General features: G+C 49.5%; 104 protein-coding genes, 11 tRNA genes and 3 pseudogenes (2 of these 118 cut by a window edge). 82 read left to right on the top strand and 36 right to left on the bottom strand.

The features are described from left to right. The 9 genes from fabG to ptsG form a co-directional block, all read left to right on the top strand. Positions 1-646, top strand: the 3' portion of a protein-coding gene (gene fabG, locus BZG74_RS08110) for a 3-oxoacyl-ACP reductase FabG (protein ID WP_077772124.1). Its footprint begins 89 nt before the window's first position; 646 of the gene's 735 nt are visible here — the last part of the coding sequence; its start codon lies beyond the left edge, outside the window; the stop codon is at positions 644-646. Between the two features lie 157 nt (positions 647-803). Further along, complete coding sequence (acpP, locus tag BZG74_RS08105) at positions 804-1,040, top strand: acyl carrier protein (protein WP_046075439.1); 237 nt, start codon at positions 804-806, stop codon at positions 1,038-1,040. Between the two features lie 92 nt (positions 1,041-1,132). Then, positions 1,133-2,371 carry a beta-ketoacyl-ACP synthase II gene (gene fabF / locus BZG74_RS08100; RefSeq protein ID WP_077772123.1) on the top strand — a complete coding sequence of 413 codons (1,239 nt, stop codon included), beginning with the start codon at positions 1,133-1,135 and terminating at the stop codon, positions 2,369-2,371. Between the two features lie 125 nt (positions 2,372-2,496). Continuing rightward, positions 2,497-3,306 (top strand): aminodeoxychorismate lyase, encoded by an 810-nt coding sequence (gene pabC / locus BZG74_RS08095; protein ID WP_077772122.1) that lies wholly within the window; start codon positions 2,497-2,499, stop codon positions 3,304-3,306. Then, positions 3,300-4,316 (top strand): endolytic transglycosylase MltG, encoded by a 1,017-nt coding sequence (mltG, locus tag BZG74_RS08090; RefSeq protein ID WP_077772121.1) that lies wholly within the window; start codon positions 3,300-3,302, stop codon positions 4,314-4,316. Before pabC ends, mltG begins: the two co-directional genes overlap by 7 nt. After that, complete coding sequence (tmk, locus tag BZG74_RS08085; RefSeq protein WP_077772119.1) at positions 4,313-4,951, top strand: dTMP kinase; 639 nt, start codon at positions 4,313-4,315, stop codon at positions 4,949-4,951. The genes mltG and tmk overlap by 4 nt, the downstream gene beginning before the upstream one ends. Beyond that, positions 4,948-5,940 carry a DNA polymerase III subunit delta' gene (gene holB / locus BZG74_RS08080; protein WP_077772118.1) on the top strand — a complete coding sequence of 331 codons (993 nt, stop codon included), beginning with the start codon at positions 4,948-4,950 and terminating at the stop codon, positions 5,938-5,940. Before tmk ends, holB begins: the two co-directional genes overlap by 4 nt. A gap of 1 nt (position 5,941) precedes the next feature. Next, positions 5,942-6,721, top strand: a complete 780-nt coding sequence (locus BZG74_RS08075) for a TatD family hydrolase (RefSeq protein ID WP_077772117.1) — start codon at positions 5,942-5,944, stop codon at positions 6,719-6,721. Between the two features lie 614 nt (positions 6,722-7,335). After that, the gene (gene ptsG, locus BZG74_RS08070) at positions 7,336-8,766 is read left to right on the top strand and encodes a PTS glucose transporter subunit IIBC (RefSeq protein WP_077772116.1); all 1,431 of its coding nucleotides are present in this window, start codon (positions 7,336-7,338) and stop codon (positions 8,764-8,766) included. Positions 8,767-8,824: 58 nt separating this feature from the next. Here ptsG and BZG74_RS08065 read toward each other — a convergent pair whose 3' ends face one another. The 3 genes from BZG74_RS08065 to BZG74_RS08055 all read right to left on the bottom strand — a co-directional run bounded on the left by BZG74_RS08065 (position 8,825) and on the right by BZG74_RS08055 (position 11,484). Next, the gene (locus BZG74_RS08065) at positions 8,825-9,733 is read right to left on the bottom strand and encodes a lysine exporter LysO family protein (protein WP_077772115.1); all 909 of its coding nucleotides are present in this window, start codon (positions 9,731-9,733) and stop codon (positions 8,825-8,827) included. A 110-nt stretch (positions 9,734-9,843) separates the two neighbouring features. Continuing rightward, positions 9,844-10,767: an HDOD domain-containing protein gene (locus BZG74_RS08060; RefSeq protein WP_077772113.1), complete on the bottom strand. Its 924-nt coding sequence runs from the start codon at positions 10,765-10,767 to the stop codon at positions 9,844-9,846. A gap of 129 nt (positions 10,768-10,896) precedes the next feature. Further along, positions 10,897-11,484, bottom strand: a complete 588-nt coding sequence (locus BZG74_RS08055) for an LON peptidase substrate-binding domain-containing protein (protein WP_077772112.1) — start codon at positions 11,482-11,484, stop codon at positions 10,897-10,899. A gap of 299 nt (positions 11,485-11,783) precedes the next feature. Here BZG74_RS08055 and BZG74_RS08050 point away from each other — a divergent pair, with 299 nt between their 5' ends. From BZG74_RS08050 to BZG74_RS08030, 5 genes are all read left to right on the top strand, one after another. Next, positions 11,784-12,371, top strand: a complete 588-nt coding sequence (locus BZG74_RS08050) for a TfoX/Sxy family DNA transformation protein (protein ID WP_077772110.1) — start codon at positions 11,784-11,786, stop codon at positions 12,369-12,371. A gap of 240 nt (positions 12,372-12,611) precedes the next feature. Next, positions 12,612-12,685 (top strand) — tRNA-Cys (locus BZG74_RS08045). 25 nt (positions 12,686-12,710) lie between these two features. After that, a tRNA-Met gene (locus BZG74_RS08040) sits at positions 12,711-12,787 on the top strand. Between the two features lie 150 nt (positions 12,788-12,937). Beyond that, positions 12,938-13,013 (top strand) — tRNA-Gly (locus tag BZG74_RS08035). A 40-nt stretch (positions 13,014-13,053) separates the two neighbouring features. Further along, positions 13,054-13,140 (top strand) — tRNA-Leu (locus tag BZG74_RS08030). 313 nt (positions 13,141-13,453) lie between these two features. Here the strand turns inward: BZG74_RS08030 and BZG74_RS08025 are convergent. The 7 genes from BZG74_RS08025 to BZG74_RS07995 form a co-directional block, all read right to left on the bottom strand. Then, positions 13,454-14,098: a Fic/DOC family protein gene (locus BZG74_RS08025; protein ID WP_077772109.1), complete on the bottom strand. Its 645-nt coding sequence runs from the start codon at positions 14,096-14,098 to the stop codon at positions 13,454-13,456. A 155-nt stretch (positions 14,099-14,253) separates the two neighbouring features. Further along, a complete protein-coding gene (locus tag BZG74_RS08020; RefSeq protein ID WP_158020638.1) occupies positions 14,254-14,475 on the bottom strand; it encodes a FeoC-like transcriptional regulator in 222 nt (73 codons plus the stop codon). Continuing rightward, positions 14,426-16,753: a ferrous iron transport protein B gene (gene feoB, locus BZG74_RS08015; protein ID WP_077772108.1), complete on the bottom strand. Its 2,328-nt coding sequence runs from the start codon at positions 16,751-16,753 to the stop codon at positions 14,426-14,428. The genes BZG74_RS08020 and feoB overlap by 50 nt, the downstream gene beginning before the upstream one ends. Beyond that, on the bottom strand, positions 16,753-16,980 hold the full coding sequence (locus tag BZG74_RS08010; protein WP_077772107.1) for a FeoA family protein: 228 nt from the start codon (positions 16,978-16,980) through the stop codon (positions 16,753-16,755). Before BZG74_RS08010 ends, feoB begins: the two co-directional genes overlap by 1 nt. A 223-nt stretch (positions 16,981-17,203) precedes the next feature. Continuing rightward, the gene (locus BZG74_RS08005; protein WP_077772106.1) at positions 17,204-19,576 is read right to left on the bottom strand and encodes a Lon protease family protein; all 2,373 of its coding nucleotides are present in this window, start codon (positions 19,574-19,576) and stop codon (positions 17,204-17,206) included. A gap of 186 nt (positions 19,577-19,762) precedes the next feature. After that, positions 19,763-20,773 (bottom strand): low-specificity L-threonine aldolase, encoded by a 1,011-nt coding sequence (ltaE, locus tag BZG74_RS08000; protein ID WP_077772105.1) that lies wholly within the window; start codon positions 20,771-20,773, stop codon positions 19,763-19,765. 167 nt (positions 20,774-20,940) lie between these two features. Then, on the bottom strand, positions 20,941-21,984 hold the full coding sequence (locus tag BZG74_RS07995; RefSeq protein ID WP_077772104.1) for an ABC transporter substrate-binding protein: 1,044 nt from the start codon (positions 21,982-21,984) through the stop codon (positions 20,941-20,943). Positions 21,985-22,279: 295 nt separating this feature from the next. Between BZG74_RS07995 and BZG74_RS07990 the strand changes: the two genes are divergently transcribed. The 3 genes from BZG74_RS07990 (at position 22,280) to BZG74_RS07980 (ending at position 24,988) form a co-directional block, all read left to right on the top strand. Continuing rightward, complete coding sequence (locus BZG74_RS07990) at positions 22,280-23,575, top strand: NAD(P)/FAD-dependent oxidoreductase (protein ID WP_077772103.1); 1,296 nt, start codon at positions 22,280-22,282, stop codon at positions 23,573-23,575. Between the two features lie 121 nt (positions 23,576-23,696). Beyond that, a complete protein-coding gene (locus tag BZG74_RS07985; protein ID WP_077772102.1) occupies positions 23,697-24,305 on the top strand; it encodes a 2OG-Fe(II) oxygenase in 609 nt (202 codons plus the stop codon). A 47-nt stretch (positions 24,306-24,352) separates the two neighbouring features. Beyond that, the gene (locus BZG74_RS07980; protein WP_392397587.1) at positions 24,353-24,988 is read left to right on the top strand and encodes an alpha-ketoglutarate-dependent dioxygenase AlkB family protein; all 636 of its coding nucleotides are present in this window, start codon (positions 24,353-24,355) and stop codon (positions 24,986-24,988) included. Positions 24,989-25,111: 123 nt separating this feature from the next. Here BZG74_RS07980 and BZG74_RS07975 read toward each other — a convergent pair whose 3' ends face one another. Next, entirely contained in the window at positions 25,112-26,620 is a 1,509-nt protein-coding gene (locus tag BZG74_RS07975) for a M20/M25/M40 family metallo-hydrolase (protein WP_077772101.1), read from the bottom strand. A gap of 325 nt (positions 26,621-26,945) precedes the next feature. On the opposite strand from BZG74_RS07975, the gene BZG74_RS07970 reads away from it, so the two are divergent. The 5 genes from BZG74_RS07970 to BZG74_RS07950 all read left to right on the top strand — a co-directional run bounded on the left by BZG74_RS07970 (position 26,946) and on the right by BZG74_RS07950 (position 27,691). Continuing rightward, positions 26,946-27,019, top strand: a tRNA-Cys gene (locus BZG74_RS07970). A gap of 28 nt (positions 27,020-27,047) precedes the next feature. After that, a tRNA-Met gene (locus BZG74_RS07965) sits at positions 27,048-27,124 on the top strand. Positions 27,125-27,275: 151 nt separating this feature from the next. After that, positions 27,276-27,351, top strand: a tRNA-Gly gene (locus tag BZG74_RS07960). Positions 27,352-27,387: 36 nt separating this feature from the next. Then, positions 27,388-27,464: transfer RNA gene (locus BZG74_RS07955), tRNA-Met, on the top strand. A 151-nt stretch (positions 27,465-27,615) separates the two neighbouring features. Then, positions 27,616-27,691: transfer RNA gene (locus BZG74_RS07950), tRNA-Gly, on the top strand. Positions 27,692-27,717: 26 nt separating this feature from the next. On the opposite strand, the gene BZG74_RS07945 is transcribed toward BZG74_RS07950, so the two are convergent. Beyond that, a complete protein-coding gene (locus BZG74_RS07945) occupies positions 27,718-28,689 on the bottom strand; it encodes a sensor domain-containing diguanylate cyclase (RefSeq protein ID WP_077772100.1) in 972 nt (323 codons plus the stop codon). 331 nt (positions 28,690-29,020) lie between these two features. Here BZG74_RS07945 and BZG74_RS07940 point away from each other — a divergent pair, with 331 nt between their 5' ends. Beyond that, positions 29,021-30,007 carry an arginine deiminase-related protein gene (locus BZG74_RS07940; protein ID WP_077772099.1) on the top strand — a complete coding sequence of 329 codons (987 nt, stop codon included), beginning with the start codon at positions 29,021-29,023 and terminating at the stop codon, positions 30,005-30,007. Between the two features lie 73 nt (positions 30,008-30,080). On the opposite strand, the gene BZG74_RS07935 is transcribed toward BZG74_RS07940, so the two are convergent. Next, a complete protein-coding gene (locus BZG74_RS07935; protein WP_046075234.1) occupies positions 30,081-30,440 on the bottom strand; it encodes a HopJ type III effector protein in 360 nt (119 codons plus the stop codon). Between the two features lie 182 nt (positions 30,441-30,622). Here BZG74_RS07935 and BZG74_RS07930 point away from each other — a divergent pair. Both BZG74_RS07930 and BZG74_RS07925 read left to right on the top strand, forming a co-directional pair. Beyond that, positions 30,623-30,713: transfer RNA gene (locus BZG74_RS07930), tRNA-Ser, on the top strand. Positions 30,714-30,873: 160 nt separating this feature from the next. Continuing rightward, positions 30,874-31,758, top strand: a complete 885-nt coding sequence (locus BZG74_RS07925; RefSeq protein WP_235605725.1) for a sterol desaturase family protein — start codon at positions 30,874-30,876, stop codon at positions 31,756-31,758. Between the two features lie 148 nt (positions 31,759-31,906). On the opposite strand, the pseudogene BZG74_RS15970 reads toward BZG74_RS07925, so the two are convergent. Together BZG74_RS15970 and BZG74_RS07915 are read right to left on the bottom strand one after the other, a co-directional pair. Then, positions 31,907-33,046, bottom strand: a pseudogene (locus BZG74_RS15970) (MFS transporter). A 467-nt stretch (positions 33,047-33,513) separates the two neighbouring features. Further along, positions 33,514-34,101: an outer membrane beta-barrel protein gene (locus BZG74_RS07915; RefSeq protein WP_077772098.1), complete on the bottom strand. Its 588-nt coding sequence runs from the start codon at positions 34,099-34,101 to the stop codon at positions 33,514-33,516. Positions 34,102-34,350: 249 nt separating this feature from the next. On the opposite strand from BZG74_RS07915, the gene BZG74_RS07910 reads away from it, so the two are divergent. From BZG74_RS07910 to glpC, 7 genes are all read left to right on the top strand, one after another. Continuing rightward, a complete protein-coding gene (locus tag BZG74_RS07910; protein WP_077772097.1) occupies positions 34,351-35,058 on the top strand; it encodes a response regulator in 708 nt (235 codons plus the stop codon). A gap of 33 nt (positions 35,059-35,091) precedes the next feature. Beyond that, positions 35,092-36,384: an ATP-binding protein gene (locus BZG74_RS07905; protein ID WP_077772096.1), complete on the top strand. Its 1,293-nt coding sequence runs from the start codon at positions 35,092-35,094 to the stop codon at positions 36,382-36,384. A gap of 95 nt (positions 36,385-36,479) precedes the next feature. Further along, positions 36,480-37,247 (top strand): glucosaminidase domain-containing protein, encoded by a 768-nt coding sequence (locus tag BZG74_RS07900; protein ID WP_077772095.1) that lies wholly within the window; start codon positions 36,480-36,482, stop codon positions 37,245-37,247. A gap of 8 nt (positions 37,248-37,255) precedes the next feature. Next, positions 37,256-37,939, top strand: a complete 684-nt coding sequence (locus BZG74_RS07895) for a YoaK family protein (RefSeq protein ID WP_077772094.1) — start codon at positions 37,256-37,258, stop codon at positions 37,937-37,939. 290 nt (positions 37,940-38,229) lie between these two features. After that, positions 38,230-39,924, top strand: coding sequence for an anaerobic glycerol-3-phosphate dehydrogenase subunit A (gene glpA, locus BZG74_RS07890; RefSeq protein ID WP_077772093.1), 1,695 nt, complete (start codon positions 38,230-38,232; stop codon positions 39,922-39,924). Beyond that, a complete protein-coding gene (glpB, locus tag BZG74_RS07885) occupies positions 39,921-41,234 on the top strand; it encodes a glycerol-3-phosphate dehydrogenase subunit GlpB (protein ID WP_077772092.1) in 1,314 nt (437 codons plus the stop codon). Before glpA ends, glpB begins: the two co-directional genes overlap by 4 nt. Next, positions 41,224-42,480, top strand: coding sequence for an anaerobic glycerol-3-phosphate dehydrogenase subunit GlpC (glpC, locus tag BZG74_RS07880; RefSeq protein ID WP_101494679.1), 1,257 nt, complete (start codon positions 41,224-41,226; stop codon positions 42,478-42,480). The genes glpB and glpC overlap by 11 nt, the downstream gene beginning before the upstream one ends. Before the next feature lie 62 nt (positions 42,481-42,542). On the opposite strand, the gene BZG74_RS07875 is transcribed toward glpC, so the two are convergent. Further along, positions 42,543-44,216, bottom strand: coding sequence for a BCCT family transporter (locus BZG74_RS07875; protein ID WP_077772176.1), 1,674 nt, complete (start codon positions 44,214-44,216; stop codon positions 42,543-42,545). Between the two features lie 204 nt (positions 44,217-44,420). Between BZG74_RS07875 and BZG74_RS07870 the strand changes: the two genes are divergently transcribed. Both BZG74_RS07870 and BZG74_RS07865 read left to right on the top strand, forming a co-directional pair. Next, complete coding sequence (locus tag BZG74_RS07870; protein ID WP_235605724.1) at positions 44,421-44,879, top strand: DUF3429 domain-containing protein; 459 nt, start codon at positions 44,421-44,423, stop codon at positions 44,877-44,879. 128 nt (positions 44,880-45,007) lie between these two features. Beyond that, positions 45,008-46,624: a methyl-accepting chemotaxis protein gene (locus tag BZG74_RS07865; protein WP_077772090.1), complete on the top strand. Its 1,617-nt coding sequence runs from the start codon at positions 45,008-45,010 to the stop codon at positions 46,622-46,624. Between the two features lie 91 nt (positions 46,625-46,715). On the opposite strand, the gene BZG74_RS07860 is transcribed toward BZG74_RS07865, so the two are convergent. After that, the gene (locus BZG74_RS07860; RefSeq protein ID WP_077772089.1) at positions 46,716-47,186 is read right to left on the bottom strand and encodes a low molecular weight phosphatase family protein; all 471 of its coding nucleotides are present in this window, start codon (positions 47,184-47,186) and stop codon (positions 46,716-46,718) included. Positions 47,187-47,479: 293 nt separating this feature from the next. On the opposite strand from BZG74_RS07860, the gene BZG74_RS07855 reads away from it, so the two are divergent. The 16 genes and pseudogenes from BZG74_RS07855 to BZG74_RS07775 form a co-directional block, all read left to right on the top strand. Beyond that, complete coding sequence (locus tag BZG74_RS07855) at positions 47,480-48,520, top strand: substrate-binding domain-containing protein (protein WP_077772088.1); 1,041 nt, start codon at positions 47,480-47,482, stop codon at positions 48,518-48,520. A gap of 66 nt (positions 48,521-48,586) precedes the next feature. Beyond that, positions 48,587-49,969, top strand: coding sequence for a phosphate ABC transporter permease subunit PstC (pstC, locus tag BZG74_RS07850; RefSeq protein ID WP_077772087.1), 1,383 nt, complete (start codon positions 48,587-48,589; stop codon positions 49,967-49,969). Beyond that, a complete protein-coding gene (gene pstA, locus BZG74_RS07845) occupies positions 49,962-51,266 on the top strand; it encodes a phosphate ABC transporter permease PstA (protein ID WP_077486915.1) in 1,305 nt (434 codons plus the stop codon). Before pstC ends, pstA begins: the two co-directional genes overlap by 8 nt. 133 nt (positions 51,267-51,399) lie before the next feature. Further along, on the top strand, positions 51,400-52,152 hold the full coding sequence (pstB, locus tag BZG74_RS07840) for a phosphate ABC transporter ATP-binding protein PstB (protein ID WP_235605731.1): 753 nt from the start codon (positions 51,400-51,402) through the stop codon (positions 52,150-52,152). 133 nt (positions 52,153-52,285) lie between these two features. Next, positions 52,286-52,376: transfer RNA gene (locus BZG74_RS07835), tRNA-Ser, on the top strand. Between the two features lie 570 nt (positions 52,377-52,946). Continuing rightward, a complete protein-coding gene (locus BZG74_RS07830) occupies positions 52,947-53,375 on the top strand; it encodes a hypothetical protein (protein ID WP_077772085.1) in 429 nt (142 codons plus the stop codon). Between the two features lie 118 nt (positions 53,376-53,493). Further along, complete coding sequence (locus BZG74_RS07825; RefSeq protein ID WP_077772084.1) at positions 53,494-54,201, top strand: outer membrane protein; 708 nt, start codon at positions 53,494-53,496, stop codon at positions 54,199-54,201. 321 nt (positions 54,202-54,522) lie between these two features. Next, positions 54,523-54,708: a helix-turn-helix domain-containing protein gene (locus BZG74_RS07820; protein ID WP_077772083.1), complete on the top strand. Its 186-nt coding sequence runs from the start codon at positions 54,523-54,525 to the stop codon at positions 54,706-54,708. A 161-nt stretch (positions 54,709-54,869) separates the two neighbouring features. Further along, the gene (locus BZG74_RS07815) at positions 54,870-55,844 is read left to right on the top strand and encodes an IS30 family transposase (protein ID WP_077772082.1); all 975 of its coding nucleotides are present in this window, start codon (positions 54,870-54,872) and stop codon (positions 55,842-55,844) included. 832 nt (positions 55,845-56,676) lie between these two features. Then, a complete protein-coding gene (locus tag BZG74_RS07805) occupies positions 56,677-57,078 on the top strand; it encodes a hypothetical protein (protein WP_235605723.1) in 402 nt (133 codons plus the stop codon). Positions 57,079-57,241: 163 nt separating this feature from the next. Beyond that, the gene (locus BZG74_RS07800; protein WP_077772080.1) at positions 57,242-57,775 is read left to right on the top strand and encodes a GNAT family N-acetyltransferase; all 534 of its coding nucleotides are present in this window, start codon (positions 57,242-57,244) and stop codon (positions 57,773-57,775) included. 126 nt (positions 57,776-57,901) lie between these two features. Beyond that, a complete protein-coding gene (locus BZG74_RS07795; protein ID WP_077772079.1) occupies positions 57,902-58,501 on the top strand; it encodes a class I SAM-dependent methyltransferase in 600 nt (199 codons plus the stop codon). Positions 58,502-58,598: 97 nt separating this feature from the next. Beyond that, positions 58,599-59,111 carry a methylated-DNA--[protein]-cysteine S-methyltransferase gene (locus tag BZG74_RS07790; RefSeq protein ID WP_077772078.1) on the top strand — a complete coding sequence of 171 codons (513 nt, stop codon included), beginning with the start codon at positions 58,599-58,601 and terminating at the stop codon, positions 59,109-59,111. Between the two features lie 17 nt (positions 59,112-59,128). Further along, on the top strand, positions 59,129-59,347 hold the full coding sequence (locus tag BZG74_RS07785; protein WP_077772077.1) for a DUF6500 family protein: 219 nt from the start codon (positions 59,129-59,131) through the stop codon (positions 59,345-59,347). A gap of 174 nt (positions 59,348-59,521) precedes the next feature. Next, positions 59,522-60,874 (top strand): molecular chaperone, encoded by a 1,353-nt coding sequence (yegD, locus tag BZG74_RS07780; RefSeq protein ID WP_077772076.1) that lies wholly within the window; start codon positions 59,522-59,524, stop codon positions 60,872-60,874. Between the two features lie 21 nt (positions 60,875-60,895). Continuing rightward, positions 60,896-61,105: pseudogene (locus BZG74_RS07775) on the top strand (hypothetical protein); the annotation flags it as partial. Between the two features lie 46 nt (positions 61,106-61,151). On the opposite strand, the gene BZG74_RS07770 reads toward BZG74_RS07775, so the two are convergent. From BZG74_RS07770 to BZG74_RS07760, 3 genes are read right to left on the bottom strand one after another with little or no spacing between them, the layout of a single operon-like run. Then, positions 61,152-62,933 (bottom strand): putative bifunctional diguanylate cyclase/phosphodiesterase, encoded by a 1,782-nt coding sequence (locus BZG74_RS07770; RefSeq protein ID WP_077772075.1) that lies wholly within the window; start codon positions 62,931-62,933, stop codon positions 61,152-61,154. 2 nt (positions 62,934-62,935) lie between these two features. Continuing rightward, complete coding sequence (locus BZG74_RS07765) at positions 62,936-63,313, bottom strand: PleD family two-component system response regulator (RefSeq protein WP_077772074.1); 378 nt, start codon at positions 63,311-63,313, stop codon at positions 62,936-62,938. 16 nt (positions 63,314-63,329) lie between these two features. After that, positions 63,330-64,709, bottom strand: coding sequence for an ATPase domain-containing protein (locus tag BZG74_RS07760; protein ID WP_077772073.1), 1,380 nt, complete (start codon positions 64,707-64,709; stop codon positions 63,330-63,332). 280 nt (positions 64,710-64,989) lie between these two features. Between BZG74_RS07760 and BZG74_RS07755 the strand changes: the two genes are divergently transcribed. After that, positions 64,990-65,361 (top strand): MmcQ/YjbR family DNA-binding protein, encoded by a 372-nt coding sequence (locus BZG74_RS07755; RefSeq protein ID WP_077772072.1) that lies wholly within the window; start codon positions 64,990-64,992, stop codon positions 65,359-65,361. A gap of 83 nt (positions 65,362-65,444) precedes the next feature. On the opposite strand, the gene BZG74_RS07750 is transcribed toward BZG74_RS07755, so the two are convergent. Further along, positions 65,445-65,828 (bottom strand): hypothetical protein, encoded by a 384-nt coding sequence (locus BZG74_RS07750; RefSeq protein WP_077772071.1) that lies wholly within the window; start codon positions 65,826-65,828, stop codon positions 65,445-65,447. A gap of 114 nt (positions 65,829-65,942) precedes the next feature. Between BZG74_RS07750 and BZG74_RS15965 the strand changes: the two are divergent. The 16 genes and pseudogenes from BZG74_RS15965 to betA all read left to right on the top strand — a co-directional run. Next, positions 65,943-66,041, top strand: a pseudogene (locus BZG74_RS15965) (cytidine deaminase); the annotation flags it as partial. 88 nt (positions 66,042-66,129) lie between these two features. Beyond that, complete coding sequence (locus BZG74_RS07740) at positions 66,130-67,335, top strand: MFS transporter (RefSeq protein WP_077772070.1); 1,206 nt, start codon at positions 66,130-66,132, stop codon at positions 67,333-67,335. Positions 67,336-67,428: 93 nt separating this feature from the next. Beyond that, complete coding sequence (locus BZG74_RS07735) at positions 67,429-68,193, top strand: N-acetyltransferase (protein ID WP_077772069.1); 765 nt, start codon at positions 67,429-67,431, stop codon at positions 68,191-68,193. 31 nt (positions 68,194-68,224) lie between these two features. Beyond that, positions 68,225-68,803: a DJ-1/PfpI family protein gene (locus BZG74_RS07730; RefSeq protein ID WP_077772068.1), complete on the top strand. Its 579-nt coding sequence runs from the start codon at positions 68,225-68,227 to the stop codon at positions 68,801-68,803. A 69-nt stretch (positions 68,804-68,872) separates the two neighbouring features. Next, positions 68,873-69,415 (top strand): GNAT family N-acetyltransferase, encoded by a 543-nt coding sequence (locus BZG74_RS07725; protein ID WP_077772067.1) that lies wholly within the window; start codon positions 68,873-68,875, stop codon positions 69,413-69,415. Positions 69,416-69,489: 74 nt separating this feature from the next. Next, on the top strand, positions 69,490-71,574 hold the full coding sequence (locus BZG74_RS07720) for a M13 family metallopeptidase (RefSeq protein ID WP_201247363.1): 2,085 nt from the start codon (positions 69,490-69,492) through the stop codon (positions 71,572-71,574). 84 nt (positions 71,575-71,658) lie between these two features. Next, positions 71,659-72,201 (top strand): ribosomal protein S5-alanine N-acetyltransferase, encoded by a 543-nt coding sequence (gene rimJ, locus BZG74_RS07715; RefSeq protein WP_235605722.1) that lies wholly within the window; start codon positions 71,659-71,661, stop codon positions 72,199-72,201. A gap of 164 nt (positions 72,202-72,365) precedes the next feature. Then, entirely contained in the window at positions 72,366-72,581 is a 216-nt protein-coding gene (locus tag BZG74_RS07710; protein ID WP_021022754.1) for a DUF4177 domain-containing protein, read from the top strand. Then, positions 72,581-72,805, top strand: coding sequence for a membrane protein insertion efficiency factor YidD (gene yidD, locus BZG74_RS07705; protein ID WP_077772065.1), 225 nt, complete (start codon positions 72,581-72,583; stop codon positions 72,803-72,805). The genes BZG74_RS07710 and yidD overlap by 1 nt, the downstream gene beginning before the upstream one ends. Further along, positions 72,805-73,197 carry a hypothetical protein gene (locus tag BZG74_RS07700; RefSeq protein WP_077607163.1) on the top strand — a complete coding sequence of 131 codons (393 nt, stop codon included), beginning with the start codon at positions 72,805-72,807 and terminating at the stop codon, positions 73,195-73,197. Before yidD ends, BZG74_RS07700 begins: the two co-directional genes overlap by 1 nt. Before the next feature lie 108 nt (positions 73,198-73,305). Beyond that, complete coding sequence (locus BZG74_RS07695; protein ID WP_235605730.1) at positions 73,306-73,833, top strand: nucleotidyltransferase family protein; 528 nt, start codon at positions 73,306-73,308, stop codon at positions 73,831-73,833. An 88-nt stretch (positions 73,834-73,921) separates the two neighbouring features. After that, entirely contained in the window at positions 73,922-74,338 is a 417-nt protein-coding gene (locus BZG74_RS07690) for a GNAT family N-acetyltransferase (protein WP_077772063.1), read from the top strand. 245 nt (positions 74,339-74,583) lie between these two features. Continuing rightward, entirely contained in the window at positions 74,584-75,426 is an 843-nt protein-coding gene (locus BZG74_RS07685) for a delta-class carbonic anhydrase (RefSeq protein WP_077772062.1), read from the top strand. A 12-nt stretch (positions 75,427-75,438) separates the two neighbouring features. After that, positions 75,439-75,891, top strand: a complete 453-nt coding sequence (locus tag BZG74_RS07680) for a GNAT family N-acetyltransferase (RefSeq protein WP_077772061.1) — start codon at positions 75,439-75,441, stop codon at positions 75,889-75,891. A gap of 197 nt (positions 75,892-76,088) precedes the next feature. After that, complete coding sequence (locus BZG74_RS07675) at positions 76,089-76,823, top strand: FadR/GntR family transcriptional regulator (RefSeq protein WP_077772060.1); 735 nt, start codon at positions 76,089-76,091, stop codon at positions 76,821-76,823. A 110-nt stretch (positions 76,824-76,933) separates the two neighbouring features. Continuing rightward, entirely contained in the window at positions 76,934-78,625 is a 1,692-nt protein-coding gene (gene betA, locus BZG74_RS07670; protein WP_077772059.1) for a choline dehydrogenase, read from the top strand. 47 nt (positions 78,626-78,672) lie between these two features. Here the strand turns inward: betA and nrtS are convergent, their stop codons facing one another. The 4 genes from nrtS to BZG74_RS07650 are packed head-to-tail and all read right to left on the bottom strand — an operon-like array spanning position 78,673 to position 83,783. After that, a complete protein-coding gene (gene nrtS / locus BZG74_RS07665) occupies positions 78,673-78,894 on the bottom strand; it encodes a nitrate/nitrite transporter NrtS (RefSeq protein WP_077772058.1) in 222 nt (73 codons plus the stop codon). Beyond that, positions 78,895-79,809 (bottom strand): HD-GYP domain-containing protein, encoded by a 915-nt coding sequence (locus BZG74_RS07660; RefSeq protein ID WP_077772057.1) that lies wholly within the window; start codon positions 79,807-79,809, stop codon positions 78,895-78,897. A 41-nt stretch (positions 79,810-79,850) separates the two neighbouring features. Further along, the gene (locus BZG74_RS07655; protein ID WP_077772056.1) at positions 79,851-81,809 is read right to left on the bottom strand and encodes a PAS domain-containing sensor histidine kinase; all 1,959 of its coding nucleotides are present in this window, start codon (positions 81,807-81,809) and stop codon (positions 79,851-79,853) included. Between the two features lie 15 nt (positions 81,810-81,824). Next, positions 81,825-83,783, bottom strand: coding sequence for a sensor histidine kinase (locus tag BZG74_RS07650; protein ID WP_077772055.1), 1,959 nt, complete (start codon positions 83,781-83,783; stop codon positions 81,825-81,827). Between the two features lie 136 nt (positions 83,784-83,919). On the opposite strand from BZG74_RS07650, the gene BZG74_RS07645 reads away from it, so the two are divergent. Further along, entirely contained in the window at positions 83,920-84,888 is a 969-nt protein-coding gene (locus BZG74_RS07645; RefSeq protein ID WP_077772054.1) for an ABC transporter substrate-binding protein, read from the top strand. Positions 84,889-84,943: 55 nt separating this feature from the next. Here BZG74_RS07645 and BZG74_RS07640 read toward each other — a convergent pair whose 3' ends face one another. Further along, positions 84,944-86,488 (bottom strand): response regulator, encoded by a 1,545-nt coding sequence (locus tag BZG74_RS07640; RefSeq protein WP_077772053.1) that lies wholly within the window; start codon positions 86,486-86,488, stop codon positions 84,944-84,946. A gap of 383 nt (positions 86,489-86,871) precedes the next feature. Here BZG74_RS07640 and BZG74_RS07635 point away from each other — a divergent pair, with 383 nt between their 5' ends. From BZG74_RS07635 to BZG74_RS07620, 4 genes are all read left to right on the top strand, one after another. After that, the gene (locus tag BZG74_RS07635; RefSeq protein ID WP_077772052.1) at positions 86,872-88,755 is read left to right on the top strand and encodes a methyl-accepting chemotaxis protein; all 1,884 of its coding nucleotides are present in this window, start codon (positions 86,872-86,874) and stop codon (positions 88,753-88,755) included. 87 nt (positions 88,756-88,842) lie between these two features. Next, the gene (locus tag BZG74_RS07630) at positions 88,843-89,136 is read left to right on the top strand and encodes a DUF3955 domain-containing protein (RefSeq protein ID WP_077772051.1); all 294 of its coding nucleotides are present in this window, start codon (positions 88,843-88,845) and stop codon (positions 89,134-89,136) included. 23 nt (positions 89,137-89,159) lie between these two features. Beyond that, positions 89,160-89,426 (top strand): YrhK family protein, encoded by a 267-nt coding sequence (locus BZG74_RS07625; protein WP_077772050.1) that lies wholly within the window; start codon positions 89,160-89,162, stop codon positions 89,424-89,426. A 324-nt stretch (positions 89,427-89,750) separates the two neighbouring features. Further along, complete coding sequence (locus BZG74_RS07620; protein WP_077772049.1) at positions 89,751-90,944, top strand: methyl-accepting chemotaxis protein; 1,194 nt, start codon at positions 89,751-89,753, stop codon at positions 90,942-90,944. Positions 90,945-91,160: 216 nt separating this feature from the next. Here BZG74_RS07620 and BZG74_RS07615 read toward each other — a convergent pair whose 3' ends face one another. Together BZG74_RS07615 and BZG74_RS07610 are read right to left on the bottom strand one after the other, a co-directional pair. Further along, complete coding sequence (locus tag BZG74_RS07615; protein ID WP_235605721.1) at positions 91,161-91,370, bottom strand: AzlD domain-containing protein; 210 nt, start codon at positions 91,368-91,370, stop codon at positions 91,161-91,163. Next, positions 91,367-92,089, bottom strand: coding sequence for an AzlC family ABC transporter permease (locus BZG74_RS07610; RefSeq protein ID WP_077772048.1), 723 nt, complete (start codon positions 92,087-92,089; stop codon positions 91,367-91,369). Before BZG74_RS07610 ends, BZG74_RS07615 begins: the two co-directional genes overlap by 4 nt. A gap of 182 nt (positions 92,090-92,271) precedes the next feature. Here BZG74_RS07610 and BZG74_RS07605 point away from each other — a divergent pair, with 182 nt between their 5' ends. Beyond that, entirely contained in the window at positions 92,272-92,649 is a 378-nt protein-coding gene (locus BZG74_RS07605; protein ID WP_077772047.1) for a hypothetical protein, read from the top strand. On the opposite strand, the gene BZG74_RS07600 is transcribed toward BZG74_RS07605, so the two are convergent. Then, positions 92,646-93,656, bottom strand: a complete 1,011-nt coding sequence (locus BZG74_RS07600) for a Preprotein translocase subunit SecY (protein ID WP_077772046.1) — start codon at positions 93,654-93,656, stop codon at positions 92,646-92,648. The genes BZG74_RS07605 and BZG74_RS07600 overlap by 4 nt on opposite strands. A 301-nt stretch (positions 93,657-93,957) precedes the next feature. Here BZG74_RS07600 and BZG74_RS07595 point away from each other — a divergent pair, with 301 nt between their 5' ends. The 3 genes from BZG74_RS07595 to BZG74_RS07585 all read left to right on the top strand — a co-directional run bounded on the left by BZG74_RS07595 (position 93,958) and on the right by BZG74_RS07585 (position 97,814). After that, positions 93,958-95,163 (top strand): MFS transporter, encoded by a 1,206-nt coding sequence (locus BZG74_RS07595; RefSeq protein ID WP_077772045.1) that lies wholly within the window; start codon positions 93,958-93,960, stop codon positions 95,161-95,163. Between the two features lie 276 nt (positions 95,164-95,439). Next, positions 95,440-96,954: a SulP family inorganic anion transporter gene (locus BZG74_RS07590; RefSeq protein WP_077772044.1), complete on the top strand. Its 1,515-nt coding sequence runs from the start codon at positions 95,440-95,442 to the stop codon at positions 96,952-96,954. An 11-nt stretch (positions 96,955-96,965) separates the two neighbouring features. Beyond that, on the top strand, positions 96,966-97,814 hold the full coding sequence (locus BZG74_RS07585; protein WP_077772043.1) for a universal stress protein: 849 nt from the start codon (positions 96,966-96,968) through the stop codon (positions 97,812-97,814). Positions 97,815-97,934: 120 nt separating this feature from the next. Here BZG74_RS07585 and BZG74_RS07580 read toward each other — a convergent pair whose 3' ends face one another. From BZG74_RS07580 to BZG74_RS07570, 3 genes are all read right to left on the bottom strand, one after another. Then, on the bottom strand, positions 97,935-98,483 hold the full coding sequence (locus BZG74_RS07580) for a hypothetical protein (protein WP_077772042.1): 549 nt from the start codon (positions 98,481-98,483) through the stop codon (positions 97,935-97,937). 133 nt (positions 98,484-98,616) lie between these two features. Beyond that, entirely contained in the window at positions 98,617-99,117 is a 501-nt protein-coding gene (locus tag BZG74_RS07575; protein WP_077772041.1) for a response regulator, read from the bottom strand. Further along, a complete protein-coding gene (locus BZG74_RS07570; RefSeq protein WP_162274008.1) occupies positions 99,114-101,069 on the bottom strand; it encodes an ATP-binding protein in 1,956 nt (651 codons plus the stop codon). Before BZG74_RS07570 ends, BZG74_RS07575 begins: the two co-directional genes overlap by 4 nt. Positions 101,070-101,351: 282 nt before the next feature. Between BZG74_RS07570 and BZG74_RS07565 the strand changes: the two genes are divergently transcribed. Beyond that, a complete protein-coding gene (locus BZG74_RS07565; RefSeq protein ID WP_077772039.1) occupies positions 101,352-102,647 on the top strand; it encodes a DUF945 family protein in 1,296 nt (431 codons plus the stop codon). 166 nt (positions 102,648-102,813) lie between these two features. Then, on the top strand, positions 102,814-103,467 hold the full coding sequence (locus tag BZG74_RS07560; protein WP_235605728.1) for a PilZ domain-containing protein: 654 nt from the start codon (positions 102,814-102,816) through the stop codon (positions 103,465-103,467). Between the two features lie 84 nt (positions 103,468-103,551). On the opposite strand, the gene BZG74_RS07555 is transcribed toward BZG74_RS07560, so the two are convergent. Next, entirely contained in the window at positions 103,552-105,174 is a 1,623-nt protein-coding gene (locus BZG74_RS07555; protein WP_077772037.1) for a VRR-NUC domain-containing protein, read from the bottom strand. 47 nt (positions 105,175-105,221) lie between these two features. Between BZG74_RS07555 and BZG74_RS07550 the strand changes: the two genes are divergently transcribed. The 3 genes from BZG74_RS07550 to BZG74_RS15600 all read left to right on the top strand — a co-directional run bounded on the left by BZG74_RS07550 (position 105,222) and on the right by BZG74_RS15600 (position 110,126). Further along, positions 105,222-106,703 (top strand): phosphatase PAP2 family protein, encoded by a 1,482-nt coding sequence (locus BZG74_RS07550; RefSeq protein ID WP_077772036.1) that lies wholly within the window; start codon positions 105,222-105,224, stop codon positions 106,701-106,703. A gap of 105 nt (positions 106,704-106,808) precedes the next feature. After that, positions 106,809-109,901 carry a D-2-hydroxyglutarate dehydrogenase YdiJ gene (gene ydiJ, locus BZG74_RS07545; RefSeq protein WP_077772035.1) on the top strand — a complete coding sequence of 1,031 codons (3,093 nt, stop codon included), beginning with the start codon at positions 106,809-106,811 and terminating at the stop codon, positions 109,899-109,901. Positions 109,902-109,970: 69 nt separating this feature from the next. Next, complete coding sequence (locus BZG74_RS15600; RefSeq protein ID WP_158020637.1) at positions 109,971-110,126, top strand: hypothetical protein; 156 nt, start codon at positions 109,971-109,973, stop codon at positions 110,124-110,126. A 180-nt stretch (positions 110,127-110,306) separates the two neighbouring features. On the opposite strand, the gene BZG74_RS07540 is transcribed toward BZG74_RS15600, so the two are convergent. Further along, positions 110,307-112,463: a YgiQ family radical SAM protein gene (locus tag BZG74_RS07540; protein WP_077772034.1), complete on the bottom strand. Its 2,157-nt coding sequence runs from the start codon at positions 112,461-112,463 to the stop codon at positions 110,307-110,309. Between the two features lie 144 nt (positions 112,464-112,607). Further along, the gene (locus tag BZG74_RS07535; RefSeq protein WP_077772033.1) at positions 112,608-113,504 is read right to left on the bottom strand and encodes a LysR family transcriptional regulator; all 897 of its coding nucleotides are present in this window, start codon (positions 113,502-113,504) and stop codon (positions 112,608-112,610) included. A gap of 100 nt (positions 113,505-113,604) precedes the next feature. Between BZG74_RS07535 and BZG74_RS07530 the strand changes: the two genes are divergently transcribed. Continuing rightward, a complete protein-coding gene (locus tag BZG74_RS07530; RefSeq protein ID WP_077772032.1) occupies positions 113,605-114,822 on the top strand; it encodes an MFS transporter in 1,218 nt (405 codons plus the stop codon). 117 nt (positions 114,823-114,939) lie between these two features. Here BZG74_RS07530 and BZG74_RS07525 read toward each other — a convergent pair whose 3' ends face one another. Continuing rightward, positions 114,940-115,343, bottom strand: partial view of a GGDEF domain-containing protein gene (locus BZG74_RS07525; RefSeq protein WP_158020636.1) — the 3' end only. It continues 805 nt past the right edge of the window; only the last 404 of its 1,209 coding nucleotides appear in the window; the start codon falls outside the window, past its right edge; its stop codon occupies positions 114,940-114,942.

Genomic DNA, 115,343 nt, shown 5'->3' with positions numbered 1-115,343 from the left:
CACTGTGATTGGTACAGCGACTAGCGAAAAAGGCGCTGCAGCCATTAGCGACTACCTCGGTGAAAACGGTAAAGGCTTAGCACTCAATGTGACCTCGCCAGAGTCAGTCGCAGAGGTGCTTGATACGATCAAAAAAGAATTTGGTGACGTTGATATTCTGGTTAACAACGCCGGTATCACTCGTGATAACCTATTGATGCGTATGAAAGACGATGAGTGGCAGGACATTATGGACACCAACTTAACGTCAATCTTCCGTTTATCAAAGGCTGTATTGCGTGCGATGATGAAAAAACGCTGTGGCCGAATCATTAACATTGGTTCTGTGGTCGGTGTAATGGGTAATGCGGGACAGGCGAATTATGCGGCGGCAAAAGCCGGTGTGATTGGCTTTACCAAATCCATGGCACGTGAAGTGGCTGCGCGTGGCATCACAGTGAATACAGTTGCCCCTGGTTTTATCGAAACCGATATGACTAAGGCGCTGAATGATGAACAGCGCGCTGCGACCCTGGCACAAGTGCCAGCAGGGCGTTTGGGTGATCCAAAAGAGATTGCTGCAACGGTGGCGTTTTTAGCCTCTGACGATGCCGCTTACATGACGGGTGAGACCTTGCACGTCAATGGCGGTATGTACATGATTTGATCGAGACCGTTGCAATCTCGAATGACACACGTCAAACTCCGATTGATTTGTCCCCAAATCGTGGTTTGACCAGCCGTGGAGGTCTTGCAACTTCCACATTAATGAATAAACTACAGCACATATCGCATCTGCGAATCTTGTAAGGACTAGTATTAATATGAGCAACATCGAAGAACGCGTAAAGAAAATCATCGTTGAGCAACTAGGTGTCGACGAAGCAGAAGTGAAAAACGAAGCTTCATTCGTAGACGACTTGGGCGCGGACTCTCTGGATACCGTTGAGCTGGTAATGGCTCTTGAAGAGGAATTCGATACAGAGATTCCAGATGAAGAAGCAGAGAAGATTACCACTGTACAGGCAGCTATCGACTACGTTGTCGGCGCTTCAGCGTAATCTCAGAATCCTACCAGGCGGTCTCCTCGACCGCCTGTGTTCTTTTTAAGCTATTCTAATTTCCAAACTTATATTCTCCGGAGAATATCATCGTGTCTAAGCGTCGTGTTGTTGTGACTGGCATGGGTATGTTGTCACCCGTCGGTAACTCAGTTGAGTCTTCATGGAAAGCTCTGCTAGCCGGGCAAAGCGGTATCTCAGCGATTGAGCATTTTGATGCCACTAACTTTGCTACTCAATTTGCGGGCATGGTTAAGGACTTCAATTGTGAAGACTACATGTCGAAAAAAGATGCACGAAAAATGGACTTGTTCATCCAATATGGCATTGCTGCCAGTGTGCAAGCCATTAAAGACTCCGGGCTGCAAGTTGATGACAACAATGCACACCGTATTGGTGTCGCGATAGGTTCAGGCATTGGTGGTCTTGGTTTGATTGAACAAAATCATCGTGCGTATATGGAAAAGGGTCCACGTAAGATCAGCCCCTTCTTTGTTCCATCAACCATCGTTAATATGATTGCAGGGCACGTGTCGATTAACTACGGCATGCGTGGTCCAAACATCTCTATTTCAACCGCATGCACCACAGGCCTTCATAATATTGGTCATGCTGCCCGTATGATTGCATACGGTGACGCAGACGCCATGGTTGCCGGTGGCGCAGAGAAAGCCTCCACCGAGCTTGGTATTGGTGGTTTTGCCGCAGCCAAAGCGCTCTCAACTCGCAATGACGATCCAAAGGCAGCCTCTCGCCCATGGGACAAAGACCGTGATGGTTTTGTGCTGGGTGATGGCGCAGGCGTGATGGTGCTTGAAGAGTACGAGCATGCGAAAGCGCGTGGCGCAACCATATACTGTGAATTAGCCGGCTTTGGTATGAGTGGCGATGCTTATCATATGACATCGCCGAGTGAAGATGGCTCAGGCGCGGCATTGGCGATGGAAGCGGCAATTCGTGATGCGGGTATTAACCCTGCACAAATTGGCTACGTTAACGCGCATGGTACATCTACCCCAGCGGGTGATGTCGCGGAGAGCAAGGCGATTCGTCGTGCTATGGGAGACGCAGCCGATAGCGTGTTGGTCTCTTCAACCAAATCAATGACCGGTCACTTGCTTGGCGCGGCAGGCTCTGCCGAGTCAATTATCACTGCCATGTCGCTGATTGACCAAACCGTACCACCAACGATCAACCTTGATAATGTCGATGAAGGGTGCGATTTAGATTACGTACCGCACGAAGCGCGTGACGTAAAAATGGAGTACGCCTTGTGTAACTCCTTTGGTTTTGGTGGCACCAACGGCTCTTTGATCTTCAAAAAGCTGTAATGCGCATAGGCGTTTATACAGCCTAAAAAGAGTTTGCTATAGTAACGGCCCGACGATTCGGGCCGTTTTTTATTGTTGGTAAGGTTTTTATTGTCTGTAAGAGTAGTGACTGTCGAGGTTGATAGATGTATTGGGTAAACGGACACCCTTGTCGCGAACTAGCGGTCGCTGACCGCGGACTCCAATTTGGTGATGGTTGCTTTACCACTGGCCATGTGTATCAGGGGCTATTACTTGATCGTGATGCACATATACTGCGTTTACAAAGCACTTGTGAGCGACTAGCCATTCACGGGGTCGATTGGTCGGTACTCGCGACAATGCTCGATCAAGCGTGTCAGCATTCGCATGATGAACAGGTGTTGAAGGTGATTATCACCCGAGGGCAGGGGGGCCGCGGTTACAGTCCCAAAGGCTGCTCGTTGCCAACCGTGATTGTTAGCCTACATCCGTATCCACATCATTATCATCACTGGCAACAGCATGGTGTGACATTGGCGACGACGCAAATACAGCTTGGCGCGTCACCTTTTGCGGGGCTTAAACATCTCAACCGGTTAGAACAGGTGCGTCTAAAGCTGGCACTGGAAGACGCGGAGGCCGATGATTTCGTGGTTGCGGACATGTTTGGCAACCTGGTTGAGACCACGGCGTCCAATCTTTTCTGGTGCCAAGACCATGTCATTTATACACCTGATTTGGCATACGCCGGTGTGGCGGGACTGATGCGAGAAAAAGTGATGGCCGTGATTGAAGGCTTCACAGACTACCAATGTAAAACGGTCGCGATCGATGAGACAGCGCTGTGGCGTGCCGATGAAGTGTTTATTTGCAATGCTTTGATGAAGGTGGTGCCAGTGACATCCATCAATGAAACAAGTTATAAAACGCATACGCTGACAAGGCGATTACAACAGAGGTTAAACGCGTGCTAAAAAAGCGATTTTTGGGGCTGATGAGCGTATTGATGGCAATAGTCTTGGCCTCAGTCGCTGGGGTGCTTTGGCAAACGAAGGCGTTTATTTCCACGCCGTTATCCTTGCAGACGCCTCAGCTATTCACTGTACCTAGCGGTGCACATTACCATAAGGTCATTGCAAAATTTGAAGACAACGGTTGGATGGTATCAAGCATCTGGTCGAAGTTTGCGCCACGGGTTTATCCAGAGCTGACTCGGGTACAAGCGGGCACCTTTCAGATTCAACCGGGACAAACATTAGCCGAGGCGTTCGCGACTCTGCGTTCAGGTCAGCAATATCAAGATGAAATCACCTTTGTCGAAGGGAGTACGTTTGCCCAGTGGCGCAAGCAGCTTGCCTCCGCGCCGCATCTCGACAAAACATTGGATGGCATGAGTGAACAGGCAATTGCTGATGCGATTGGGCTCACACACGATAAATTGGAAGGGCTACTGCTCCCTGAAACCTACGCCTATGATGTGGGTGATACTGATATAGCATTGTTAAAACGCGCCGCACGTGCAATGGAGTCGGCCTTGGAGCAGGCTTGGCAGCAACGTATCGAGGACTTACCGATAGAGACCCCTTATCAGCTATTAATTCTGGCTTCCATCATTGAAAAAGAGACCGCGTTGGCGAGTGAACGCGAAAAGGTGGCGTCGGTATTTGTGAATCGGTTGCGACGTGGTATGCGTTTACAAACCGATCCCACCGTGATTTATGGCATGGGGGACAACTATGATGGCAATATTCGTAAGCGTGACTTGCGCACTCCGACCCCCTATAACACCTATGTGATTAATGGCTTGCCTCCGACGCCGATCGCAATGCCAGGTAAAGCGGCCATCTTAGCCGCTGCGCAGCCAGCAAAAACGGATTACTACTATTTTGTCGCCACGGGTAAAGGCGGCCACCAATTTTCTACCACCTTGGCCGAACATAATCGAGCCGTGCGTGATTATCTAAAAGTGTTGAAGAATCAATGAAGAACCATTTCATCGTTGTAGAAGGCCTTGAAGGCGCGGGCAAAAGTACGGCCATCAATCAGATCAAACAGGTGTTACGCGACGCTGGTATCCAGGATGTGATCACAACGCGAGAGCCCGGCGGTACGCCGCTTGCTGAACAGTTGCGTACACTTGTCAAACAAGGTCACCCGGATGAACCGCTCACGGATAAAGCCGAGCTTCTCATGCTTTATGCCGCTCGAGTACAGCTTGTCGAAAATGTGATTAAACCCGCCCTGGCGAAGGGTCAATGGGTGGTGGGTGACCGCCATGATATGTCATCACAGGCTTACCAGGGGGGGGGACGTGGTATGGACACGTCGCTGATGCAGAGCCTAAAAGAAACGGTCTTGGGGGAGTTTGCGCCCTCACTGACATTGTATATGGACATCGATCCGGAAGTAGGCCTGGCACGTGCGCGGGGTAGAGGTGAGTTGGATAGGATTGAGACCATGCAACTTGATTTTTTTGAGCGCACGCGAGCGCGCTATCTAGCATTGGCAAACGACGATCCCAGTGTGGTGGTGATTGATGCGGGCCAGTCGCTAGACAACGTGACTGCTCAGATTAAGACGGCACTAGATAATTGGCTTAAGCAGCAGACAGGCGTATGAGTGACAAGATAACAGTGGCATACCCCACGCCTTGCGTTTATCCCTGGTTTGAAGGCGTTTGGGCGCATTGGCAGCAGCTATTGATGCGTGCAAGGTTCCCGCATGCGCTCTTGTTGGCCGCGCTCCCGGGCAGCGGCCGTCGCGCGTTGGTAAGCCAGCTTGCCAAGGTGCGGCTATGCAGCGATCAAAGCGATAGCGCTTGTGGCCATTGTCATCATTGCCAACTTTTCGCAGCGGGTAACCACCCTGATATTCACTGGTTAGCCCCTGAGAAACCCGGCAAGCAGATTGGTATTGATGCAGTGCGCAAAGTGCAACGACAAGCGCTGGAAACGTCACAATTGGGCGGGGCGCGCTTTATTGTCATAGAGTGTGTCGAGCGTTTAGGGGAAGCCGCGGCCAATGCGTTGCTTAAATCGTTAGAAGAGCCACCTTCAGGGTGTTACTTCGTGTTATTGACAGACTCGTTGGATAGCCTACTCGCGACCATTATCAGTCGCTGTAGCGTGTGGAAAGCCCCACAGGCGGAGGCTGAAACGGCCAAGGCATGGATCGAGCAAGCATTGCAGCGCTCGGTTCCAGACCATGCGGTAGGCTTATATCGGGGCGCCCCCTTGGCTGCTCGTGACTTTGTGGCATCGGGCGGGTTAGATCATCACCATATTGTGGTTGAAAGTTTTTCTACCTATGTGCGTGAGAGAACGGGCTTATTTGACACTATTGAGGTCTTGGTCGCACACTATCCCGCTTCATTGAACTGGCTCAGTCACTTTCTGCTTGATGTACTCAAATGGCGTCAAGGTGTGGAGCAGAGCATTGTGCATCGGCATCATCACCAACGGGTTGCGGAAGTGGCCAATGCACTGACCACCCAGCAGGTTCATTCATTATTACGCGCGCTGCATCAATTACAGCGTCAGTTACAAATTCATACAGGGCTAAATACCGAACTGGTAGTTAGCCAGTGGTTATTATCGATTGGAGAATAACGTGTTAATAGACTCTCATTGCCATCTCGACAAACTGGATTACGATTCGCTGCACCAGAATGTTGCCGATGTTTTAGATAAAGCGCAGGCAAGGGGCGTCGACTATTTTCTCTCTGTGGGCGTGACGCTAGATAGTTTTCCGGCGATGCTAGAGATGATCCGACCTTACCCGCATGTTTTTGCCTCATGTGGCGTGCACCCTTTGGATATTGAAAATGGTTTCGATTATGACCGACTGAAAGCCTTAGCCACTGATGAGCGTGTCGTCGCGGTGGGAGAGACAGGGCTGGATTACCACTATCAGCCAGAACTTGCTGAGCAGCAGCAAGCGATCTTCCGTCAGCATGTCCGCCTCGCGGTTGAGCTCAACAAACCCTTGATTATCCATACTCGCGCAGCACGTGAAGACACGCTTGCGATTCTGCGTGAGGAAGGCGCTGAGCGCGTCGGGGGGGTGCTACACTGCTTTACAGAAAGCTATGAGATGGCACAAGCAGCGATTGAGCTCGGTTTCTACATATCCATCTCTGGAATAGTGACGTTCAACAAAGCCACAGAGCTGAAAGATGTGGTGCGCCGCATACCGCTTGAGCGTCTGCTGGTTGAAACAGACTCGCCTTACTTGGCACCTGTTCCACATCGTGGCAAGCAAAACCAGCCAGCTTATGTGAAAGAAGTTGCTGAGTACGTCGCGATGTTAAAGGGTGAATCGATGGAAACGGTCTGTGACATCACCAGCCGTAACTTTTTTACGCTTTTTTCTGGTGCAAACCCGCAATAATTCGAGTCGCCCGATAACCTTGTCGGGCGTTTTTCTTGCTTAGCACGTCGCGCTCTTCCCACCGCAAGAAAATACCGTTTTTTGATTTCATTGGCGTTGATATGGTGCTATCTCGCCTGGTTAATTCGGCGTCAGTTTTTGGTTGTATTTGCAACAAAATAACCGAATTATATTGCTAGCCCCTTAAAGTTGATCTCGCGCAATTTTACATCTACCTTCCTGAAATAATTAGAAATTATCAACTGAAAGCCATTGCATTACGTGCTGTATTAATTCGTTACGTAAAATAACGTTAGGGATGAAGGGGTTGCTATTTTTTTGTTCGTGTCGTTTTCCCTACGGGGTGGATTTTTTATCGTTTAAAATTAGTGCCTTATGTTATTTTTTGCTGTTTTTTTCGCCAATTCTAATTGTGATCTATATTTACTTTTTAATCAGTAAAATCGTCACTGATAGGCAAGGTGATGATTCGCCCCTTATAGTTTGGGTGAGTTCAATAATCACAAATCGTTTGTGCTCTCGGCGCCTGTTGTATCGATTGGCCTCATGCGGGGGAATCGGAAGGTCAGTCCGACGAGACACATTGTTAAACGTCCTTGTCAGGAGCAAGAACTATGTCAAAAAACCTCTTTGCTAACCTGCAAAAAGTCGGTAAAGCGCTGATGCTTCCAGTATCTGTGCTTCCGGTCGCAGGTATACTTTTGGGTGTTGGTGCTGCCAACTTTAGCTGGATGCCAGATATTGTTTCGCACATGATGGAACAAGCTGGTGGGTCTGTATTTGGTCAAATGGCCTTGCTGTTCGCCGTCGGTGTGGCACTAGGTTTCACCAACAATGATGGTGTCTCGGGTCTGTCTGCGATTGTCGGTTACGGCATCATGGTGGCGACACTGGATGTCATGGCACCGGTAATGGGTGCTGATGTCATCAAAACAGGGGTACTGGGTGGTATTCTTGCTGGTGGTGTCGCGGCGTGGACGTTTAACCGCTTCTACACAATTCAACTGCCTGACTACCTTGGGTTCTTTGCCGGTAAACGGTCGGTGCCAATCATTACAGGTTTCATCTCTATCGCGCTTGGTGTGATCCTTTCTGTTATCTGGCCACCAATCGGTAGTGGTATCGCATCTTTCTCTCACTGGGCCGCGACACAAGATCCTGTGACCGCGTTTGGTATTTACGGTGTGGTAGAGCGTGCGCTTATTCCATTCGGTCTACACCACATCTGGAACGTGCCTTTCTTCTATGAAGCGGGTAGCTGTGTGAACAACGCAGGCGAGCAAGTAAACGGCATCATGACCTGTTTCTTGACCGCAAACGATGCAACGCGTGAAGCGGGTAACGGCTTTGGTCAGCTAGCAGGCGGCTACTTGTTCAAAATGTTTGGTCTCCCTGCGGCGGCGTTTGCTATCGCACACTCTGCCAAACCAGAAAACCGTGCCAAAATCATGGGTATCATGGCATCTGGTGCACTGACCTCATTCTTGACAGGTATCACTGAACCTATCGAGTTCTCGTTCCTGTTCATTGCGCCAGTACTGTATGGTATCCACGCCATCATGGCGGGTGCAGCGTATGTGCTGACTAACGCTCTGGGCGTTGTTCACGGCCATACCTTCTCGAACGGTTTCATCGACTTCATCGTGCAAATGCCACGTGCTGAGAATGTGACCACACTTGTACTGCTAGGCCTTGGTTATGGTGTGCTTTACTACATCGTATTCCGAGTGGTCATTCGTGCCCTAGACCTGAAAACACCAGGCCGTGAAGACGAAGCAGTTGCTGATGTATCAACTGCAACAGGCTCTGAGCTTGCCGGTGATTTGGTAGCGGCATTCGGTGGTAAGGACAACATCACTGGTCTTGATGCGTGTATCACTCGTCTACGTGTCTCTGTGGCTGACACTGAAATTGTTGACCAAGACAAGCTCAAGCAGCTAGGTGCAGCGGGTGTGGTTGTGGTATCCGGTGGCGTACAGGCTATCTTTGGTACCAAGTCAGACAACCTGCGTACTGAAATGGATAACTGGATGCGTAGCCAATAGTTGCATGCGCTAAGCCAGTAAACGTGAAAAGGGGTAGCATCTTGCTACCCCTTTTTATTTAGCCGGCGTCAAGCGAGAGAAAGAACAACATCAAAACAGGGACCAATAAACTGAGAATAAAGCCGCTAACTATGGCAATAGGCACACAGCGAATACCCCCAGTGCTTTGAATGATTGGCAAGGTGAAATCCATTGCGGTGGCACCGCCGTAACCAATTGCGGTGAGTGGGTAGCGCCGAATTAATACTGGAATAATCATAATCGCCACAAGCTCGCGCGCAAGCTCGAGAATAAATGATGCGCCGCCGTAGACCGGCCCCAGCCCGTCACCCATCAAGATCCCAGCCAACGAGTACCAACCAAATCCAGAGGCCATCGCTAAACCATGATGATAGGGGATCCCCAGCCACCAGGCCGCCAGTAGCCCGCCAGGTAAAGACGTTGCCACTACCAGCGCAGCAATCATCAGTCCACTCTTATTAAGAATAATTTGCTTGAGCGTCATGCCACTGTTGCGTAGCTGAATGCCAATCAGAAAGAGTAAAAGTAATAAAATACCCTCACTGGCCGTATCGACCCAAGAAAGATCTTGATTGAGTAATAGCCCGACGATTAAGCCAACGGCCACAGCGGCAATCAGCTTACCGGACTCTGACATCATGGCACTGAGGGTCAGTTTATGTTGGTGGCCATGGGTCTCGGTGGGGAAGAGTTTATCGAGAACAGGCAGGGCAAGCAGATTGGCTGCGCCAATACAAATAAAGAAAGTGGCAGCGAAATATAAAATGGTGGAAATATGTTGCCCGAGGTTATCTAAGCCGGCAAGGCTTAAGCCCATTAGCACTAAAATGACCATCACTAGCCGCATCGTCAGGGTATTGACTGCGTTGAGGTAGCGCGCCTGCTTAATGGAAATTAAATAGCCGATAATAAGCGGCGAGAAGATGAGTAGCATCCCTGAAAACATCTGATTTTGCTCGGTGTTAAGAAAGTAGAGCTTGAGGTTATCAACCGGTTAATAGGTGGGTCAATAAAATCAGACAAGGGTGGTTAAAGGGAAGACCACCCTGGCTTGGGTCAGATACTGCTTGCGTCCATGACTTGGTTTAGCTGACGAGAGAACTCTTTTTCATCGAGGTTGGATAGCTCATATAAAGCTTCTGCGCCAGGCGCAGTGATTTCCACTTCATGATCCTCTATCGCGTCATCTTGATTGCGAAACATTAACAAGTGGTTCGCCATTCTCGCGATATCTAAATAGGTGATATCGGGACGCGGCTTGGTGTAGAGCTTGTTATTGATAGCGACTTCGATAAAGTCACTGTCAAAATGCCACTGTTTAAGCACAAGACGGCTACAGTCACCCGCCAATGAGAAGAAGACGCGCTCTGCAATGTCAAATTTTAGATAGTGGCCCTGATTAATGAAGCGCTGAAACTCGCCAATCACGCTGTATAAACCAATATCCGCGAGCAACCCCACAATCAGTGCTTTTTCGGGTTCCACTGAAAGCGGCTCATCACAGTAATTTCTGACTTTTTGCGTCACCAGTGCCATCGCAGCGGCGAGTTCACGGGACTTTTGTGCACTTTGTTTCAATAGCGCATTGCAGGCTTTGGAAAACGTGGCATCACTCTTGAGCTGATAGACAGCGGCGGCGGTGATGATCCCTAAAACGCGATCAACGCCAAGCCGAGAGACGGCAGTTTGAACATCTTTGCATTGACCTGTGGCGCGGGGAGCAAACAAAGCGGAGTTTGCAGCTTTAAGCACGGCCCCACATAAGCTTGGATCTTCCAACAATAGGTTGGCAATATCTCGCATGGTGGTATCCGACCGCTTGCTCGCGCGTTGTATTGACAGAACAGCATCCGGTAAAGGGGGTAGGGAGAGACGATTGACACGGATGGTTTCGACGGCACGTTTGTAAAACTCGGTTTCTAGGGAGCGTAAGTACTTATCACGATCCGGTGAGACCCAAAAAAACGAAAGATGATCCATAAGTCCTGATAGTATTTGTCAGCAGACTGCATAGTAATGCGGTGAAGAATAAAAGAGAACCGCCTTTCTCTGAATCAGTGAGCCTGCTGGCGTCTTTGATGATAATTCACACAGTCACTCGTCTGTCGCTTAGTCATCGTCAATAAGTGGATACCGCAATAGTTTATCAATAAACTCGGCCACCAATAAGGCAGTAGGCTGGGAGAGTAGAAGCTGTTTTTGTTTCACTTCGATGGGGAGTAACTCCAACCAGCGCAGGCAAACCCAGCCAATGTCATCGTACCGTGTTAACTGGAAGTGTTCGTGGCGAGTCGGATTCGATCGATAATACTGCTGCAGCTTCTCACTCAGATAGAGGTAGTGTTCAGGAACGGCATGCCGTTGCCATTTTGGCAACGGCGTATAACGCGCCATATTGATGTCACCTTCACCCGCGTCAATCGCATTCACTTTGACACTTTCAATCCCTTGTAACGTCAACGCGATTTCATGCGCACCATGACGATTAAAGTCTGCAATCTCGCAAAGCGTAACGATAGGAGAAATTGCGTGCGGGCGCTGCTGGCCTTCATCCTCACTTTTCATCGCGACCAAAAGACGAGGTGGTTCACCTGCCTGTTGGAGCATGTGTAAGTAACATGACTCAGACAGCACATAGCTATGCAATCCCCCAGGCAATAAATGACTTGCTTCTATTAACAGCGGGTGTTTCGACATGCCAGCTCCCTGACTATTAGCTTACCACTATCAATTTAGCGTACTCGCCGCCATGCGTTAAGCATAGATGCTTAGAAGACTTTATTTAACCACAAAAAGATGTTTGTAATAAATGTGACAAAAAACGCACTAAACGGAGGGGCTATTTGGCGATAAGTGATCAGATGCATAGTATTCGGCTGCCATTTGATGCAACCTCTTTTTGCTAAATAATCATGCACGCTGACTAAGTTATCAGTCGTTCTTGTGGGTCAATTTACGGCTCGATATGAACATCTATTCGCTGAAGGAGAGTTTCGATGGCGAAGCAATTTGAAGCCCAATTAATGCGTTTTCTAGATAGTTATGGAAAGATGGAGCAACGCTCTATGTTTGGTGGTATTGGTTTTTTCTCTCAAGAGGCAATGTTTGCATTGCTTACCGGAAAGCATGTTTATTTACGAGGGGGAGGTCTGCTCACCGACAAGTTAATCGCCAAAGGCTGCAACAAATTTGTTCATGTAAAGAAGAACACCTCAGCGGTGGTTAACTATTATGATGTGACTGCACTCTATTTAGGCCATGATCCTGATTTGCCTTCGATGGTTGAACAGTCGTTACAGCGTGCGCTCAAAGATAAAGCGCAGAAAACATCGACATCTCGTCTTCGGCTGCGAGATTTACCCAACTTACGTCTAACCATTGAGAGAATGCTGAAAAAGTCGGGTGTGAAAGACGTGTCAACTTTTTACAGCATGGCACCGCAAGAATTGTTTCGTCGAGTGCAAATGACACACGGCAAAGATATCGATATTAACCTACTGTGGAAGTTCGCTGGTGCACAGCAGGGGCGCCATTGGGAACTAATTGAAAAAGACGAACGTGAACGGCTGCTCGCTGACGTCTAGGTGAATCGATAAAGAGTTGGTCGGTGCCAGCTTGGATTAATCGGGCTGGCATTTTTGTCAATGCTGCATGAGTCGCCACGCTAATCGGCCTTTAAAGGACTAACTTAGCGCCGAGAGAGTAGTGAAATGTCACGTTTGGATAAATAATCGTCGCTTAGACGCTAAAATGATAATTTTTGCGTGACAGGTGGAAAAACTTATGTAGAATTCAAACCACTTAGCCGAGAGGTGAAGCGCGAGGGCGCGTTGGCAGAGTGGCTATGCAGCGGATTGCAAATCCGTGGACCTCGGTTCGACTCCGGGACGCGCCTCCATGAACTCTGGCTAAAATAATACGGACGCGGGATGGAGCAGTTTGGTAGCTCGTCGGGCTCATAACCCGAAGGTCGGTGGTTCAAATCCGCCTCCCGCAACCAATTTTAGGTTGCTGAAGAAGCGCTTAACGATTGATAATAAGTCAATACGACCTTCGGTCGGTGCCGTTGCACGGTGCGAATTGCATTCCGCGTTAAATCAGCTCCTCGCAACCAATTTTACACAGCGTCATGCAACGCTTAATTGCATAAGCGACATTAGCTCAGCTGGTAGAGCGCGACCTTGCCAAGGTCGAGGTCACGAGTTCGAACCTCGTATGTCGCTCCAAACATAAAACAGTGGCGTAAGCGGCTGAAAAAGATTGTGTGCCCTGGTGGTGGAATTGGTAGACACAAGGGATTTAAAATCCCTCGGCGTTCGCGCTGTGCCGGTTCAAGTCCGGCCCGGGGCACCATTAATAAGCAAAACGGCGACCTAAATGGTCGCCGTTTTTGTATGCCTTTTCCGTGTTTAGTGCGCACGGTGTGCTTCACAATTTTGAAGAAAGTAGACAGGTGTCTGCGTTGAATTAACGTTATTTTTTGACTAGAATTTAATCAGTGGTAATAAAAATGACTGTGAAAAGGCGATTGATGCAGAAAAAAACAAAAAAGGTGACGACGGCGATGATTACGCGGGCGGTAGCAAGCTCGACCGCGATCGAGACGCAAGCATCAACCGAAGAAGTGGAGGCAAGGCTTAAAGCGAGCAGGCAGAAATATCAAAACTTAGCGCTCGCTGATTGAGAGAGATGAAAATGTGAGGGGTAAAATGTCGTTAATCAGCCGCTCCATGTGCTGATAGTCATGCCCGACACCAGCTTGAATTGCCGCAATGTAAAAGTCTTTGTTTTCTTCCCAAAGTCGATAGTCCAACAATCCTAATCCCGCCTGTTGGCAAAGCACATCAATAAGTAAGCGCGATATTCGTCCATTTCCTTCTCGAAATGGGTGAATAAGAATGAACTCAACGTGACTTTGTGCAAGGTAACGAATGAGCGTCGCGCGCGGCATCTCGGATACCCCAGCGTACTGGTTGAGAAAAACGCTTTCAAAATGCTGCAAACAGGGCCCTATCTGCTTGGGGGAAGTAAAACGAAACCCACCTTTACTCAGCTCAACATTCCTCACTTGACCTGCCCATAGATAAACGTTGCCCAGCCATTGTCGATGCCAGCTGGCGAGGGTGCTAACCCTTACTTGGCGTGGGAAATGGCCGCCGGTGAACACACGTTCGTAAAGCTTCGCAAGTAAGACAGCTTCAATGTCTTCCATTTTGGTGGGATCAGTTACCCCCATGTGGTTTTTGAGGACGCGTTCGTTAGAGCCCGGTTGGTATTGTGCCTCACTGGATTGTGTTTGATAGCGGCTCATGGCTTGCACCCTCCCATCGCTCTCTTTTTATCATAGAACACTGTGCTCAAGGAGGTACAGTGAGATGCATCGACATTAGGGGGAGGTGAGAGAAAGCGGTGGGTAATAAAAAGGCAGCCTAAAAGCTGCCTAGTAAAATGGCGATGGTTATGAGGCTAGATGATACTAAAGCATTGTATTTCATTCTGGTGAGCCAAACGGTAGTGGATATCTTGCGGGTTCTTACGCCCCGTTTGTCGAATAACCACCCCGCGTTTGACCCAGATTGCCATCATCGCCTCAATACCGTCTGGGCTTATCCCATACTGGTTGGCGAGGTCTGTGCGACTAATGACACCCGCCTGACTGACACTGGCTTTGAGCTTTTGCAGGATCATAATAGGTCTCCTTAAACCAATGGGGATGCTTGCCGACATAGCGCATGAGTGCTACCACGACAATCAGTAAGGCACAAAGGCCAGTGATGTAGAGTGTGGCTGGCGTGGTGGCGACACTCAACTGACTGAATTGGTAGCATAACGTGGCACCGCTTACCGCCAGCAGCATTGACCAGCTCGCCACAAACAGGGCAAATCGGCGACCAAATTCACGTGTGTAGGCGCCCAGAGCGGCAACACATGGGGTATAAAGCAGGATAACAATAAGATAAGCCATCACGCTGGCGGTGCCAGTGAATTGACGATGCAGATTATCAAACGTTGTCATACTGACTTCTTGCGCTTGTGCGGCGGCCTCGGTGTTTTTAATCTCACCGACGTCAATAGCCAAAGGGTCGGTATAATCAATACCAAATAAGTTTTCAGGAATGCTCTGAACCGCTTCGACCAGCGCTTCTCCGAGTGTGGTCTCTTCTTCCGCTTCTTCGCTTGGCGCATAAAGGTTATTCAAGGTGCCGACGACGGCCTCTTTGGCAAATAGCCCGGTCACCAACCCGACGGTAGCCGGCCAATTATCCTCTTCAATACCGATCGGTGATAGGGCCGGCGTGATCACTTGTGCTGTTTTCGAAAGGACGGAGGACTCGCTGTCTTCGTGTCCGAACGACCCATCTGTGCCTAACGAGTTGAAGAAGGTCAGAATGGTTACCACGATAACAATGGTTTTACCTGCACCCAGGACAAACCGACGCAGTTTTTGCCAGGTATTGCTCATCACATGGCGCACACGCGGCAGCTCGTAGTCAGGGAGTGTCATCAGTAGGCTTTCACTGTGTCCGGGATAAAGGGTGTGACGCAGTATCAGGCCGGTGATTATCGCAGCGATAATGCCAAGCAAGTAGAGGCCGAAAACAAGGTTTTGTCCGTTTTGTGGGAAAAACGCTGCGGCAAAGAGGGCGTATACAGGCAGGCGAGCGCCACAGGACATAAACGTTGCCATCGCGGCCGCGGTTTTGCGCTCGTGAACCTGTTCTAATGTGCGCGTTGCCATTACGGCGGGGACGGTGCAGCCAAAGCCGAGGATTAAGGGCACAAAGGCTTTGCCCGGTAAGCCGATTTTTTGCATTAAACCATCTAATAGAAAGGCGGCACGTGCCATGTAGCCTGTGCTTTCTAATACCGTCAAAAACAGGTACAAGCCAGCAATAACAGGAATAAAGGTCGCAACGGTTTGAATGCCTCCTCCGAGGCCATCGGCGAGAATAGTGACAATCGCCGCCGGCAGCACGCCGTCAAGAAGCTGGTGGGTGCCATCGACCAGTATCGCGCCGGCGGCAATATCGAAAAAGTCGATAAAGGCGCCGCCAATGTTGATGGCAAACACAAACATCGCATAGAGCACGGCGAGCAAAATGGGCAATGATAAGAAGGGGTTGAGAATGACTTTGTCTAGCTTCTCGGTATTATTGCGACTGAGATGACGAAGCTCGCGGCGAGCCTGGTGAACCATGTCACGAATCGCACTGTAGCGTGTATCGGCAATGACGATGTCAGTGTCTAAGTCTGAAAGGGCTTGGTTTGCCATCGTAAACTGCTGCTGGTCAGCCTCGGTGCTACCATCAGGCAAGCGTCCGCGCTCTAAGCATTCGAGCAAATGCGCACGTTGATTCACGTGTGCCGCGGCGGAATGAAGAAAACGGGCGCCAAGCTGGTTTTGAATCCAGTTTTCTAATGGCGCACCGTAGTTCAGGTACATTGCCTCACAAACGGGTAAATGGGTGGTCAGGTGGGCGAGCTGGTGGCACAGGGTGTCCACGGTCGCCGGTTGACATGCGGTGACAGTCAATACGGGACAGCCCAGCATCGTTTGTAATTTGGCGGTGTCGAGTTGTTGACCATTACGATCAAGCAAATCCATTTTATTGATCACCACCACCATAGGGACACCGCGTTCACGCAGTTGAAGGGTGAGGTATAGACCGCGCTCTAGGCAATTGGCATCTAAGACATTAATAATAAAATCATTCTCACCGCTATCGATGGCGTAAGTGGCAATTTGCTCATCAATACTGGCGTCAAAGCCTGCGTTTAGCGCATAAAGGCCAGGTAAATCTGTGATTTGACAGTCGTTATGCGCAAGAGAAAGCGTGCCGACTTTTTTGTCGACAGTGACGCCAGCCCAATTACCGACTTTCTGTTGTGAACCGGTGAGTGCATTAAATAAGGTGGTTTTCCCGCAGTTTGGGTTGCCTGCAAGTACAATGCGGCGTGAGCTCATCAGAGTACCTCCACGTCGATCAATTTGGCGACGTCACGACGCACGATCAGTTGCTCGCTATCGAGACGAATTTGAAGTGGATCACCCAGTGGGGCGCGCCTGACAAGCTCAACGCCGGTGCCTGGAATCACACCCATGACCGCGAGACGATGACGAACAGACGCGGGCACATGATGGACACTGGTAATACGCGCGGATTGGCCGCGACCAAGTGTGGACAGTTTCATAGTGCAAGATCCAAATAAGAATGGTTTTCATTGCATATTACGCTTAAAAACGGCTCTGTTTTTTGCGTAGGATCAAGTTAAATCACGAGTGGAGAGTGTGAGTTGCATTGCAACAAAGTAACGGGTTGATATGGCGCATAATGTGTGAGTGCTGTGAAGCAATCGGAATAAAAAAGCGGCCGATTGGCCGCATTCAGTATTGAGTTAGGCTGATGGGCTTCGGTTATTGTTGGGACTTGTGTGCCGCTCGCTGGTGATTCAGTTTCTCGACCGCGATGGCGAGCAGTCCAGACTTATTATCACTGTCAGGGCCAAAGCCTGCGGCCTGTCCCGCTAATAAAGCAAGGGCGTCACTGACATGTGAAACGGCATAGACGTGAAACTCACCTTTTTCGACCGCCAGCACCACGTCTTTACGTAACATCAGGTTTTGAATATTGGCTTCTGGGATGATCACCCCTTGAGTGCTGTTCGGGCCTTTGAGCGTACACACATCAAAAAAGCCTTCGATTTTTTCATTGACCCCGCCAATAGGCTGCGCTTCACCAAACTGGTTCATCGAGCCCGTAATGGCAATATCTTGACGAAGGGGCGCCTCGGTAATGGCGGAGAAAATCGCGCAAAACTCCGCCATTGAGGCGCTGTCGCCATCGACCCCGCCATAGGATTGCTCAAACGTAAGATGGGTTCTAAGTGGGATGGTGTCCGTTTTACCCAATAAACTTGCCAGGTACGCTGACAAGATCATCACCCCTTTCGAGTGGATTCGGCCACCCAGTTTCACACTTCGTTCAATATCTAGCACTTCCCCTTCACCAAACGCGGTCGTGGCGGTAATGCGGTTAGGTAAGCCAAAGCTATAATCCGAGGTGCTCAGCACTGATAGACCGTTGATTTGTCCGAGTGCTTTTCCTTGCGTATTGATGAGAGTCACGCCGTTTTCCACATTTTGCATCATGCTGTCACGCAGGCGGCTGACACGCATATTGCGGCTAGCGAGAGCTTTTTCAACATGCAGTGCGCCGATGCTATTGGCATTGGCTTGACTGGCCCAATAATTAGACTCACGCAATAGGTTAGCGATATCGGCGGAGTGCAATGATAAGCGGTTTTGATCCTCGGCTTGTCGTGCACTGTGTTCAATAATACGCGCAATGGCACTGCGGCTACAGTGGAGCAAATGGCTGTCATGAATAATGCTTGAGATGAACTTGGCGTACTGCTGCTCGGTGCTGTCTGTGCGCGCCATGTCGTCTTCAAAATCAGCGGTGACTCGGAATAGTTCACTGAACTCTGCGTCGTAGCGTTGTAACAATTGATAGGTTTGATAGTCGCCAAACAAAATGATTTTTACATCAAGAGGAATGGGCGCTGGGTCAAGAGAGACGGTGCCACTTAGGGTGACTTCACGCTCCAATGCGCTCACACTTAACTGACGACTACTGAGTGCACGCTTGATGCCATCCCACACATAAGGCTTTTCCAATACTTTGATTGCATCCATTAGCAACACGCCGCCATTGGCACGATGCAAACTGCCTGAGCGGATCAGTGAAAAGTCGGTAAACACCGTGCCTTTAAACGTGGCATTTTCAACATAACCAAACAGATTATGGTAACTCGGGCTGTCCTCCACCACGATCGGCGCTTTCGTGTCATCTTGGCTGACCAATACGTTTACTTGGTAACGACGAGGGAGCTTCTTGTCTAACGCAGCATAGGCCAGTGCGGCTTGTTCCTCGCTGTCTTCAAGAAAAATATCAAGATGCTCAAGCATGTCAGCTTGCATGGCATCCAAAAATGCTAAAATATCAGGCAGATCGGCAAAATGCTTCTTGAGTGGTGCCATTTGGGTGGCGATGACATCTTGGGCGATATCCTCATCCAAGGCTTTTTGTTTTTCCGCGTACTCAGACTCCCATTCGCCAAGTTGGCGAACAATACCGCGCAGTTCCGTCTCCAACTTATCGATGACTTTGCCAAAGGCCATCTGCTCGTCTTGCGAGAGGGCATCAAAGGTTTCTTCGGTATGAGGTTCCTCACCGTTTAGTGCCACAAATTGGTAATCACCTTGAGGGGTGATGGTCAAACTCACATTGTTTTTTTCTGCTGTTTCACTCAACCCCTGAAGGACGCTTTGTTGGCGTTCAGTGAGCTGATTTTTTAGTGTTTCAGCGCGCTGGTAATACATTTCGTTGTCAAATGCCATGGGCAGGGCATTCGCCAATTTGCCCATCAGTTGTTCAATGTGCTTTTTTAATTCGTTGCCTTTACCAGAGGGAAGCTTTAACACTTGTGGTGAGCGTGCCTCTTGAAAATTAGCGACGTAGCACCAGTCATAAACAGGGGATTCACTATGCCAGTGTTGGTTGAGGTAGCGCATCATCATGGTACGTTTACCCAGTCCATTCTGGCCGATGGCATAGATGTTATAACCCTTTTCTTTAATGGACATGGCGAACTCAACCGCATGACGAGCCCGGTCTTGACCGACAATTTCATCCAGTGGCGCAAGGTGTTTGGTGGAGGTAACGTCACTGTGTTTTAAGCTCGACTCACGGTACAAGCGATCGCTGGTTAACTGAGTGATAGCCATAACTGTTCCCATATTGGCATCTTAACGGTGATTATTGTCATTGTAGCGGCTGTAAGTGACTGTTTTAGTGAACTTGGTGGAGAAAGCAGAGGTGCGGTCACAGTTTTGATCTGTCTGGTTATTTAATGAACAAAACGGGCCGAGAGGCCCGTTTTGTTCAAAGTGCTAGAGGGTTAGGTAGAGTGCCTACAACGATGTTTTGATAGCGGCTATCAGCGTATCGATATCTGCGCGGCAGATATCTTTGTGCGTGACTAAACGGGCTGGGTTACCTGTAAGGGATACACGAATGTCTTTTTCCATTAGGCGCATTTGTAAGCGCGTGCGATTAATGGCTTCAGCAACATCGACATAAACAATATTCGTTTGCACGGGATAGTGGCTGGTGGAGAAACCCTCTAAAGTCTCGAGTTGACTGGCGAGATAATGCGCGTTGGCGTGATCTTCCGCCAAACGGTCGACATTTTCTGTCAATGCTTTATGCCCAGCTACCGCAAGAATACCCGCTTGACGCATCCCGCCCCCCAGCATTTTACGAATGCGCCTTGCTTTTTTAATTAGGGTGTTAGAGCCTAGTAATAGCGAACCGACGGGGGCGCCAAGCCCTTTGGACAAGCAAATAGTCATGGAGTCAAAGTGACAACTGATGGCCTTAATATCGACCTCTAAGGCAACAGCCGCGTTGTAAACTCTAGCGCCATCAAGGTGTAGCTGCAGTTGATGTTGGTCGCAAAATGTCCGCGCTTTGGCTAAATAAGACAAAGGTAACACTTTGCCACCTATGGTATTTTCCAAGCTAAGCAGCTTAGTACGGGCAAAATGAAAATCATCGGGCTTGGCCGCTGCTGCGATTTTATCGAAAGACAAGGTCCCATCTGGCTCATTCTCAATAGGTTGTGGCTGAATCGAGCCCAACACGGCAGCACCGCCTGCTTCGTATTTGTAATTGTGCGCTTGCTGACCACACAAATACTCATCACCGCGCTCGCAATGCGCCATCAGGGCCAATAAATTGGCTTGGGTACCTGAGGCGGTAAAGAGTGCGGCTTCAAAACCATGTCGTTCAGCCGCCCATGTTTCCAGCGCGTTAATGCTCGGGTCGTCGCCATATACATCATCGCCCACAGGGGCGTTAGCCATGGCGTCTCGCATGGAAGCATCGGGCTGGGTTACGGTGTCAGAGCGAAAGTCAATCATGGGGTAACGTCCTTGTCGTCAGTTATTTAAGTGGGTGATGCGTGTTTACATCTGAGCATAGCAAAAACCCAATGACTAAAAATAGTGACAAGTGTGGGTTATTGACTTGGAGAATAAAAAAGGCCTCCTATGAGGCCTTGGTGCAGATTGTTATCACAGACGCGCGATTAGCTTTTCAACATCTGCCAGTACTTTTGATAGATTTTCACCGCTTCACCGACATCATTGGTGAATTCACCTTTGTTAACCGCTTCATCGGATGGGAAGATGGTGCTGTTCTCTTTTAGCTCGGCCTCTAAGTACTCAGCCGCATTGGTGTTCGGGGCTGGATAGCCAAATTCTTCCACCAATTTCGCCTGATTCTCAGGACGATACATAAAATCGATAAACTGGTGTGCCAAGGTCTTGTGTTCGGCGTTTTTTGGGATGATAAAGTTATCCATCCATAAGATCGCCCCTTCTTGTGGGTAGACGAACTCAATGCCTTCGATTTCTTGTTGCGCCATGTAAGCATTGCCGTTCCATTGTTGGCCAATGCTCACTTCACCGGTGACAAACGGCACATGCGGTGCATCAGAGTTGTACACGACCACGTTATCACGTAACTCACGGAGGTATTCATAGGCTTGTTTAATTTCCGCCTCTTCGGTGCTGTTAATGCTGTGACCTTGCGCTTTCAACGCCATGCCAAACACATCACGCACATCATTCAAGAGCATGACTTGGCCGTTGAAGTCGTCGCGCCATAAGTCAGCCCACTTGGCCACTTTACTGCCATCGACATAATCACTGTTGTAACTAATGCCAGTCACACCAAACACATACGGCAGTGAATAGTCATTGTTTTTGTCAAAAGGCTGACCCAGTAGACCTGGGCGCAATTGATTAAAATGGCTAATTTGGCTCTTATCAATTCTGGCGAGCATCTCTTCATTGACCATTCGCTCAATGAAATAGGTTGAGGCAAATGCCAGATCGTAGCCTTCGCTATTTAGGAGTTTGAGCTTGGCATACATGGCTTCATTACTCTCAAAGGTCGAGTAATTCACGTCGACTTGATACTCCTCTTCGAACGCTTCAATCACGTCCATTGGCATGTATTCTGCCCAGTTGTAGAGGTTGAGTACCTTATCTTCTGCATGAACGCCGCTTGCAAAGACGGCTGAAAGCACAAGTGTTGTGGCGGTGATTCCGTGAGAAATTTTTGTCATTGTCATGATCCTTCAATGGCTTGCTGGCCGAGTACACGTCGAGCGCATCATATTGTACTTGACCTTAGTGTCAACGAGTTTTTTTTACCAACCTTGATAGGGTGCAATACCTTGCTAACGTTAGCATAACCAGTGCCATTTCCCCCAAATGGGTAGGGTAAAGTGACGAGAATAATGGCTTGCCAGAGAGGGAGGACAGTGCCAATATTTGCCGCCTCTGAGCGTGTGATGGCGCGAAACGAGACTGCTTTTTTATACCCTTTCTTTTTTGATACTAAGAGTAACCATTGAGAGCATGGTCAAAACTGTTCGACCTGATAATTACTTCAACGCGGCGACAAATTACTATGTTGCAACCCAAAACCAAACGCTGTCATTTCCTACACTGGCAGGCACACAAGAGGCAGATGTTTGTATCATTGGTGCGGGTTTAACTGGCCTGAACGCCGCCATTGAATTGCGACAACGTGGCTACAGTGTCACCGTTTTAGACGCACAAACAGTGGCGTGGGGAGGCTCCGGACGTAATGGCGGCCAATGCCTCGTGGGCTATTGCCTTGGGCTGAGAGAAGTTGACGAAACCTATGGGCAAGCTTGGGGCAAACAGTTGTGGGACTTGTCGGTGGAAGCGGTCGATATCGTTCGCGAGCGTATCCAGCATCACCAGATTGACTGTGATTTTCAACCGGGCTATATCGAGCTTGCTTTAAATTCCGCGCAGCAAAAGGAGCTGCAAAGCTGGCATGCATTAAAGCAAGGGCGTTATCAATACCCTGATGCCCAGTGGTGGGACAAAGCGCAAGTGGCGGAGGTCGCTAATACTGATCGATACCTCGGAGGATTATATGACCCTAACAGTGCGCATATTCATACCCTGAACTACACGCTGGGACTTGCCCGCGCGGCTAAGCAAATGGGGGTTAGAATCTATGAGCACACACCTGCCACACGTTTGGTTAAAGGGCAACCTCATGCGGTGCTCACGCCTCAGGGTCGAGTGAATACGCCCCGAGTTTTGCTTGCCTGTAACGCCTATCTAGAGGGGTTACACCGCCAAGCGCAAGCCAAGGTTCTGCCCGTTGCCTCATTTATTGCGGTTACCGAGCCGCTCGGTGAGCATATGCCAATTACCAATCGTATGGCGATGTCCGATCTCAACAACTGTTTAGACTATTTCCGCCCTACGGTCGATGGACGCTTATTGTTTGGTGGCGTCAATCATCCCTTTAATCACGAGTATAAGGATTCGACCCAGCGGCTCCACCGGCGGATGACTAAGGTTTTCCCTCAACTGAGCCAGGTAAAGATGGACTATCATTGGGGCGGGATGTTTGCCGTGACCCGTAGTTATATGCCGCACATTGCGCATTTAGGCAATGATATTTATACCGCACATGGTTATACGGGACATGGCGTTGGGTTAACCAATATTGCGGGACGGGTGGTTGCAGAGGCCATCGATGGTCAAGCCAGCCGTTTTGATGTGTTTGCTCGTCTAAAGCATGGCTGGATACCCACGCCAAAAATGCTCCGTAGCCCAGCGCTGGCGCTCGCGATTTGGAAAGCAAAACTCGAGGATTTGCTTGGTTGATATTTTGAGAGGTAATGACACTATCGATTAGTTGTGCTTATGGTCACGATAAATAACACATGTTGTCCTACCGGTTAAACACAGTAAGGTAACGTCTCCATTTTGAGGCGGAGACAAGTGTTTGAGCAACCTGGCTATCATCGATGATATTGCGACGCATGGACTCAGTGTGTGTGACGGGTTTTTGTCAGCGCAAGAGGTGCATGACTTGCACTCATGCCTACCGGCCCAATGGTCGCAAGCCACCATTGGGCGAGAACAAAAGCAACATACCAACAGGCAAATTCGTCGTGATAAAATTCACTGGCTAGAGCGAGGAAGTCAACCGGCGGTGGATGCGCTACTCACTAAAATGGCGGATCTGCAACAAGCATTGAATCGGCATCTATTTTTAGGGTTATTTGAGTATGAAGCCCATTTTGCTAAGTATAACCCGGGTGATTTTTACGCCAAACACTACGATGCCTTTGAAGGACGCTCAAACCGCAAGGTAACCACCGTGTTGTACCTTAACGATGATTGGTCTGAACAAGACGGGGGCGAAATCGTCATTTACAACCCTGACGGTAGCCATCGGCAAACCCTATGGCCGAAAGCGGGACGATTGGTGACGTTTTTATCCGAAGCGTTCCCCCATGAGGTACTTCCGGCAAAAAGACAACGTTTTAGTATTGCAGGCTGGTATCGACTCAATGGTATGAGCGGTCAGCGAGTTGATCCAATCCGCTAACGACAGCCATACTCACTGTCTAACATTATTGAACGAGGCAGTGTTATATGGCTCGCTCTCCCGAGCAGCAAAGTTTCTTTACTGATGCGGCATTTGATAGCCAGCCGATCACTGACATGCCTGATGCTCAGGTGGATTGGTGGCCTGAGTGGTTATCAGTGGGGTGTGCAGATTCATTGTTCGCCACCTTATTGACTCAAACCCCCTGGCAACAATTGCCGATTTCGTTGTTTGGCCGCACCGTGATGCAGCCACGTTTATTGGCATGGTATGGCGATCATCCTTACACCTACAGCGGACTCACGCTTCAGCCGCTGCCTTGGACGCATCCCTTGCGCCAACTCAAAGGCTGGGTAGAGGCGCAGTGTCAGACTTCCTTTAACACCGTCCTGTTAAATCGCTATCGCAGCGGCAGCGATTACATGGGGTGGCACAGAGATGATGAGCCCGAGCTGGGGCAGCAACCTACGATTGCTTCTGTCAGCTTGGGCGCGAGCCGTCGTTTTCTTTTTCGTCATCCTAAACGGCAAGAAAAGCGTGAGGTTTTATTGAATCACGGATCGTTACTGGTGATGAGAGGCACGACCCAAACACATTGGCAACATAGCCTACCCAAGACGAAAAAGCCGGTAGGTGAACGTATTAACCTCACGTTTCGCTTCCTTCATCCTTCAAATAACTAACGCATTTTGCAGGGTCTGAATGGTGCTAGCACTGCATCATCATGTCAGCAAACAATATGAGCGGCACTCGAACCCATCAGCGTTCAGAAGCAGCGACGTATACGGTCGCCGCCTTTTCGGGAGTTATTCAACAATTAAACTGACGTCTTGGTAATCACGATAACCACGAAGCAAGACTGAAAACTCGCCTGGTGATGCGCCATCAAACCGGCAGATTTCGTTATTTCCGCCTTGATAGGGGCGACAGTCCCAATTATCAGAACTGACCTGGCCACCTTGTTTGACATAAAGGTCCACATCGCCTGTGCCGCCGTAGGTGCGGATGACGACATCACTGGTGGTCTCTAACGGGTAGCGATAGGTGCGCTCGCTGCCACGATCCCCTGAGATATTGTTGATAGGCTGCCCAAGCTTGAGGCGATTACCTGGGTTAGGCTGCGAGTCTGCGTTGGCTAGCTCTACCGTATAAGCCAGGCCGAGTTTAGTGAATTTGGTTGCATGACGTCCTTCGCTATCGCTGTTGGCGAGCGTGTCTCGAGGGGTGTGAATATTGGGGTTGTAGTCATTGAATTTTGCTTCAAATGGCATGGCTGCGGGATAGCCAGCTTGATGCCAAGACGCGTGGTCAGAGCACGCATATCCGCATGTATCAAAGCCATAGCTAAGCGCAGGCAAATAGGTATCGAGTAATTGAGTGAGATACTGGGTGAGCCCGCTATCGGTATAATCGGTAATAAAGACAATATCTTCTGCTGAGCCTTGGTAGTTGGTCATATCAAGCTGCAATACGCCACGTACATCTTTGCCTTGTTGTTTAAATTGGTTAGCAATAGCTTGCGAGCCACGGAGTCCAACTTCTTCGGCGGCATAAGCGACAAAGGCGATACTGCGTTTGGGTTGGAAGTCATTCTGCGATAAAACACGGATGATCTCTGTCACTGCCGCAATCCCGGAGGCATCGTCATCGGCGCCAGGCGCGATACTTTGCTCGTCTGTCCGTGCGCCAATGGTGGAATCGAGATGCCCACCAATCACAACCCACTCATCAGGGTTTTCTGTGCCTTCGATAGTCATCATAACCGACGCTTGGTTATAACCACTGTGCGACACTTGCGAGATCGTCACATTGTTTAACCCCTGAGCGAGTGATTGCCAGCGTGTCTTTATCCAATCGGAGGCTTGTGCGCCCGATGTGGTGGTGTAGAAGCGGTTTGGGAAGTCGGTCAGGCGATCGATGGTATTCACGATTAAACTTGATTGAATTTGTTCTAGCCAAGGGGTCACGAGCGCCTGCTGCTTGATAGTTGGTGGCGTAAAGCTTGCGCGGGACACCGGCATGTTGCTGGCTGCCATGGCACTTTGTGCTGAGGTGTGCACGATGTAGCCACCACAGCGGTGGTGATTTTCATGCATTTCATGGGAAAGTTCAGCCAGTTGAGATTCACTGACTTCACCTATCCATGCTTTACCATTACTGGCAACAGCGTGTGACAACATCGGTATGGCGCCAGCGTGACGCGCCGTTTGTTGCGCATCAGCGCCAACGGAAATCCAGACTTTATCGTCGTCTTGGCCCGCGTGGGCAAAGCTGGTGGCCAGCACCAACGCGAGCGTTGTTATTTTGTACTTCATGTTTCCTCCTTGATTTGAATAGCGTCGCATTACTCCTTGCAACCCATTCACTGTAGAGGAAAAAGACACGATGTTTAAAAATTAAGACATGCACATTACGGACACAAAACTTGTCACAAAAATGTTAATAGTGGTAGGGCGATGATAAAAAAGGGTGGGTGAAGAATAAAAAGGCAAAGCATGCTGAAAAGATCCGCAAACTGGGTGGTTTTTGATGTTTTCGTTTGCAAAACAGGCAGGTGACACTTTTTTTAAATAATAAGTGTTGACTCGATCACGTTAATCCGTAGAATGCCTCCCCGTACTCAAGAGGCAGCAGCGTTAAGGCGCGTTGGCAGAGTGGCTATGCAGCGGATTGCAAATCCGTGGACCTCGGTTCGACTCCGGGACGCGCCTCCATGTTTCTCTTAGTGCAGTAAAATTCGGACGCGGGATGGAGCAGTTTGGTAGCTCGTCGGGCTCATAACCCGAAGGTCGGTGGTTCAAATCCGCCTCCCGCAACCAATTTTAGGTTGCTGAAGAAGCATTTAACAATTGATGATAAGTCAATGCGACCTTCGGTCGGTGCCGTTGCACGGCGCGAATTGCATTCCGCGTTAAATCAGCTCCTCGCAACCAATTTTACACAGCGTTATGCAACGCTTAATTGCATAAGGCGACATTAGCTCAGCTGGTAGAGCGCGACCTTGCCAAGGTCGAGGTCACGAGTTCGAACCTCGTATGTCGCTCCAAGTTTTGCCCACATCAAGCAGYATTGATGTTACGGACGCGGGATGGAGCAGTTTGGTAGCTCGTCGGGCTCATAACCCGAAGGTCGGTGGTTCAAATCCGCCTCCCGCAACCAATTTTAGGTTGCTGAAGAAGCATTTAAMAATTGATGATAAGTCAATACGACCTTCGGTCGGTGCCGTTGCACGGCGCGAATTGCATTCCGCGTTAAATCAGCTCCTCGCAACCAATTTTACACAGCGTCATGCAACGCTTAATTGCATAAAGCGACATTAGCTCAGCTGGTAGAGCGCGACCTTGCCAAGGTCGAGGTCACGAGTTCGAACCTCGTATGTCGCTCCAATCTTCATGCTTTTCCCTCACCGCATTTATCCAATATGACGTGTTTCTTCAGGAACCGTGTAGCTCCTCGTGTCAGTTGTTGCGTCCAGAAGCATTGTTTCTAGCGTGACGGTTTCATCAATCTGAGAGAAGTGGGCAAGGCCGACTGAGTAAATAAATGGATAGCGTTCTAAGGATAATCGGCGGCAAAGCCTGAGATAGAAACGATCCAGTTGTGCTTCGACCGCATCGACATCCTGTTGGATCAATAATACCGCAAACTCACAACCTTCTAGACGCCCAATCCAGCCTAAGTCACCGAACACATCCGTTAGACAGCCAGCAAACTCTTTCAGGACTTTATCGCCCGCATGCTTGCCATAGCGCTGGTTGACGCCTTGTAACTGGCGAACATCAAAGTGTAATAACGTATGTTGGTCTTCAATGACAACGTCGTCTGTTAGATAACTGTTTACTTCTCGGTAAAAGCCACGTCGATTGAATACCTCTGTGAGCGGATCAATGACATTTTGTTGCGTCATTATCAACTCATGTTCGACGATACGCGCGAGGTCTGACAGTGCGCGCTGACAGGCATCCGTAAGCTCGCGAGGATGATGATCGATGACACAAAGCGTTCCAAGCAGGTGTTCGCTATCCAGACTGAAGGGAAAGCCTGCATAAAAACGGATATAGGGAGGGCCGGTTACCAACGGGGTATCAGCAAAGCGACTGTCACTGTGCGTATCCTCAACAATTAATGGTTCTAACTGCTGAATAGCATGACCACAAATCGATTCGCTGCGGCTTGTTTGGTTGACGGCTAAACCACGCTTGGCTTTAAACCACTGCCTCTGTTCATCGACCAAGCTAATCGCGACAACGGGGCAGTCACTGACGTATGCCGCGACTCTGACAATCCGCTCAAATCTGTCTTCGTGCCCAGTGTCCAATATACCTAGATCGTGTAATGCGTGTAGTCTTTGCTGCTCATTGTGAGTGGGGCGCGCCGGTTCCATGCCTTTTCCTCCTTGTCGCTACTCCTATTGTAGCTAACCACACATAGACCAGGGGCAATAATTGTGAGTGGCGGTGAATATCGTGATAAACGCGAGCGCTTTGTGCAAAAAGTCATTAAAATTCATATAGATAGGAGGTTTCTGGTTGTCGGCGATTTTAACCGGGCGAAAGGGTGAGAAACTCAGTTTGTAAAAAACTTGTTTCAATGATATTTTCCATCGCTTATTCAGTATTCACACTGTTGGAAGAGGCGGTGACGCACCCGGATTGATCGCGTGCGTAACAGCGACTCTATACTCTTAGTACTTGTTGTTTTTAGAAGGTTTGCTTATGGCGTTTTTAGCGAGCTGTGATACCCAATATCCGCTGACTCATCCGCATGCGGCGTCTGCTGTGGTGATGGTGCCCCCGCTTCATTTTAAGTTTAATGCGCAAACGAGTGAGGATAATGGTTTTCAGCATGCGCCGTCACTGCCGGATGAAGAAGTGAAAACGCGCGCGATGGCCGAATTCAATAACATGGTGATGATCCTCCGCCGCCACAGTATCGATGTGGTGGTCATGGAGTACCCAGAATCTGATCCTGCGACGCCTGATGCGGTGTTTCCCAATAACTGGTTTAGTACTTTACCGAGCGGTGAGTTGTACCTCTATCCTATGGCCTGCCCAAACCGCCAGCTAGAGGTGAAACCCGAGCGCTTAATGGCTGCATTGGACCGTGCAGGCTATGCCGTCAATCACGTACACAAAGTGAAGTGTCATGACAAAGACGATGCGTTTCTTGAAAGTACCGGCGCGATGGTTATCGACCATCTCAACCAGCGTGTTTACGCGGCGCTTTCACACCGTTGCGACAGTATTTTGCTCACTGAGTGGGCGGCAAAGGTGGGCATGCGACAAGTCGTGAGTTTCAACACGGAGATGAGCGATGGCCATCCCGTTTATCATACCAATGTGATGATGGCAGTGGGTGAAGAGTTTGCCGTTGTCTGCGATGAGGTGATCGAAGCTGGGCAGCGCGATCTCGTGTGTAACACACTGAGCCAAGATAAAACCTTGGTATCCATTAGTGAATCACAAATGAACCAGCTTTGTGGCAATATTCTACAATTGCGCAATCGCCACGGTGAATCGCTCATCGTCATGTCACTGTCTGCTTACAGTGCTTTTACCGAAGAGCAAAAACGCACGCTGCGCCAATTTGGTAAATTGGTACCTATCGATGTCAACACGATTGAAACCGTGGGTGGGGGAAGCGTGCGTTGTATGATGGGAGAAGTCTTTTTGCCTCGTCACCAAGCCGCGATGTCGGGTTAAAAGCTTTAGTTAAAACGTCGGTTTGATGGGCAAAACGGCGACGAATAGTCGCCGTTTTACGTTGCTATTCAGGCTATGAGTGAGCGCGTGTTTTGGCCTTGAGTGGCATTTTGTCAAACGAGACCCCCTTCCATCCGGTGACCATAAAGTTACGAATGTTTTTGTGATCCGTCCCCGAAGGATTGCTCAGCACGTCTTCGCGATAATATCCCCCAAAGCAGGCGAGTGTCTGCGCCTCCGTGAGCTCATGAAGCTGGCAGAATGCGAGTACTTTGCAAGAGCCTGTGTTCTGGCCTGCTTTATTGGCGAGATCACCGTTAGTGAATCGAGTAGGGGCGTAGTCGTAATGTGCATCTATCACCGCCATTGTCTCGTCAAACATTACCATATCGGGTGTTTGCGTTACCTTGGCGAGAAAGCTGTCTAAGGTCATGTCGGTTCCTGAGTTAATAACATGCGAGCTCTCGTCGAGAGTATATGCACGTTGTACCAACTTGTTTAACCAATGTGAAGCCAAGCGAGGCGAGTAATGGATAAATATCCATCACTTAAACCAAAATTTTTGTTGCAGTACTTTACATTAACTCGGGCCAACATTAGTATACCCACCTGTTCGGAGGGATGGCTGAGCGGTTGAAAGCACCGGTCTTGAAAACCGGCAAGGGTTAATAGCCCTTCCAGGGTTCGAATCCCTGTCCCTCCGCCACATATTGAAAAGCCGCTGAGAAATCAGCGGCTTTTTTTGTATCTCCATTTCCGCTTATATCCCTTATGTGCGCAAATTAACAGCTCGGTGATGCTTTTCCTTACAGGTTGGGCAAAAACACCTAATATGTTAGTAAACTGTACCGTGCGATAAAGGCTCCGTGACCGAACTGATCTCCCACCCCGAATGGCTACTGCTTGTGCTGGCTCCCGTGTTTTTCTTATGCATGTTGGGAGAGTACTGGGTGGCGCTGCGCCGAGGAAAACTGGGCGACAATGCCCGTTATAACGTGCCGGAAGTGCTCTGTAACTTTACCTTGGCGGGGCTGCATCAAGCCGCAGATTTACTGACAGGGTTGCTGATTGCCAAGGTGTATTTGTGGTGGTTTGGCTGGCGGCTGTTCGACATTGAGATGTCGGTGAGCCTGTTTTTATTACTGATGGTTGCGCAGGATTTTTGTTATTACTGGTTTCACCGTGCTAGCCATCGTGTGCGCTGGATGTGGGCGGCGCACGTGGTGCATCATAGCTCAGAGCGCATGAACTTTAGCACCGCGTTTCGCCAAAGCTTAATGTACCCGCTGGCAGGGATGTGGCTGTTTTGGCTGCCCCTGGTGGTGATTGGGTTTCCGCCGCAATGGGTGGTGTTTGTTGTATTGCTGAATTTAGGGTTACAGTTTTTTGTTCACACTCAATGGATAAAGACACTGGGGCCTGTGGAGTGGATTTTTAACACTCCGTCTCATCATCGCGTTCATCATGGCGTAAATCCTCAGTACATCGACAAAAACTACGGGGGCATTTTGATCATTTGGGACAAGTTATTTGGCACCTTCGAGCCGGAATCTGAGCCGGTGCGCTATGGGATCCCTAAGCCAGTGAACAGTTTCAACCCTCTGGTGGTGACCTTTGCAGAATGGCAACAAATGTGGCGAGACGCCACGCAGCCCGATCTGAGCGTTCGGCAACGATGGCAGTGCTTGTTTGCACCGCCAGAACAAGCACAAGATCACACGACACACGAGCAAGTATCACGTAAGACATAGCGGTTTGCTTCCTTGCTGCAAGCGAACATATTTTGAGGATATAGCTCATTATTACTAGATGCGAACAACACCACCTGCAGTATTCCTGTTTATATGGCGGCGAGTAAGCGTAACGTTTAAGATCTGAGCCGAGTTGATTCTTGTCTGGCTAAGCGCTTTTGCACTCTTTTATCACGGAGTTAGTATTGTTGCGTAGAATCCCGATTTGAATAGCGATTGCTATGCCACCGACGGCTGCGGCGGCATAGACAAGCTCAGTCACCGAAAGGCCGTGGCCGAGCCACAGCCCACCCAAAAGGGTACCCACCGCACCACCTAGGTAGTTTGATGAACTATTGAGCGCAACAACTGCGGCACTTTGCTCCGGTTGGAGGCTAATCAGTGTGTGTTGCTGTGGCGCGAGCGACGACCAACCGGCCGCACCCCATAAAAAGAATGGCACAAAGGCAATGATTGAGGGCAACGCCAAGCTACTCGGTATGCTCAAGATGGCCACGGACATGAGCGTTAGTATCCCGAGCAAGATGGCTCGTGGGAGTTTTACCCAGTCAATTAAATGGCCGATGGTGAAGCTGCCCACCATGCCGCCTAGGCCCCAAACCCATAGATAGGGCGTGAGGTTGGTTTGTTGTGTGATGCCCGTAATCACAGGCGCGAGATAAGAATAGAGCCCCAAGCTGGCGACAGCCGTCAAGAAGGTGACAGTGATGGTGGCAGACACGGACCGGCTGGCGAGTAACGCGACGCGTGCTTCTAGCGATGGCGGCGGGGCGACACAGATCTGAGGAACAGCCAGCACCACGCCAATAAGCCCAATGATCGCGATACCGATCACGACAGCGAAAACGCCTTACCATCCAAGCCAAGTCGCCAGAGCGAGACCGGCGGGAACCCCGACAACAGTGCCTGTACTCATACCACCTAATAAAAGCCCCAGTGCGCGACCTTTCTTCTCTGCTGGCACCAAAGAGGCGGCACTTGCCGCGGCCAAAGGCGAGAAAATGCCTGCCCCTATGCCGGCTAGCGCGCGGCTTGCCAGTAACATGGTTAAGTGCGTGCTGAAAATGGTGACAAGGTTAGCGGCGATAAACATCAACATCGATAACACGAGTGCCTTTTTGGTCGGAAAGCCTGCCAACAATGTCGCCAAGATTGGCGCAGAAAGGGCGTAGCACAAGGTAAAAGCCGTCACCATTTGTGCGGTTTGCGCGTCTGTGATCTGAAAACTGGTCGAAATTTCCGGAATAATGCCTGCCACGACATAGGCATCCATCCCGAATGCAAACATCGCAATGGGTAAAAATAAAATGTTTTTCATGGGCATCCTAGCGCGTGAGTCTGAGAAAAGTCGCGAATATGTCGCCAATTGACGTGTAATAACAATGGGGAAATGGCCCCTTGTAAAGGGTGCAACCTCATGGTGCCTAGAAAAGTAACAAAATGTTACATTGGGCGAAAACACTCGACAGCAAATATAGGCAGAGGAACAGGCAAGTATTTTTTACGGGGCAAACAGTTAACTATGATAAGAGCGCTATGAGTCGGCTGCCATATTAACGGCTGGTCGAGTTGACACGTAGAACTGATATTTGACCAGCCATTGCTTGTCACGCCTCGTTGTCATTGCTAATGAAAGAAGAATAGGCACCCACTGAGTGGATGCCTATTTGGATAAGGGGTCGAGATAGTGTCTTTGTCTTAGCTTAAACGGTCTGTCCGCGTAAGTTTAGCCAACTGTCGTCTGTGAGCGTGTTGTTAGAATTTATAGTTAACGTCGAGGTAAAACACACTTGGGTTCTTGAAGGAAATACCTTCCGCATACTTTTGTTTCGTTAAGCCGTATTTATGGCCGCCTTCCAAAGCGATACCGGAGTTAAAACGATATCCAAGTCCGAGATTGACGTCGCTCGCTAGGCCAGAGTCTCTGAGGTTGTAGTTGTCAGTCCCCAGAGCATCTTTGTCCTTAATTTCTAGCTTGCTGCGTTGATAGCCTAGCGTACCACCCGCAATGCCGTACAAATTGTCAGTGAACTCGTGGATATAGTCTAAGCCCATACCGAATTGATAATCAGTATTTTCCAACGACAGCTCTTCATCTCCTGCTTTCACGGTCGATTTACTCGACGCGCCCGACTGCCAGTAGCCGTAAGCGCGCACTGAGTCAGTGATATACTTACCGCCGTACAGCTTGACGGTTCCTCGGTCCTCGAGATCACTTTTGAAATCGCTGCTATCTAAGCCACTCACATCAGCGCTACCAGCCCCAAATTCCATCCCCATATAAGAAGAGGCATAAACTGTTGGTGCGAGAATCAGTAAAGCTAAAGGTGCTAATTTTTTCATTGTAAAGAACCTATTATTTGTCGTAGGTGTTTTTTAAGAACGTATGACTTATAGTCATTGCTTTTGGGAACGTTCGCTTAAAGGGTGAACGTTTGAGTGGTACTTTACGGCTGAAGAGCGCGGTAATGTATCTGCAGAGTGTCATGATTTGTCGTATAACTGTCGTGGTATCTACATCTGTAGAAGCACTGAGTTTTTAATGGTTTATGCCAAAGCGTTTGGTTTGCTTATTTTTCTAGGTCAAGGTTAATGGAAGAGAAACTGCACTTAGTGGTTGTTGAAGATGACCCCAAAATGCGAGAAATGCTGACAGAGTATTTTGATGCACAAGACTATCGCGTAACAGCACTTGCTGAAGGTACAGGGGCGGCTGACTATATTATTTCCGCGCAGCCTGACTTGGTTTTACTCGATCTAATGCTACCCGGTGATGATGGGCTGACAATCTGCAGACAAATCCGTGATGGATTTAGAGGCAGAATTGTGATGCTAACGGCTAGTGATGATGATTTCGATCATGTGGCAGCACTAGAAGTTGGCGCGGACGATTTTATTAGTAAACCGATTAAACCTCGGGTACTGATGGCGCGTGTAAGAGTGCAACTGCGCCAGCTTAGAGACGACACTGCGGCCTCCTCGTCTAAACCCAGTGTTCTTAATTATGGTGTGTTGGCACTCAATGAGGCGAGACGCTATTGTTCGCTAGACGATGAGCCCATCGCGTTGACAGACAGTGAATTTGCATTGCTTTGGCACCTGGCAAGTCAGCCTGACGAGGTGCATACAAGAGATACGTTAACGCGTGCATTACGTGGTATTGAGTATGACGGTGTTGATCGAACGGTAGATAATAAAATTGTGACCTTGAGAAAAAAACTGGGTGATACGTCCTCCAATCCCAAAAAAATTATCACAGTGCGCGGAAAAGGTTACTTATTTGTGCCTGATGCATGGTAAATGCATAACAGAAATATGTATGAGTGGTGAGCAATGCGTCGGATATATTTAGAGTTCTTCTTTGGGCTGATCGTCATTTTTATGGTGAGCTCATTGACCTACGAATACCTCGTGTATGAACTGACGGAAAACTATGAGGCGACCTTGGCGAAGCGACAGGCTGAAAGTGTCGTTGATATGTTAGCGTTGATTGAGTCACAGGCCGGAACACAAAAGGCTTTAGGCGCGCTAAAAGGCTATGCCGATAACGTCGAATATTCATTATCCGTACACCAGCTTGGCACGATTCCGTCCCATTTGAATGGGGCATTTTCCCACCAACTCGATCCTTCCGCGGTGTTTGACGATAAAAACGAAACCCTATGGTTCCGCCTCGCCGATAAGGAGCAAATCTACAGCTTACGAACCGCGGCGGATTCCGAGCTACACGGGGCAATTGAGTTTAATGAAGATCTGCTGTTTGTTTTTCTCTTTTTTGGTTTCGCCCTCTACAGTTTTTTCATGGTGCGGTTTCTCAGCCGACGAGTACGGTCACTCGAGCAAGCGGCTCTCCAATTTGCCAACGGCAATTTAGAAGCGCGGGCGTCAACAAAGAGTCAGTATACCGTGGGTAGTTTAAACGCGACCTTTAATCATATGGCAGACAGAATTGCTAGTTTGGTCAGTAGTCGTCGAGCGCTAACCAATGCGGTTGCGCACGAATTGCGCTCGCCTTTATTTCGGATCCAGTGGCAAGCTGAATTGTTGAGTGAGAGCCAACTGGGCCCCAAGCAGCAACAGAGAATCGTCAGCATCGTTGAAGATACAGATGAAATGGTAGGATTGATTGACGAGCTTCTTTATTTGGCACGTGTCGATCACCCCAATACACCTTTTAACCCGGAGACATTGAATACTGCGATGTGGCTACACGAGGAATGGCCGCGTTGGCAAACGCTGAGCACTCAGTCCGTGAGTTTGGATGCGCCGCAAGACTTGCCCAGTGTTGAGGCGGATCCACACCTGCTAAAACGGGTGCTCACCAACTTAATTGGTAATGCTCAGAAATATGCGACCAGTCAAATAGCCGTGCGTGTGTATTGTGAGGACACTCAGCTGGTGATTGCGGTCCACGATGATGGTGAGGGCGTTGACCCATCACACTGGCCGTTTATCTTTGATGCCTTTTACAGTGCGGATCGTTCCCGCGATAAAAAGCGTTCCGGCTATGGCTTGGGGCTTGCGATCGTCAAACAAATTGTCACTCGCCACGGCGGCCATGTTGAGATTGACCATAGTGATATAGGGGGCGCATGTTTTCGGGTCATCTTACCCATGAAAACATGATGTCACCCGGCCAGCGCTAAGTTGAAAGGGCGGCATTCGTCGCCATCAGGTATTTCGCGTATAGTACTGCCCACATCGACAACTTTAGGGACACTATGAAACATCGTACCTTCGTCTTTATTGGCATGGCTATTTTTGCTGTGACCGTTACTATTTTGATTTCTCGCCAGCAACCCAAAGCTCCCCTTGTTCCTGACTTCCAATCTTTTTCCGCGGGTGCTGAGCGCAAGCAAGCGTTTTTTGATTACTTCACTCCTGTGGTTAATGCCATTAACAGCCAAGTACTGGCGGATCGCACTGCATTAATGGCATGGCACGCGCGTACAAGTGAGTTAAGTAGCCGAGAAATAAAACGCGTCCAAGCACTTGCCGAACAGTATGAGCTGGCAGACTTTGATGTCGGCCACGACGCGGATTGGATGGCACTGATCCAACGGGTGGATATCATTCCGCCGTCGTTGGTGTTAGCGCAGGCAGCCAATGAGAGTGCGTGGGGCACGTCGCGATTTGCGCGTGAAGGGAATAATTACTTCGGACAGTGGTGCTTTAGTAAAGGCTGTGGACTGGTGCCTAATCAACGCGCGGAAGGGAAAGTGCACGAAGTCGCAGCCTTTGATAACCCGCAAGCCTCGGTACAAAGCTACATCAACAACTTGAATACCCATGCCGCGTATCAAGGGCTACGCGAGATCCGCGCCAACCTGCGTGAGCAGAATAAACCGCTGTCTGGCACAGCACTTGCCAATGGATTAGTACGCTATTCAGAGCGAGGCCAAGCCTATGTGGACGAGTTACAAGCGATGATCCGCCACAACCAACTGGATAGGCTCGACCAGCCATCCTCCTCATCCAATAACGACTAGGAAAGCCAATGATTACCCGTTTGCCTCGGTGGGTTGAAGCCGGGGCGTTTGTGTTAGCACTGATCGCCGGTACCATCAATGCGATCGGTTTGTTGGGCTTTGAACATCAAGCCGTGTCGCATGTTTCAGGCACCGCAACGCAATTTGGCTCGGGGTTGTTTGCAGGCCAATGGACACAAGTCATCCAGCTGGGTGGCTTATTGTTGGCTTTTTTTCTCGGTGCCGCGATTTCCGGATGCTTATTGCATGGCAGTGCGCTTAAATTGGGCCGCCATTATGACTCGGCACTGTTTGTTGAAGCTGGGCTGATTATGGTGGCGTTTTATTTTCTGTCTCGCGGGTTTGCCATTGGTCAGTTAGCCGCCTCGGCAGCGTGCGGCTTGCAGAACGCGATGGCGACCACCTACAGCGGCGCGATTGTGCGCTCAACTCACTTAACTGGCATCTTTACCGATTTAGGATTAATGCTAGGGGGGAAGCTACGCGGCAATCCAGTGGATAAGCGCAAACTGATGCTCTTTTTACTGATCACGTCTGGCTTTATTGTCGGCGGGGTAGTGGGCGCAGCGCTCTTTGCGCACTTCCATTTTGCTGCCCTGCTGTTTCCCGCAGGGTTATGTTTTGTGGTGGCTCTGTGTTATCGCGGGTATATGACACGCCAGCGTTTAGTGACCCGCACCAGCAACAAGTAATTATACAACCTATTAACAATGCGCGTTTTCGCGCATTTTCTAATATGTTTGTTGTGCATCGCATCGATTCTGATCATTTCACCCACGCTTCACGGTGATTGTCGAGCCAGCTCCTTGTGGCCGCGGTTTCCCGTGTCACCATTCGCGCGTCTTTTGGCGGCTAAAAGTTTGTCTTAAATCAAACAAGTGTGAGTTTTCGTTTCGAATTCGCGCATTATGTGATGATCTCGCCGTCTTTGTGACACGGAAAATGCCACACTCCCGTTACGATACAGTAACAAGGAGGCCCCATGCCAAATAGCCAGTATATTGAAACGGATGTGGTCATCATCGGTGGGGGTGCAACCGGCACCGGCATTATGCGAGATTGCGCACTGCGTGGCATCTCATGCATTTTGCTCGAACGTGACGATATCGCGGCTGGGACATCGGGGCGCAACCATGGCTTGCTGCATTCTGGGGCTCGTTACGCGGTCACAGATACCGAATCGGCCCGTGAATGCATTCAAGAAAACACCATCCTTAAATCCGTTGCTCGCCACTGCGTGGAAGATACCAGCGGACTTTTTATCACCTTGCCGGAAGATGATTTGGCGTACCAAGACACCTTTATTGCCAGTTGCGATAAAGCCGGTATTCCGACCCGAAAACTGACACCACGTGAAGCGTTAGCGTTCGAACCCAACGCGAATCCAGCGATGAATGGCGCGGTACAGGTACCAGATGGCATTATCGATCCGTTTCGCTTGTGTGCCGCGAATGTGTTGGACGGCAAAGAACACGGCGCCAAGGTGTTTAACCATACCCGAGTGATGGGATTAATTCGTCAAGGGGCGACGGTGCAAGGCGTCCAGTGTTTGCATACCCTCACCGGCGAGCGTTTTGCCATTATGGCCAAGCAAGTGATCAATGCTGCAGGGATTTGGGGGCAGACAATCTGCGAGTATGCCGATTTGAATATCAAAATGTTCCCCGCCAAGGGCTCATTGCTGATCCTCGACTATCGGATTAACAACCGGGTGATCAACCGCTGTCGGAAACCGGCAGACGCTGACATCTTGGTGCCCGGTGACACCATTTCCTTAATCGGCACCACCTCTGAGCACATCGAGTACGATCAGATTGATAAACTCGCGGTGACGCCACAAGAGGTGGATGTGCTGATGCGCGAAGGGGCTAAGCTCGCCCCCATCATGGCCAATACACGCGTGTTGCGCGCCTACGCGGGCGTACGGCCGTTGGTTTCGGTAGATGATGATGGCAGTGGCCGTAATATCAGTCGTGGCATAGTGTTACTCGACCACCAAGCACGCGACGGGCTGGAAGGTTTGATCACTATCACTGGTGGTAAGCTCATGACCTATCGTTTGATGGCCGAGCAAGCCACAGACTTGGTGGCTGAAAAACTGGGTAACCGCAACCGTTGCCAAACTGCGACCCGTCCGCTACCGGGCTCTGAGCCTTCTAAAGGGATCCGTAAAGCCAGCGCCAGCTTGGTGAAACCTGTCTATCAATCCGCCTATTACCGTCATGGTGAGCGCGTTAGCCATTTTTTAGATGAAAGTGACGATAGCCAAGCGGTAATTTGCGAATGCGAAATGGTGACCAAGGGCGAGGTGAACTATGCCATTCAATCGCTGGATGTGAAAAATCTTACCGATCTGCGTCGGCGCACCCGTTTGGGTATGGGGCCTTGTCAGGGTGAGCTGTGCAGCTATCGTGCCGCCAGCTTATTCAGTGAACTGGCTGGAATTGATGGCCAAGCCAGTGCAGGGCTGTTGGTGGACTTTCTTGAAGAGCGCTGGAAAGGCGTGAAACCCATTTTTTGGGGGGACGCGCTACGCGAAGCCGAATTTAGTTATTGGATTTATCAAGGATTATTTGGCGCCGGTGAGGTGCCAACGCCGCCGAAGACACCACATAGTAGCGCTGAGATAAAGCGTGCTACATCGACATCAGCGGCTGATCAGGAGGTATCACAATGATCCACTACGATATCGCAGTGATTGGTGGCGGCATTGCCGGGTTTACTGCCGCATTGCGGTCACTGGAAGCGGGCAAGAAAACCGTGATGATTAGCGCCGGACAAAGCGCGCTGCATTTTTCGTCAGGCTCGATTGATGTATTGGGCCATTTCCCCAATGGTGAACCGGTCAGTCAGCCTTTTGAAGCGATTCCGAAACTGGTGCGCCAACATCCTGAGCATCCTTATGCCAAAGTCAGTGTAGATGAGATCACCCAGTCACTCGCTTGGTTCCAACACCAACTGAGTGCGCAAAAGGTGTGTCTGTATCATCAAGAAGATAATGCCAACCACGGCCGTATTACGCCTCTGGGCACCGTGCGTCTGACGTGGCTGTCGCAAGGGCATGTTTATCAGCATCGCGGCCCGCGACGTTTCTCTGGTTTGTGTTTTGTCGCCATTGAAGGCTATCGCGATGCACAGCCGACCTTAGCGAAAGATACCATTACCGCCCAGCGTGATTTTGCATCCTGCCCAAGTCGCACCATTACTTTGTCGATTCCGGGTGCCGAGCGATTACGCCGCAACCGCAACGAGCTGCGCTCGGTGGATCTTTCCCGTTTGTTGGCGGAACCTGAGGCCTTTGACAGCCTGTGCGAGCAGTTAATTGCGCAATCTGGCCCAGATGAGCTGGTGATTTTACCCGCCATTATTGCCGATGTGGCAGGTGAGCGAGGTATGGATGCGCTGAAACAGCGCACCGATCGCTGTTTTCACGAAGTGCCGACCATGCCGCCCTCGCTGCTGGGGATCCGTATTGAGCGTGCGTTACAGCGGGCCTTTGCTAGCGCGGGTGGGATATTGCTGCGTGGCGATCAAGTGACCGGCGGTGAGTTTGACGACAATGGTCGCCTTACCGCCCTGCATACGCGTCAGCTCGAAGATATTCCCTTAACTGCAGAGGCGGTGATCCTGGCCACGGGCAGCTACTTTAGCCGCGGTCTCAATGCCGACCGCACTCAGGTGAGCGAACCGACGTTGGGGTTAGATATGGTGCAAAGCCCTGATCGGAGTGAGTGGCGCAACGACGACTTTTTCAGTCAGCAAAGCCACCCCTTTATGGCGTTTGGCATTAACACCGACAACCAACTGCGGCCCACCGCACGCGGCAAACGTTGCCAAAACCTGTTTGTGTGTGGCGCGGTACTCAGTGGTTACGACCCCGTCTATGAAGGCTGTGGCGGTGGCGTTGCGATCGCAACCGGCTACGCCGCCGCGCAACGTGCGCTCGCTGTGATGGCGAATGCTAAGGAGGCGTCCCATGCTAACTGAATGGCTGAAACAGCGTGACTATAGCGACCATGCGCCGCAACCCACCAGCTTTGACCAATGCATTAAATGCACGGTCTGTACTGTGTATTGTCCGGTATCAAAAGCGAACCCTGCGTATCCTGGCTCTAAAGAGTGTGGCCCGGATGGTGAGCGCCTGCGGATCAAAAACCCTGAGTATTATGATGACCTGCTCAAGTTATGCACCAACTGCAAACGCTGTGAGACCGCCTGTCCCTCCGGGGTGAAAATTGGCGATATCATTGCGGTAGCGCGCGGCAAACACGGCAAGAAAAACATCAATCCTAAGCTGATGCGTGATTACGTGCTGAGCCATACCGACTTGTTTGGCACGCTTGCTAATCCAGTCGCGCCACTGGTAAACGTGATGACCGATCTGAAACCAGTGAAAGCGGTGATGCATGCCACGATTGGGGTGGATAAACATAAATCCTTACCCAAGTACTCTTTTGGCACCTTTCGGCGTTGGATGAAAAGCCAAGCGGCGGCACAAGCGGATTATCCCAAACAAGTCAGTTACTTCCACGGCTGCTATGTGAATTTTAACAATCCGCAGCTTGGTAAAGACTTGGTGAAAGTGATGAATGCGATGGGGTACGGCTTGCAATTGCTCGAAAAACATAAGTGCTGTGGCGTGCCTTTAATTGCCAATGGCTTTTACGATAAAGCGCGCCGCAACGCGACCGCCAATACCGCGATGATTGCCGACGCGGTTGCCGAAGAGCGCCCTGTGATCGCTACCTCATCATCGTGTGCGCTGACGTTAAAAGAAGAGTATCCCCACGTACTGGGAGTGGATAACGCCCACGTGGTAGGGCAAATCAGCTTTGTGACTCGCTTTTTACTCAAAGCGGCCATGAATGGCGAGATGCCCAAGCTCAACCCAATGAATAAGCGGGTGGTTTATCATACCCCTTGTCACTTGGAGCGCAGTGGTAATGCGATGTTTACCATTGAGCTATTGCGTATGATCCCGGGATTAGAGGTGATTGTGCTCGATAGCGAGTGTTGTGGCTTGGCAGGTACCTATGGGTTTAAAACTGAGAACTATCAAACCTCGATTGCCATTGGCAGTGGCTTGTTTGCTCAGATTGAAGCGGCGCAGGCGGACTTTGCGATCACCGACTGTGAAACCTGTAAATGGCAAATTGAAGAAAACACGTCGCTGGAAGCCTTGCATCCGGTGAGTGTGCTGGCGATGGCCGTTGGAACCCCCTCAGTGTCTTGACGTTCGCCGCAAAGAAAAAGCGCCACCGCATCGGGTGGCGCTTTTTAGTCCGAGAGTGTGCTCTAGCTACTCGCTTTGGATGGTGTCGAGGCGGTAGATTTGCCCACCGACTCTGCCAGTAAAGACTTCATCACACTGATGGTCATTAAGATCACCAACACACTGATGGGTAGGGCGGTAACCATGTTCGCGGTTTGTAGAGCTCGTAACCCACCGGCGACCAACAATACCGCGGCGACTGCACCGATCATGGTGCCCCAGAATACCCGAAAGCGCTTGGGCGGGTTGTCATTGCCCATCGACAAAATCGTGGTCAGCACGAGGGTGCTTGAGTCTGACGAGGTGATAAACCAGCTAAACAGCAAGAAGATCATCATGGCGTTGAGAATCCAACCCCAGACCCCGCCACCAGTAATCCCGTCAGCGGTAGCAAACAGCGCCGCAGGTAAGTCCCAACCATTGACCAAATCAATAATCCCAGCGGTGCCAATCCCGGCATCAGCGACAAGCTCTTGATGCAACGCGTTGCCGCCAAAAATCGCCAGCCAAGCAAAAATCATCAGTGTTGGCGCACACAGCACGCAAACCACAAACTCGCGCAAAGTGCGGCCGCGAGAGATACGGGCGATAAACAAGCCAATGAAGGGTGCCCAGCCAATCCACCATCCCCAATAGAAAATGGTCCAGGCGTTTTGCCACGCAGAGGGGCCTTGCGCCTCTGGGAACCAGAGTCCCATCGGGATAAATTCGACCAAATAGTCGCTCAGTGAGGCACCAAAGATCTGCACTAACCAAGCCGTAGGCCCGCCGAATAAAAAGTAGGCGATCACCAATGCCGATACAATGATATTCCACTCAGAAATGATTCGGATCCCTTTGCCGACCCCGGAGAGAGACGACAAGATGGACGCCACAGAAATCAGAGCAATGAGGATAACTTGCGTCATCACGCCTGGGTCGACGCCAAAGAGGCGATCCAGCCCCACGGCAATCTGGCTGACACCGAGCCCCAGCGAGGTGGCGACGCCGAACACGCAGCCAAGCACTCCCAAGATATCGATAATATGGCCGATTGGGCCGTAAATACGATCGCCAATCAGAGGGTGCACCGTGGAACGTAGCGCGAGAGGCAGTTTTTTCCGAAATGAGAAATAAGCGAGCGCAAGACCCACAATCACATACACTGCCCAGCCGTGAAAGCCCCAATGGAAGTAGGTGACACGCAAGGCATCGGCGGCGCGATCAAAGCCCATGGTGGTGGCACCGGCCATATCCGCATACGGGTTGTTGGGGTAGCCGAACGCACCACTTGTATCAAAGTAGAGCGTGGGTTCGGCTACCCCAAAAAACAGTATGCCAACGCCGACACCCGCGGAAAACAACATGGATAACCACGAGAAGGTACTGAATTCGGGGCGGTCATCGTCATCACCTAACCGAATGTTTCCTAAACGCGTGACGGCAATCGTCAAGCTAGCGACGAGTAATAGCACCAGAACCAGCATGTAATACCAACCAAAGGTCGACTCTACCCAGCCCCGTGCCGCGGCAAATACACGACCGGCTAAATCAGTATTAAATCCGGTAAAAAACACGAAGACACAAACCAGGAGCGTGGCGGCGATCATCATATTTTTATGAACACCTTTAAACAGGCCGGTTTGTGTGACGCAATCAGCAAACGGATGCTGCAATGCACGCGCATTGCTCGCATCCGACGTACTTCGTGTTGACATGAATCGTTCCTCTTTAAATAACAAAACGCGCAACAATTTACGCAACGCGAACATTCTTTGCAAAAAAAGAGTCATCAATCACATTATTGTGGGTCGAAGTGCTGATAAAAGCAGCGAAGTGTGTCTATATAACGGCCAGTGGGGGATTGTCTTCGTACACTGAGAACGGATAAGAATTGGAATAGATTGTCTAGGAGTCAAGTGATGAAACCACAATCCGCTTCACGCGATACCATGCTGCAACTGGGCTACCTTGGCTTGCTTCCTTTTATTGGCGGTGTACTTGTCACTTGGGCCGATCTGACCCTATTTGGTCTCAGTGGTGAGCAGCTTTTTTTAAGTTACAGCGCGGTGATTTTAAGCTTTTTGTCCGGCGTTTTATGGGGTAATGGTATCGATCATTTTTATCATAAACTCAGCCGCAATGCGTTACTGCTGAGCAACCTGTTTGCACTCTTGGCTTGGGGGGCGCTTATTCAAGGCGCGACCCAATACCTGATCGCGACTGGGCTGCTTGCGACCGGTTATTTAGCGGTATGGCTGGCGGAAAAATGGATCCGAAAAAGCGAGAGTGAAGACACGTCCTCTGCCTATCAAACCATGCGTGGCCGCTTGACGATAGCTGTTGTGGCTTGTCATGGATTGCTGCTCATTGTGGTGTGAGCAGCAAAAAGGCCACCAAGAAAAACCCTACCGAGAATGAACCTATTGCAGCAATAGGCCGTACCCGTTACCTCGTGCGCAAAAAAACAAGTAACTTTACAGTGGAATTAGGGGCAGAGGGGTAACCAATGACGATTATACAGTATTTACGCGTGGTGTTTATTGCACTAGGCATTGCGGTTACGGCGAGTGGGGCGTATCTGTTCAGCGAGATAAACACCGTCAAGGCACAGTTTAATGATGTGGTAGAGCGCAATGTTCGCCTGTTGAGTACTGTGTCTGATCTTCGCTATTTTACCGTTACCTATCGCCGCTTCGCACTCGATTACGGTTTAACCGATGTCAAACAAGAGCATCGCGATATTCTGGTGAAAATTGAGCGCAACGATCAAGAGGTGGGTGAAGCGCTCGACAAAATGAAGACATTGACGGTCAGTGATAGCAACACAGAGGCGGTAGACACCATCGAGACACGCCTCAACAATTACCGCGACATGCAAAACGATTACATTTCGCTGATCGATAATGGCCGACTTGATGATGCGCGCCGTAAAATGTTGGGCCCCATGTTGGCGCCCTTTGACCAGATAGTCGCGAACCTTGCCACGTTGCAAGAGACGTTGGAAGACCAGGCCAATGCGATAAAAGCGCGAGAGTCGGAAAAAATCGAGCGTCTCATTTACATTGGTATGGCCGTGATTGTTGCTCTGGTTGTGCTGATGGCGGGTGTGGCGTTATTGCTACAACAGCGCATACGTGGGCCGCTGGCGCAGCTAGTTAGTCAGATGCAGCGTGTGGAAAGCGGTGATCTTACCCAACGTTTGGATCTCGACACGTTTAACCGCGACGAGCTGGGACAAGCAGCCAATACCTTTGCGCAAATGCAAGAAAGCATTACCGAGCTGATAGGGTCTTTAGTAAAAGGCACTAAGCGATTACAAACAGTCAGTGATGAGCTATCGACCCAGGTCAGTCATACCGTAAACAGTGTTGAGCAACAACGTGGCGAGCTGTCACAGCTTGCCAGTGCGATGACGCAAATGGAGTCGACCTTTGGGGAGGTGGCGAGCAACACGGTTACTGCGGCGGAGCATACTGATAAATCGCGTGAATACGCTGAGCAAGGCCGACAAACGTTTGAACAATCTTATCAGCAAAGCGTCGCGGCTAAAGACCAAGTTAACGAAGCATCACAAGTGATTGAAGCGTTAACTGAAGACAGTGAAAATATTGGTAAAGTGTCGGAAGTGATTAGTACCATCGCCGAGCAAACCAACTTGCTCGCGCTCAACGCGGCCATTGAAGCGGCCCGTGCGGGCGAGGCGGGTCGAGGCTTTGCCGTCGTGGCTGATGAGGTACGTGGGTTGGCAACTAAAACCCAATCATCGACCGATGAGATCAACCAGATCATTGAAGGTCTGCAAACCAAAGCACGTCAAGCCTACAAAGTGATGAGCGATAGCCAAATCTTGACGCAAAAAGGGCTGGATGATGCTAAGCGTGCGGCAGAAGCGATTGATACCATTAATGATGCCACGCAGCAGGTATCAGAAATGACCGGTGCGATTGCTACCGCCACTGAAGAGCAAACCACGGCAGCGGCCGACTTGAACCAAAATGTGTCGGCCATTCACCGAGCGGCAGAATCACTTGCTGAGACGGCAGAGCAAACCCGCCAAGCCTATGAGCGCTTGGAAAAAGAAAACGCCAGCATCAAAGAGCAAGCGGAAGCCTTTAGGCTATAGCCGTCTCACCGGCATCACCCACCAACAGAAAGTGCGCTAAATGGCGCACTTTTTCATTCCTGCAGTAAAGTGCACCAATTAAACAAATATCTCAACGAAACAAATACAAAGATAAAAAATAATTGATGCTTTGATTGACTGCCCGGAGCACGGCAACCAAGCCGGCATCACTGTTTTCGGTCACGTCCCAAGGTACAAACTTTCCGTAACGGGGCAAGGGTAATCCAGATTGTACGGCGGCGGGGTTAACGGCGACCAAGTAGTCAACATACTCTAACGTCAACGCGGACAGAGGAACGGGGGCAATCCCCGCGGTTGAGATCTGAAACTGGATAAGTGCCTTTGACGCTTGCTCTGTTGGCATGGTGGCTGTGGTATAGGCGCAGTGAATATCAAAAAAACTGTCTGCTTTGTTTTTCATTACCGCGGCAGCCATCAAAGAGGCACCGTGCTTACCATCGCATAAAAACAAAACGACCGGCTTACCCAGTGCGGTTTCACCATCTACTGGTTTCTCTTCGGTACACGCGCCTAACGAGAGCTTGTCTTTGGCATCTATCATTGCCTTTACTCATCAAAAAAGGTGGGGGACGGGGCGTTCGATGGCGCATCTAGCCAACGCGCATCAGCCCTGGATGAGTCTATCCTAGCCCGCCATACACACAGCGCCAGCGTGGTAAAAACAACTTTTGAATCTGTTACCAATGCGTGGCGCTGTCATCAAACCTTCATGATTGCATAAAGGAACTGTCACTTTGTGCTCTTAATGTGTCTCCCCGTTAACCGAGTTCTTCGTTATGTGTAGATAAAATGATTTGCACAGCACTAACTTAAATAATCGACTTGGAGGTTGATGTGAAACTTAAAGCTCTCTTTGCAGCGACTACAGTATCAATGGCCGTGCTGGCCTCAGGTAGCGCAACGGCCGCAAACCGTGATTACATTAGCATCGTTGGCTCTTCTACCGTTTACCCTTTTGCTACTGTAGTTGCTGAGCGCTTCGGTCGCACGTCGCAATACTCAGTACCAAAAATCGAATCTACCGGTTCAGGCGGCGGCCTTAAGCTGTTCTGTGCAGGTGTGGGTGAAAACACCCCAGATATCACTAACGCATCACGTAAAATCAAAAGCTCGGAAATTGACCGTTGTAAGTCAAACGGCGTTGACGACATTGTTGAAATCAAAATCGGTTATGACGGCATCGCGCTGGCAAACTCGAAAATGTCTCAGCAATATGACCTGAGCTTAAAAGAGATCTACACCGCGCTCGCTAAAACCGTGCCAGACGGCAACGGCAACTTTATCGACAACCCAAATGACACGTGGAAAGACGTGAACCCATCACTGCCTAACACCAAAATTGAGGTGCTAGGTCCACCACCAACATCAGGGACACGTGACGCCTTTGTTGAGCTAGCCATGGAAGCAGGCTGTGCCGAGTACCCAGAAGTCGCTGCACTTGAAGACAGCAACGAAGACAAGTTCAAAGCGATTTGTCACGGCATGCGTGAAGATGGCGCTTTCATCGAAGCGGGTGAGAACGACAACCTTATCGTGCAAAAGCTTGAAGCAAACCCAGACGCACTTGGCATCTTCGGTTACAGCTTCCTAGAGCAAAACGCTGACAAGGTACAAGGCTCAAAAATCGCGGGTGTTGAACCAACGTTTGACGCGATTGGCAGCGGTGACTACCCCGTATCACGTTCACTGTACTTCTACGTGAAAAAAGCACACGAAGACGTGATTCCAGGTCTTAAAGACTACGTGACCGCATTCACTGCTGAAGATGCTATCGGCAACATGGGTTACCTGGCTGACCGCGGCCTTATCCCACTCGACAACAGTGAATGGAAACAAGTACGCAGCGCCGCAGTTGACCTAAAACCAAACCTGTAAGCGCAGTGTGAACACGGAAAGGTGGCACACATGAGGTGCCACCTTTGTGCGTGTTCAGGAGGAACAATGACAACACCCATGCTGATGACCGTAATTGCTGTAATTGCAATTTCAGGCTTTTTTATTGCTCGAGCACGCTCAATCAAGCTCGCCGACACGGCTGGCGGATTGAGTAAGCTTCATTCTCGTCCTAATTATTACGGCTCTTATGTTGCGATTCTCGCGGCTATTCCGGCACTGGTTCTCTTATTGTTGTGGCAAGCGGTAGAACCCAACTTGATCCACAGTTTGGTGATGGCACAAATATCTGATTCGTATGCTACGCAGTTCGGCAACGCGGACTTGCTATACAGTCAGATTGGAAACGTCGCTCGTGGCATCACCCAAACTGACGATGCTGTCTTGTTGGCAGCGGCTGACCACTATCAAATGCTGAACCAACTGGGAACGACATTGCGTTTCACCGCAATGACATCGCTCGCGTTAGCGGGTTTGGCCTTTGGCTGGCGCTCTCTGCGATTACGTCTTCGCGCTCGAAATCGCGTTGAAAATGTGATGCAGGCGTTTTTGCTGCTTTGCTCAACACTCGCGATTTTAACCACACTGGGCATTGTGCTCTCGGTGCTGTTTGAGGCGTTGCGCTTTTTCCAAATGATTCCGGTCACTGAGTTCATCTTTGGTACTGAGTGGTCGCCGCAAATTGCATTGCGCGCTGATCAACAAGCGGCCAGTGGCTCATTTGGTGCGATTCCGCTATTTACCGGCACCTTGATGATCTCGTTTATCGCCATGTGTATCGCAGCGCCAGTCGGGCTGATGAGTGCGATCTATTTGGCCGAATATGCATCGCCGCGTGTGCGTGGTGTCGTCAAACCGATTTTGGAAATCCTGGCGGGGATTCCAACCGTGGTTTATGGCTTCTTTGCCGCATTGGTGGCCGCACCGTTTATCCGTGATGTGGCACAGGCGATCGGCTTTAGCAGTGCGTCGTCAGAGAGTGCATTGGCTGCTGGTGCGGTGATGGGGATCATGATTATTCCTTTCGTCTCCTCCTTGTCAGACGATGTGATCACCGCCGTACCGCAATCGCTGCGTGATGGCTCGTACGGACTGGGTGCCACGCCGTCAGAAACGGTTCGCAAGGTTGTTTTACCGGCTGCGTTACCCGGCATTGTGGGCGGCTTATTGCTGGCTGTCTCACGTGCAATTGGCGAAACCATGATTGTCGTAATGGCGGCGGGTCTGTCGGCCAACCTAACGGCTAATCCCCTTGACTCAGTGACCACAGTGACGGTGCAGATTGTCACGCTTCTTGTGGGTGACCAAGAATTTGATAGCCCGAAAACCTTGGCTGCGTTTGCTTTGGGTCTGACATTATTTGTCGTGACACTGGCACTAAACGTGATTGCGCTGAACATCGTGAAGAAATACCGGGAACAATATGACTGATAAAATCGAACAACTGGCGCAAGAAAAGCGCGCAAGGGTAAGGGCCAGCTTAGCAAAGCGCCGCGGGAAAGAAGGACGTTTCCGTTTTTACGGTATCGGCTCTATTTTCCTTGCGTTTACCTTCTTGGTTTTATTGCTCGGCTCGATCGTCTCGCAAGGCTACACCGCTTTCTACACCACGGAAATTCGCTTGACCGTTGATTTAAGTGAAGAAAACCTAGGTATTGAAGGCAAGCCCTTAAATGATGAGACCCTTAAATACCTGGGCTATCGCTCAGTATTGGCAGATGCCATTTTTGATGCCATGCCGGAGGTGACATCGCGTGGTGACAAACGTGAGCTGTTCCGTTTTCTGTCTAACGGCGCCGAGTACGACTTGCGCGACCGTGTGGCGGCCAACCCTGACTTAGTGGGTCAAGAGGTTGAAATTTGGGCACTCGCGGGCGACAACGTCAACCAATTTAATAAAGGCAATATTGATGGCAGCTTGCCGGAGTCTTATCGTCAGTTTAAAGACAAACACATTGGTTGGTTCAACCAGCTAAAAGAGGACGATCGTGTTCGTACCGTGTTTAACTCGCGCTTTTTCACCAATGGTGACAGCCGTGATGCTGAGCTTGCTGGGATCTGGGGCGCGACTGTAGGCTCTTTTTACACGCTGCTGGTGACATTGGCGTTAAGCTTCCCCATTGGGGTGGCGGCCGCGATTTACTTGGAAGAGTTCGCGCCACGTAATCGCATCACTGAGATTATTGAAATCAACATCAATAACCTAGCAGCGGTACCGTCGATCGTGTTTGGTTTGCTGGGTCTGGCGGTGTTCCTCAACTTTGCCGACCTACCGCGCTCAGCGCCGGTTGTGGGCGGCTTGGTACTGACACTGATGACATTGCCAACTATCATTATCTCGAGCCGTGCCTCTATCAAAGCGGTGCCACCTTCGGTACGTGACGCCGCCTTGGGTGTCGGCGCATCGAAAATGCAAATGGTGATTCATCATGTGTTGCCATTAGCTATGCCTGGCATGCTGACCGGCACTATTATCGGCATGGCGCAAGCGCTGGGTGAAACCGCGCCGCTACTGATGATTGGTATGGTGGCCTTTATTGTGGATATCCCCTCAGGGCCACTGGATGCTGCCACTGCGTTACCTGTTCAAATTTATTTATGGGCAGAGAATCCTGAAAAGGGCTTTGTCGAAAACACCTCTGGCGCAATCATGGTATTGCTGGCATTCCTTGCTCTGATGAATGCCTGTGCCGTGATTCTGCGTAAGCGTCTTGAACGACGCTGGTAAGTCGGGAGAAACAACCATGACGACGACAACAATGAACAACCTAGCCATGACTGAAGAAGTAGCAGAAACTACGCCGCAAAACACGGCGGCACCGACTGAAACGTGTGGTGTGCCTTTTGTAGAAAACCCACGCATGACTGCCCGTAATGTCTTTGTCAATTACGAGAACGGCTCAAAATCAGCGATCACCGATGTCAGCCTAGATATTGGTGAAAAAGAAGTCTTGGCGATGATTGGCCCGTCAGGCTGTGGTAAATCCACCTTCTTGCGCTGTCTCAACCGCATGAATGACACCATTCCTGGCTGCCAAGTGTCGGGCGATATTATTTTGGATGGCGAAGATATCTATCATCGTGACACCGAAATTGTTGAGCTGCGCTCGCAAGTGGGCATGGTATTCCAGCGTCCTAACCCGTTCCCGAAATCGGTTTACGATAACGTGGCATATGGCCCGCGTATTCACGGCCTAGTTGACGGCAAAGACGAGCTGGATGCGTTGGTTGAGCAATCACTCACGCGTGCAGGGCTTTGGAACGAAGTGAAAGATCGCCTCGATCAGCCTGCAACAGGTCTATCAGGCGGTCAGCAGCAGCGTCTATGTATCGCACGTACCATTGCGGTCGCGCCAGAAGTGATCTTGATGGATGAGCCTTGTTCGGCGCTAGACCCCATTGCCACCGGGATCATTGAAGAGCTGATTGCCGATCTGAAGAAAAACTTCAGCATCGTGATCGTTACGCACTCGATGCAGCAAGCCGCACGTGTGTCTGACCGCACCGCCTACTTCCACCTGGGCAACTTGGTAGAAGTAAACAGCACACAAAAAGTCTTTAATGACCCTGAGCACAAACTGACCTCTGATTACATTAACGGTCGCTTTGGTTAAGCCGATTTGGCGCTGACCCAGCGCCATTGGGTATAGAGCAGGGGCGTTTGCTGATTATTTCAGCGTTTAGCGATAAAAGTGCAAAAAGTCACTTTACATCAGCCACCTCTGCTCATACTATACGACCCGTTCCGGAGAGATGGCTGAGTGGTTGAAAGCACCGGTCTTGAAAACCGGCAAGGGTTAATAGCCCTTCTAGGGTTCAAATCCCTATCTCTCCGCCACACAAAGAAAAGCCGCTGCTCAGTCAGCGGCTTTTTTGCATCTACTCCCCGCAAACATCCAAACCCTGACCTCACCAACATTTTAGGCGATTCTGTCTAAACAGCTATTCTTCGCCATGGTACGCTTACCCTTTATATTTCTGCCTCTTACATGGCCTTTTGGATGCCGCTAACCAACGGCGGTAGCGTGAAATGCAACAAAACGCCCTTATAGATGCACGCTTTCTCATGACCGATTCACACTTTCCCTGGGCGAATAATCAAAAAACACGAATAATCAATCAGTTAAAAGTGCAAGCGCGGGGATAATGTGAACACCTCAACCGGGATAGGCGGCATGCACACTATCACCGAAGAGGGCTTGATGAGATATATGGAAAAACCGCATGTTTATCATGAGTTTATGGATAGAACAGGGGTGTAACGATTTCGACAAATCGAGCACGCACACTAATATAATGTTAGCAGAAAAAAACGTGTCTCAAACTTTAGAATGACAACAAATAGTCTACCTGAGTTTATCATTTATGTTTTAATGAGTTAACTTAACTAAAGGATGAGAGGATCGTAATGGAAGATAGACGATTTTTTAGAGGTTCCGACGCCCGAGAATATCTGAAAAGTGTGCTTGCTAATAGTACCTCTACTGAACTAGCCAATTCAATGACGGAATTTCTTAACTATTTAATAGAGAACAAAATTGTTTGCGGTTTTGAGTTGAACGATCACAAAATCATACCGTATTTACGTGGTACACCAAGTAGCCCCAGTTATAAAGAATCTCTTGGCTTTGCATTCGTTACTGAAGGAGAGTTTTTTCCCACAAAAACAAATAAGCACTTTTGTGTTTTTAAACACAATCGAATAGACCTCTTAGCCGATTCTAACGGAAATTTTAAAAATATTAAGGCAAGCGATATAGCTTCTTTAAGCATTGAGCAGTTTTTAGGTCAGTTTATGTTTGCAGCAAATATGCGTGCAAGAATGTTCAATGTATAAATTCAGCTAACAAAGCAATTCACGAGACAAGCGCGTGATTGCGGGCGTTAGGCCAGTAGATACCCCTTATCTGCTGCTCCTAACGTCAAAAATGAAATGAGGGAAAAAAGGAGAAGAAATGAAGAATATACTTATATCAGTACTGGCATTCATGATTATGTCTAGTACGGCAATTGCTCAAGGGGCACGGAATGACCTATATATAAAGGTCGGTGTTGGGGTGGCGTCTGGAATAGACAATGATGGCACTATTGGTGATTTAGCCGATCCGCCAGATCAAGTGGATTTTGACTTTGGTGAATCAACTGCCTACCAGCTAGGTGTTGGATACTTGGTAAATGATTGGTTTACTTCGGAACTTTCTTTACAACACAATTCAGGTTTTGATTTAGAGGGACCATATACCGATAATGGCACACCTGACGCAGGGACTAATGGAAAAGTTGATTTGGAAACAACATCAATTATGCTTGTAGGCCAAGTAGACATGGCGTCCGTTCTGAAGAAGAGTTGGAAAACTAGGCCTTATGTAGGCTTAGGAATAGGTTATGCGAAAAACAAAGTTGGAAAGTTTACTTTCTCCCCTCCAATAGAACAAAGTAATATAGCGGTAAATACTGAAAGTGACTTCGCATGGAAAGCAATGTTTGGCGCCATCTATCCAATCAATGAGCAATTCATCTTCGATGCTTCATATTCGTATGTCGATTATGGGGAAGCAAAATCCAGTCGATCTGCCAATGATGGTACATTAACGCTGAATTCACCGCTTACCTTTGATGTGAAAGCTCATGAGCTTCTACTTTCTGTAAGGTATCTTTTCTAAGCCGGCAGAGAAGGCCTAACAATGCCATAAACTCGGACGCCAAAAAGCTGCGCCGCTCGTTTCTCGCTATACAACTTTTCGGCTCCGGTTATGCGTGTCGTTTACTGCTTTCAATTAGTTTAAGAGCGGAGATAAATGAATAAGCAACATTTGTACGAGCTCTATGAGAAAACGTACTTTCACGAAATGGAAGTGCGGGAAAAGTTAGTAGGTAGGCCTGAATTCAGATAATAAGTGCAACACTCATGGTTAAACTGGCGAGAGGAAGTCAACTGCTGATAGTGGTACGCTTCTCATCGCTAAAATCAAAACGTGATTACCATGAGTTACCAGCAGTTGACCGAAGGACAACGATACCAGATTTCTGTCCTTTTGGCCCGTGGCTGTTCACAAACAGTCATTGCCGAAACCCTTTGTAAGTCAAAATCAACAATCTCGAGAGAGCTAAGTAGGAACCGATTACCGGACGGCCGTTACGAGCCCGCTCAAGCTCAGCAGCNGGTGTAATGTATACCTCAGGGCTGCGTAGTTTGTTGCGGGCTGAAGTCAATAGCCTAGGAAGCCCTGAATTCAGATAATAAGTGCAACACTCATGGTTAAACTGGCGAGAGGAAGTCAACTGCTGATAGTGGTACGCTTCTCATCGCCAAAATCAAAACGTGATTACCATGAGTTACCAGCAGTTGACCGAAGGACAACGATACCAGATTTCTGTCCTTTTGGCCCGTGGCTGTTCACAAACAGTCATTGCCGAAACCCTTTGTAAGTCAAAATCAACAATCTCGAGAGAGCTAAGTAGGAACCGATTACCGGACGGCCGTTACGAGCCCGCTCAAGCTCAGCAGCTAACGACAAGTCGACGTATACATGCCGGCAAAAGGCGCATACCTTCGATGACAATCGACTTTGTYAAACTCTGCCTGAACGTTGATTGGAGCCCAGAGCAGATTAGCCATGTGAGCACGCGGTTGGGCATGCCTGTCAGCCATGAATGGATTTATCAATATGTGGCAACGGATAAAGCGGCTGGCGGCAAACTGTATAAGTCATTGCGCCAAGGGCACAAACGCTATCGTAAGGGCAAAACAAGCAAGCGCTGTGTGATACCAGACCCCGTCTCTATCGATGAGCGGCCAGCCATTGTTGATACCCGTGAGCGTTTTGGTGACTGGGAAATCGATACTGTTTTGGGCAAACACGGCACAGGTGCGCTTGTCACCATTGCTGAACGAACCAGTCGTTTTTACTTGGTAAAAAAGGTGAGCAGCAAAAGCGCTGATGCTGTCCGTGATGCCACCATTGAGCTACTTCGACCGTACGCCGCGCATGTGCACACAATCACCGCGGATAATGGTTCAGGATTTGTCGGACACAAGGCAATAGCAGAGGCATTAGAGACAGAGATTTACTTTGCTCACCCTTATTCATCCTGGGAGCGAGGTTTAAACGAAAACAGTAACGGGCTGCTCAGGCAGTATATTCCCAAGGGCACTGACCTGCGTGAACTCACTGAAGAAGAGGTGATGCAAGCTGTGGCCCGCTTGAATGCTCGACCAAGAAAATGTCTTGGTTTTAGGCAGCCTAGCGTTATCTTTAACAAGTTATGCCAGGCTGCAGACGAGAGTGTTGCACTTCGCGGTTGAATCCGCGGGGTTCAGATTAATTTCGCACTGATAGCTACGGGCTTTGCAGTACTAAGCTACATGATCAGAATGTTAGATTTTGAGCAGAATTATCCCGTTATTGGCATTTTCATACTTTCCGTATTAACTTGTTTGTTGCTAGCTATTTTTTGTGTACGACATCTGGTCAAAGCCTTTTGGGGAAATGAATACGAAGGCATGCCAATAGCGAGCGAAATTGACAATTACAGAACTAAACTATTAGAGCATGCTGAGAGTATTAGAACTTACAACACCCAATATCCAGAGGCAGCACAGTCAGAAGTCGACGTAGACAAGTAGGTGTCTGATTTTGTTCACAATAAGTTTCGGGATTGCTCTTCTCACAATACAAAAGTAAATGACATTCGCTCTGAGCATGTACATAAATCTTTCGGTTGGCTTTTGTATTCAAGCATACCTTTCATAATAGCATCTTCATTATTTTTTTGTTGGTAACCTAGACGTATCTTCTCCGAGAAAAGAAACTCCAATAATTAATCAGACTTTAAATCAGAAACTAACTGCTATTGCTATTTCATTAGAACGATTAAACCAATCAAAAGGAGTGACTATGTCCAATAAAACACCGCCGCCTCCACCACCTAAAGCGTCAACTCCTCCGGGCACAAGGTCCTTGAAAGATGAGGCTCCAAAGCCTAAAAAGGCAGGCAGCTAGCAAATAAGAATAAGTGTCGCACAGCCGACACTTTATTTGGGTGTTGAACAAGCCCGTTGCTTTATTAGACAAGCAGCTGTTTTCCAGTGCTAAGCAGCGGCCGCAGCTGAGCTAATCATTATAAATGGAGGAGTAATGATCGAAGAGATAGAGGGTTGGATACATCAGGTGAATTTCTCACATAGAGAAGTGCGTCGGTCTTGCTCTGTCCTTGAAGAACATTTCAATGGTTTCTACTCGCCTGGATTTCTGAAGACAGCATTCTTCGTTGTTACCGACGAACTCCCAAAGCCTGATTTTCCAGGACTTCGGGTTGCTGGTCTAGGAGACTTTATCGACATGGACATGGACGGTATTACCTATAACGATACTTATTACGTCAAGAAAAAAATTGCACACGATCTCCCGCTTCACTTCCATGAGTTGGTTCATGTGCTGCAATGGCGTGAACTCGCGCCTCAAGGCTTCATAGAGCGCTACATTCGAGAGATTCAAGATTTTGGGTATGACAATGCTCCGCTAGAAAAGATGGCCTAGCCTTAGATGGGCACTACCAAAGCAAGGGACGGTATCTTAGTGTTGAGCAGTTTGTCCGAGCAAATTTATGACAGTTCGCGTCACTTGGACGTACCACTTTTAAAGTGTTTCGGTGTGCTCCGTATTAGTTTGCTACAAAGAATCGGGAAGTATTAAGGAATATATGGAAGTAGAAATAAGACCAGCCAAGGAAAACGAACTGGAATTCCTCCATTCTTTGATTGTTTCAAATGATGAATGGACAAAGTTTAATGGCCCTTACTTTCCTTACACACATCCATCACTAGAACAATTTGAGAAATCTTCATTTCAAAGATTACTAAATGGTTCAGACTTACAGTTAGTCACTGTGGATGATGTGCCTGTTGGGACAGTAAATTGTTACTGGGAGTGTGAAGAAACTCGCTGGCTTGAAGCTGGTATCATCATTTACGATTCTGCATATTGGGGGAAGGGTATCGCAGCACGAGCCATTCCTCTCTGGGTTTCGTACTTATTTAATACTAAAGAAATTGAGCGTGTTGGTATGACAACCTGGTCGGGTAACCCTCGCATGATGTCGGTAGCAATGAAATTAGGTTTCCAGCAAGAAGCTAGATTGCGAAAAGTTCGTTACTACGAGGGCAAGTACTACGATTCAGTTAAATATGGGATGCTGCGTTCGGAGTGGTTAGCACGCAACAGGCAAGGTGTTTAAGAGAAATTTTCAGCGCTTGGCATTTTCAGTTTTAATCAGCTTTGGTACTTACGCACAATGGATTAGCTAAGGGATAAGCGTTGTTCACACCTTAATTTGGCTCACTTTATTGGAATATTTAACGTTATGGATGATACTTCAGCAACTTGGCGTCAGTACTACGAAAAATCATTGTTACGCCCCCACAATTCACGCACTGAACTCGCCATTGAGTTGGATCAGTCTGGACTGAAAACCGCTGTTGATTGCGGTTGTGGAACCGGAAGTGAGATAGCGTATTTAGAGCAGCAAGGCTATCAGGTGTATGGCTTTGATATTAATCCAGAATCTATTGCGATATGTTCAGAAAGGTTTAGTTCAAAGCCGCTAGTTAAACTTTCAGAGTGCTCCTTTGAGTCTTTCAATTATCCTTCTACTGGCATAGTGATAGCAAACTCAAGTTTGTTCTTTGCTGATCCGGTAGAGTTTAAAAATACATGGAAAAAAATTGCTTCTTCTATCGGGGCTGGTGGTGTTTTTGTAGGTGATTTTATGGGGCCTAGAGATACTTGGGCAACGAATTTTCGGTTACCGACGGCACCGTTGAGTAAAGAACAAGTTGAGATCTTATTTGAAGAGTTTGAAATAGTCAGTTTCAAAGAGCGTGATGAACCTGGCGCGACAATGGTCGGAACCCCTAAGCATTGGCATATTTTTTCAGTGGTTGCTGTAAAAGCGATGGTATGAGAATTTTAGAAACACTTAGGGGTAATTAACCTAGAAGTTGAAACAGATAAGACAAGTATCCATGTTGGTAGTGGAAAACTATTTATAAAAGAGCACAATGAACACAATAAATATCCAGTATTATAAACACCCTTATGCCGAATTTATCCTTGGTTCGTATCAAGGTAAGCTTTGCTTGTGTGACTTCCGATATCGCAAGATGAGAAGTGCTGTTGATGAGCGCATTAAACGGATTCTTTACGCTGATTTTGTAGAAAAGAGCGATGATGTGTTAGCTGCTACTCGTGCTCAACTCGAGGAATATTTTTTGGGTGAGCGAAAAACTTTTGACCTTCCTTTACTTTTGGCGGGTACCGATTTTCAACGGTCGGTATGGAGTGCATTAAGCAACATTCAATATGGTGACAGGGTGACGTATCAAGAGTTGGCAGTATCGATTGGTAATGACGCCGCAGTACGTGCGGTTGGCAATGCCAACGGGGCCAATGCGTTGGCGATTATTATTCCTTGCCATAGGGTTATCGGCACCCAAGGGGAGCTTATTGGCTATGGTGGCGGTCTGTCACTGAAAAAGCGCCTTTTAGAATTAGAGCAGAATTTATTCATTTAAGGATAGGGTAGGGTCGCATGAGAGGGGAGCTGAGAGCGAAAATCCTAGCGGTATGTGATCAAAAAATCAAAGCGAAAGGTGAGAATGTCGGTGTGTCATTTTATGCGTTCTTCAAAAACAAAAATGACGATCCAGAGCAGTTGATGGAAGCCGCAACCTGGTGGATACAGACCCATCAATTAGATCATTTTGTTAAGGCAAGAACCATCAAGGAGATGGTCAAAAATAATTTATGACGACTGCAAAAACATGGCCTATTTTGCCGACAAGGTGTAATTCAGGTTCACCAAGATGACAATGGATAGCGGGGCACGGGCCCAGATAGTCAGATTGGCTTGGGCACACGGATGTTAGAAATCCCGCCACGGTTGAGGTAGCATTGCCGACTTTTTCTGCGGTGAGAGGGATTTATGTATATCGGCTTTGACTATGGTACAGCCAATTGTTCGGTGGCGAAGATTGAGAACGGTCAGCCGACGCTGTTACGTCTAGAAGGGGACAGCACGTTTATTCCTTCCTCCCTTGCCGCACCTACGCGCGAATCTGTGTCTGAGTATCTGTTTCGTCACCGTGGCATCAAGCCGCTAGATACGATTGGCGAGCAGATGTTGCGCCGCGCCATCCATGTAAACCGAGAGGAAAGCATTGAACTTGAGGCGGAGGACATGGCGTTTGGTCAAGCGGCGCTCGACCGCTATCTCGATGATCCGCGCGATATGTACTACGTGAAATCGCCTAAATCTTTCCTTGGTGCGTCAGGTTTACGTGATGCCCAACTGCGCTTTTTTGAAGACCTCGTATGCACAATGATGGACAACATCAAAACGCAAGCCGAACACCAAGCCCAACAGAGTATTCATGATGCGGTGATCGGTCGGCCGATCAATTTTCAAGGCCGTGGAGGCGAGATGGCAAACCGCCAAGCTGAAGGTATTTTACTCAATGCGGCTAAGCGGGCGGGCTTTAAACAGATTGAATTTCAGTTTGAACCGGTTGCTGCCGGTCTGGACTATGAAGCGACGCTGAGCGAAGACCAAATCGTTCTGGTGGTCGATATCGGTGGGGGGACCACAGACTGTTCGTTGATTGAGATGGGGCCATCATGGCGCGGTAGTAGCGATCGCAGTGCAAGTTTGTTAGCGCACAAAGGCCAGCGTATTGGCGGCAATGATCTAGATATTGCGTTGGCATTCAAACAAATGATGTTCCCGTTTGGGATGGGCAGCAAAATGGAATCTGGCATTGAGATGCCGATTACGCAGTTTTCCAACCCTATCGCGATTAACAACGTACAAGCGCAAAACGATTTCTATGCGTTTGAAAATTTGGCGGTGCTCAAAGGGCTGCATAAGCAAGCGCAAGAGCCACATAAACTGGCCCGTTTGCTTGAGGTGTATCACGAGTCACTGGGTTACAACATTGTCCGTCGTGCGGAAGAAGCAAAGATTGCGTTGTCGGATCAAGCCGCATACCGAGCGGGTATTCAACTGTTCTCAGAGCGCGTGGACGTTGATGTATCGCGCGATAACATGATTGATGCGATTGAAGCGCCCAAACGTAAGATGATCGCCTTAGTTCACGATGTGGTCGCTCAGGCCGGTGTAAAGCCTGACGTGATTTTTATGACAGGTGGCTCGGCACGCTCGCCTTTTTTACGTGAGGCTGTACAAGCAGAGTTGCCGAACATTCCTGTAGTGAGTGGTGACTACTTTGGCTCAGTCACCGCAGGCTTAGCGCGTTGGGCGGAAGTTTGTTTTAAGTAAGCCCAACAGTCGTTGCGCTCCGCGCAGCCCTTTGTTGTGTTATTTGATAAAGCAGACATTGTCCCCACGCGAGTGACGGATGAGCCAGCCCCTAAGCATGAGAACTTTCCTGTTTACACCAGCGGGGATGAAGGGCTGATTTGGGAGCTGTTTGATTGCATTAAATGGTTGAGCCGTGGGCAACACGAATTAGCTAAAACCTACCTAAAAAGGCTTGCTGGGGCGCTATAATCGAGAGGGGTGAGCGGCTATCAATCGCCGGTGGCGATGGTATTGCTTATGATATTTCGCTTTGTCTTTGTTCAACACGCTCAGCGTTTTGTTGAGTAGCCAGCCAGGCTAAAAATTGCGCTTCCGGCATCGGCTTGGCGTAATAAAAGCCTTGGGCAATATCGACGCCAAGCTTTTTCAAATACCCAGCCTGTTCAACAGTCTCGATCCCTTCAGCAACCGTCTGCAGCTTAAAGGTTTTTGCTAGCCAGAGAATGCTTTCAGTGATGGCAACGTCGTTTTCACTGGTTAAGATGCTGTTGATGAATGAGCGATCGATCTTGAGCGTCGAGATCGGCAACGTGTGCAAGTAACTGAGTGAGGAATAACCTGTGCCAAAATCGTCAACCGCGATGCTGATCCCGCGCTTACGGAGGTGGCTAAGCTTTTCAAGGTTTTGCGACCTTGAGTGAAAAAAGACTCCCTCGGTTATCTCCAGTTCCAAGTTAGGCGGGGGAATGTGATTTCTTTTCAGAACCTCATCAATAAAGCTAACAAAATCATCCTCTTCTACATCGCATGCCGTGACGTTGACCGCCACGCGCTCAATAGAGAGCGCCAGCTCTTTCCAGCGTGCCATGGTTTCACACGCTTCCATGATCACCCACCGATCGATTTGTGTAATGAGCCCCGTCTTCTCTGCTATGGGAATAAAGTCCCCTGGTGAGACGAGGTTACCATCAGGCAATCGCCACCGAACTAACGCCTCAACACTTTTTACCTCTCCAGAGGCGAAATCTATTTGCGGTTGATACCAAAGTTCAAATTGCTCTTTGCCAATAGCTTGTCGCAGCAGTGTTTCGGTTCGAATATAGCGTAGGGCATCCTTTTGTAGCCCTTTAGAATAGAAATTTGGGACACTCGTCTGTGTTGGATCAATGGCGTTAATGGCCGCATCCAATACTTGGCGTGTATTGACCGCATCGTCTGGGTAACGACTGACACCAATAGCAGTGTCTAAATGGATCAGATCATGCTCGATGTGAACTGGCTCACTCATGGCATTAACCAGCTGTTGGCAAACGGACAACGTATGCGTCAAGTTATTGTGGCTAGGGTCTGTCACTAGGCACCAAGTGTCTGTGGTCAGGCGGAAAAGTTTATCGTGTTCGGTAAGGGTGTTAAGCGCTCGTTGCGAGCATATCACTGCGGATTGCTCGAGACCTGAGTGCCCGAAAGACTTAAAAACCTGCTCTAGATTAATTGAAAAAACAATCACATAAACCGTTTTATTTAACACAGACGCCGCGAGAATGGTGTCGGTGACATGTTCAAGGCATCGCTGCTCGTTGGCGAGGCCAGTGACTCTGTCATGAGTGGCGAGATAATAGAGTTTATCGCGCTGATCGACGGCTAAAAAACGCGCCCTTAGTAGCATGACGACCCGTTCCATAAACTCTACCTTGTCAACGGGCATGGTGATGAATTCTTCAATCAGTGCTAGATAGGGGCGAAGGTTATGTCTGAGATCACGCTTGGGAAGCATCAGCATCACAGGTAGCAGTGTGGGCTCGCATCGGATCTTTTTGTGTTGCAATGCATCTTTACATTGTTCGAGAGAGGGGATATCGATGATCGCAAGATCAAACTCGATATTGTCTATGTCACTTGGATTTTCATAAATTTGGAAGTCGCTGCTCAGTTGTTCGCGCAGTAGCGCCAAGTTGTTGGGGTTATGGATAGCCAATAAAACGTTGGCACCCTGAATACGCTGGAACCCATCATCTTTGCGTTCTGCTTTTTGTTCGGGGTTTACCATTATTGGTAAGTTTCTAACCGTACTGGTCATCGTTACTCCTCACCCGTGAAACCAGCAACAAGCTGCATTAATGCTTTTTTGGCAACAGGCTTTTGTATGATGCTGACCGCACCATATTGAGTGGCTTGGGTTGAACTTGTCAGCATTTCCTGTGGTGAGAGAACAATAAACGCGGTGTTCATCTGCTGTAGCTTTTCGCATAAGCGCCACACATTGCTACCAAAGCCGCTGGTATCGACTAGGGCTAGCTTTTTACCGCCAATCGCCGCTGCCGCCTCCATGTCGGCTTCGTTAACTAAAGGACGACAATGGTAACCCGCCTCTTCAAGAGAAGCGGCCAACACTTTTCGGTTGCCCGGTGATTTCACGCACAAAAAAACAGTTAATGATGCTGTGCTTTTATTGGTCACCTTACATACCTCTTGGTCAAATAGTCACTGCTTGCACTTTATCGGGGCCGATCAGGTACTGATGAGGCTTACGATCAAAATCACTCAACCGTTTCTTCATCACCGAAATTTGCGAGTGCGTGGTATCGTCCGCATAGTAAGACAGCGAGATAATGGTGTCCGACAAGTAGCTGATCCCTTTCTCAGAAATACTGTCTTCGCCATAAAGTGCAAATGTCTCATTCACCAGAATCACCGAGACATTGATTCTCGATAAGCCTTTTGCGAGGGCATGCAAACGTTTTTGAATCGATTCCTCACGCAAAGTCATTTTGAATCCCGCCGTGCTGTCAAGCACCACCAAGCGAGTGTTATTTTGAACAACATCCTTGTACACCTTGGCGGCAAACTCATCGGCTAAATATTGCAAAGGCTCGATTTGTTCGATAGTTAAACGTTCTGCCTCTGCTTGGTGTTGCAGGGCGATATTGAGTTGTCGTGCCCGGTGGAGGTATGAGGAGATCTCCTCTTCGAACAGGTAGATGTTGACATGACCCAAGCTATGGCTGAGTTGTTCCGCAATGCAACTGCTCAAGGTGGATTTACCAATGCCTGAGGGGCCGGTGATCATGGTGACAGTTCCCATCTCTAGCCCACCGCCAAGCAGGTTATCGATAGACGCAATGCCCGTCGAGATAGGTTCAAACCTCCCTGGTACCAGCTCTTCGTTGGGTGGAAGTGGCCGCGGGAACACCTCAACCCCGTGAGCGCCATTGCGCATCTGATGGCAGCCTTTTAGGAAATCAGATCCGCGAAACTTCTCAACGCAGATTTCTTGTCCCATCGGGGTTTGGCTTAGCGAGATAACGCCATCTGATAAGAATCTTAAATCGTCATCAGGTGAGGAATCACTGTGTTCGGACGTGAACAACACAGTGGCGCCTCGCTCGGTTAAATAGTTGATGAACGACAGAACCTCTTTGCGGTATTGAAAAACATCCGCAGTAAGAAAGCGTAGGTGCGTAAAGGAGTCGACAAAAACACGTGTGGGCTTAAGTGTCTCAATGGTGTCGACGATGGCTTTAGTGACCGGCTCGTGCTCAACATCGGTGGAGGCGAATATGTCGTAGGACTCGTGCTCTTTAAAAAAGCTGTCGTCTGGGGCCAAGCTGAGGAAGGTAATGTTTGAGACATCAACGCCAATTGTTGTTGCATTGGTTTTGAGCTGGTCCTCGGCCTCTTGAAAGCCAATAAATAGACTCTCGCCTTCTTGTGACGCCGCAGAAAGGAACTGTAAGCCTGTTGTCGTTTTACCTAAACCTGGTCCACCTCTCACCAATACCGCTGTTGAAGGGAGGACGCCACCGTTAAGGATTTGATCTAGCCCAGGAATACCTGAGGAGACTCTCTCTTTCATGTCGCTTCCCCTATTATGGCTATTTTTATTAGACCTAGCTCACCCAGAAAAACCCCCATAGAGACGTTTTTAGGCATTACCGTCTAGAAAAGGTAGTAGAGGAAAACACAACTGTCATGGCGGGTGTAAGAAAAAGCAGCATTTACGCCTTGAAACGCTAGAATGCAGTACGCTGTGCGTTCGCACTCGCGCTAAAAGGTGTTGCTTGCATTACACCATTTACGATGACGAAGCCTGTTTAGGCTGCCTGACACCTTGTGCATGTTGAAAGGAGAACTGCTTGGATCATTCTACATTTAATCGATACTGCAGCGCGTTTACGGCCGCGACACATGTGGTGCAGTGGGGCAACTCAGACGTCTGGAAAGTGGGAGGGAAAGTCTTCGCCATTGGCACCAGCAGTAAAAGCGGTCAACCAGCGTTTACCTTTAAAACCTCGCCAATAAATTATGCCTTTTTGTGCGATCTTGAAGGTTACGTACCGGCGCCGTATTTTGCTAACCGGGGTATGAAATGGATTCAACAAACTCACACCACCGGTGAGCTTGATGAAGACTTAAAGTACTATGTGGCGCAATCGTATCAACTTGTTTGTCAAGGCTTGAGTAAAGCGAAACGAGCCGAGCTCGGCGTCGAAGAGAACAGTCTTTGATAAAGGCGATGGACAAGCCATTCAGGGTTGGCAAACGCTCGCAATAATAGGAACCCACCTACGTGAAAACTTCCGTATTTTGATTAAAAATCAGTAATCAAGGTGGGCGTATTGGCGCGAAATAGCTTTGTCAGGACAGATTTATATCGCCAACCCAGAGCCAGTAACCGTTTTGCCAGGCTTGGGTTCTGGATGGTCGCAACCTCAACGCCACGATAGTGATGCGGATGCGCTTGAATATAGTCGATAAACGCCGTCAGCACCCCTTGGCCGCGAACGCTGGGGGCAAATTGTAGCGAAACAATCGATAATCGCGGACTACCGATCGTACAGTGAACCAGACAATAGCCGAGCGGGTGCTTGATAGCGGTAGAGAGCTCTGGAAAAGCGCGTGTCTGGTGACGTTGGGCTAATTGGTCATACCCGTGGCATAGGTGGTCAAGCAATTGCCGAGCGTTATCATCCATCGAAGTGTCTCTGAAGAGGTCGAAACGTAGCCACCATATTAGGGATTTTATTATTTCGAAAAACAGAAAACCGTGAGCCACGTATTTACCCCTTTTGGGTACAATAATTGCGCAAAAGCCGCGATTTCTACGCCAGACAACCAGCTAGTTTTTAAAACTGTGCGCGAGCTCATGCCGCACCATTGGTCGTTAGTGAATAACGAGTTTTTATAAATTTATCAATCATGTACATTATGTGCTGATTTTTTAACACGGACGTTTAACGATTACGACAATCAACAAGATTATTTCTGCGGTGGCGATGTATAAAGGATTGCACCGCAATATTTACTACGTTGCACTGGCCCGCATGATCCTCGGGATGGGCAACTTTATTATTCCTTTCCTCGTGTTGTTGTTTACCGATAAGCTCGGCTACTCCGCGTCGCTGGCGGGGACATTGGCGATGAGTATTACTGGCTTGTACCTGCTGGGGAGTTTTATTGGTGGCAAGCTTTCTGATTGGGTAGGTCATAAAAACACTATGGTGGCGGGGGAATGTGTCGGCGCTATCTTGCTGCTGATGTGTGGATTTGCACCTGATGCCCCAGTGATGGTGCCGGCGTTATTATTCGCCGCGTACTTTTTTATCGGTGTAGCGCTGCCGGCCAGTAATGCATTGGTGGCCGATTTATCTCACGCAGGCAATCGTGATGCAGTGATGTCACTTAGCTACCTTGCCTATAACTTGGGTTCAGCGATTGGTCCCATCTTAGCGGGCTATTTGTTTTGGCGGCACACTGAGTGGATTTTCTTTGGTAACGGCCTTGCCGTCTTGGTGGGTATTCTTGTGGTTGCCTTTTTGGTCAATGTGACCGAGCAAGCCGTTCCCGAGTCTGACTCTGACCTTGAACGCGCGGTAGAGGGCAGTGTCTGGTCGGTGCTTAAATCACGTCCTTATCTCATTGTGTTCACTTTACTTTGCGGCATGCTTTGGTTTGCATTGAACCAAATGACGATGGCCAGCCCGCTTTATTTGAGTCATTTATTTGGCCAAGAAGGGCCCGTGCGTTTTGGTCAATTGATGACGTATGCGTGCGTGTTGGTGGTGATCATCACGCCGCTATTGCTTCGCGCGACATCTGGACATACTGAGACGATGGCGTTGGCCTATGCAGGACTCTTATTTGTGCTGGGGTATGGTCTTGTGATGTTGGCACCTACGATTCCCGTTCACTTTTTAGCGTGGTTTTTTCTTTCCGCTGGCGAGGTGTTATTGCTCACCAAAGAAGGCGTGTATCTTGCCAACAACTCACCGGCGAGTCATCGCGGTCGTATTCAAGGGGTATTGATCACACTGCGTAGCTTATTGCTGATGCCAAGCTTTGTATTGATCGGCTATGTCATCGACACGTTCGGTTATTCGGTGACTTGGTCGCTTGTTATCGCTATGGCTATGTGTGCCAGCATCGGTATGTTTTTATTGTCGATGCGTAAGAAAACGCGCCTCGCAGCGACGTCGTCATAAAATTGATGGCTTTGTGACCAAAGTGGAGTCATCACCCATGCGGTTAAGGTAGGTTAAAAGGTATACCATCAATACACCTGTGTGGAGGTGAATATGGCCTACCTAACCTTAACCCCAGAAACCTTGGATGATGCGCACATCTGCTGTGCGTTCTCGGATAAAAAGTGCCAAGCCAGCTATCAGGCGAAAAAGCAGTGGCTAAAGCAGGAGCATCAGCATGGATACCGTTTTCGCCGTCTAGATGAACGCGCCAAAGTCTTTATCGAATATGGCCCAGCAGAGACAGCTTGGCAGCCCATACAAGCGGATGGTTATCTGGCATTGGGTTGCTTTTGGGTCTCTGGGAAATACAAAGGGCATGGACACGGCAAGCAACTGTTAGCTGACGCCATTGAAGCGGCTAAACAGCAAGATAAGCAAGGCCTAGTCGCCGTGGTCGGTAAAAAGAAATACCACTTTATGAGCGATACAAAATGGTTAAAAGGCCAAGGCTTCAACGTGGCGGATGAGGCCCCTAATGGCTTTGTGCTGTTGTATTATCCGTTGAATGACGCGGCTGAAATACCGCAGTTTCGGGCATCGGTTCATACCGCCAAGGTATCAACCGAAGGATGTGTGGTGTATTACTCCCATCGTTGTCCTTATGCGGAATACCATGTGCTGAACTCGCTACAAAAAAGCTGCGCGCAGCGTGGTATCCCGCTTGAAGTACATCATTTAGAGACATTGAGCCAAGCACAAGCATGCCCTTCACCGGCCACCATTTTTAGTTTGTATTATCAGGGGGAGTTTATTACCACCGATATCAGTGCCTGTATGGAGAGCCGCTTTGATAAGTTTATTCCTCATCACCCTTAACCCAACACTTACATGGATGTAAGGACAAACGATGAATATTGGTATTTATGTGTATGAGCACGCAGAGGTGCTCGATTTTGCCGGCCCTTTTGAAGTATTTAGCACCGCAAAACGTTTGGGTGCGGAAAGTTGGCAGGTTGGACTGATTGCTGAACAAGACTCACCTTTGCTCGCGCGCGGCGGCTTGCGTGTCGTGCCGGATTATCATCTCGCCAACCACCCAACACTGGATGTGCTGCTGGTTGTCGGCGGCGTTCACCATGAACAAGTCACGAGCCCCTCGGTGATCGATTGGGTGAAGCAACAAGATGCGATCACTCAATGTACGGCTTCTGTCTGTACGGGGGCGTTCATACTGGCAGAGGCCGGACTACTCGATGGTCGAAAGGTGATCACACATTGGGAAGATATAGACGACCTCAGCCGTGCTTATCCGCCATTAAGCTTGGTGTCAGGTAAGCGCTGGGTGAGGGATGGAAAATATCTTACCTCCGCGGGCATATCTGCGGGCATTGATATGAGTTTGCAGCTGGTGGCTGATCTGCACAGCGAGGATTTAGCCCAGCGCGTGGCCAAGCAAATGGATTACCACTGGCAGCGAAACGCGTAATATGCTGTGAGGTTAGGTCGTTAAGCGCGATATCAATCAATGTATGCGCTGATAAAATAGGAATTAAACATGTTTCCAGCCGCATGGCGCTCTAAGCGTTTGTGTTTTAGTGCGTTTGAGTACAGTGATGCAAAGCGCGTTAAAGCGCTGTTTGAGCAAAATCAGCATCTGCAATATCAAGATCCCACGTTTAAGCCTTGGTCGTTATCCACCTATCAATCATTGATTGCCGACAGTGCGGAGAAAAAGGCGCCTGATGTAGAGGACGCCTTTTATCTTCGTCGCATCCAGACCCATGACGGCAAAGATATCGGCTATCTACAAATCTCGCTCAATGCGCCCGACGCACAGAGTGTTTGGCTCCCCATGCTCACGATTTCTCCAAGATATCAAAAGCATGGCTATGGCAGCGAAGCGGTTGCGAGCGTGATTGAAACCGTGCAAGCTTATGGAGACTATCGACACATGGGTGTGAATGTTTACGCCGAAAACATTCACGCGTTTCGATTCTGGTATCAGCAGGGGTTCTGTCGTATTACCCATTTTGAACCCGAGCAAGACGAGGGGCGTGATTATCACTGTGTGGTGCTCTATCGAGACCTTATGTCGTGAACAGCGCATGTCTTTTAAGGCATCGACAAGATCACGTCGCTTGAGCCATGTTATGGAAGGAATTAGGTAAACGAATGATGAAAAATAAATCAGTCAATCGAGTGCGATTTAAGCGAGCCGCGATGGGGGTCGCGCTTGCACTAGGCGTGATGAGCTTGGTGCCTGACCAGGTATACGCTGCTGACACCACACACGCTGAGGTGCAGCGCGAATCAGGCCTGTATCTACAAGATTTTGATCGATCGGTTCGCCCGCAAGATAACTTGTTTCGTCACGTCAATGGCGCTTGGTACGACCAAACCCAAATCCCCAGTGATATGTCCAGCTATGGTGCGTTCCGTATTTTAGCGGAAGAGAATGAAAAGCGTCTGAAAGGCATCATTGATGAGTTGGTGGCGCGTGATGATCTCAAGCCAGGCTCCAATGAGCAAAAGCTGCGTGATTTTTATCTTAGCTATATGAACCAAGATAAAATTGATGCCTTGGGGGTCACGCCAATCAAACCTGAGCTTGATCGTATTGCGGCGATTTCCTCGAAGCCTGCGTTGATTTATGCGATGGCCGATTTGCGACAAGTTGGCGTTGGGATCCCGTTTAGTTTTTATGCGTGGGCCGATGCGAAAAACCCTGACTATAACGCTCTGTATCTGAGCCAAAGCGGGTTGGGCTTGCCGGATAGAGACTATTATTTCCGAGACACCGAGGACGCTGAGCGTATCCGCACCGCGTATAAAAGCTATCTCGAAGACATGCTGCGCTTAGCGGGCTACGATCAGGCCACACAACGCACGGATCGGATTTATCAGCTGGAAAAAACACTGGCAGAACACCATTGGACACGTGCTAAACGCCGTGACGCGCAAGCCACCTATAACAAAATGCCCATTGAGGCGCTCAACCAGTTAATGGGCGGGTTTGATTATGCACGCTTTGCCAAACGCGCGGGTATCGACAAAGCCGATGAGGTTGTGGTGCGCATGCCGTCTTATTTTGAGGCGCTAGGGCAGGTGTTTGAGCAAACTAGCCTGCAAGCGTGGCAAGATTATCTAACCATTCGCACGCTCAATGCGTTTGCACCGCGCCTAAATCATGAGTTGGTTGAACGTCAATTCGCGTTCTACTCCAAAACCCTTAACGGCATTCCTGAGCAGCGTGATCGCTGGAAGCGCGGCGTGCAAGCCACCGAAGGAGTATTGGGTGAAGCGCTTGGCCAAGAATATGTCGCCCGCTACTTCCCTCCGCAAGCCAAAGCGCGTATGGAAAGCATGATTGATAACCTGCGTGCCGCGTTTAAAGACTCGATTGAATCATTAGCGTGGATGAGCGATGAAACCAAAGCGAAAGCATTGGATAAGCTGAGTAAATTCACGCCTAAGATCGGCTATCCAGAGCAATGGGAAGATTACAGCGCGCTGACCATCAACGCCGATGACTTGATTGGCAACAGCAAACGTGCCGCTCGCTGGGGCTATCAAGATATGTTGTCGCGGATTGGTGCGCCCGTTGATCGCAAAGAGTGGGGTATGACCCCGCAAACGGTCAACGCCTATTACAGCCCAACTGCCAATGAGATTGTGTTCCCCGCCGGGATCTTACAACCACCGTTTTTTGATATGAATGCGGATGATGCCGTGAACTATGGCGGTATCGGCGCGGTGATTGGTCATGAAATGGGGCACGGTTTTGATGATCAAGGTTCGCGTTATGATGGCGATGGCAACCTATCTAATTGGTGGACTGATGAGGACCGGGCGCGCTTTGATGCGCGCACCCAAAAGCTGGCCGAGCAATTTAGCCAGTTTGAGCCGTTGCCGGGCTTGTTCATTGACGGCAAGGTGTCTTTGGGTGAGAACATTGGTGATTTAGTCGGCTTGACCACCGCCTTCCGCGCCTATCAAAAATCGTTGCACGGAGAACCGTCTCCAGTGATGGACGGGTATACCGGCGAGCAGCGATTCTTCCTCAGCTGGGGGCAGATTTGGAAAATGAAGATGCGTGAAGATGCCCTGCGTGAGCGCGTGTCGCTGGGCCCACATGCGCCACCGAAATACCGAGTACTCGGTGCACCGCGCAATGTCCCTGCGTTCTATGAAGCCTTTGATATTAAAGAAGGTGATGGCATGTATTTACCCGAAGATCAGCGGGTGAATATCTGGTAATCTCGGATGCCGCCACAAGGGCGGCACTTTTTGCGATAGATGTTGGTACTGTCCATCGCGCGAACCGATGCAAGGAGGCTCCAAGTGCTAAGCACGCCAAGGACGAGACTGGTTTTACTTCCCCCAGAAAAAGCCGACATGATGGCGCAGTTTTATCAACGAAATCGTGCTCACCTTTCCCCATGGGAGCCCATACGTCCTGCCGCATTTTATCGCGAAGACTATTGGCATCGCGCGCTGCAAGAAGCGAAAGACTTGTTTCAACAACAGCAAGCCTTCAAGTTTGTGATTTTGCATCATGAACGAGACGATGTGATAGGGGTGTGCAATTTTACCAACGTGATCCACGGCGTCTTTCAAGCGTGCCTGTTAGGTTATGCCGCTGACAAACGTTATGAAGGGCAGGGTTATATGCACGAAGCCATCCAAGCAGGTATCCGTTTTGTGTTTGAGCAGGTTGGATTGCACCGCGTAATGGCCAATTATATGCCCGACAATACCCGCAGTGAGCGGCTACTTACCAAGCTGGGGTTTGAGCGCGAAGGCTATGCTCGCCGTTACCTCAAAATCAATGGCCGCTGGCAAGATCATGTGCTCACCGCCAAACTCAACCCTTTGGTTGAATAAAGGGCAACGTGATACACGAACGTGAACTGGCTTCAAAAGTTTTTCTGACGAGTAATAACGTTTTGAACCGAAACCATTTTTCTCAGAGAATATTCAGGCTTTTTCTAAAAGATGACGGGCAACTGTCATCTGCACAGATATACCATCCAAGGTGAGGACAATAGATGAGTAAGTTTACCGAATATAAGGTTGTACACATTGTAGAGGGGGGCTGCGGCACCTTACTACTCGGCTCGAGCGGCTTGCCGTTGCAGCGCTTGGAGGCAGAGCTAAACCAGTACGCCCAAGACGGTTGGCAGGTTGTTTTTCAAGTTATTGAAAAAAAACGTTATATGCTATTTTGGCAACGTGAAGCGGTGATTGTGACTTTAGGCCGGTAATGCTCAAGTATTTGTCGCTTACGTTGATCCATCGTTACCAAGCTAAAGGTGGATCAAAGAAACTGTTCAATATTGAGTGTAATTTCGAGCCTACGTGCTCGGAGTACACTCGCCAAGCCATCGAAAAGTACGGAGCCATTCGAGGCTGGCAACTTGGTTTGGCACGTATTCGCCGCTGTAATAACCCCAATGCGCGAGAGAAAATTCACGACGAGGTGCCGTAATGCGTTTTACCCAACCTATAGAAGCGCTAGAAGCACAAGAGACCGAGCTCAAGCAGCAGGTAAATGGTTTAACTCAAAGCCAGAAAAAACGCTTTTTTGCCGAGCAATCAAGACAGCTTAAAGATCCCGATACTTATGCGGCGCTAAATTGGGGGTTCTTAGGGGGGATACATCATCTTTACTTGCGAAAGTATGGGTTGTTTGTCGTAGAATGTGTGCTGTTGGTTATCGCCATTATCGGCTTAGTACTGAATCAGCCTTATTTTGGTTTGATTTTGGCGGGTTTAGTGCTATTTGAATTACCACAGCTGTTTTTTGCCCAGAAGATTGCCAGGCAGTACAACTACCATGTATCACGCGAAATATTCGAACACATCCGCCGCGGTGGTTAATCCATGAAGCGCCGTCGGATCCGTAAACGTCACCAGCACCAGTTCTTTTTATGTCAGAAAACCTATCGGCGTGCCTTGATTGACTTGATTGAGGCTGATCCGGTAAGAATGCGTGCACTTCGCTGTGTTCAAGCTTTAAACCTCCCTCAGTGTTATATTGCTGCCGGATTTATCCGCAATCTGGTTTGGGATGCGTTGCACAAATATTCCCCGAGTGCGCTCAATGATATCGATGTTGTCTTCTACGATCCTGAAGATACCACTAAAGAGCGCGAACAATATTTAGAGCAGCTACTGCAAAAGACCATGCCAGAAATGACTTGGCAGGTGCGTAATCAGGCGCGAATGCACGAGAAACATCAAGATCCTCCTTACGCAAGTACATTGGATGCGATGCGCTTTTGGCCAGAGAAAGAAACCGCGATTGCTGTCCGCCTTGATATGAACCAACGCTGCGAAGTTATCGCTGCCTTTGGGGTTCAGTCTTTGTTTGAATTGAAGCTTAGCCATAACCCCGCACGTCCATGGCATGTGTTTCAGCAGCGCCTTGATGACAAGCAATGGCTTAAACATTGGCCTAAACTCACTGTCACCACTCAGTGTTCTGTGGCGGCAAAGCCGATCCATCACGAGTAATCGTTAATAGGGTGCGCATGGGCACAGACAGTCCATGCCACCCGAGGCATACTCGTTGCTGTGTTGAACAGTCTGGATAGCTAAGCCGATGAAATACCGCATGGACGCGAGCCCAAGTGACGATGATATTACCGCCATTCGCCAACAGCTGCAGCAAAGCAATGCCCCGTTTTTAGCTGGCCTTCCTGAAGGCTCTCTTGCCGGCTATGCCTACAACGATAATGATGAGCGTATCGGTGGCGTGGTGGCCAACACTTGGGGGCAATGGTTATTGATTAAATACCTTTGGGTCGATGATGCATTTCGTCACCGCCATGTGGGGAGTCATTTATTGAGTAACTTGGAAGAGTACGCCAAGGATATGGGCTGTAAAATGGCGTTCGTTGATACGTTAAGCTTTCAAGCCAAACCCTTCTACGAAAAGCATGGCTACCAATGCCAGATGACATTAGATGATTACCCTTTGGAACATGCTTTGTACTTTATGACGAAAGCGCTCAACTAACGCATGCACTGACCCTTTACACATCAGGCTCGGGATAGTCGGGCGCTATTGTGTCGCCATACACACGGCATGGCGCGGTCTCTCACTGCTGTGCGCAACTATCTGTTTTTTACTGATTTTGCAGTGAGGGTGATTCCAAAATTATTATCCGACTTAACCGATACACACTTTTTTACGAGAGAGATCAATATACTGGGGTCAAGTGCGAATAGACTCGCGAGTTTTCACTGACAATAGAAAGACCTATGAAAACGTTACTCTCTCTTGCCACCTTGTCGTTAGGAATGCTTGTTGCCTCTACATCATTAGCGGCCTCCGAAGTGAACGATGTGATAACTAAACAGCGTGACGCGCTTGAGCGCGCCACACAAGGTAAAGGGTTTGGCCCCCAATCACCGCGTGATATTGATGCCATCCACGGCACCAACCCTCAGCGATTTAATTACGCACCGCCAGCGCAGGCGATGAATCTTTGTAATATCCACTTCCATAAAAACGCTGAGCACAAAGGCGGGGAGTTTACGCGTTTCGCAGGGGCGGGGGACGGTCACGGCTATCACAGTGGCTACCTGTATTCAGGCGCTTTATCGGACAGTGAACGTGCGTCTTACGACCAGCCCGTATGTACAAGCCAGCATCAATCTGTCCGCGTCGGGGACACCCTGGAGCTCCATTACGTCTACAGTTCGGCCTCTGTGGCGCCGGGACCAACACTGGGTGCGTGCCTGAGTGAGGCGACCCATAATCCGCAGTTACGTGTTGAAGCGCAGGTATTGGTGGTGGTGAATGATCCTAACGCGCGTGATTTCTCTCAGCTTGCTAAAGTTGGTCAACGTAAAGGGCGTTACCAAGCGATCAACCTACCAGAAGATAGCGGTAATCCCGTCACTTACTTGGGGTCAACCACGGGCCCTGGCTATAACCAAAAAGGCTCTCCTTTCCAAGTTACATGGCGTGTCCGTCCACACGTCAAGAAAGTTGATATTGCTAGTGTGCAGCGTTGGTGTCATGCCAATGTATTTGATGAACGCCATGCTCATGGTGTAAGGAACCGAGTGACTAATCCTGCACTGCTGTCAGGCCGATAATCAGGAGGCGCCATGATACCCACCCCCAACTCGCCACATACTTTGCGCCGCATGCGTCCTGCGGACACCGATGCGGTACTTGATATCTGGTTGAATGCATCATTAAAAGCGCATGACTTTATTGATGACGATTTTTGGTATCAGCAGCGTGAGGCGATGCGATCAGCCTATTTGCCGATGGCAGAAGTGTGGGTGGTAGAGAGAGATGGAGCCATCGAGGGATTCTACGCTATGCATGGTCAAACATTGGCAGCGATCTTTGTTGCGCCGCATAAGCAGGGGCAAGGCGTGGGTAGCCAGTTGTTGATGCATGCTAAGCAACAAAAAACCGTCATTGATTTGACCGTTTACCAGAAGAACAAGGCCAGCTACGCCTTTTATCTACGTCATGGATTTGTGGTCGACCGCGAGCAAACCGATCCTCATACGGGTGAGCGAGAGTGGCGAATGGTTTACCAAAGTTAGTTGCCGTTTATATCATGTAAAAATCCCGCTTCGGTGAAAACTAAGCGGGATTTTTTGTTTTCATGAATAATATCAGCATTATATTGATCTTATCGATGATGTTTAATGGTCGTACCAAAAGAAGACTAGCGAGATAATATTTGACTTTATAATGCAAGAGTTGCTAGTTTGGTACTACCAAAAGCGAAGGGGTAACCATGACGACATCCACCAGTAGCCTTTTTCATCCGGTTCAAATGGGCCGAGCGAGTGAAGATGTGGCATTGCAAATCGAATCGGCGATTCTGTCCGAGGCGCTAAAACCTGGCGATAAACTGCCCAGTGAGCGAGAGCTTCAACAACAGTTTGGTACTGGCCGTGGTGTGGTGCGAGAAGCCATTCAATCACTCAAGCAAAAAGGCTTGATTGAAATCCGTAAAGGCCAAAAAGGTGGGGCGGTCGTGCGTCAGGTTGATGTACATAACATCAGTGAATCACTGGCACTGTTTTTAAAGCAGAGCCATGTACAAGCGGACAAGGTCGCGGAGTTTCGTGAAACGGTTGACCAAAGCCTAGTGCTGCTCGCCATTAGTCGGGGTACTGATTCGCAAAAGCAACAGCTCAGTGAAAGCGTCACTGAGCTTGCGGCACTTGCCGCGGAAGAGGCACCGGATTTGGATCGCTTAGGAGAGCTGGATCGGGCACTGAACCTGCTGATTGCTGCGATGTCCGGCAACCCGATTTTTGAATGGGTGATGCACGCTATCCAGCAAGGGTTTAGTTCGCACGATTATGCCCTTTATCAAGCGGCGGAGTATCGTCGCCAAACGGTGGAAAACTGGCAACAGACCGTTAACTACATTATCGCTGCGGAGCCGTTTAAGGCGCAAGCGACGATTAGCCACCACTATCGGTTGCTACAACAATGCATTGATGAACAAACATCAAGCTAATTATAAAAAACTTCAAAAAGGAAACCTCTACACAATCATACCCATTACCTGTGTTGCGACTGTTCCGGGCTGACGCCCTGCACACGGGAAGGACAAAATTTGGAGGTTTTATGGGACAGCAACAAAATTACGACTATATCATTGTCGGCGCGGGCTCAGCAGGCTGTGTTCTGGCGAACCGTTTAAGTGCTAACCCAGATAACAAGGTATTACTACTCGAAGCAGGACGGCCAGACTACCGGCTGGACTTTCGGATCCACATGCCCGCGGCGTTAACCTATTTGCTCACGGACAGCACCTATAACTGGTTGTACGAATCTGAACCCGAGCCGAATATGCATAACCGCCGTATCGCACAGCCGCGCGGGAAAGTGCTTGGGGGAAGCAGTAGCATCAACGGCATGATTTATATTCGCGGCAATGCGATGGATTATGAAAAGTGGGCCAATGAGCATGGATTAAAAGAGTGGGACTATGCCCACTGTCTGCCGTACTTCCGTAAGTGTGAAACACGCTTGCAGGGTCAAAACGATTACCATGGCAATAATGGCCCCTTGGCTATAACCACAGCAAATTGTGATAACCCTTTATTCAGTGCCTTTTTTGATGCGACCCAGCAAGCGGGTTATCCGTTGACAGACGATGTGAACGGCTACCAGCAAGAAGGGTTTGGCATTTTTGACCAAAACATTTATCGAGGCCGTCGCCACAGCGCGGCCCGGGCTTACTTACACCCCGTGATGAACCGTCAAAATCTCACGGTGATCACCGGTGCGACAACAGACAAAGTGCTGTTCGAAAACAAAACCGCGATCGGGGTGGAATACCGCAAATGGGGACGGAAGAAAACCACGTATGGCGCCGAGATTATCAGTTGTGGTGGCGCGATTAACTCGCCCAAACTACTGCAACTATCTGGCGTGGGTGACGAAACCATGTTGAAAAATTTGGGGATCAAACCTGTTCACCACCTGCCAGGTGTGGGTGAGAACTTGCAAGATCACCTTGAACTCTACGTGCAGTATGAATGTAAAGAGCCGGTCAGTATGTATCCCGCGCTTAAGTTTCATAATCAACCGAAAATTGGTTTTGATTGGCTGTTCCGTCGTAAAGGCGCCGCCGCCACCAACCATTTTGAAGCAGGTGGTTTTGTGCGTGGTAATTATGAGGTGGAATATCCGAACTTGCAGTTCCACTTTTTACCGCTGGCTATTCGTTATGATGGCTCGGCACCGAACAAAGGGCATGGGTTCCAATTGCATGTCGGACCAATGAATACTGATGTGCGTGGTCACGTGAAAATTCGCAGCACCAACCCAGATGAGAAGCCAGAGATTTTCTTCAACTATCTTTCTACGCCGCAAGAGCGTAAAGAGTGGGTTGAGGCGATTCGGGTATCGCGAGAGATTATTGCTCAGCCGGCCTTTGATCACCTGCGGGGTAAAGAACTCTCGCCAGGGAGCGCGGCGCAAACGGACCAGGAAATCCTCGACTTTGTGGCTCGTGAAGGTGAAAGCGCCTACCACCCAAGCTGTACCTGTAAAATGGGCTTGGCGAGTGATGAGATGTCTGTGGTGGATGAATCCCTCAAGGTCCATGGTGTCAACAATTTACGCGTGGTGGATGCCTCTGTGTTCCCTGCGATCACTAATGGCAACTTGTACGCCCCGACCATTATGGTAGCGGAAAAAGCGGCGGACATGATGATGGGGCACACTCTTTCACCGGCGAAAGATGCGGAATACTATCGCTACCTGCCTGACCATACGCCGGCATCGGAAAAAGATGCGGCGCTTGTCTAACCCTCCTAATATGCGTCAACAACAAGAGCCAGCTTCGTGCTGGCTCCTTATTTTTTTTGCCTGTCCAACTCGTGTTTAGCCGCGCTATAGCTGGCGACGCAATAAGGCACTAAATAGTTGAGTAGTGCGTGATCCATACGCAAGTTTGCCTCGCCCCATATAGCCTCGCCCTGATTAATAACATTGAGCACAGTGCCGACCACCAATGCAATTTTCAGTGCATTAATGACCACGCTGGGTTGGACTAAAGTACCAAAGAGCCGTTTCATTTAACGACTACCTTCAGCACGTTCAAGCAGCGCCTGCGTGGGGATGGTGGAAATCGTCTCTTGGATAACGCGCTTAATCAAGCTAGTGTCAGGTTTGCGTCGTTGTTTCGAGGCTGGGATCTGAACGCCTGTGGGCTCCAAGTGATACGCATTTTTAGTCTTGACCAGTTTTGCTTGTTGTAGGCATAAGGGACAGTGAAGCAGTTGTCCTGGTGCATCATCACGATAGCGGGTGATCGTCGGGCCGCATGTCGGACAGTGATGCAAGGGGATCCCTTCATCGGTATGAGCAATGATGGCGTCAAATTCGCCCGCTTTGGCTAAGCTGACAAACCGTTGCCCGAGTGACACGTCAAACTGGCTACCAAGGTTTTCTTCAACAATATTGATGGCTTTTTGTTTGGGCATCGCTTGTCGGTAGGGCCGGTGACTGGTCATGGCATCAAAGGCATCACAAATCGCGATCAGCTTGGCTTCTGGGGGGATCGCTTCGTCAGATAATTTGTTGGGGTAACCTTGTCCATCGACACGTTCGTGATGCAAGCCGACCGCATTTCGCACGATTGGCCCTAATGGGTGGCCTTCCAAGATATACAGCCCCTCATTGGGATGACTTTGAATGATGGCAAATTCATCGTCGGTCAGTTTGTCTGTTTTCTTTAAGATGGCATCAGGCACACTGACTTTGCCGAGATCATGCAAAAAGCCACCTAGGGTCGCGATGGCGCGCTCCTCTTTCGACCACTGCTCTGCTTGTGCAACCGCTGAGGCGAACTGAGAAACTCGCCAAAGATGGCCGCCTGTGTAGGGGTCTTTTGCCTCAACGGTCCACGCCAATGTTAATAGGCTTTGGAATAAGCGCTGCGTTTGAACACTATCTACATCGGAACGAAACCACTTGGTTAACCATTGCATTGTTTTGTCCTTTGTTGTGTGCCTTTATGAGTAGACAGGGACTACTTGGTAGAACTTTCAGCTTTTGATGTCTCTGTGTCTGTCAAAAACTTAGGCAGGCTGAGCACCACGGTAACGCCTTGATTGATATTGGAATCGAAATGCAACTTCCCTCGTAATTTTTGATGCACCAAGTTGAAAACGAGATTGAGCCCGAGCCCTGAACCGCCTTTGCCGCGTGAACTGGTATAGAAGGGCTCGAAGATACGCTGGTGCAGTTCGGGGGCAACCCCAACGCCATTATCGTTATAGCAAATTTCCACGGTATCGCCTTTATCGGCGATACGAATGTGAATGTCTGGTTCGGGAATATCTTCAAAGGCATGGCGGACACTGTTCATCACCAAGTTGGAGATAACTTGGGTAAGCACACCGGGCAGACTACTCATGACAAGCTGAGGGTCGCCTTCGACGACAGGCACGACGGGTACTTTCTTGGTTTCGGGGCGCAAACTTCCCATCAATGCTTCAAGTGTTTGCACGGGACGGAATTGACTTCGGCTTTCGGACACTTGGTCGACTGCTGTTTGTTTGAAATCACGAATTAATCGTGCGGCACGATTGAGGTTGTTCTCTAGCATGTGCGTACCATCCGTGACCTGCTTCATCACGGTGGTGTACTGGTCACTGGTCAAGGTTTTTTGCTCGAATGCGTGGTTAAGTGTTGAAACCGCTTCTTTGATCACTGAGTTGGCGGTTACCGCGATACCTAGGGGCGTGTTCACCTCGTGGGCAACGCCAGCGACTAAGCTACCCAACGCGGCGAGTTTTTCGGACTCCACCAGTTGAGTTTGCGTGGCTTTGAGGTTTTCCATACTTTGAGCAAGATCGTGAGTTCGCGCTTCAACGGTCGCTTCTAAACTTTTGTTCAGTTGCTCAAGTTCCAACTGGGTCGTCTTCAGCTCGGTGATATCAATCGCGGTGCCGCGAAAGCCCGTGAAGCCGTATTCGGTGAAATGTGCTATTCCTTGGAAGACAAAATAGTAGGTGTGTTTTCCTAAGGTGATTTTTTCTTCACACATAGTGAAATCATCACATGCATCTAGGTTGTATAGAAGCGAAGTACAGTGGCTCAGTGCGGGCACTGACTTAACCTTGGGGGTGTTTTCGATGGGAATGGCGAGTGCAGATTGCATCGCCTCAGAGCAAAATGTGAGGCGTTGTGTCGCATTAGTTTCCCATAGCCAATCAGAGGCTGCGCGGGTAAAGTCGGTGAGCCTTTCTTGTTCTAGGGCAATGTTTTGATAAAGATTGGTCATCCGTAGGGTGATTTTATTGGTTTCATCTGCCAGCCAATCGAGTTCATCGCTTTTTTCCATAATCAACTTACGATGTTTCAACCGCAAAGGCTCGTGGATAGGATCGATAGGGTCAAAATGAGATAAGTGTTTGGCGATAGCAAACACACGCTGGCTGACGCTTTGATGGAACACCCAGAGAATAAGGGCGCACACAATGAGGGTTTTAATCCCATTCAGCAGGAGGGTAACAACAAACTGTTGCAGTAATAAATCATAGATTTTCTGCGCGTCTGACTCTATTCGCAAGGTGCCGAGGTTAATACGGCGATTAGTGTCAGGGTGGAAATAGCTGAGCTCGGTTTGGCTGACTACGTTATTTTTTATCAGTGGCTCGCCAGCATCCAGTACCACGCCATCAAACTCTATCGAGAGGTAATCTATATAAGGAAGATTCACCAATCCATCCAGCCGGTTTTGTGCGCTAACAAGGTCGAACACCCATAAAGAGGAGGCTATCAAATCAGCATGAACGTTTTGAATTTCAGCATGGCGCCGGTCAACATTGTTAAAGGCTTCCTCGTAATCCCATGATAGCTGCAGCAGCGTGGTTAATATGGTAAAGAAACCACTGAGCAAAACCATCAGCAGAATGATTCGGCGGCCAACAATACTAAAAAGCGGGTGCTTGAGACCTTGTTCAAACCTTTCTAGCTTTTCCATTCTATGCGTATTACCTTACTCTTTACTTTCACTCGCGTAGCGGGCTATTTGGCTTGATAAGCTTAGGGGGATTAGAAACATAAACTTCACGCCTTGCCCGGGCGATGATTCAAATTGTAGCTCGCCGCCTAGCTTTTGTTTGACGAGGTTAAAGACCAAATTGAGGCCAAGCCCTGAGCCTCCTCGTCCGCGTTTGCTGGTGTAGAACGGTTCAAAAATTCTATGGTGAAGGGATTGCTCGACACCGCAGCCATTGTCTTGGTAGCAGAGGTAGAGGTGGTCTCCTTGTCTTTCAAATTCGATCGTGATTTTCGGGTTGTCGGTCTCGTCAAAGGCATGGTTGATACTATTCATCACGAGGTTAGAGACGACTTGGGTGATGACGCCGGGTAAGCTATACATGATTATGTCAGGCTCTCCACTGACCTCGGGGGTGACCGGGATTTTACGGGTTTCTGGGTGCAAGCTGGCAACGAGTGCGTCTATTGTTTGTTTGACGTCAAATTCGGTGAGCGCTTCTGATACTTGGTCAACGGCAGTCTGTTTAAAGTCACGAATAAGATGGGTCGCACGCTTGAGGTTGTCTTCCAGCATGATTACGCTGTCGTTCACTTGTTTAATCAATGAAGCAAACTGCGTGCTGGTTAACGTTTGTTCCTCAAACGCTTGGTTGAGCGTATGCGTGATATCTTTAATCACGGATGAAGCGGTGACGGCGATGCCTAAAGGTGTGTTGACCTCATGCGCAACACCTGCCACTAGACTCCCCAGTGCCGCGAGCTTTTCCGACTCGACCAGTTGTTCTTGTGCTGCTTTTAAGTGCTCCATACTCTCTTGGAGTTCACGGGTTCGCTCATCAACGGTTTCTTCCAAGTTATGGTTCAATGTTTCCAGTTCAAACTGAGCCGTTTTCAGCGCGGTGATATCAATGCCCGTGCCTCTGAACCCGCGAAACCCATCAATACCGTGATGGGCAAGCGCCTGAAAGACAAAATAACGGCTTTCACCCTCAACGGGCATGATCTCCTCACACATGGAAAAGTCCTGTTGCCGGTGAAGGTTTGCCATAAATTGATGACAGCCGACGGCAGAAAGCAACTTATCAAGGTGCGGATATTGGTTGGGATTAAGGTCAAATGCCAACCGCATCGGCTCGGAGCAAAAGGTCAACTTTAGGTCAGCGTCGGTTTCCCATAACCAATCTGACGAGACATGGGTAAAGTCAGACAAGCGCTCACGCTCCAGCATAATATTGCGATAGAGCGTGGACATATTCTGGGTGATTTTATTGGTTTCGGCTGCTAGCCAGTCGAGCTCGTCTTCTTTTTCCATGATGTAGCGTTTGCGGGGCAAGATCAGCTTTTCTTCGTTGGGATCAAGCGGATTGTACCGACGTAAAAATTGCGCCACTTTAAACACGCGTTGGCTGACGGTATGGTGAAACACCAATAAAATGAGGTAGCACACAATGATTGTTTTTATTGCGTTCAATAGCAATGTGATAAAAAAGCGTTGTACCAAATCATTATAGATAGCGTTCGTGTTGGACTCGACGTAAATCGTGCCGATACCCTGCGTTTGCCTAGTATCGGGGTCGTCATACTGAAGTGGATATTCATTGACCATTTTACTCACGTTTAGAGGCGACCCCGCTTCAAAGAGGTAGTTCTCTGACCGCACGGCTAAATAATCAACATGCGGCAAATTGATCAACCCATCAATGCGCTCTTGAACACTGGTTAAGTCATAAATCCAAAGCGAGCTGGCGAGTAAGTCGGCATGAATGTGCTCAATTTCATAGTGTCGGCTGTCCACCAGGTCGAAAGCTTCATCGTAATCCCAATAGGTTTGTAGCAAGGTGGTGAAAATGGTGAAAAAGCCACTGAGCAAAATCATGATCAGCAAAATCCGTCTTCCTACTAAGCTGAAGAACGGATTACGAATACTGTCATCAAATGTGTGGCTTCGGCTCATACGTTTTAAGCGCGTAAGTCAGGACGATAGTTGTAAGTGTAGAAGAAAAAATGCTCCTTACCCTGATGAGTGGCCTCCAGACTCGCCTACACTCTATAAAGACGTGATTTTCTGAGGAGAGCGTCATGTATCCGAAATTTTTTGTTTGGCCGCTGTACTTTTATTCCTGAGCTTGCCAGCACGTGCACTGGATGTGTTGTTGATTCAAAGCTACCACGCGGGTTTTGAATGGGATCGCAACTATATCGCGGGATTGGAGGCCACGCTCGGAGGCGGATACAATCTTACTCGCTTTGAAATGGATACCAAGCGGCTACCGGAGCACGTTTTTGATAGGCAAGCCGATAAAGCCTTCTCGTTCTACAGAGCACAACGTCCCGACATCGTTGTTTTGGGCGATGATAATGCACTTAAGTATATGCTCCCACGCTTGCATAATGAGCCGATTTCGATTGTTTTTTTAGGAGTAAATGCGAACCCTCGCCGTCTATTAGCCGAGTACAGTGGCCAAGCAAAAGTCACCGGTGTACTCGAGTTGCCGCTTTTTATTCGCAATATGCGTGAAATTAGCATGCTAATGGGGAAAAGAAACATCAGAGTGAAGGTGATGTTTGATTCTGGCGTTACATCTCAAATCGCAGCGGATTATATACTGCGTCAATATGAGCAAATTCGTTTGAGTCTTGGAATAGAAATCGACATTATTCATGCATCCACCTTTGATGGTTGGCAACGGGAGATTCAGTCAGCGTTTGAAGAAAAATTTGATGCGATCATCGTAGGTCTCTATCAAGCCTTAGTAGATAAAGAAGGTAACAATGTTGCGGCTCACCAGGTGTTGTCTTGGACTAACCAACATGCGGTTTTACCCTTGTTTGGCTTTTGGGACTTTGCGGTGGGCAAAGGGAAGACGGCTGGTGGTGTGGTTTTGTTTGGTTATGCACAGGGCCAACATGCCCCTCAATTGGTTGAGAAAATTGCCCAAGGCGAAGACGCGAGTACGATTCCAATTCAAATAGGGCGACAAGGGCGCGCAATTTATAGCACGTATGAGATGTCACGATGGTCGCTCACACCGTCATCGCGATGGCAAGCCATTGATTAGATGAATACAACGCTCTAAAAAGATAAGTGAAGTGCCCCCTTAGGGGCTTTATGATTTAGTCTGGATAGGCAGCACGGATAGCAATAAAGTCGTCCCAATGTTCGAGAAGCAAATCGACCAGTTTGGGTTCAAAATGCTTGCCGCGTTGAGCAATGAGCTCGTTGCGAATGTCGTCATCAGTCCACGCTTCCTTGTACGAGCGCTTCGATCCTAGGGCGTCGAATACATCAGCCAGTGCTGATATTCGTCCACTGATCGGGATGGCCTCGCCGGCGAGCTGATTGGGGTAACCTGTCCCGTCCCATTTTTCGTGATGGGTGGCTGCAATCTCTTTGGCTTCGATGATAAGGCGGCGTTTGGAGTGGCTGAGGATTTCTACCCCGTACTCCACATGCTTTTTCATCGTTTCCCATTCGTCCGCATCGAGTTTGCCCGGTTTGTGTAAAATCGCGTCTGGGATGGCGACCTTGCCCACATCGTGGAGAGGGGAGCCATGTTTGAGCATCATGGTCTTATGCTCGTCCAAACCGTAGAGCTGCCCTAATTTCTCACAGAACAAAGAGACGCGTTGCACATGCGCACCGGTTTCTTTACTCCTCGCTTCCACCGCATTGGCCAAGTTGTAAACCAGCTCTTTGGAAGTCTCACGCAAATCGACCATCAAGCTTAAGTTCTCAAACGTCAGCCCAATGTTCTGCATGTAGATTTTTAGCAGGTGCTGATCCAGCTCTGAAAGGGTTTTGTCATGGTTGACATACAGCAAAAACTCAACGTCTTCGTCATCGCGGTGGAACAGGACAAAACCGTCGTCGAATTGAATGCTTTTCTGTGCTTCAAGCGCTTGCTTGCAACGGTCTGAAACATTGCTAGGGAGTTTATCAAAGGCGCATTCGGTGTAGCAGTTTACATATTCCCCCGTCGCAGCCAGGGTGAGTGCGCGGGATTCTTCTGCTCCCGGGCGAGGCTGCACCACACAATAAAACGCGGAGTCGTGGATATAGAGAAGGGATGTGAGCTGCTCGAGCACCGCGGTAGCGTAGTGTTGAAGATTGGTGGTATTTTGCACATTGGCTGACGCTTCAATCACGCGCCGCAGCCCCTCCTTTTGCTCCTCAATCATGCAAAGGTCGCGATACGAGCGCAACATTGAGTAAAGTAGGGTTTTGAGCTTTTGGGTGGTGAGCTCCGTTTTCTCTTTGTAGTCGTCAATATCATATTCGCGGATCACCCGGTCTTCCGGTGCTTGTCCGGCTTGTCCGGTGCGCAATACTAGGCGGATCAGGTGGTTATTCATTTCATCTCGAATATGCCGTACCAAATCCAAACCTGCGTGCTCGGTTTCCATTACCACATCAACGAGTGCCAACGCGATATCTGATTCTTTCTCCAACACTTCCCGTGCTTCCTGCCCAGATAGGGCAGACAATATCTCTAAAGGGCGTCCTTGAAACGCGAATCCCGTTAGCGCGAGCCGTGTTACCTCATGCATCAGATCATCGTCATCAATCAGCAGTATCCGCCATGGCGCTGCATCAGATGCTGAATTGATCTCATTAGACTTGGGAGATGCGCCGTCACGTTGATCTGCAAACAAGTCCATTCACTTCGCCCCTATTCGCGTTTATCTCAGTTAGTTAAAGCGTAGCTTAGAGCGTTGAAAGTTGCGAGGTGTGGATAGCGTATTGATGCGTCTGTCACTCACGTTAGTTTCAATGCTGCTTATATTTTGCTGATCTGGCGCAGCACGTGGTCAGCTGATACTGCTAGTCTTAAGGGCGTGGCGTGGCACCAAGGTGCTTCCCGTAAAGGCTTGTTGCATAAAAATGGTTGCTTTATAGCCACTTTACAACAGCTTGAGTAATTCTCTTACACAATTGTTGTGATATACCTATCAGTTGTATCGTGCTTATTTTGCGGGTTGCAAACAACGCTGGTTTACTAAAAACCATTATTAAAACACTGTGACAGACAAACAAGGCAGTTATGTTTAAAAAACTCTCCCTCAAACACAAGTTGGCGCTGTCGGCGAGTGTGGCCATCATCATTGGTGGTTTGCTCGTTGAAGCGTTGTCGTTTCGCGCATCACTCTCCCGGCTGGATACTGAAGTGGCACAGAGGCTGGAAAGTACCACTGCATCATACAATCAATATGTGTCTGATTGGGTCGCTTCAAAAGAGCGTGCGATGACCTCACTGACCAGTGAGGCCGATGAGAGCAATATGGTCACTCACCTCAAGCAAGTGCGTGATGCGGGAGGCTTTGATAATGTTTTTCTTGCCTACCCAGATGGCAGTCAAGATAACGCGAATGGTGTTGTGCTACCGCCGGGCAATGACGATCCGCGCAAATGGGGTTGGTATATCAACGCCAAAGCCGATCCTTCAAGTGTGTTTATGGATAATCCTACGGTTGCTGCGGCAACCGGCGCCAATGTGGTGTCGTTAGGTAAAGCGCTACAGTTTAACGGTGATACCTTGGTGCTTGGGGCGGATGTTGAAATTGGCGACATCATTGAAGGCCTTGAGAAGGTGATCTTGCCTGGTAATGGTTATATGTTTATCGCCAATCGCGAAGGCAATATTTTTACTCACGCCAATACCGACCTGCTCAATGAGCCAATTAGCCAACTAGGGTTGTCTTTCAACACGGTTAAATCGGCGATGAATTCCGGTGAAAGTGTGATGGCCGACGTGGGTGGGGCAGAAAGTGTGGTGTATGCCAAACCCATTAAAGACACAGGTTTGATGACAGTCACAGTGATTAACTACGACTCCTTAGTCGCGCCACTGTTCGATGCGGTGTGGGGGCAAATTGCAGTAACAATTGCAGTGGTGATTGCTTGTACGCTGCTATTTAATCTACTAGTGAATATTCTATTTAGACCGCTGACCAATGTCTCAAATGCCCTCGAGCAAATTGCTCATGGTAGTGGCGATCTAACTCAACGTATTGACGTTGAAAGCGAAGATGAAGTGGGGCAACTGGCGAAAAACTTCAACACCTTTGTGGGGAGTATGCATCAGTTGATTAGCCACATTCGCGAGCAAGCAGAGCAGCTGACATCACAATCGGACAGCAGTACGGAACGTGCGCGCTGCAACGTGGATGATATTAACCAGCAGCAGCAAGAAGTGACCATGGTAGCAACCGCCGTCACCGAGTTAGCGTCTGCGACACAAGAGATCGCCTCGCATGCTGAACACACCGCGAATACAGCACAAGAATCGACAGCCAGCACTGATAACGGGCGTGCAGTGGTCGAAAATACCAAAACATCGATTACCCGTTTGTCGGACGAGCTGAAACAGGCCAGCACTATCGTTGCCGAGCTAGATAAGCACTCACAAGAAATTTCGACGGTACTATCGACGATTCAAGGGATTGCTGAGCAAACCAACTTACTCGCACTCAACGCGGCCATTGAGGCAGCGCGAGCAGGCGAGCAAGGCCGAGGCTTTGCTGTCGTTGCTGATGAGGTACGTATTTTGTCGCAGCGTACCCATGCCTCGACAGAAGAAATTAAATCCACGATTGAGACGTTACAAACCACGACGGCAAGCGCGGTATCGACGATGGAGAGTAGCTCCGCGTTAGCAGGTGATTCTGTGTCTGATGTGGATAAAGCCACTGCCGCGTTGAGTGAAATTGATGCAGCGGTTAATCAAATCAGTGATATGGCAACTCAGATCGCGACAGCGGCAGAAGAGCAAACCCATGTGACGAGTGAGATCACACAAAACATCACATCTATCAAAGATGTTTCAGAGCACTTGGTGAGCAGTGCCAACGACACCTCGCAAGAGGCGGATAACCTGCGTGACCAAGCAACGCAGCTGAGCGATAAAGTGTCGACGTACAAGCTTTGATACACTGTCGACCAAGACGCTAAATGAATCAGCCGCTACCTACGCATTATGCGAGGTAGCGGTTTTTTTTGAAAAAATGTGAGAGAGATGGAACTTTTGCTGTCGTGCTCAGTCTTAAGGGATACTGAAGCAACAGAAAAAGGTTTTATGTTAACCCTACTGCGACACTTTCGTACCCCTTTTATCCTCTTCCTACTGGGCACTGGCTGCCTGCTCGCCTTCAATCTTGCGACACCACACGTTGCTGCCAACGGTAGTTTACAAGAGCCTTTCGCATTCATTCCGTTAGCTTGGTTGTTTCTTGGTTTAAGTGCCATCACTTTCGTTGTGAATATGGTGAGAACCATGCTGGGCATCAAGCGGCAGCACCTTGATTGTTAATACCAAGGTCCAGAGGAGGCATGATGATACAGCGTAATGGCCCTGAACTGGATATTGATATTGGTAATAAGCATTTAGTGATCCAGCGTCGCTATGAAGCGTTAGGGGCATTTAATGATTTGCTAATTGCGATTTGGTTTTTGATCGGTAGCTTCTTTTTTCTCAACGATGCGTTAATGGAAAGCGGGACTTGGCTGTTTATAGTCGGGAGTGCCCAACTATTGTTGAAGCCAAGCATTAAACTAATAGGCTTGGTTCATGTCTCTCGCGTGCAACAGCAAGCGCAGTAAACCACATAACAGATTGCTATTAAATAAATTAGCAAATTGCAACGCATTGCCGAGACTGTAAGCGGTTATTTTAAAAGCAGCTTTACGGGTACCCCCCCTTGAGCTGCTTTTTATTATGCAAATTGCAATCACGAAAAAAGCGCTGGCCTACGACTTTATTCATTATATCGCACTAGATAAATACCTAGCCCTCCAATGCGTTGATTTATTGGATATAATTAGCTATCCATCTCATATTTCCCTCCGTGGTAGAAACTTGGCACTTATCTTGATTCTGTCTGTATTACTGGGCGTGTGTCAGTCAAAATCACAGGAGGATAAGCAATGCCTAAGGTATCGATTCGAGCGGTGACGATTGGAAGTTATGTCATCATGGTGGGGTTGTCAGCGTCGCTAATAATACACTTGCCTTGGTTAAATGAGTACGTGGTGCTCGGGTTAAACGTATTGGTTGCTGGCTCGGCGGCGCTTTTTATTGACCGACGTTTTAAAGCTGGGTTGGCCAAAGTGAATCACTTCGCTAAATCGTTGGCGGGGGGAGATTTAACGGCGGCGATTGATACGCAAGATGGCGATGAGTTTGCGGAGGTGGCAACCTCGCTTAACCATGCGGTTGAAAAGCTGCGCCGCACGGTACGCAATATTGAGAAAGCCGCCGATACCTTGGACAACTTTACCGATGCCTCGGAAAAACGTGCCAAAAAAGGCGCCGCGATTAATGATGCGCAGAGCGAGAAAATAGACAGTATTGCCACCGCCATCGAAGAGATGACCACCACGGTGGGTTCGCTCTCTGAAGATGTGCAAGCCATCTCGGAAGAAGCGGGTAAAATTGACTCGAGCTCACGACAGTCTCAGCAAGAGCTGGGCGATATGATGACAGAGCTCGATGAGCTAGTGTCAGCGATTAAAGTGTCAGCCGAGATGTTTGACAAAGTCGAGCACAGTGCGGGCCAAATTGAACATTTTCTTTCGGTGATTACCGATGTAGCCGAGCAAACCAATCTGCTGGCTTTAAATGCAGCCATTGAAGCGGCACGAGCAGGCGAGCAAGGACGAGGCTTTGCCGTGGTTGCCGATGAGGTGCGCCAATTGGCCAGTCGCACCCAAGCGTCAGCAAGTGAAATCAATGATATGACTAAAGAGTTGTTCCGTAGTCTTAAGCAGTCGTCTGAGTTGTCGAATCGCACCGAGAAGCTGGCGCAAAGCGCTTCGTCTCAGGCCTCTGATACGTCACAGTCGATAGAAGGGGTGCTCGATAACTTTTCCACTATCAGTGATCGCATCAATTCCTTGGCCAGTGCGATTGAGCAGCAAAGAACAGTCTCGACCGATGTCGCCGCAAACATCAACCGTTTGACCGAGTCTGGCGCGGAAGCAGCGGAAATATCGGAAGAAAACAAACAAGATATGGTGAAAATTAGCGACCTGTCAGAGTCTTTAAACCAGGATCTTGATGAATTGCAGTTGCGCAGTAAAAAGCCTGTCCTAGAGGCGGAAAAACAGCACGCGTCGTGATGAGAGCGGATGACTGAGACAACAACCAAGTCAACTAAAGAGGCAGGGTGATGACCCTGCCTCTTGCTATAGTGTGGCAGTGCACTGGCTGGCTTATCGTCGCCATTTATCTCAGGATCCAAAGCTGAAGGGTAACGAAAAAACCAATCGATAGCCCGACCACTAATAAGGTGGATAAGCGCGTACAGGCTAAGCCGATCGCGACTAAAGCACTGACTAAATAAGGGTTGGTCGCAGAAATAGCCAGCTGATCCTCAGGAAAAAGACAATCGGTACCCATAGCGCGGTCAGAACCGCCGGTGCAGAGTAGGTTAGGAGTCGTTGCAACCGCGGACCTATGCGCACAGGGATACTCCGTGCTAGTAGCAGATAGCGCACCGAGAAGGTGATCAGCGCCATGGCGACGATGATTAACCAGTAACTCATGTTGCTGCCCTCCGTGTCGGTAGCGACTCAGCCATTAGCCCCGCGACCATACCTACGCCGGTTGCAAAGATTAACGCATTGGGGAGGTGGTAATAGGTGAATAGCAGCATACTGACACCGCTCGCCAAGGCACAAAGTAGCACGGGGCGAGTTTTTATACTGGGCACGGTCAGGGCGATAAAGGTGGCTGCAATGGCAAAGTCGAGCCCGATGGCTTCCAAGGCTTTCAGTTGAGAACCGGCGAGGATCCCTGCCAAGGTGGCAAGGTTCCAACCGATATAAAACGCGGCGCCCGTATACAGGGCGTAGTGTTTAGAAAATCTTCCTTGCTTGCTGGTGTGTGCGGTTGAAAGCGCATACATTTCATCGGTCAGTAAAAAGCCGAGGCCGAGACGCCATTTAAGTGGCAAGGGAGTAATGTATTGACGAAAGTGGGCACCATAGAGAAGGTGCCGTGCGCTAATCACCAGTGTAGAACCGAGTACCGCCGGTAAACCCGCCGCATTGCCCACCATCATGGTGCCAGACAATTGCACCGCCCCTGCAAAAACCAGTAAGGACATGGCTTGTGTTTGCAGCGCACTGAATCCCATTTGCAGCCCTAATGAACCGCAGAGTATCCCCCAGGGCAGGACGGCGAGGCACAGCGGACTAACATCGCCCAATGCGCGCCATAGTGATGCCTCAGGCGCATGCACCCCTTGTGCAGCCTTATGCATAGATCACCTTTTTGTTGTATTTGCTTGGTTATAAATTGTTTTTATCGGTAAGGTGCTAAAAGGTCAGGTAACGTACTGATTAACAAACTTACAAGATGTTTGTATCACATCACCGCCATGCCGCAAAGAGATGGGATTATCAACAGCCAGTGTGGCTCGCTAAGACACAGAAAGGAAACACGATGAAAGCACCGTATCACCTGAGGGGATCAACATCGCCAAGCGTGCATTTTCTCTATGTTTGGTTAGTGTCAACGGCAATAGCCAGTGCCGCTGTGGTTGGTGCATGGCAGGTGGGATGGGTCACATTGACGACGTTTGGGGATGGTGCATTCTACGTCGGGGGGCTCGTTTGGTCGGCGGCGGGGCTTGTGACGTACAGTCGTCACAAAAGCCGCTATTGGTACCGTGATTCACTGACACGGCGGGCGCTCACGGCTCAACAGCACGCGATGGTGCTCGATTCATCGTCACAGCCCGATGACAAGCTCGGACTGTGGCTGTTTTTAAGTGGGCTTCCCGCCATGATACTCAGCGGTATATTGACGCTGTTGGCTTAACCCACCCAGTGATAATGGTGGTTCGGCTTTTTGGCGACCAATCCCTGTTGTTGTAAGTGGGTAAATAGGGTATCGACGGCCTCTTGGCTGAGTGCATACTCCGCCATCACGGCTTTCTTGCTACAACGTAACGTTTTGGCGGCTAACGCGGCTTTGATATCGGCATAAGGCGAATCTACATCCTCGTTAGGAACCTCTGAAGGCGTTGTGGATTCCGTGTTTATCTCATTAACACGAGAAGACGCCTTGGTGTTCACAGGCGTAGGGGGTGTGGCATGTGGGTGACGATACCAATGGCGGAAACGCTGCTCTTCACCAATCACGCCGACAAAGAAAGCGGCGAATACATCGAGCAACACAGAGAGAAAAATCACCAGCCAAGATTGGGCCTGATCGGCACTGACGCCCAAGGTGTTCGCAAGATTGCTAATCAACCCCAAGATGGATCCCTGTGCCACCGCGGGTAAGCTATCGCGCTCTAACGCGAGCTGCTGTTGCTCTTTGCGTAATTGGTTGTTTTCTTTTTGTAGTCGTGCCACGCCAGTCGCAATTCTATCCAATTCGATATAACGCTCAGCGGCTTGATTGTTCAATGTGATTTGTTGCTCGATGGCGTTGATTTGCCGGTTATAAGCGTCAATCTGCGCTTGGGCTTGGCGCTGCTCACTTTGCGCGGCATTGGTGGCACTATTGATGCCGCCAATACTGCCGCCAATCGAGATTAAGGCCAAAATGAGATAAAAAGCCAAGGCTGACAGGGCGCCCACATAGTTGCCGTGCGCCCGGCGCTCACCAAATTCGTACCATGCATAAAACTTACCCGCTTCAAAAATCACTGCCAGTGCCCCGAACAACCACTGCATCAGCGGGTTATCGTCAAGGGATAAAAAAAGCAGCAGGGAAAAAATGGTAGAAGCCACAATGGCGGCGCCGGTAAAGCTGTACACACTTAACATGGCGAATCGCCCTTTGGGGAAGCGTAACGCCATCTTGGTTGGCGCTGACATGACTGGGTTCATATTGTTGTTATTGTCTGTGATATTGAGAGGGCGCAAAGCCTAGCGCATCTCAGCCCGTTTGTGTGTCAGTAAGCGGTGAAAACATGAATAAGCGATTGATTCATCGCCAACATGGATTAAAAGGCATCACAAAACCGACGCAAGCAGATCGGGTTTCATTTCTTCTTCCGTGCAGGCATGTCATAGTCAATTTTCATGGAATGATATCCCCCATGCGTTAAATAAGCCCTTGAAGGGCGTGTTGATATGTGACGCTTCAAGGTGAAATGACAGGGGGTAATGGAGGCGTATGCTAGCGCGATCGTATGTGACATTAATTAAGCACCAATGGCCGTTAATTGCCTTTGGCTTTTTATCGATCTTTTTTGGCAACATCGGTCAATCGTTTTTCATCAGTTGGTATGGCAGCAGTATTAAAGATGCGCTGTTGTTGAGTGATGCGACCTACGGCGGGATTTATGCCATTGCGACTATGACCAGTAGCGTGTTGGTGATTAGCTTTGGTGGTGTGGTGGATCGGGTGCGGATCGACAAATTACTGCTCTTTTTTACCATGTTACTGATGATCGCGTGTGCGTTGATGTATGCCGTTGATAGTGTGGTAGGGCTGCTGCTAGTTTTCTTCTTACTGCGCTTTTGTGGACAAGGTTTTTTACCTCACATCGCGCAAGCCACTGTGATTAAGCGTGCGCAGCAGGATAAAGGTAAAGCCATTAGCTTGGTCGGCAGTGGTGTTGCCATTGGCGAGGTGGTTTTACCCTCAATCGTCATTGGCTTAATCGCGTTTTTGGGCTGGCGAGAAAGCTGGTTATTCATTGGTGCCACCCTGTTAGTGGTGTTTTTACCACTGGTGTTATGGCTAGTCAGAAAAGCAGACCTTAAGCGGACCCGTATTGACGCAGACAATCAAAACCACGCCAGCGATGCGAGTCGGCGTCAAGTTGTTCGCGACTGGCGGTTTTGGATGATCATACCGATAGCTTTGGTGACGCCGTTTCTGGTGACCGGCGTCTTTATCCAACAGGACTTTATCCTGGAAGCGAAACGGTGGACGCCGGGCGTATTAGCGGGCAGTTTCGTATTTTACGGCGCCGTGCATTGGCTAAGCTCAGTGATATCAGGCAGCTTGATTGATAAATATCGTTCGCGAAATGTACTTATCTTAATCCCCATTCCACTGCTACTTGGGCTAATGGTGATAGCTAACATTGATCATACCCTTGCGGCACCGCTTTTTATGTGCCTTTTCGGTTTAGCGATTGGTGCAACCAATCCTGTGATTAATACCTTATGGGCGGAAATGTACGGGGTCTCGCATATTGGTGCCATTCGGTCTTTGGTGACTGGCATGATGATCCTCTCCACCGCATTGGCACCTTGGGTGTTCGGTATCGTGATCGATATTGGCTGGACGCTTAACCAACTGATTTATGCACTCATTGGGTTGATTCTTTCCTTTACCGTGCTGCTGGTGCCCGTGTATCCACGTATATAAGGCGTAGCGCTATGCCTAATGTGCAAAAGCCAATTTTGCCTGATGCAAAAACAAACGAAAAAAGGGTTGGCGAAAAGAATGAAATAAATCTGTGCTAAAAATATCACAATTACAAATTAAGCATCTGATTTATAAGAATTAAGTCGTTATTGGACAAAAAAAGGGGAGTTGACGCTTGGTCAATAAGTGACTAGGATCACGCGTTTTGATTTTCAGGTGAAATCAGGCCTGAAATGAGCGCGACACCTTTTTTAACCCAATTTTGTAGAGACGTTCATGATAGATAGAATTCAGCGTGATTGGTTCTCCAATGTACGTGGCGATATTCTTGCGGGTATCGTTGTAGCATTGGCCTTGATCCCAGAAGCGATTGCCTTCTCGATTATTGCCGGTGTGGATCCGAAAGTCGGGCTTTACGCCTCCTTCAGTATCGCTGTGATCATTGCCTTTGTGGGTGGCCGTCCAGGCATGATTTCCGCCGCAACGGGTGCGATGGCGTTGTTGATGGTGACCTTGGTGAAAGAGCATGGGCTTGAGTACCTATTGGCGGCGACTGTGCTAACCGGGATACTGCAAATAGCGGCCGGTTATTTAAAACTCGGTAACCTGATGCGTTTTGTTTCTCGCTCAGTGGTAACTGGGTTTGTCAACGCGCTCGCGATCCTGATCTTTATGGCGCAGTTGCCAGAGCTCATTGGTCCGGAAATCATCCGCGACAACGAAATAATGTGGCATGTGTATCCGATGACGGCGGCGGGGCTCGCGATTATCTATCTTTTCCCTTACGTACCGCGCATTGGCAAAGTGCTTCCCTCTCCATTGATGTGCATTCTTATCCTAACCGGTATTGCGATGGCGTATAACCTCGACTTGCGTACCGTCGGTGATATGGGTGAACTGCCTGATACCTTGCCAGTATTCTTATGGCCGGATGTGCCGTTAAACGTTGATACCTTGGCGATTATCTTCCCTTATTCTGCGGCCCTTGCCGTGGTGGGTTTGCTCGAGTCAATGATGACAGCCACTATCGTCGATGATCTGACCGACACGGACAGTGAGAAAAACCGTGAGTGTAAAGGTCAAGGTATTGCCAACATCGCCACCGGTTTCTTAGGCGGTATGGCCGGTTGTGCGATGATTGGTCAGTCGGTCATTAACATAAAATCCGGTGGACGTGGACGCCTCTCTACCTTGTTCGCCGGCGTGCTATTGCTGATTATGGTGGTGTTCCTCAGTGATTGGATCAGCCAAATCCCGATGGCCGCACTGGTGGCGGTAATGATCATGGTGTCTATCGGTACCTTCTCTTGGGAATCAGTGGTTAACCTGAAATCACACCCACTATCGACTAATATCGTGATGGTCTCGACCGTGGTGGTAGTGGTCTTCACCCACAACCTTGCGATCGGGGTTCTGGTTGGGGTGTTACTCGCGGCCTTGTTCTTTGCCAATAAGATTGGTCGCTTTATGGTGGTGAAAAGCGAGCCAGAGGACAATGGCGACGCACGTACCTATCGTGTTGTTGGCCAGGTCTTTTTTGCCTCGTCAGATCAATTTTTATCATCGTTTGACTTCAAAGAAGCGTTGGAGCGTGTCACCATCGATCTCTCTGCAGCGCACTTTTGGGATATTACCTCCGTGTCTGTCCTTGATAAGGTGGTTATTAAATTCCGTCGTGAGGGTACCGAGGTGAATATCGTCGGCATGAATGATGCGACGGCGACCATCGTCGATAAATTCGGTGTGCACGATAAGCCAGAAGAAGTAGAAAAAATGATGGGTGGCCACTAAGGAGACCGACCATGGAACAAATTACCGCGTGCGTAGATGGCCCGCATTATTCAAAGCAAGTTGCAGATTTGAGCGTTTGGGCTGCCAAGCGCTTGTCTGTCCCTTTGACACTTTTGCATGTGCTGGATAAATCCTCACACCAAGCGGAGCCTGAGCTATCAGGTAACCTAGGTGTGGGTAGCCGTGAACAACTATTACAAGAGCTGGTGGAGCTGGATGAGCAGCGCGCTAAGCTAGCCATGAAGCACGGCAAAGCCTTGCTGTCTGAGCTGGAAGAAGACGCGAAAGCCAAAGGGCTGGAAGACGTGCGCAAATTGCAGCGTCATGGCAACTTGGTGGAAACCCTGCTTGATATCGAGCCACAGACGCGAGTGTTAGTCTTGGGTAAATCCGGTGAGTTGCACCAAAACGATACCAAGGCAATCGGCTCACAGCTTGAAAGCGTGGTGCGCTCGATTAAAGCGCATACCTTGGTGGCTAACGGCGAGTTTTCAACACCTGAAAGCTACTTATTAGCGTTCGATGGCAGCGATATCAGCGAAAAGCTCGTGGAAAAAGCATTGAGCACCCCGCTGTTGGCAGGAATGACCTGTCACTTGGTGATGGTAGAAGACTCGCAAGAAAAGCTGGCAGCGTTTAAACGCGCGGCAGAGCGCTTGAAAACGGCGGGTGTCGATGTGGTTGAGGCTCAGCTAACCGGTGACGTTCACCGTGCGATTTTAGATTACCAAGCGGCTAATCAAGTTGGATTGATCGTGATGGGCGCCTATGGGCACTCAAAACTGCGTCAGTTCTTTGTGGGGAGCAATACCACTAAGTTGTTGGTTGAATCGACCGTGCCTATGCTATTGATTCGTTAGTTGTGCATGAGTGCATACATACATAAAAACCCGCAGCGATGCGGGTTTTTTTGATCTGACTGTCACCGTCTGGCGGCAATGCGCTATTGCTTGATGGCAATGCACTACCGAGTGGACTTATCAGTATTTAAAACGCGTGGTAAACATAAACTGATCGCCGTACCACTCGTTAACACGGTAGGCTGCCCCGAGTGAGAATAGCTCAGTGGCATGGAATCGCCCGTAGGCAGATCCAAAGGTATCTTCTTCGTCATCAACGGTAAGTAGGCCGATTTCGCCGCCAACTTCAACTTGCGGTCCCAACCACTGGCGTATGCCTAGGTTAACTTCCAAGCCGACATCGCTATCGAAGTTTTCTTTGTTGACGCCACGCGCGAGTAGCTCACCGGTTAAGTCTGCCCAGTTGTTAATCGGCGCATGAAAGCCAATCCCAGCAGCCGTGTCCCAATCGGAATCAAATTCGGTGTCCGCTTCTACGCGTACGTGCGCGTTGGGATGGATAGACATGCTAAATCCTGCACCATAGGTAAGCGGGCTGACACCGATACGCCCTTCCAGATAATCATAACTGAAGTTACTCATGGTGGTGAGGTTGGCGTCTTCTTCATTGGCCACGGCGCTGAAAGAAGCCAAGGCGACAATCGCGCTGGCTAAAAGAGATTTACGCATTATCAATTCCACTTGTTATTGGTGTTCAAATCATTCTATAAGACGATTGCGCGCAGAAACAAGCACATCCGCCCGTGAGTCAGGCTTTTTTACCGATTTTTGACTTATCGGTGTGTATGAACTGGTTTGGCGACTACTCTGCGCCCATATCCCATTTGTTGCGGTTGATGGCTTCTACAATCCTAGGGGTGTCCAGTACGCTGGTCCACGGAAATAAATTAGTTTCGTGGGCGATGACATAGCTGGTGAGCTGATCGGTGACCACACTGACCAAGGTCTCTTTTTGCCAAGGCTTGGCGAGGTAATAGTGTAAGCTGGCGTGATTAACTGCAGAGACCGTATCTTCCAACCCTGCTTGGCCGGTGAGTAACACTTTGCGCGTCGATGCTGTCTCTGGCTGATTGGCTAACTCAATCAAAAATTCCACCCCGAGCTCGCCGGGCATAATATGATCACACAGAATCAAGGCCAGCTTGGTACCCTCAGTGGCCATCTCCGCAATCACGTCTCGTGCTTCTGCGACTGACTCTGCCGCTTCTACCTCGAAGTGATCGGTAAAGCCTTGCAAGTCATCGATCACGCTATCGAGTACATCACGCTCATCATCGACACATAGGATTAAATACTGGCTCATGGTTGTGGCTCCTTACTGGCAGAGGCGGGGAGTTTAATCGGTAACGTCACTGTCATTGTGGTACCGACAGCTGGCTGCGAGTGTACCTGAATATCACCCCCATGCTCATGGATAATGGTTTGGCACATGGTCAGGCCAATACCTAGACCAAAATGGCCTTCGCGTTTGGTGGTGTAATTTAACGCAAACATTTTTTCTTGCTGCTCAGGCGTCATACCGATGCCGGTATCACTGACGGACACCTCGATAGTGCCAGAGGCTTGGTCATTGCGTGTTTTTACTGTCACGGTCAGTGTGCCAGGGTCGGGCATTGCATCAAGGGCATTGGCAATCAAGTTAGTCCATACCTGCGCTAAGGCCGAGGGCTGAGCAATAATATCGGGCACCCAGTCGTAGCGCTTTTCCAATTGATGAGGCTTGAGTCGATGCTCAAATAAGGTAAGGGTATCGTCAATGTTTTCAATAATCCGGGTGCGCTGACGCTGTTCACTGTCTTGACGGGCATAGGTGCGTAAGCTTTTGACTAGATCGGCAATACGCGCCGCACACACATGATTAGAGCGCAATAACCGCCCACAGCGGGCGTATTGCTTCCAGTTAGTGAGTTCGCGATTAAACCCCTCACCCAGATGCTGTTGCCATTCTTTGATGTTTTCAGGCTGATACAATCCGATGTTGACTAAATCGCGCGCGATACGTTTATCCCCGGTGACGTCGCTTAAGGTGCGGGTATAGGTTCGAGCCGTGGCCGTTGATAAGGGGGTACTCTCGCGGTTTGTCTGTAAAAGCGACAGGGCTTGTTCGCGGCTGGCTGAGGTCAACGGCGTTTTTGCCACTTCCTCTAGGGCGTCTGCAAGTGCGTCACTGTTGCGTAAAATCGCTGACACTGGGTTATTGAGTTCGTGAGCGACGCCCGCCACGAGTTGCCCCAGTAGTGCCATCTTTTCTTTTTCTAATAACTGGCGGTTAGCTTCGTCCAGTGAGGCGAGCGTTTGCTGCAGCTGGATTTCGGTATCGATACTGCGCTTTAAGCGTTGATTAAAGTGCAGCAACAGGTATTGAATAAACAAGGGCAACAGCTCTGAACGGCTGGTCATTATTTTACTGAATAAAGCATGATCGATTTTGATCACCTGCGTCCGAGTGAGAGTGCGACCGGTAGAGAAAGAAACGTCTCCCGTCACGAACGACATACTGCCAATCAAGCTGCCGGAAGAAAGGGTAGAGACATGATGTTCTTGCCCTTCGTCATCCGTTTTATACAGGCCAACGTCGCCATCTGTGATAAACCACAAAAATGCATTGTCTTGATTTTCTTTGGTAAGAACATGGTTGGCACTGTAGGTGCGGCATGCGCGGCTTTCATCATTGCCTTCAAAAAACGCATATAACCCGGCAATCACGCGATCGGCGATTGCCGCTTTGTCGGTCTCACCCGGTGCTAACAATTGCGCTTGAAATTGGCTTATCTCGCGCTCAACTTGGGCATCTAATAAGGTACGGTGATCTAACACTTCAGCGTAGCGCAGTAAATCATGTTGGCAATAGCGTAATACGTAAGTGGTGAGTTCTTTTTCGGCGACACGCTGCATCTCGTCGGCTCGCCAGGGCTTGTGCATACAATAATTGAGCCGGCCTTCATTCACCGCCTGTAAAATAATATCGTATTGCGGTGCTTCACTGAGCAAGACCGTGCGCGTCCCTTGGCTTGCAGAGTAGTTGTCGACATTGACCAATAAATCGATACCATGATTATCGCCAGCAACGTTATGGCAAATAAGCAATGCCACCTGTTGCTCGTTGGCCTCAAAGTCGTCGAGCATGGCATAGGCGTCGTCTGGGGTCTCTGCGCTGCAAAGATCAAATACATCACGAAACGGCGCGAGGTCGTGAGACAACTGCTCTACCACGAAAGGGTCTTGGTCAATGCACAATATAACGTAGGGGTTCATACACTCTGTCGGTCTACCGCAAATATGCTTTGATTGTATGCATTTATCCGCGGCAATGATGCGAAATGGTCGACATTCATGAATAAATACACCGTATTCTGCATGGCGGTACTGTGATACACGTCCTTGCCTCATTAGTGAGAAAGTCCCTTGTTATTATTTTTTGTCTATTGACCTGTGCGGTAGCTTCCATAACAGTTTGCCTGGACAGTATAACGCGTTATCTTCACCACCCAATTTTAGTTACACTATGGCTTTTCGCGTGCTTGAGGCAAAGAAAACATGTTTTTAGGAAAGTATGGCGCAATTGCTGGGGGACTTGCGATTGTGGCGTGTTGGCCGTTTGCGACTGGGCAAATCGCACAGTCGATGTATGAGCGAGAAGTCGATCAGCGTTCAACACCAGAATTCACGCTTGAGCAGCAGGCGTATGAACGCGGCTATCTGAGCTCACAGGCGGTCACGCGTGTTGAGTTTCAGGGTGAGAGCAAAGCGATGCTTGCGCAGTCGGGTTTACCCGTTAGTTACGAAATCGCCTCAGAGATCTCTCACGGCGTATTTGGCGTGTCATCAAGCAACACATTGGTGATGACGCCTGAGCTCCAAGCGATTACGCAAAAAGCGTGGCCCGGTAACCCAACCCCAATTCGTTTAAAGCTGGATACCTTGATGACAGGGGCATCCGACTATCATCTTACTGTCGCGCCTTTTTCACTATCAGAGGCGAGCAGTAACCTGACCGCGAGTGAGCTAAGCCTACAAGGCGAGATCGACCGCAAAGGACATGTGAACGCCACCTTTTCTTTACCCGCGCTGGCCTTCAACGACGATAGTGGGCAGCAACTGAAAGTGGATAGCGTGTCGGGGTCAGGAAGCGGCTATTTGCAAGATGGCCTGTGGATTGGTGAACAGTCTTTATCGCTCGAGCAAGCGCACTTCAGTGATGTGAGCGGTCAATCGTTAAAGCTGGGTGACGTCAAGCTTGAGATAGGGAACAAGTTGGTTGCGTCTGAGTCAACGTCAACCCGCGAGCTAAATAACACCAACCAACTGACGGTGGGGACGATTGCGTTACCAAACAACACGCAGTGGCGTAACTTGGTAGTGGCACTCGATGCCAATCATCTTGATTACAGTGCCATGTCCCAAATCGCGTTACTCTCGTCGCAGTGGCAAGAAGGTGGCGCCCCTGTCAGTATGGCGGCCTTTGATCAAGCTTTGGTGCAATTGTTGCAATCGGGGTTATCGATTGATTTGTCGCCCGCGAGCATAACGTTGCCGGAGGGGGATATCAGTGTCGACATGCACGTTGATGTGAAAGACAGTGAGCCAACTGGCGTGTTCAATCTTCAACAATTGATCAATCAGGTGAGCGGTGATCTCGATGTTTCGGTACCCAATGGGGTGCTGACACAGTCACCGTGGCAAGCAAAAATACAAGATCTGACCAAAGCGGGCTTTGTCACACAAACAAATGAAAACACCGTGCTGACTGCCAAAATCGAGGGAAACCAAATCATCACCTCTGATGGCACTGCCATACCACTGGTGCAATTTGTGATGTTTATGCTGATGTAAATACCTCACGGGCACGGGGATGATTGAAACGTCCGTGCCCTTATTCCTTTAAAAACGATAAAAACGATAAAAGCGATCGATGATGCAGTCTTTGCCTGAACTTAAGGCCAAAAAATATAAAACGGTGAGAGAAGAGACCGTCATAGGATTACGTGCTGTGGCATTTATGAAACATGGCACCACGACTCACGTACAAATAAAGACTCCAGTGGGACAAACGTACCGTTGTGAATGTACCTTTATCGGCTTTGATGGTGAAAAACGCTTATTCTTTTCGCTACCGACCGAGAATCTTAATCAAGTTAATCAGTTTTTTATTGAAGGTTATCGCTTGGCGGTTGATGCAGTATCTGATGAGGGCGAGGGGGCTAAAGTACGGTTCGCCTCTAAGATCTCAACTGTGCTCAAAACGCCAATTAATTTGGTAATGGTCGAATTACCGCAACAAGCCAAACTGATACAACAGCGCAAAGATAATCGTTATGAGTTAAACGTCAAAGGGGAAATTCCGCTCGATCATCGCCGTTTGCCCGTCAATCTTACCGATATTTCTGCAGGTGGTTGTGGGTTTAGTTTTGATGCCATTGCCCCTGTGTTTGAAAAACACCACCAAATGGCGATTCAAATCCAAGCACCAAACAGTGACGAGTGTTTTATCTTGAGTGGGCAAATCGAGAACCGCCAACAAAAATGGGGCATGCAGCGTTATGGCGTCTCATTTGACCGCAGCGGTCTCAAACATTGTGAGGCGTTGATTAAACGGCTGGTTTACGATGGCTCTCATTACATTTTTAATCCACATGTCGAAGAAAAAGAGTGACAACGTCACGTTAAGAGTGCGATGGCTGTCGAGAGATTGAGAGGCGGTGATAGACATGTCCCAGTGAGTCTGGGGCGGCCTACATCATTCGTTCGACGTGACATACGCCACTTTCGCTGGGATCTCATGCTGTTGAAAAAACTGAAGCCAGCGTGTTTGGTGGGGCTGCAGTGTATCGCCTGGCCCCTTTACTTCTACCCATTGGTAGGATGCGCCTCGGCACATAAACAAGTCTGGATGGCCGCGGCGGTTATGGCGACGGTCGAACAGAATACGTTGAAAACAGGCGCGAAGCTGTGTGTCTGTGAGCATGACTAACGCAGCCTCAAGCAGCGGCCACTCTATCACTGACCAATTTACCCACTCGTTCGTGATGCCGTGCTTTTGCTGATAATGTTGCGCCACCCAATCGCGTGCTCGGTCAATCTCGGCGAGGCGTTGGTCAATCTGTGCCTGCCGTTTACTAACAAAGTCGTCGCTATAGAGATCGCGCGGCCCACGTTGAAACGGATTAAGAAAGGCACCACGAACTGGCAAAAACAATATATCCCAAAAAAACAGCCCAAACAGTGCGTTAAGCAAGCTGTTTTCGCTGAACCATACCTCCCAGCCTTGCTGACGATAATAGTCAGCGACCTCGTGTTCTACCCGCTGCTCAAGCGCTAACGTTAATGATTCGGTAGGCAACGGTGGCTGTGTGGCAAGTGTTGCGGGTGCCGACTGGCCAAGGGCACGAATCGGCTTTTGTTTTGCTAGGCGATACGCTACGTCACGCTCTTCTTCATCGTGTGGGGCTTGGAGCATGGTTGCGATGATCGTTGCAGCCGCTTTAATGTCACCTTGCTTTATCAAGATGCGTGCGCGTCGTTCTTGGCTGGGTGGCTGAGTGGTGGTTTGATACAGCGACAATGCGGTCGATAAATCATCCTGGCGCTCAAATTCGCGGGCAATGCGATTAACCAAGCGCTGACGCTTGCGCTCGAGCGGTGCCCAGTCAAAAGGGGCTGGCAAACAGGGTGCTAACGCCAATACCTCTTTAGGTTGCTTGTTTTTGCGCGCTTGCCACACGATCTCGTTTAATGCGGATAAGTGCAGCCAGTCGTTTATTTGGGACCGATGCTCAAATAAGCGATCGGCTTGCCGAATGGGATAGGGCTCAAAGTGTTGGATACCCAGCTCGGCCACTACGAACTGGCTCAAATCCTGGCGCGAATTGCCAAAATACAGCAGGTTTAATACCGGTAAGATGTCTGGCTGGTGGCAGACCACCAATGTATAAGGGCTGTCGAGCCTGTTGCCGTAGAGATCCTCTATCGCCTGCTGCCACTGGCTTTTAGGCGCACTTTTGGCGAGTCCTGTATCAGGAAAAGCCGCCATAAGTTGTGCTTTGGTGAGTAATTTAAATACCACCTCTGACGGGGCAGTATGGGTGAGGCTAATCAACTGATGTTCAGCCAAGGTGGCGAGCAGCGGCGGTGTTTCACCCAGCTCATCGTAGTGCAACGAATCGGCCAAAAACCAGTCGTGACGGCGCATCAATAAACGCACCAGCAGACACTGTGCTTTGAAGCTAAGCTGTTGAAAGGTCGTCAGCCAATGGCGTTCGTTGTTTGTGAGCAGATCCCAGTCACGTTCGCAGACTAAATCCATCAAGTTTTGAAAGTTATGATGGTAATAATAGGGACTAATAGGGTCTGGCTGCGTCATTCTTTTCCTTATCTTTCATCAGGACACAAGCATTCAGGAGCTGCCGCATGAAACGGATTATCGCTTTACTATTGTCAGTCTTTAGCGGATTTGTGTCGAGCGATGCCTTGGCTAACAGTGAGACTACGTTCTCGGCCGAGCAAGGGATCGCTGGGGTCGCGTGCATTATCTCGGATCCTGCAGGCCGTCTTTTATTAGTTAAAGACACAGTAACCGGGCGGTATGGTTTGCCGGGCGGACGGGTTAACTTGGCCGAATCACCGAGCAGAGCGCTAGCCCGCGAAGTGTTTGAGGAAACGGCAATCCGTGTGACGGTCGGTGATGTGTATCATCAGGATGCGCGCGGTGTGTTGTTTGCCTGTCAAAGTCAGGCGCCATTGCCTGTGGTTTCTACCGCTGAGGGTATGGGCCTTTTGCCCGCTTGGCGTGCGCCCCATTTTGCCTCTGAAATTGAGCAAGCACGACTGGTACCGAAGGCCCATGCGCAAGATTATCGCTATCGGTTTAATGATCGTCGCGACCTCTTATGGTCGCTAGCGGCGAGAACGCCAAGCAGTGATGTTAGTGCGATGGCAGATTTTAGCGCCTTAGCGCCTGTGTTTTATGTCAGTCAATATGGATTAGTATCAGGCATACAAAACACCGTACAACAACTGGGTGAGGCGGGGAAAACAACAGTAAGCGCCGTGTTCAAACTGGTCAATACGTTAGGAGAAACCGCCTTTTATATTGCACTGCTGCCGCTATTTTTGGTCTTTCGTGGCCATAAATCCGCATTATCACTTCTCTTTTTGTTAATAAGCGCGGCGGCAGTGTCGACGACGCTAAAAAGTGGCTTTGCCATGCCAAGGCCGTTTTATTTATGGCCTGACTTACAAATAGGGCAGGCAAGCGGTTTTACCGTACCCAGTGGACATACATTGCTTGCAGCGGCAGTGATGACTGCTTGGTATCTAAAACGTCGCGTCACCCACCCACCCGCGTTTGGCGCGCTTGCGGTGGCGTTGTTGGTGATCGTGCTTATGGGGCTGAACCGCATGTACCTTGGGGTGCATTTTGCCAGTGATGTGGTCATTGGCGCTTTGGTCGGTGCCAGTGTTGCTTGGGCGACCGTTAAGCTGGATGCCGTGACGGTGGGCAACGACAGACCCATGTTGATCACAGGCCGGATCTGGTTTTTAGCGTGCCTTATCATGGCGCTGTTGGCGCTGGCGCTTAAATTACCCAACTTGGTTTATCTGTCAGCGTTAGCTGCTGGTGTGTATACCGGTCAAGTTTGGCATAAGCTCTTTCCTAGTCATAAGCCGGCCAGCCAGCTCAATGGCAAACTGTTAACGCTGGCGTGGATTTTTTTCGGTATCGCCGCCATTGTGGGGGCTGCCTGGGGAGTGGCACAGCTGACAGGCTTAAGCTGGATTGTGCTGATTGTCGTTTCAATGGCAGCGTGGAGTTTGGGCCCTTGGGCACTGATTGCCAGCCCAGAACTCGCTAAATGGTCGAGTATGCGGCTAGGTTGGCGCGCGTGGTGATAAGGATTTACCCGGTGATCGCTTTGGCTGTGCCAAGAGTTAAGGTAAAGTGACAGCACAACAAAAATTGCACCAGGCATGGTGAGACTGCGCACAGGAACAGCAATGATACCGGCAATACACCCAGAGGCGGGCTTGTCGTCCGCCGTCGTTGATTTTATTACCGCTTTGCAAGAAGCTGGTTTCCAAGGCGATATTGAATCGACCTATGCGAGCCGCCTTGCAGTAGCCACCGATAACAGTGTTTATCAAGCCCTACCGCAGGCCGTTCTCTTTCCCGCATCGGTTGGTGACCTTCAGCTTATTGGTCAGACCGTCCAAGCCCCGACGTTTAGTGATATTAAGTTTTCTCCCCGCGGCGGTGGTACCGGCACCAACGGTCAGTCGTTGACCAAACATGTGGTGGTGGATGTGTCTCGTCACATGAATCAGGTGCTGGAAGTGAACCCTGAGCAAGGTTGGGTGCGTGTTCAAGCAGGCGTTATCAAAGACCAACTCAATGATGTATTGCGCCCGTATGGGTACTTTTTCTCACCTGACTTATCGACCAGTAATCGCGCCACCATTGGTGGGATGATCAATACCGATGCCTCGGGTCAAGGCTCGCTACGCTACGGTAAGACCTCCGATCATGTCCTGGGTTTAAAAGCTGTACTCGTGGATGGTAGCGTTCTCGATACACAGCCTCTCAACGCGGATCAGCTTCAGCAAGCAATGTCGCGCGATGATCTCAGTGGCCGTGCGCTGCAAACGGTGTCCTCAGTTTGTCGTGAGCACCGAGATTTGATTACCGAGACCTTTCCGCCGCTTAACCGCTTTTTAACCGGGTATGACCTAAAGCATGTTTACGATGACGCATTGACTGCATTTGATATTGGTCGCGTGCTGTGTGGCGCTGAAGGCTCCTTAGCGTTTATTGCCGAAGCCAAGCTCAATATCACCCCGATCCCGACCGTGCGGACTTTGGTAAATATTAAATACGACAGTTTTGATTCGGCACTGCGTAGCGCGCCGACGATGGTCGAGGCGAACGCGCTGTCAGTTGAAACCATTGACGCCAAGGTGCTTGATCTCGCAAGAAACGACATCGTTTGGCATACGGTGAGTGATCTGTTGCAAGAGGTGCCCGGCAAAACCATGCACGGCATTAATATGGTGGAGTTTGCCGGGAACGATGCTGGTGAGATTGAACAACAGATTTCGGCATTGTGTCAGCAACTGGATAGCCTGATAGCACAAAAGCAAAAAGGGGTGATTGGTTATCAGATTTGTCGGGATCTCGCGTCAATCAACAAAATTTACGCGATGCGTAAAAAGGCGGTCGGACTGCTAGGTGCCACAAAAGGTAAAGCTAAACCCGTCGCCTTTGCCGAAGATACCTGTGTGCCGCCGGAACACCTTGCTGACTTTATCAGTGAATTTCGGGCATTACTTGACAGCCACCATTTGCACTATGGCATGTTTGGTCATGTCGATGCAGGGGTGCTGCATGTGCGTCCAGCCCTAGATTTGTGTGACCCTGACCAAGAACGGGTGATGAAAACCCTCTCTGACCAGGTGGTCGCCTTGGTCGCCAAGTATGGCGGCTTAATGTGGGGTGAGCATGGCAAAGGGTATCGCTCGGAGTACGGCCCCGAGTTTTTTGGTGAGACCTTGTTTGCGCAGCTTCGCCATATCAAGGCGGCGTTTGATCCGCAAAATCGGATGAATCCAGGAAAAATCTGCACACCGATTAACAGCCAGGATTCACTGGTGAAGGTTGATGACACCAAGCGTGGCTTTTATGACCGTCAAATCCCTGTAGAAGTGCGTGACAGCTTTAAGGGGGCAATGGAGTGCAATGGCAACGGGCTGTGCTTTAACTATGATACGGCCTCACCCATGTGTCCCTCAATGAAAGTCAGTTATGACCGCCGTCATTCGCCAAAAGGCCGCGCTGGAATTGTGCGAGAGTGGTTGCGTTTACTGTCCGAGCAAGGTGTCGATCCGTTGACCGTTGAGCAGGCATTGATGACTCAGTCGCCTTCAGTACGTGAAGTGATGGCCAAATTCGGACGCTATTTTACCCGCCGCAGAGAAGCAGATGATTTTAGCCATGAAGTCATGGAAGCGATGAGCGGTTGCTTGGCGTGTAAGGCTTGTGCTAGTCAGTGTCCGATCAAAGTGGATGTGCCGAGTTTCCGCTCGCGCTTTATGCAGCTCTATTACAGCCGCTATCCGCGCCCGGTGAAAGACCACTTAGTGGCTAACATTGAAACCTTGCTACCGCTGATGGCCAAAGCACCAAAATGGGTGAATGCGGCGACCCAGCCTCAATGGGCCCAAGGGCTTACTGCGAAGCTTATTGGCTATACAGACACACCGGCGTTGTCGGTGCCGACGCTGGCTCAGTCTCTGGCGGGCGATCACGCGCTTAAGTTTGATTTAGCCTGGTTACAGGCGTTATCTGCGCAAGAGCGTGAAAACTATGTGTTGATCGTGCAAGACCCGTTTACCAGCTTTTATGAAGCGCCTCTGATTCAAGATTTGATCAAATTGGCGCGGCAATTGGGTAAGGTGCCCATGTTGGTACCGTTCAAACCTAATGGGAAAGCGCAGCACGTAAAAGGGTTTCTTCGCCGCTTCGCCCAAACAGCTCGTAACACCGCCGGCTTTTTGAATCAGCTGGCAACGTTAAATATTCCCATGGTTGGCGTCGATCCAGCGCTGGTGCTGTGTTACCGCGATGAGTATCAAGAAGCGCTCGGTAAGCATCGGGGAGGTTTCAATGTGTTGCTGAGCCACGAGTGGCTAGCCAGTGTTCTGCCTAATATGCCGGTCGTGACGAGCCGTGACGCTGACCCCTGGTATCTGTTCGGCCATTGCACCGAGAAAACACAGTTACCTCATGCTGAGCAACAATGGGTTGCGTTGTTTGCGCATTTTGGGGCAGAGCTTAAACCGATTTCTGTGGGTTGCTGTGGTATGGCGGGCACTTATGGCCATGAAGCAGATAAGCGCGAAACGTCAGCCGCGATTTATGATTTAAGTTGGTCGCCACAGTTGGCAAACCTACCTAGCGAGAGAGTGCTCGCAACCGGTTACTCGTGCCGTAGCCAAGTGAAGCGGTTTAGTGAGACGCGGTTGCAACACCCACTGCAGGTCTTGTTACGGCTTGCATGTACACGAATTGATCGTGCGCGCGTCGATAACGTATAACGTTATAGCTTGCATCTGGGTGGGTTTCGCATACAGTAAAATAGAGAGCTGAAAGCTAAGGTAAAACAAATGCTTAAAACGGTTGTTATCATCTTGCTGGTTTTACTCGGGATTACGGCGGCGCAGTACCTTGATGAAGGCACGCAAAAGAAAATTGCTTGGGTGATCGGGGCTATCGCCGGTGTGCTGGCGCTGGCAGTGATTGGTGTAGAGCTTTTTCGTTAGTGCTAGCCTTTTACTCACGCATCATTAGCCGGATAGTGTGACGCCGATGATGCTAAAAACACGCAACGTTCGGAATGAAACGCTCGTAGTGAAACGCTCGTAGTGAAACGCCCGTAACGGGGTTCGCTGCGAGCGTTCTTTTTCTAAGCCTCTTAAAACGGCGCCTCTTACAACGGACGGTTATGTCCGTTTACCACGCTGCTTATTACCTGCGCCTTTGTGGTTATTGGGGCGACGTATATCGGGCTGCTTGGGGTGCTTAGTGGCAAAGCGTTGGGTGCCATGACGGCCTGAGCGGCGCTGCCGACCTGGTTTTTCGGGGGCATTTTCTCTCGGGATCAGGCATTTTGGTCCGTTACCAATCAAATGCTGTTTACCCATACGTACCAAAGCTTCTCTGATCAGTGGCCAGTTGGCGGGATCGTGGTACCGCAGTAGCGCCTTGTGTAAGCGTCGCTGGCGCTCGCCTTTTGCCACTGTCAGTGCTTCGCGCTTTTTGTAACGTACTCGCTTTAGCGGGTTGGTTTCCGAGTGGTACATGGCAGTCGCATTACACATGGGTGATGGGTAAAAGTTTTGCACTTGGTCGCACTCAAACTCATTCTCTTTTAACCAGCAGGCAAGCTGCACCATATCTTCATCCGTACACCCTGGATGCGCGGCAATGAAGTAGGGGATCAAATACTGTTTTTTGCCCGCTTCTTTGCTGTATTTTTCGAACAGCGCCTTAAAGCGATCATACGCGCCCATGCCGGGCTTCATCATTAAGTCCAGCGTGTTCTTCTCGGTATGCTCAGGGGCGATTTTCAAATAACCACCGACATGGTGAGTAACCAACTCTTTGACATATTCCGGTGACTCAATCGCCAGGTCATACCGCACGCCCGAGGCAATCAAGACTTTTTTAATGCCCTCCACCTGACGCGCTTTGCGGTAGAGATCGATGGTATGGCGGTGATCGGTATTGAGCTTGTCGCAAATCTTTGGAAATACACACGAGGGGCGACGACAATTCCGCTCCGCCTTAGGATCTGCGCAGCCAAGCCGATACATATTGGCCGTCGGGCCGCCCAAGTCTGAAATCGTGCCGGTAAATCCTGGCACTTTATCGCGGATATCATTGAGCTCTTCAATGATCGACGCTTGTGAGCGGTTTTGAATGATCCGTCCTTCGTGCTCGGTAATCGAACAAAATGAACAGCCGCCAAAACAGCCACGCATAATGTTCACTGAGGTTTTTATCATGTCGTAGGCGGGGATCTTGGCGTTACCGTACTTTGGGTGAGGCACACGCGCATAGGGCAGCCCAAACACATAGTCCATTTCTTCGGTGGTGAGGGGCACCGGCGGTGGGTTAATCCAAAGGAGTTGATCGCCATGTTGCTGCACCAAGGCGCGCGCAGAATAGGGATTCGCTTCTAAGTGCATCACTCGGCTAGCATGCGCGTACAAAATGCGATCGTTCTTGAGTTTTTCGAACGAGGGCAGGCGAACAAAGGTGTTTTTGGCATCGTGTCGAGACGGACGGATAGTAATGGGCTTCGCCGCGTCTGGCTCTGCTTTTTTGTTCGTCTCGCACTGCGTCTCTGTGGCGTAGGGGTTGGGCATGGTCATGCTCTTTCCCGGTTTATCAATGCGGGTAGAGTCAACCTCTGCCATGCCTTCTGGTGGTGTTTTCATCATCACTGCGGTGCCGGCAATGCGGGTCATATCGGCGACTGTGTCACCGCGAGATAGACGATGTGCCACTTCTATTAAAGCGCGCTCGGCGTTGCCAAATAGCAATATGTCTGCTTTCGCATCACATAACACAGAGCGACGGACCTTGTCTGACCAATAGTCATAGTGTGCTAAACGGCGCAAGCTGGCTTCGATGCCGCCCAGCACAATCGGGGTCTGCTTATAGGCTTCGCGGCAGCGCTGAGAATAGACCAAAACGGCACGGTCGGGACGTTTGCCACCCTCATTATTAGGCGTGTAGGCATCATCATGGCGCAGCTTTCGGTCTGCGGTGTAACGGTTGATCATCGAGTCCATGTTGCCGGCAGTCACACCAAAAAACAGGTTTGGTTCACCCAACGCCATAAAGTCATCTTTATTGTGCCAGTTTGGCTGCGAAATGATGCCGACACGAAAGCCTTGCGCTTCTAATGTACGACCGATCACTGCCATACCAAAACTGGGGTGATCAACGTAGGCGTCGCCAGTAACAATGATAATGTCGCAGCTATCCCAACCCAGAATGTCCATCTCTTCTCGGCTGGTGGGTAGAAAAGGCGCGGGGCCAAAACAAGCGGCCCAGTATGGGGTGTAATCGTATATAGCAGTCGGTGTCACGTTATGGTCTCTTGGTCAACCCATTGCAATGAGGATGTGCGCTTCATTGATACGCATATCGTACGCCAGGGCGGGCGATAAATTAGCCAGCGATTTTAGCGATAATCCTGCATCGAGTATAGGGATAAATCCGGAGGAGGTGGCTCAGGATGTCAAAGAAGGCTTGGCAGACGGATTGTGTTGTTGCACATAATCAATAAAGGCGCGATCGGCGAGGGATAAGTAACCATGTTTACGCCAGGCAATCGCAATATCGAGCTTGATCGGCTGTGTGAACGGTATCCCGACAATGCCACTTTCGTGTTCAGTGACCATATCGAGCAGTGCACTGATGGCAAAGCCGTGACGGACAATGTTCAAAATCATCGCCAGTAAGTTGGTTTCTAATGAGAGTTTGGGGATGATGGCATGTTCATCGCAGACCTGATCCAAATAGTCACGATGAAAATAGCCCGGACGGAACATGATCAACTCATGAGCGAAAAAGGTGTGGTAATTGAGCGTGTGATGTGTGGCGAGCGTATGATCGGTCGCGACGACGGCAACCATCTGTGAGGAAATCAAATGCGTGGTTTCTAACGAATCGGGCACCTCTCTATCGTTAATCACGGCGAGATCTAGCTCACCGTCGAGTAGCATTTGCCGCAGGGAGTGAGTGCCAGCCTCTACTACTGTGAGTTTTAGCGTGGGATAGCGACGGCGGAACCCCATCAGCAACTCAGGAAAAAAATACGATCCGAGCATACCCGGTACACCGATACGTACCTCGCCTTTTTGCAATCCTTTAAGCTCATCCATTGCTGTGGCTGCATCTTGCATTTGCTGTACGACGCGATAGGCATGCTGCAGTAATACTTGCCCTTCTTGCGTAAGCTGAATGTGCTTTTCATTGCGAATAAAAATCGGCATACCCAATTGATTCTCAAGCTTTTTGATCGCAATACTGAGCGCAGGCTGCGCGATATGCAGACGCTGGGCGGCGAGCGTGAAGCTTTTAGTCTCAGCGACAGCAATCACCTGGCGGAGCTGTTTGACGTCCATAGCTATAAATAAAAGATATGAAGAGGATATATTTAATATATTTTATTAATTATAAAGCGGTTGTTAGCATGATCACATCTTAATGACACGGTAGGCTTTCATGATTGAGCTTGGCTCACCACGTTATCGACTGACGGCGTTTGCACTGGCGTTCGGCTCGTTTCTGATTTTCTGCAACCTTTACTTGTTTCAACCTATGCTGCCGGTTTTTGCCGCGGCCGATGGGATCAGTGAAACACGGGCGAACTGGCTACTTGCGGCCACCACTTTAGGCCTTTCTTTTTCACTGGTGCCTTGGGCCGTGCTCTCGGAGCGAATCGGTAGGCGTCCAGTGATGCTGGTGAGCCTTTGGATGCTTCCCGTGATAGGCCTTATGATCGCCAGCACCTCTTCTTTTTGGATCATCGTCGGTTTACGGGCTTTAGTCGGTATTGCGCTGGGTGGGTTTGCCGCGGTGGCAGTGGCGTATATGGCAGAAGAATTCTCACCGGAGGCGCTGGCGATTGCCGTGGGCAGCTATATCAGTGCTAACTCACTGGGCGGGATCTCGGGCCGCGTACTCGGTGGAATGATGACAGATTGGTGGGGATGGCATGGCGCGGTGATGGCGATGGCCGTGTTTTCCTTGCTGGGAGTCACCATTGTGAGCAAACTATTGCCGCGTCAGCGTTATTTTTTGCCTGGTAATACCTCCTTACTGACCCATTCTCGCGGGGTACTCACGCACCTTCGCACTCCTAAATTGTGGTTGGCGATGCTGATTGGTGGGGTGAACTTTGCGTTATTCGTGAATTTGTTTTCGGTAATGGCGTTCCGTTTGGTGGCTGCACCTTACCAATTGCCAGTCAGTTTGGTGTCTTCGGTGTTTGTTTGTTACCTCGCCGGCACGGTGACATCACGATTGAGCGGGCGCTGGGTACTGCACTTTGGCGCGATCAAAGGCATGGCTTTTGGAACAGGGGTGGCCATGCTAGGCGTGGTTGTGACCTTGAGCAGTCAGGTGCTTTGGATGGTGGTGGGGTTATTAATTGTCAGTGGTGGCGCGTTCTTTACTCACTCACTCGCTTATGGATGGGTAAGTCGTCAAGCCGCGCAGGGTAAAGCGACAGCGACGGCTTTGTATTTAGTGCATTATTATGTTGGCGGCAGTCTCGGTGGGTTTTATCTTATCGCAGCTTGGCAACACTATGCATGGCCTGGCGTGGTGATTGCGGCCCTAGCGCTTATCACTATTTTATTGGGACTGGTATTTGGCCTTTCTCGTGTCATGCGCCGACGTCGCGAAAGCCAGCGCCAAACGTCTGTTGTGGCATCCTAAGCGTTAACTCGGCGCGGAGAAAAAGGCACCGCCCAACGCCCACCCAAGAGAGCGTCTCGCGATGACTGTACTTTCTCCTGCCTGTCTCTGCTTGTCCCTTTGCGACCGAATGCTTCGCTAAAGCGATGTTTCGGTAGGCATGTCGATATTGTCACGGCTGACAGAGTTTCTGGCGTCAAACCCCGTCTGTTTGCCTGGCTGGTAACTACGTATGCAATTTCGCCCTTCGGCTTTTGCTTGGTAGAGAGCACTGTCGGCGCGCTCTATCAAGGATGAAAGCGTATCGCCTGGTTGTAGCGTGGAGAGGCCTATCGACGCGGTGACTTTCAACGGAGTACGGCTTTCATCAATATAGACATCCATCTCTCTAATTTCACCTAGCAAACGTTCGGCGATTTGCGCGGTGATTTCGCCATTACATTTAGGGAGAAAGACAATAAACTCCTCGCCACCAAAGCGACCGAAAATATCGGCCTTTCTCAAACGCTCTTGTACGGTGCGAGTAAATGATTGCAAGACCA

It is taken from the genome of Salinivibrio sharmensis (assembly GCF_001995985.1).
Classification (GTDB): Bacteria; Pseudomonadota; Gammaproteobacteria; order Enterobacterales; family Vibrionaceae; genus Salinivibrio; species Salinivibrio sharmensis.
This window is presented reverse-complemented; position numbering and strand designations above follow the sequence as displayed.

Excerpts from the sequence above, each read along its gene's own strand:
- acpP (WP_046075439.1), top strand. The coding sequence starts at position 804 with ATGAGCAACATCGAAGAACGCGTAAAGAAAATCATCGTTGAGCAACTA.
- pabC (WP_077772122.1), top strand. The coding sequence starts at position 2,497 with ATGTATTGGGTAAACGGACACCCTTGTCGCGAACTAGCGGTCGCTGAC.
- tmk (WP_077772119.1), top strand. The coding sequence starts at position 4,313 with ATGAAGAACCATTTCATCGTTGTAGAAGGCCTTGAAGGCGCGGGCAAA.
- holB (WP_077772118.1), top strand. The coding sequence starts at position 4,948 with ATGAGTGACAAGATAACAGTGGCATACCCCACGCCTTGCGTTTATCCC.
- ptsG (WP_077772116.1), top strand. The coding sequence starts at position 7,336 with ATGTCAAAAAACCTCTTTGCTAACCTGCAAAAAGTCGGTAAAGCGCTG.
- BZG74_RS08065 (WP_077772115.1), bottom strand. The coding sequence starts at position 9,733 with ATGTTTTCAGGGATGCTACTCATCTTCTCGCCGCTTATTATCGGCTAT.
- BZG74_RS08060 (WP_077772113.1), bottom strand. The coding sequence starts at position 10,767 with ATGGATCATCTTTCGTTTTTTTGGGTCTCACCGGATCGTGATAAGTAC.
- BZG74_RS08055 (WP_077772112.1), bottom strand. The coding sequence starts at position 11,484 with ATGTCGAAACACCCGCTGTTAATAGAAGCAAGTCATTTATTGCCTGGG.
- BZG74_RS08050 (WP_077772110.1), top strand. The coding sequence starts at position 11,784 with ATGGCGAAGCAATTTGAAGCCCAATTAATGCGTTTTCTAGATAGTTAT.
- BZG74_RS08025 (WP_077772109.1), bottom strand. The coding sequence starts at position 14,098 with ATGAGCCGCTATCAAACACAATCCAGTGAGGCACAATACCAACCGGGC.
- BZG74_RS08020 (WP_158020638.1), bottom strand. The coding sequence starts at position 14,475 with ATGATCCTGCAAAAGCTCAAAGCCAGTGTCAGTCAGGCGGGTGTCATT.
- feoB (WP_077772108.1), bottom strand. The coding sequence starts at position 16,753 with ATGAGCTCACGCCGCATTGTACTTGCAGGCAACCCAAACTGCGGGAAA.
- BZG74_RS08010 (WP_077772107.1), bottom strand. The coding sequence starts at position 16,980 with ATGAAACTGTCCACACTTGGTCGCGGCCAATCCGCGCGTATTACCAGT.
- BZG74_RS08005 (WP_077772106.1), bottom strand. The coding sequence starts at position 19,576 with ATGGCTATCACTCAGTTAACCAGCGATCGCTTGTACCGTGAGTCGAGC.
- ltaE (WP_077772105.1), bottom strand. The coding sequence starts at position 20,773 with ATGATTGACTTTCGCTCTGACACCGTAACCCAGCCCGATGCTTCCATG.
- BZG74_RS07995 (WP_077772104.1), bottom strand. The coding sequence starts at position 21,984 with ATGACAAAAATTTCTCACGGAATCACCGCCACAACACTTGTGCTTTCA.
- BZG74_RS07990 (WP_077772103.1), top strand. The coding sequence starts at position 22,280 with ATGGTCAAAACTGTTCGACCTGATAATTACTTCAACGCGGCGACAAAT.
- BZG74_RS07980 (WP_392397587.1), top strand. The coding sequence starts at position 24,353 with ATGGCTCGCTCTCCCGAGCAGCAAAGTTTCTTTACTGATGCGGCATTT.
- BZG74_RS07975 (WP_077772101.1), bottom strand. The coding sequence starts at position 26,620 with ATGAAGTACAAAATAACAACGCTCGCGTTGGTGCTGGCCACCAGCTTT.
- BZG74_RS07945 (WP_077772100.1), bottom strand. The coding sequence starts at position 28,689 with ATGGAACCGGCGCGCCCCACTCACAATGAGCAGCAAAGACTACACGCA.
- BZG74_RS07940 (WP_077772099.1), top strand. The coding sequence starts at position 29,021 with ATGGCGTTTTTAGCGAGCTGTGATACCCAATATCCGCTGACTCATCCG.
- BZG74_RS07935 (WP_046075234.1), bottom strand. The coding sequence starts at position 30,440 with ATGACCTTAGACAGCTTTCTCGCCAAGGTAACGCAAACACCCGATATG.
- BZG74_RS07915 (WP_077772098.1), bottom strand. The coding sequence starts at position 34,101 with ATGAAAAAATTAGCACCTTTAGCTTTACTGATTCTCGCACCAACAGTT.
- BZG74_RS07910 (WP_077772097.1), top strand. The coding sequence starts at position 34,351 with ATGGAAGAGAAACTGCACTTAGTGGTTGTTGAAGATGACCCCAAAATG.
- BZG74_RS07905 (WP_077772096.1), top strand. The coding sequence starts at position 35,092 with ATGCGTCGGATATATTTAGAGTTCTTCTTTGGGCTGATCGTCATTTTT.
- BZG74_RS07900 (WP_077772095.1), top strand. The coding sequence starts at position 36,480 with ATGAAACATCGTACCTTCGTCTTTATTGGCATGGCTATTTTTGCTGTG.
- BZG74_RS07895 (WP_077772094.1), top strand. The coding sequence starts at position 37,256 with ATGATTACCCGTTTGCCTCGGTGGGTTGAAGCCGGGGCGTTTGTGTTA.
- glpA (WP_077772093.1), top strand. The coding sequence starts at position 38,230 with ATGCCAAATAGCCAGTATATTGAAACGGATGTGGTCATCATCGGTGGG.
- glpB (WP_077772092.1), top strand. The coding sequence starts at position 39,921 with ATGATCCACTACGATATCGCAGTGATTGGTGGCGGCATTGCCGGGTTT.
- glpC (WP_101494679.1), top strand. The coding sequence starts at position 41,224 with ATGCTAACTGAATGGCTGAAACAGCGTGACTATAGCGACCATGCGCCG.
- BZG74_RS07875 (WP_077772176.1), bottom strand. The coding sequence starts at position 44,216 with ATGTCAACACGAAGTACGTCGGATGCGAGCAATGCGCGTGCATTGCAG.
- BZG74_RS07870 (WP_235605724.1), top strand. The coding sequence starts at position 44,421 with ATGAAACCACAATCCGCTTCACGCGATACCATGCTGCAACTGGGCTAC.
- BZG74_RS07865 (WP_077772090.1), top strand. The coding sequence starts at position 45,008 with ATGACGATTATACAGTATTTACGCGTGGTGTTTATTGCACTAGGCATT.
- BZG74_RS07860 (WP_077772089.1), bottom strand. The coding sequence starts at position 47,186 with ATGATAGATGCCAAAGACAAGCTCTCGTTAGGCGCGTGTACCGAAGAG.
- pstC (WP_077772087.1), top strand. The coding sequence starts at position 48,587 with ATGACAACACCCATGCTGATGACCGTAATTGCTGTAATTGCAATTTCA.
- pstA (WP_077486915.1), top strand. The coding sequence starts at position 49,962 with ATGACTGATAAAATCGAACAACTGGCGCAAGAAAAGCGCGCAAGGGTA.
- pstB (WP_235605731.1), top strand. The coding sequence starts at position 51,400 with ATGACTGCCCGTAATGTCTTTGTCAATTACGAGAACGGCTCAAAATCA.
- BZG74_RS07830 (WP_077772085.1), top strand. The coding sequence starts at position 52,947 with ATGGAAGATAGACGATTTTTTAGAGGTTCCGACGCCCGAGAATATCTG.
- BZG74_RS07825 (WP_077772084.1), top strand. The coding sequence starts at position 53,494 with ATGAAGAATATACTTATATCAGTACTGGCATTCATGATTATGTCTAGT.
- BZG74_RS07805 (WP_235605723.1), top strand. The coding sequence starts at position 56,677 with ATGATCGAAGAGATAGAGGGTTGGATACATCAGGTGAATTTCTCACAT.
- BZG74_RS07800 (WP_077772080.1), top strand. The coding sequence starts at position 57,242 with ATGGAAGTAGAAATAAGACCAGCCAAGGAAAACGAACTGGAATTCCTC.
- BZG74_RS07795 (WP_077772079.1), top strand. The coding sequence starts at position 57,902 with ATGGATGATACTTCAGCAACTTGGCGTCAGTACTACGAAAAATCATTG.
- BZG74_RS07790 (WP_077772078.1), top strand. The coding sequence starts at position 58,599 with ATGAACACAATAAATATCCAGTATTATAAACACCCTTATGCCGAATTT.
- BZG74_RS07785 (WP_077772077.1), top strand. The coding sequence starts at position 59,129 with ATGAGAGGGGAGCTGAGAGCGAAAATCCTAGCGGTATGTGATCAAAAA.
- yegD (WP_077772076.1), top strand. The coding sequence starts at position 59,522 with ATGTATATCGGCTTTGACTATGGTACAGCCAATTGTTCGGTGGCGAAG.
- BZG74_RS07770 (WP_077772075.1), bottom strand. The coding sequence starts at position 62,933 with ATGACCAGTACGGTTAGAAACTTACCAATAATGGTAAACCCCGAACAA.
- BZG74_RS07760 (WP_077772073.1), bottom strand. The coding sequence starts at position 64,709 with ATGAAAGAGAGAGTCTCCTCAGGTATTCCTGGGCTAGATCAAATCCTT.
- BZG74_RS07750 (WP_077772071.1), bottom strand. The coding sequence starts at position 65,828 with ATGGATGATAACGCTCGGCAATTGCTTGACCACCTATGCCACGGGTAT.
- BZG74_RS07740 (WP_077772070.1), top strand. The coding sequence starts at position 66,130 with ATGTATAAAGGATTGCACCGCAATATTTACTACGTTGCACTGGCCCGC.
- BZG74_RS07735 (WP_077772069.1), top strand. The coding sequence starts at position 67,429 with ATGGCCTACCTAACCTTAACCCCAGAAACCTTGGATGATGCGCACATC.
- BZG74_RS07730 (WP_077772068.1), top strand. The coding sequence starts at position 68,225 with ATGAATATTGGTATTTATGTGTATGAGCACGCAGAGGTGCTCGATTTT.
- BZG74_RS07725 (WP_077772067.1), top strand. The coding sequence starts at position 68,873 with ATGTTTCCAGCCGCATGGCGCTCTAAGCGTTTGTGTTTTAGTGCGTTT.
- BZG74_RS07720 (WP_201247363.1), top strand. The coding sequence starts at position 69,490 with ATGATGAAAAATAAATCAGTCAATCGAGTGCGATTTAAGCGAGCCGCG.
- BZG74_RS07710 (WP_021022754.1), top strand. The coding sequence starts at position 72,366 with ATGAGTAAGTTTACCGAATATAAGGTTGTACACATTGTAGAGGGGGGC.
- yidD (WP_077772065.1), top strand. The coding sequence starts at position 72,581 with ATGCTCAAGTATTTGTCGCTTACGTTGATCCATCGTTACCAAGCTAAA.
- BZG74_RS07700 (WP_077607163.1), top strand. The coding sequence starts at position 72,805 with ATGCGTTTTACCCAACCTATAGAAGCGCTAGAAGCACAAGAGACCGAG.
- BZG74_RS07695 (WP_235605730.1), top strand. The coding sequence starts at position 73,306 with ATGCGTGCACTTCGCTGTGTTCAAGCTTTAAACCTCCCTCAGTGTTAT.
- BZG74_RS07690 (WP_077772063.1), top strand. The coding sequence starts at position 73,922 with ATGAAATACCGCATGGACGCGAGCCCAAGTGACGATGATATTACCGCC.
- BZG74_RS07685 (WP_077772062.1), top strand. The coding sequence starts at position 74,584 with ATGAAAACGTTACTCTCTCTTGCCACCTTGTCGTTAGGAATGCTTGTT.
- BZG74_RS07680 (WP_077772061.1), top strand. The coding sequence starts at position 75,439 with ATGATACCCACCCCCAACTCGCCACATACTTTGCGCCGCATGCGTCCT.
- BZG74_RS07675 (WP_077772060.1), top strand. The coding sequence starts at position 76,089 with ATGACGACATCCACCAGTAGCCTTTTTCATCCGGTTCAAATGGGCCGA.
- betA (WP_077772059.1), top strand. The coding sequence starts at position 76,934 with ATGGGACAGCAACAAAATTACGACTATATCATTGTCGGCGCGGGCTCA.
- nrtS (WP_077772058.1), bottom strand. The coding sequence starts at position 78,894 with ATGAAACGGCTCTTTGGTACTTTAGTCCAACCCAGCGTGGTCATTAAT.
- BZG74_RS07660 (WP_077772057.1), bottom strand. The coding sequence starts at position 79,809 with ATGCAATGGTTAACCAAGTGGTTTCGTTCCGATGTAGATAGTGTTCAA.
- BZG74_RS07655 (WP_077772056.1), bottom strand. The coding sequence starts at position 81,809 with ATGGAAAAGCTAGAAAGGTTTGAACAAGGTCTCAAGCACCCGCTTTTT.
- BZG74_RS07650 (WP_077772055.1), bottom strand. The coding sequence starts at position 83,783 with ATGAGCCGAAGCCACACATTTGATGACAGTATTCGTAATCCGTTCTTC.
- BZG74_RS07640 (WP_077772053.1), bottom strand. The coding sequence starts at position 86,488 with ATGGACTTGTTTGCAGATCAACGTGACGGCGCATCTCCCAAGTCTAAT.
- BZG74_RS07635 (WP_077772052.1), top strand. The coding sequence starts at position 86,872 with ATGTTTAAAAAACTCTCCCTCAAACACAAGTTGGCGCTGTCGGCGAGT.
- BZG74_RS07630 (WP_077772051.1), top strand. The coding sequence starts at position 88,843 with ATGGAACTTTTGCTGTCGTGCTCAGTCTTAAGGGATACTGAAGCAACA.
- BZG74_RS07625 (WP_077772050.1), top strand. The coding sequence starts at position 89,160 with ATGATACAGCGTAATGGCCCTGAACTGGATATTGATATTGGTAATAAG.
- BZG74_RS07620 (WP_077772049.1), top strand. The coding sequence starts at position 89,751 with ATGCCTAAGGTATCGATTCGAGCGGTGACGATTGGAAGTTATGTCATC.
- BZG74_RS07615 (WP_235605721.1), bottom strand. The coding sequence starts at position 91,370 with ATGAGTTACTGGTTAATCATCGTCGCCATGGCGCTGATCACCTTCTCG.
- BZG74_RS07610 (WP_077772048.1), bottom strand. The coding sequence starts at position 92,089 with ATGCATAAGGCTGCACAAGGGGTGCATGCGCCTGAGGCATCACTATGG.
- BZG74_RS07605 (WP_077772047.1), top strand. The coding sequence starts at position 92,272 with ATGAAAGCACCGTATCACCTGAGGGGATCAACATCGCCAAGCGTGCAT.
- BZG74_RS07600 (WP_077772046.1), bottom strand. The coding sequence starts at position 93,656 with ATGTCAGCGCCAACCAAGATGGCGTTACGCTTCCCCAAAGGGCGATTC.
- BZG74_RS07595 (WP_077772045.1), top strand. The coding sequence starts at position 93,958 with ATGCTAGCGCGATCGTATGTGACATTAATTAAGCACCAATGGCCGTTA.
- BZG74_RS07590 (WP_077772044.1), top strand. The coding sequence starts at position 95,440 with ATGATAGATAGAATTCAGCGTGATTGGTTCTCCAATGTACGTGGCGAT.
- BZG74_RS07585 (WP_077772043.1), top strand. The coding sequence starts at position 96,966 with ATGGAACAAATTACCGCGTGCGTAGATGGCCCGCATTATTCAAAGCAA.
- BZG74_RS07580 (WP_077772042.1), bottom strand. The coding sequence starts at position 98,483 with ATGCGTAAATCTCTTTTAGCCAGCGCGATTGTCGCCTTGGCTTCTTTC.
- BZG74_RS07575 (WP_077772041.1), bottom strand. The coding sequence starts at position 99,117 with ATGAGCCAGTATTTAATCCTATGTGTCGATGATGAGCGTGATGTACTC.
- BZG74_RS07570 (WP_162274008.1), bottom strand. The coding sequence starts at position 101,069 with ATGAACCCCTACGTTATATTGTGCATTGACCAAGACCCTTTCGTGGTA.
- BZG74_RS07565 (WP_077772039.1), top strand. The coding sequence starts at position 101,352 with ATGTTTTTAGGAAAGTATGGCGCAATTGCTGGGGGACTTGCGATTGTG.
- BZG74_RS07560 (WP_235605728.1), top strand. The coding sequence starts at position 102,814 with ATGAAACATGGCACCACGACTCACGTACAAATAAAGACTCCAGTGGGA.
- BZG74_RS07555 (WP_077772037.1), bottom strand. The coding sequence starts at position 105,174 with ATGACGCAGCCAGACCCTATTAGTCCCTATTATTACCATCATAACTTT.
- BZG74_RS07550 (WP_077772036.1), top strand. The coding sequence starts at position 105,222 with ATGAAACGGATTATCGCTTTACTATTGTCAGTCTTTAGCGGATTTGTG.
- ydiJ (WP_077772035.1), top strand. The coding sequence starts at position 106,809 with ATGATACCGGCAATACACCCAGAGGCGGGCTTGTCGTCCGCCGTCGTT.
- BZG74_RS15600 (WP_158020637.1), top strand. The coding sequence starts at position 109,971 with ATGCTTAAAACGGTTGTTATCATCTTGCTGGTTTTACTCGGGATTACG.
- BZG74_RS07535 (WP_077772033.1), bottom strand. The coding sequence starts at position 113,504 with ATGGACGTCAAACAGCTCCGCCAGGTGATTGCTGTCGCTGAGACTAAA.
- BZG74_RS07530 (WP_077772032.1), top strand. The coding sequence starts at position 113,605 with ATGATTGAGCTTGGCTCACCACGTTATCGACTGACGGCGTTTGCACTG.